This is a genomic window from Pseudomonas sp. TZ252 (genome assembly GCF_056110345.1).
Map to the genome: position 1 here is coordinate 3402566 of NZ_CM148566.1, position 108751 is coordinate 3511316.

The window sequence follows — 108751 nt, forward strand, 5'->3', positions numbered from 1 at the left end:
ATCAGCCGGCTGCTCTCGCTCACGGTGAGGTTCGGCGGCAGCATCCGCGTACGCCGCAGCACGGCGTTGATCCGGGCAAGCAGTTCGCGGGCGGAGAAGGGCTTGGTCAGGTAGTCGTCGGCGCCCATCTCCAGGCCGATGATGCGGTCGGTCTCGTCGTTGCGCGCGGTGAGCATCAGCACCGGCGTGGCCTTGTGCTTGCCGACGCGCAGCTCGCGGCAGAGCAGCAGGCCGTCGTCGCCGGGCATCATGATGTCGAGGACGATCAGGTCCACCGTGTTGGCTTCGAGGAACGCGCGCATCTGCCGGCCATCGGCGACGATGGTGGTGCGCAGGCCGTTCTTCTTCAGGTAGTTGCCTACCAGCTCGCGAATCTCGCGGTCATCGTCGACGATCAGGATGTGATCGACATGCTCCATTGCCTGGCTCCCGTGGCGGTTGGTGTGCTTGCAAGCAGTGTATCCGCGCCCGCGGCGCTTGCCTGCCGGGGTTTGTATTGCACTGTATCCGGAGCCGGGGCGAATACCGGGGCGTGCAAAAAAGCCCGGTTGTCGCTGTCGCGAACGGGGGAGACGACGGATGGCGCCGGGCGCGATTCGTCCGGCGGGAGCGGGGCGGCGAATGTACGGCCATGTATCGGCCGGCAGCGGCGATACAGCGGCTGACGAATCGGGCATTCCAGCGACACATCCGGGACAACTCCGCGGCCTGGAATAGGCCTCGACGAAGGCATGTCGCCTTCCACCGACGCGGTCCTGCCGCCAGGAGATCCCCCATGACTCGCACCCTGCTCGCCACCACCCTGCTCGCCGCGCTTGCGCTTCCCGCGTTCGCCGCCCAGGCCGCCGCACCGGTACCGACCGAAAGCTACCGCTACGGCATGCCGCTGGATGTGCACAAGGTGGTGGCGACCCAGGAACAGGCGTCGACCACCTGCGAGATCGTCGATGCACGGATGGACTACCTAGACTCCGCCGGCAAGCTGCATTCGCTGGCCTACCGCAAGTACGCCAGCGCCTGCAGCCAGGGCGGCTAGTCAGGCGCCGGCCAGAGCCTGCACGGCCGGTTGTCGCGCGGGCGGTGCATGGGGCGCCGGCTTGCCGAGGATCAGGTCGGCGGCCTTCTCGCCGATCATGATCGCCGGGGCGTTGGTATTGCCGGTGATCAGCGTCGGCATGATCGACGCATCGGCCACCCGCAGGCCTTGCAGGCCGTGCACGCGCAACTGGTCGTCGACCACCGCGAGCTGGTCGTGGCCCATCTTGCAGGTGCCCACCGGATGGAACACGGTGCCCAGGTTGGCGCGGATCCAGGCCTCGATCTGGCCGCGGCTGGAAACCTGCGGGCCCGGTACCAGCTCGCCCTTGAGGTGACGGGCGAAGCTGCGGCTGGCGGCCAGTTTGCGGACCAGTTGGAAACCCCGGACCAGGGTATCGAGGTCGGCAGGGTGGCTGAGGAAGTTGGCTTCGATCAGCGGCCGGTCGTGCGGGTCCGGCGAGTTCAGGCGGACCCGCCCGCGGCTCTGCGGGTGCATCACCGCGACGTGCAGGCTGACCCCGTGGCCGAAGGGGACGAGGCGCTGCGGCTGGTTCTTCAGCGCGGGGGCGACGATCAGACCCAGCTCCGGGGTCTCTGCCTGCGGGTCGAGGCGGAGGAAGCCACCGGACTCGACGGTGTTCGAGGTCAGCGCCCCGCGCCGGCCGAACAGGTACTGCCAGGGCGAGCGCAGCAGCGGCAGCCAGCCCTTCGGCGAGAAGCCCAGGCCGTAGCCGAGCTTGGCCTCGGTGCGGTACATCAGCACGATGTCCTGGTGGTCCTGCAGGTTCTCGCCGACCCCAGGCAACTCATGGCGCTGGACGATGCCGTGGCGCGCCAGTTCCGCCGCCGGGCCGATGCCGGAGAGCAACAGGAGCTGCGGCGAGTTGATCGAGCCGGCGCTGAGGATCACTTCGCGGCGTGCCTGTAATTGCACGACCTCGCCAGCCTGGCTGATCTCCACGCCGGTGGCGCGGGTACCTTCCAGCAGCACGCGCAGGGTCAGCGCCGAGCTGAGCACGGTGAGGTTGGGCCGCGCCAGGGCCGGGTGCAGGAAGGCGCGCGCCGCGCTACAGCGTTCGCCGTTGACCTGGGTGACGTGGAACGGGCCGATGCCTTCCTGGCGCTCGCCGTTGAAGTCGGCGTTGTACGGCCAGCCCATTTCCTCGGCGGCCTGGAAGAACACCTGGTTGATCGGGCCCGGGCTGCGCTGCGCGGCGACGTTCAATTCGCCGCCGCGCCCGTGCCAGGGCGATTCGCCCGGCTCGAAATGTTCCGAGCGGCGAAAGTAGGGCAGCAGCTCGTCGTAGCTCCAGCCACGGTTGCCGAGGGATGCCCAGCGGTCGTAGTCGTGGCGGTCGCCGCGGATGTAGATCATCCCGTTGATCGCGCTGGAGCCGCCCCAGACCTTGCCGCGCGGGCAGGCGATCGGCTGGTTGGCGGTGCCGGGCTGGGCGGCGAAGCGATGCATCCAGTTCCACTTCGGGTTGGCGATCAGGCGGATGATCCCGGCCGGCGTGCGGATGTAGGCGGCGGGGAGCGGCGTGCGGTCGCTGGGGCCGGCCTCGACCAGACAGACCGAGACGGCGGGATCGGCGGAAAGACGGTTGGCCAGGACGCAACCGGCGGAGCCGGCGCCGACCACGATGTAGTCGAACGAACGGCGGGCAGTGGAAGTCATGTCGGCACCTTTCTGGGTGTGCTGCCGGGCCTCGCCCGGCGTTCTTTTTCGCCCCGCGCCCATGGGCGCGACGCTACTCCATTGGACGGGGAAGCGCGCCCGGCCGCTTGTCCCAGCCTGCCGGCGGGGTTGACCGAGGCTGCCAGGCGGCGCGCTAAAGCCCCAGCAGCGAGCCCATGTCGACCATCAGTTGCAGGCCGACGACGAAACCGTCTCCGCTCAGTTCGCGAGCGCCGGGGTTGTAGTAGTTGTCCGGGTTGAAGATGTACTGCACCGACGGCTCCAGCGCGATGTGCGGGGTCAGTGCGATGTGCGCATTGGTTTCCAGGGCGTACACGTCGCGCTGGCCGAGTTTCGCATCGCCGCCAGCGGCGATCCGCGCCTGGCGCTGGAACTCCAGCTGGTGATCGTTCAGGCGCAGGTAGCTGGCCTTGAGGTTGAGCTTGTCCCGCGTGCGGTCGAAGGGCGCATGGTAGGTCAGGCCCAGCTCGGCGAAATGACGGAACGGCTGCTTGTCGTCGGCCGATACCGACAGCGAGCCGAACAGCCCCAGCGCCCTCGGCGAATCGAGGCGGCCGCCGTCGGCGCGCCAGAACAGCTGCTGGAACTTGAAGAAGCCGCCGGCGCTGCCGTGGTCGCTGGCGCCGGTGAGCGGGTCGACCTGGTTGGCGGTGTTCAGGTAGGCGTTGAGTTCATAGTGCGAGCGGTAGGGATCGAGGCTTTCCTCGCGCTTGTCGCCGATCCCCAGCAGCAGGCTGGTGCCGCTGGCGTCGTCGGTGCCGAAATCGAGGCCATGGCGCTTCTTCAGGTAATCCACCGGGTTGGACTCGAAGGCCCCGGCGTGCAGGTACAGGGTCGGGGTCGCCCGGTACTTCAAGTAGCCGCCCCAGGCGCCGTAGGGCGGCGGCAGGATGCCGGTGGAGGCGTCGATGATCGGGTCGTTGCAGGTGACCACGGTCTCGCAGTTGTAGATCAGGAAATAGCGCCGCGCATTGGTCCGTCCGAGATGGCTGTCGAGGCGTCCGCCCAGCCACTGCTGCTGCCAGGTGAGCAGGCTCAGCTGGTTGGCGCCGATATCGTTGTGCAGCGGCGCGCCGCCGAAGTAGCTGCCCACCGCGCCCTGCCAGCTCGGCCCGGTGGGCTGACCGGTGCCGCGGTCGAGGATGAACAGGGTTTCCTCGATGTGCAGCGAGGCGCCGTCCAGGCCGGCGAGGGTGGCGAGGTCGAGGTCGGCGCCGAGGAACAGGTCGCCGCTGTTGCCGAAGCTGTGCTGGCGCGGGCCGGTGTCGAGGTTCTTCAGCGACAGGCTCCAGAACTGCGCGTGGGTCTTCACGCCGTGGCGCTGGAGTCGTTCGCCGAACCCGGCCAGCGGGCCGCTGCGGCTGTCTTCGGCGGCCTGCGCGGAGAGACCGAGGAAACCGGCGCAGAGCAGCGCCGGCAAGGTGCGGAGGGTTTTCATGGCAAGGCACTCGTCTTGTTGTTGTTCTGTCGTGCGAATCGCTGTCCGCCCCAAGCGGACAGGTGCATCCGGAGCGAAGGCGGCTCAGGCGCAGAGATAGCCGCCGTCCACCGCCAGCACGGCGCCGGTGACGAAGCTGGCGCCTGGACCGCAGAGGAAGGCCGCGGCGCTGGCCACCTCGGGCGCCTCGCCCCAGCGCGCCAGCGGCGTGCGCTGCATGATCCGGCGGGTGGCCTCGACGTCGGCCTTGAGCCCGGCGCCCAGCGGCGTGTCGATCCAGCCGGGGGCGATGGCGTTGACCCGGATGCGCTCGGCGGCATACTCGCAGGCCAGGGAACGGGTGAGCTGGACGATGGCGCCCTTGCTGGCGCTGTAGGCCGGGCGGTCGGCGGAACCGAAGGTGCTGTACATCGAGGCGATGTTGAGGATGCTGCCGCCGCGCTGCGCCAGCAGCGGCCGGGCCAGTTGGCTGGCGAGCATGGCGGCGCTCAGGTTGAGGCGCAGCACCCGTTCGAAGGTAGCCAGGTCGTATTCCTCGCGGTCGCGGCTGATGCCGGCGTTGTTCACCAGCACATCCAGGCGCGGCAGCGCTTCGAACAGCCGTTGCAGGCGCTGGCTGTCGGTGATGTCCAGTTCTTCCCGGCGAATCCGCGGATGACGCGGTGCGTGCACGCCGTCGGCGTCCAGGCCGAGGGCGACGACTTCGGCGCCGAGTTCGGCGAACTGCATGGCGATGGCCGCGCCGATGCCGGAGCTGCCGCCAGTGACCAGCACCTGCTGGCCGGCGTAGATATCGTGTTGGAAAACCATCGGCGATCGTTCCTTCAGGCGTCGGCCAGGGCCGGGTTGGGATTGACCAGCACCTTGACCTGCGACTTGTCGCGCAGCAGGGCCTCGAAACCGTGCTCGACAGCCTGCTCCAGGGGCACGCTGCGGGTCACTGCGCGGGCCAGGTCGAGGCGGCCGTCGGCGAGCAGGGCGATCAGCTCCGGGTAGGCGTCGCGGTAGCCGACGCTGCCGAGCAGGCGCAGTTCGCGGTTGACCAGGTCGAAGGCGTCCAGCCGGACCTCGCCCATCAGGCTCACCAGCACCAGCTCGCCACCCTTGCGCAGGCTGGCCAGGGCGGCGTCGAGGCTGGCCTGGCTGCCGGCGGCCTCGAAGGCGCAGTCGAGCGCGCCGCCCTCGCGCAGGCGCGCCGCCGTGTCGCCGTCGCGGGCGTCGAGCGCCCGGCTGGCGCCGAACTCCCCGGCCAGGGCGAGGCGCTCGGGACTGACGTCGATCGCGACGATGTCCTCGATTCCGCGCAGGCGGGCGAGCATCACCAGCAGCAGGCCGATCGGGCCGAGCCCGAACACCGCGCAGCGCTGGCCCGGCGCCAGGCTGCTGCGGCGCAGCGCGTGCAGGGCCACGGCGGCCGGTTCGAGCACGGCGGCCTGGCGGAAGCCCACCGCGTCCGGCAGGCGGTGCAGCATGTAGGCCGGCACCCGCGCGCGCTCGGCGAAGCCGCCGTCGCCCATCAGGCCGATGAAGCCCATCGACTCGCAGAGGTTGTAGCGGCCTTCCCGGCAGTAGCGGCATTCGCCGCAGCGGTATTCCGGCTCCACCGCGACGCGGTCGCCGATGCGCAGTCCCTCCACGCCAGGGCCGAGCGCGGCGACCACGCCGCAGAACTCATGGCCGAGGGTCAGCGGCGCGCGGCAACCGGACAGCGGGTGCGCCTCGGCCTGGGGAATCGAGTGCGGGCCGCTCTGGTATTCGTGCAGGTCGCTGCCGCAGATGCCGCAGTAGGCGACTTCCAGTTCGACTTCGCCGGGCCGCGGCGCCTGGCGTTCCAGTTCGCTCAGGCGGAGGTCGCGGGCGGCGTGCCAGCGCAGTGCTTTCATGGTTGGTTTCCTTGCAGGACGGAGGTAGGCGCGCTGCGCTGGCGCGCCAGCACGGCGGGCGCGGTTTCGCGCAGGAACAGCGAGAGGAACGCGGCGAGCAGGGCGCCGCCGCAGGACATCCACATGACGATGGACAGGCCGAAGCGGTCGGCGGCGAAGCCGGCCACGGTCGGCGCGAGGAAACCGCCGACCAGTTCGCCGAGGCCCATGATCAGGCCGAGGGCGGTGGCGATGACGCCGCGCGAGACGGTCTCCGCCGGGATGGTCGCCATGAACAGGGTGAAGCAGCCGAGCCCGGTGTAGGTCAGCAGCAACAGCAGGCCGAGGCTGGTCGCGTTCGGCGCATAGAGCAGCGCCAGCGGGCAACACGCGGCGAGCAGGGAGAACGCCACCAGGGTCGGCCGACGGCCGATGCGATCGGATATCGCCGGTACGGCGAAGCCCCAGACCACCCAGGCGACGCCCAGGCAGCTCATCAGCCTGCCCATGGTCGCCGGGCTGAAGCCGCGGGCGTTGACCAGGAAGGTCGGGGTAAAGGAAATCAGCACGATGAACCAGGTGACGAATACGCAACTGATCAGGGTGCAGAGCAGGATGTTGCGGCTCTTCAGCAGTGCCAGGCGCTTGCCTTTCGCTTCCTCCGCGCGCGGCGCCGGGCGCTGCGCGCGGGGCGGATCGGGACGCACATGGCGCCAGATCAGCCAGGCGATCAGCAGGCCCGGCAGCAACGAGACGATGAAGGCGTGACGCCAGCCGAGGGCCTCGGCCAGGGCCACCAGCAGCGGCGGGCCGATCACCGCGCCGAGCAGGCCGGCCGCCGAGCCCTGTAGCAGGCCCATGTTGAGGCCGCGGCGATGCGGCGAGGAGGCCTCGACCATCAGCGATTGCGAGAGCGGTAGGATCGGCCCCTCGGCCAGGCCCATGATGCCGCGGAACAGCAGCAGGCTGAGGAAGCCGCCGACCAGCCCGGACAGCGCCGAGCACAGCGAGAACAGGATCACCGCCACGATCAGCAGCGGCTTGCGCTGCCCGCGGCGGTCGGACCAGGCGCCGACCAGCGCGCCGGATACCGCCCAGGCCAGGGCCAGCACCGAGGAGAGCATGCCCAGGTGGCTGTTGCTCAGTTGCAGCTCCTGTTCCATGAAGGGAAACAGGAAGGACAGCGCCAGGCGGTCGAAGAAGACGAAGCCGAAGGTCAGGAACAGCACGCAGAGCAGGACGTTTTCGTAACTGGCGGAATTGTTGTTATGCGCCATGTCGGTCTCCAGGCCGGGCGGGCCGGCCGGCGGGGAGGCGCGCGTCCGCCAGGGCGGCGCGCGCCCGGGGTCAGCGGAACAGGGAGTCGATGTAGGCGGCGCCGACGCCGATCTTGTCGTAGTGCTCACGGCACATCGCGATGTAGTCGTGGACGTCGAAGATGCCGTCCGCGTTGCCCTTCTCGTCGAGCCAGACCAGCGGTCCCTTGACGATGAAGAATGCACGCATCGGCTGCTCGTGCTCGTAGGCCACCAGGGTGTGGCCCTCGCCGGGCGTCTCGTAGACGAAGTCGCCGGCGGTGGCGGTCCAGTCGTGCTCCAGGTAGCCCCACTTGCCGCTGATGGTGTAGGCGAACACCTCGTGCGGGTGGTAGTGGCGGTTGACCAGGCCGGCGCTCGTCGCCATCAGGATGTCGCACCAGCGGTTTTCGCTTGGCGAGATCCACAGCGGACGCGACTTCACGGTCTCGGTGAAGGGCACGTAGAGGCGCTCGTCCTCGGTCGGCGCGTTGCGCAGGTAGACCTCGGGCTTGGCGTCCGGCTTGAAGCAGTCGGGAATCGGTTGCAGGTCTTTCCAGAATTCACGGGTGGCGAGTTCGGGCATGGGGCGGCCTCTGTCGTTGTTATCGTCGAGCCGACTCTAGCCATGGGCGGGCCTCCGGGTTTGACCCTGGCGGCCAGGAAGCTTGCGCTTTTCGGACATGGCCTGGCGCGACCCGCGACGCGCCGCCAAGCTGGCCTGCCCAGCGTCGGAGCCGGCTGGAGGGCGATTGACGGAGGAAAGGATTCAGATGTTAATGACGGGGTGCCAGGCGCCTCGCCGACCGACCGCGACAGGTCGGCGGAGCGGCCCGGCGCCTGGCCCCGGAGGCCTTGCCTGAGGTCCGGGAGGTCCACGCAGCGTTCGACGAGAAGAATAAAAATGCCCGCACATGCCTTGCTCGAAACCCGGCGGGCCAGCACCCAGGACATTCCCCTGGAGCAGCGGCTGGCGTTCTGGGAGGACTACAACGCTTCCATCCTGGTTGGCCTGAAATGTTCGTCGTATTCCCAGGCCGGCTTCGCCGCCACCCAGGACAACCTCTGCCTCGAACGCCTGCGGCTGGCCCGCATCGGCGGCAACGAGCACGTGGTGGAGCGCGACCGCTCGATGATCCGCGCAGTGCCCAAGGAGTCGATCTTCGTCTCCCTGGTGCAGGGCAGCCAGTCGTTCTTCTACCAGGACAACGGCTGCAACCTCCTGCAACCGGGCGAGCTGGTTATCTACCGGACCGACAAGCCCTACCTGTTCGGTTTTTCCGGACCGATGCGGCAGTTCATCTTCGACATTCCCCAGGACGATTTCGCCGAGCGCTGCCTGCGCGACTTCAAGGGACCGCTGAAGATCGGCGCGGAAAGCCCGGTGCAGCGCCTGCTGGTGCGGACCCTCGGCGAGCGTACCCGGGATTTCCTCGACAGCCCCCATGGCGAGGATGCCGAGCGCTACCAGGAGGAAGCCTACGACCTGCTGGCGAGCATCATCAGCGACCATGCCGGCGAGCACCGTGCCAGCGCCCTGGGCGCGTCCTACCTGCTGGCGGCCAAGCAGTACATCCAGCAGCATCTCGACGAACCCGCCCTGAGCTGCGAGCGGGTGGCCGCCGCCACTGGCGTCTCCAGCCGGCACCTGGCGCGGCTGTTCGCCCAGGAAGGCAGCTCGCCCGGGCGCTACCTGCAGGAGCGGCGCCTGGAGCGGGCCCGCCAGTTGCTCGCTTCGCCCCAGGGCCGGCGCCTGGATGTCGCCGAGGTCGCCTATCGCCACGGCTTCTCCAGCCAGGCGCATTTCGCCCGGGCCTTCAAGGCGCGCTACGGGATGACGCCGAGCGAGGCGCGTGGCCGCTAGACCCGACTACCGTACCTTTCCTCCTCCTACTGCCAAGGACCCGTTCCGTGACCGACAAGAAAGAGCAGATCGCCCGTTTCATCCAGCGCGAATTTCCCCAGACCCGGGTCGTGGTCGAAGCCGTCGGCGAGCGTAGCGCCACGGTCTGGCAGGCGGTCGACGCCAGCGACCTGCGCCCCGGCGGCACGGTCTCCGGGCCGACCCTGATGGCCATCGCCGATGTCGCGCTGTACGTGGCGGTGCTGGGCGAGATCGGCATCGTCCCGCTGGCGGTGACCACCAGCCTGACCATCAACTTCCTGCGGCGTCCCGCGGCGGACCGCCGGGTGGTCGCCGAGTGCCGCCTGATGAAGGTCGGCAAGACCCTGGCGATGGGCGAGGTCTCGCTGTTCTCCGAAGGCGACGCGGAACCGGTCGCCCATGTGGTCGGCACCTACTCGATCCCGCCGGCGCACCGCCGCTGAGGGCGGCGCTCAGGCCACCCGGTGCGCCGCGCGCTGGCGCGCTTCCTCATCGGCGCGGCGCTTGAGGTAGGTGCGGGTGGCCACCGCCGGCGCGTCGCTGGCGACGGAGATCTCGTAGCTATCCTCATCGGCCTCCGCGAGTACCTTTTCCAGCGCGCCGAGGCCTTCCACGTCCTCGACGAAGGCGGCGAACAGTTGCTCGTGCATGAAAGCGCCGACGGTCTCGTCGTCCTGGGCGAAATCGCGTCCGTGGACGATGAAGTAGTGCATGCTGCCGTGGGTCTCCGGGGTGAGGATGTGCGCCGTGCGGATGTGGAATTCCGGTCGCCGCTCGGCGGGCAGGGCTGTGTCGTAGAAGGTCGCGCTGACCTGGTGCAGGCCTGGCGAGAGAAACTCCGAGGTGGTGATGCGCGCCGCCGTGGGACAGCCGTCGAGGCCGGTGGTGCGGCCCCAGACCGGCGACAGGGTGGTCGGCAGCACGTGCCGTACCAGCCGGTAGTGGCCTTCCTTCAGGTCCAGCTCATAGGGCGCCCCGGCGTAATCCGGGGTGCCGATGGTATTGGCGTGGAGGTAGGTGAGATGGGTCAGGTCCATCAGGTTCTCGTGCATGCTCACATAGTTGCCCGGGTGTAGGAAGTAGCCCTTGGAGCAGGCCCAGCCCGGATCCTCCAGCCAGGGCCGCTGCGGCAGTCGCTTCGGGTCGGCCAGTCGCGGGTCGCCGAGCCAAATCCAGACCAGCGGGCCGCGCTCCAGAAGCGGGTAGTGACGGATGCCGACGCCGCGCGGACAGGCTTTCTGCGACGGTGTCTCGATCAACTCGCCCTGGCTGTCGTAGCGGAAACCGTGATAGCCGCAGACGATCCCGTCCCCCTCCAGGCGACTGCGCGATAGCGGGAAGGAGCGATGCGCGCAGCGGTCTTCCAGGGCTACCGCCTGGCCGGCGAGGGTGCGATAGAGCACCACGCGCTTGCCGAGCAGAGTGCGCGCGAGCAGTTCGCGGCCGACCTCCTCGGCGAAGGCGGCGACGTACCACTCGTTGAAGATGAACGACGTGTCGCGCGTGGCCATCTGCGCGGCGGCCTTGCGTGAACTGGCGATGAGATTGGCGTTGGGCAGGCTCATGAGGCGTCTCCGTGGTTGTTCTTCGGGGTCAGAGATCGAGTTCCAGGTAGTTGCCGCGGCAGCGTGATACGCAGATCAGCAAGGTTTCCCCGCTGGCCCGCTCGGTGTCGGAAAGCACATGGTCGAAGTGCTCCGGCTCGCCGGCGCAGACGCGTGTCTCGCAGGTCCTGCATATCCCGGCGCGGCAGGCGTAGGGAGGCTCCAGGCCCTGTTCCTCGAGGACTTCGAGGATGCTCTGGTGGCTTTCGACGCGCAGGCTCAGGGCGCTGCGGCGCAACTCCAGGCGGAAGGCGTCGGTGCCGCCGGACGAGGACGCCGGCGCTACTGGAGCGTCGAAGCGTTCGAAGTGCAGGCGTTCCGCGCAGCCGCTCCCGGCGTCGCGGATGGCCTGCATCAACCCGTCGGGTCCGCAGCAGTAGAGTTCTTCGTCGGCACCTAGGCCGGCGATCAGCGCGGTACTGTCGAGTGGGTCGCCTTCGTCGCTGCAATGCAGCCGCGTCCGTTCGCCACCGAGCGTCATCAGTTCGGCGAGGAAGGCTGCGCGCTGGCGTTCGCGGACCGCATACAGTAGGCGCCAGTCCTTGCCCTGCGCCTGGCACCAGCGAACCATCGAGAGAATCGGGGTGATGCCGATGCCGCCAGCGACGAAACAGTAGCGCGCGGCGTCTTCGCGCAGCATGAAGTGGTTGCGCGGTGCCGCCGCGTGCAGGCGGTCGCCCGTGCGCAGTTGGCGGTGGATGAAGCGGGCGCCGCCACGGCTGTCGTCGCCAAGGCCTATCGCCAGTTGGTAGCGCTGGCGTTCGCGGCAGTCGTTGAGCAGGGAGTAGTGGCGGATCAGGCCGTTGCCCAGGTGAAGCTCCAGATGCGCGCCGGGGGTGAAGGCCGGCAGTTCGGTGCCGTCCACGGCGGCCAGCTCGACCAGCACCACGTCGCGCGCAACAGCGCGGAAATCGGTGACCTGCAGGTGCAGGCGGGAGGAAGGCGATGCGCTCATTGTCGGGGGTTCCTTCGGCAGACATGCAGCGAGGCTAGCGCTCCTCCAGTGCCGGCCTGTCCCCCCAGAGGTGGACAGCGGGTTTACCGGCGTCCGTCGCGGTTGCTAACGTGTCGGTCGAGGCCTGGACAGGACCTGCCCTTCCTCACCCATTACAACAAGAACAACGATGCGTGCCCGCAACCATGATCAGCTTCTGGAATGCCCCGCCGGGGTCGCCGTCGGCGGACCTGCGCCCCTTCGTCGAGCTGGCCTGCGCCTTGGGTGGCGAAGGCTTCCCCGCCGCTCTGCTGGAAACCCTTGGCCATTGGGTTGCCGCCCGTCATTTCAACGTGCTGAGCATCGGTGCACCGCGCCCCGAACTGCTCCTGGCCGGCACTCGCCATCGCGACGCGCAACTAGTGTGGCGCTGCTGGCAGGCCTATTCGCGGTACTACCACAGCCATGACCCGCTGTTCCTGCGCATGCAGCGCCAGCGTCGCGGCCCGGTGCCGCTGCTGGGCCACCTGCTGGCCGAGGACATCGAGTTCGATGCTTACCGCGAGGCGATCTATCGGGACAATGGCCTGAGCGAGCGGCTGTCGAGCCTGCATTGGGACGAGGAAGGCCGGCCGCTGCTGTTCAATCTCTACCGGCACCGCGAGGACGGCTATTTCAGCGAGCGCGAGATCGCCGCCTTCGAGCAGTGGGTGCCGGCCCTGCTGCAACTGCTGAGGGGGCACCTGGCCTTGCGCCGGGGACGCAGCGCGACCGACGAGTGGCGGCTGGCGCTGTTGCACCGGGCGACGGACCTGACACCCCAGGAGCTGGCGGTCTGCCTGCATCTGCTGCGCGGGTTGAGCCATGCCGGTATCGCCGCCGAGCTGGGGCTCAAGGAAAGCACGGTGAAAACCTACCGCAACCGCGCCTTTGCCCGCCTGGACATCCATTTTCGCAGCCAGCTTTTCGCCCTGGTGCAGGGCTGAGGAGGGCCGGACGCCGCCTGTGGGGCGGCTCCGGAGAGAGGGGTCAGGCGGCTCGGCAGGCTCGCTGCAGGCGATGGAAGCTGCGGCTGAAGTAGACCAGGCCGTCGCCCTGTTCGAGGACCTGGATGTCCTCCAGTTCCAGCAACAGCACCGAGTGGGTGCCGATCTCCTGGACCTCGGCGATGCGTCCCTGCAGGTTGGCCAGGGCGCCGTGCAGCACCGGCAACCCGGCGAGGCCCTCGCGCCAGTCGTGGAGGGCGAAGCGGCGTTCCATCGGGACCTCGGTCATGCCGGCGAAGTGGCGGGCCACCTCTTCGTGTTCGCCGCTGAGGACGTTCACGCAGAGTCGACCGTTGGCCTTGAACACCGTGTTCATCTCGCTGTTGCGGTTGATGCAGAGCATCAGCGTCGGCGGGCTGTCGGTGACCGAGCAGACCGCGGTGGCGGTGATCCCGCAGCGTCCGGCCGGGCCGTTGCTGGTGATCACGTTGACCGCCGCCGAAAGATGCGCCATGGCGTTGCGGAAGGCTTGCTGCCTGGGTTCGAGCTGGGACATGGGGATAACCTCCGAGGCGACGCGGGCGTCATTGGCGGATGCGATCGAGCACGTTGATGTCGTCCGGGTTGTGCAGGTGCGGCACGGTCCAGCCGTTCTCGTCGTAGTCGCCCATGCACTGCTCGACCATGCCGAGCATGCCCTTCATCGCCCCGCTGCCGATCGCCTGGCGCAGGGCCTGCATGCGGATCTCGTCCTGGCTGCCGGCGTAGTTGATCTCGTACAGCTCGTGGCGGCCGCCGAACTCGCTGCCGATGGCGTCCCAGAGCAGCTTGAGGATCTTGATCCGCTCCCGGTGGCCCATGCCGCCGGAGCCGCGGCAATAGGTGGAGAGGTACTTGTCGAGCTGCGGATTGTGCAGGTCGCGAACGCCGGAGGGCAGGTAGATCAGGCCGCTGGCGACCACCTGCTCGATGGTCTTCTTGATCTCCGGGTAGGCCTGCGGCGCCAGCACGCGGTAGGCCTGCAGGGCCTCGGCGCTGGGCAGGAAGGCGCCGCCGTGCCATTCGCTGGCGTTGCCGTACATGGCGTCGGTCAGCGACCAGAACAGGTTGCGCCAGGCCACCACTTCGCCGACCTGCGCCTGCACGCCGCGGAACTCCAGGGAGCCGGTGCATTGCAGGGCCTTGTAGAGGGCGCCGGTGATGAAGTCGAGCTTGACCGCGAGGCGGGTGCAGCCCTGCATCGGGAACAGCCGGCGAAGCCACCCTGGGGGAACCACTGCTTGCAGCGCTCGAAGTCGCGGTAGATCAGTACGTTCTCCCAGGGGATGAACACCTTGTCCATCACCAGGATCGCGTCGTTCTCGTCGAAACGGCTGGACAGCGGGTAGTCGAACGGCGATCCGGCGATACCCGCCACCAGTTCGTAGGAGGGGCGGCAGATCAGCTTCATGCCGGGGGCGTTCATCGGCGCGATGAACATCAGGGCGAAGTCGGTGTTGTCGCCGAGCAGTTGCGCCGAACCCTGGCCGACGAAGTTGTAGTGGGTCAGCGCGGAATTCGTGGCGACCACCTTGGCGCCGCTGACGACGATGCCGCCGTCGACTTCCTCGTCCACCGAGATGAACACGTCCTTGACCTGGTCCACCGGCTTGTCGCGGTCGATCGGCGGGTTGACGATGGCATGGTTGAGGTACAGGCAGGCTTCCTGGATGCGCTTGTACCAGGTTTTCGCGTTGTCCTCGAAACGCCCGTAGAAGCCCGGGTTGGCGCCGAGGGCGCTGCCGAAGGCGGCCTTGTAGTCCGGGGTGCGGCCCATCCAGCCGTAGGTCAGCCGCGACCACTCGGCGATGGCGTCGCGCTGCTGGCGCAGTTCGTCGGCGCTGCGCGCGTAGCGGAAGAACTTGTGGGTATAGCCGCCGTTGCCGGTATCGGTCTCCCAGCAGAGCTTTTCCTTGCTCTGCGGATCGTGCAGGGCGTCGTAGAGCCGGGCCATGGAGGCGGCCGCGTTGCGGAAGGCGGGGTGGCTGGTGACGTCCTTGACGCGGTCGCCGTAGATGTAGATCTCACGGTCGTCGCGCAGGCTGGCGAGGTACTCCTCGCCGGTGAACGGACGGGTGGCAGAGGCACGGAAATCTTCGGGTTTCATCATCGTCTCCAGTCATTGTTGTTATCTGCGCGAGAGCGCCTGGAGGGGATGATGGGACGGGGGCGGAGCGAGCTGAATGGCTTTTCCGGGGAATGAATTGCACTTTCCATGGCCCCGCGTGACGCCCGGCGCCCGGCCGCGAAGGGCGGCCGGGTGGCGGCGCGTTCAGCTTTCGGCGGGCTGCCAGGCAATCTCCAGGCTTTCGCTGTTGGCCATGCGTTGCAGGTGATCGGCGACCACGTTCTGCATGTGGGCGAGGCTGTCCTCGTCGGGGCTGTTGAGAATCATCAGGACATGGTCGGGGTGGGCGAGCAGCTCGCAGTTGGAGTCGCCGAAGTCGATGAAGCCGCGCTCGGGTGTGAGTTCGACTTCGAACTTGTGGCCCCAGTGCTTGCACAGGCGATTGACGTAGCGTGCCGCCGATTCGGTACGGACATGGGAGGTGGAGCGGAACATGAAGCGAATCCTCTCGGTTGGGGATTTCCGATACTAACCTGCTGAGAGTCATTCTTATTCATCCATTTTGCAGGGGCTTTCGATAATCGCCCGGCAAATGGTCGGCCCTTGTCCGTGGGACAGGGCGAGCGCCCTACCGGAGCCGGCGGAAGTGTTTGCCGGATACGTCGGAAGGCGCTCTCTCTGGAGGGAGAGGGCGAACGCCAGCGGCTTCAGGCCAGCCCGCCGTTTTCCGGCAGCAACGCGCCGCCATCCACAACCAGGGTCTGCCCGGTGATGTAGCTCGCCTCGTCGGAGGCGAGGAAGAGCATGGCGTGGGCGATGTCCAGCGGCTGGCCGACACGCCCGAGGGGGATGTGCGCGGCCAGCGCGGCGGCGTCGCCGAGGCTGCCCAGCGCCGGAGTCGCGACCAGGCCGGGCTCGACGCCGTTGACGGTGATGCCGTCGCCGGCCAGCTCCAGCGCGGCGGCGCGGATGAAACCGTTGACCCCGGCCTTGCTCGCCGCATAGTGCGAGAGTCCAGGGATCGCCGTGCGCGGGCCGGTCACCGAGGAGGTCACCAGGACGCGCCCGGCCACGCTGCGGCGCAGGGCGGGAAGGGCGGCCTGGGTCAGCCGGAAGCAGCTTTTCAGGTTCACCGCCAGGGTCCGTTCCAGGGTGCCTTCGTCCAGTTCCGCGAGGGCGCACTGGGGAAAGGCAGCGGCGTTGTGCAGGAGGATGTCCAACTGGCCGAAGCGCTCCAGGGTCGCGCTCACCGCTCGTCTCGCGGCGTCGTACTCGCTCAGGTCGACGGCCAGCAGTTCGGCCGTGCCTCCGCCCAGGCGGATCGCCTCCAGGACGGCCTGGCCGCGGCTGGCGGTACGCGTCGCCAGCAGAACCCTGGCGCCTTCGGCGGCGAAGCATTCGGCGATGGCCCGGCCGATGCCCTGGCCGGCGCCGGTGACCAGTGCGACGCGGTTCTCCAAGCGCCTCACGATGGGCGCTCCAGCAGTTCGCCCAGGCAATCGCGGAGCAGGCGGTCGTGCAGTTCGACGTCCTCCGCGCGGGTCGCCGGGCAGGTCAGCGCCATGTTGTGGAATGGCGTCAAGAGCACGCCGCGGTTGAGCAGGTAGAGGTGCAGGCAGGCCTCGACCAGGCCGTTGCGTGCGTGGTGGGCCTCGCCGCCGTTGCGCGGGGCGTGGGTCATGAACAGGTACTCGACGCGCGCGCCGATGCGCGTCACGTGCCAGGGCAGGCGCAGTTCCTCGAGCGTCGCGCGGACGCCCGCCTCGAGCTGCGCGGCGAGCTGGAACATGTGCCGATAGGCGTCCTCCGTCATCACTTCGGCGAAGGTCGCGCGCATCGCCGCCAGTTGCAGCGCGTTGCCGGCCAGGGTGCCGCCAAAGCCGAAATGGTTGATCGCCTGCCCCGGTCGGAAGTGCGGCAGTACCGCCCAGATCCGCTCCGCCTGCGCCTGGCTGCATCCCCAGACGGCGCTGGGAATGCCGCCGGCGATGCATTTGCCGAGGACGAAGAAGTCCGGCTCGAGGCCATGCGCGCCGCTATAGCCGGCGGGACCGCAGGAGATGGTGTGGGTCTCGTCGATGATCAGCGCCACGTCGTGGCGGCGGGTCAGTTCGCGCAGGCCGGCGTGGAAGCCTTCGGCCGGCGGGACCATGCCGACGTTGGTCATGAAGGGTTCGGTGAGCACCGCGGCGACGTCGCCATGGGCGAGGGCGGCCTCCAGCGCGTCGAGGTCGTTGAACTCCACCAGGCGGGTGGTGGCGTCGTGGCGTACGCCATTGGGGTGAACGCCCGCGCGCGGAACCATGCGCCCGGCGGCGTCGAATTCCACCTGCGATTCGTCGACGCTGCCGTGGTAGTTGCAGTTGAACACCACCACCTTGTCACGTCCGCTGAGCATCCGGCACAGGCGCAGGACGAAACGGTTGGCGTCGGTGGCCGAGGTGGTCACCTGCCAATAGGGCAGGCCGAAGCGCCGCGCCAGTTCGGCGCCGACCCACAGGCTGTCCTCGGTCGGCAGCATCAGGGTCGAGCCGCGCCGCGCCTGGCGGGCGATGGCGTCGGCCACCGCCGGTTGGGCGTGGCCGAACATGGCGCCGCTATCGCCGAGGGCGAAGTCGACGTACTGCTGGCCGTCGATGTCGGTGACGCGCGCGCCCTGGGCCTCCTTCACCAGCAGCGGGCAGTTGCCCGGCCACTGTTGCATCCAGTGCAACGGTGCGCCGTACAGCCAGTGGCGGCGGTTTTCCCGGTAGGCCTGGGCGGAGCGCGGATGCAGTTCGTCGAAGCGTCGCAGCTCGCGCTTGAACAGCGCTTCAACGCGGGCCAGGTCGAGGCCGAAGGTGGTGTCCATGGGCGTCCTCACAGGTCGTGGCAGGTCTGGTTGAGCACCTGGGCCAGGGCGCCGACCGGGAAGTTAACCGGGGTGGCGAAGTCGTCGTCCTGGTAGCCGAAGATCTTGCCGTCGGTGCGCCCGGCTTCCAGGTCGATCAGCAGCACGCCGAGGGTCGGCACGATCTTCTCGCGCCAGACGAACAGGTACAGGCGTTCGGCCAGTCGGTAGCAGTGGCAGCGGTCGGTATCGGCCAGCCCTCGCTCGGCGCCGCGCAGGCATTGCCAGGTGTAGAAGTCGGGATTGAGGTAGACGTGTTCGTAGGCCTCGCTGGCGCTGTAGACGTAGCGGTTGCGCAGGCCGACCAACTCGTCGCTGGGGACGTGCGGGCAGGCGCCGGGCTGCCACGGGCGGTCGAGGCTGCCATGCAGGAACTCGGCCTCGACGCCGGTCAGTTCCCGGCCGGCCAGGGCCCGGGAGAACAGACCCTGTTCGCAGGCCGTGCGGTCGGGCAGATGGCCGAGCACCGCGGTGAACGCCTGGTTGTCGAAGTCCAGCACCAGGCTGACCGAGACCGGCCGGCCGTTTTCCTGCTTGAGGAAATCCACCAGGTAAAGGTTCTCCCGCAGTGAACTGGCGCGGTAGTCCGACTCGCCGCTGGCACTGCCGTCGGCCAGGCGCCAGCGCAGGCGCTGCGAGTCGAAGGCATGTTCGATGACCCAGCCGTTGGCGAAGTGCAGGACCCGTTCGAGCCCGGCGAGATCGCCGCAGGCGGGAAGGACGTGGTTGTCCGGAGCGAAGCCGTCGGCCAGGGCGCCGACGGTGATCCATCCGGAATGCGAGTGGGCGGACATAGGGTTCTCCTCGTCGTGGGAAACCCATGCTGGCCTGTCTTCGAGTATCCCGATATCGACCGGATGGTTGATAGGTCGATATGCCACGGAAATAGCACGGAGCGGCGAAGGGAAAGTTATCGAAGATGAAGTATTAGATGGGTTTTCGTTTCTTCTTTTTTGGTTTTTTAGTTAATGGGTTCCTGTTCTTTTATAAGTATTTTCTGAATGTATTCTTATGTACCTATTGGCTGTTATCGGAAATGGACTACATATGTTTTCGTATGATTATTATTTTTAAATCCTGTCTTTCTTTCTAGTATTTGGGTCTGCGTTTATCAGGGCGCAATCTTCGGCTGTCGCGTAATGGTCGGAGGCGCTCTAGGCGGCCGTCCCGGTTGCGCGCAAAGGCTTGGCTACCTTGGCCGGTTCGTACTGCATCGGCTCTCCAGGGAGCAGCCAGGATGTTCCACAACTCCAAAGGAAATCAGATGAACAAGTTCAAACGTGCAATTCTTGCGCCCCTCGTTGCGTCGGGCACCCTTCTCGCGCTGATGTCCCCCGTGGCCCATGCGGTCGATGGGATCGTCAACTTCTCGGGCAACATCACCGACGTCGCGTGCGATATCAACGGCCAGGCGCCGGGTGCGGGCAACGTCACCAACGTCGACCTGGGTATCGTGGCGCCGACCCATTTCACCGCCGTCGGAACCAACTCCACTTTCCAGGAGTTCGATCTGGTCCTCTCCGGTGCCGGCTGCACCAATGACAAGAAGGTTTCCATCGCCTTCGATACGGTCACCAACGTCGACCGTATCAGCGGCAACCTGATGCTGATGGGGCCGTCGAAAGCCAAGGGCGTGCAGATCCAGATCTTCAACAATTCGGCGGCCAACACCACGAAGATCCCGCTGGGCTTGGTCGAGGCCGCCCCGCAGAAGGCAACCATCGACAAGAACACGGCGACCCTGAAGTACAAGGCCTCCTATGTGTCCACCGAGAAGACCGTGATCGCGGGTACCGGCCTGTCCCATATCCGCTACCTCCTGGCGTACGAGTAAGCGGCGGTCGACGGACGAAGAGGTGAGGCCATGGCGCCGCTAATGCATCGTTTTCATTCTTTCGTGGCGGCAAGCGCCGTGGCCATCGCCCTGTGCGCCGGAACGGCTCATGCCGGGCTGATCGCACAGGGCACTCGCGTCGTCTTTCCGGCCAGCGAGCGCGAGGTCACCTTGCGGGTCAGCAATACGTCCGGCACTCCCGTGCTGGCGCAAGCCTGGATCGACGATGGCCGGCAGGACGTTCCCCCCGAGGAACTGCAGGTCCCCTTCAGCGTCACGCCGGCCGTGACGCGAGTGGACCCCAATGGCGGCGCCGTATTGCGCATCGCCTACCTGAAGGCCCCGTTGCCGACGGATCGCGAATCGCTGTTCTGGCTGAATATCCTGGAAGTTCCGCCCAGGGACGAAGACGAAAACAATGCATTGCAGTTTTCCTTTCGTTCGCGCTTCAAACTCTTCTTTCGACCCAGCCAGTTGAAGAGTGTCGATTCGGCTGCCGGGAAACTTCAATGGAAGTTTCTGGAGTCAGGGGGAGCAGGAAAAAAGACCGTAGTACAGGTAAATAATCCGACGCCTTACTACGTTTCGTTCGCCAGCGTCGAATTGATTGTCGATGGCCGTGTCATGTCCGTGGGAAAGGGAATGGTCGCGCCATTCTCGACGAAGGAGTTCGACTGGCAGGGAAATCCGAAGAACCTGGAAGCCGCTTCCGTCAGATACGAAGTCATCAACGATTACGGTGGCCGCAATACCCTCGATAGGGCACTCGGCAAATAACCCCTCCGTTTCCCCGCTTTCTACTTACGGCCCGACATATGAGTGGCGATTTTAAAATCGCTGCAGGGATTACATATGCCCAAAGTTTCTCTTCATAGGTGCCTGTCCGCTCCCGCTTACGGTGGGCAGGTCGCCCTGTTGCGAATGGCGATGCAGGGAGGGATCGCCGTTCGTTCCCTGCGATTCGCCTGTCTGCTGGCACTGTTTCCTTCGCTGTCCTCCTGCCAGTCCTGGTCCTCCGTCGGCGCCGCCGGCGTAGCCGGGGCGAAGGCGAAGGAGGCCAGGACGGGAGCACCGGCGAAACAGCCGCAGGCGCCCGCGGCGGCCGTTGCGTCACCGGCCGGTGGGTTGGACGCACCGTCGCGGCGGATCGTCTTCGACGCGCAGATGCTGGCCCTGGGGCCGGGCGGACGCTCGATCGATACGTCGCGTTTCGAGCGCGGCGACGTCATCGAGCCAGGCCGCTATCGCCTCGACCTGCTGCTCAACAGCCGATGGCGTGGCGTCGAGGAAGTCGAGCTGCGCCGCCAGCCGGGGCGGGAAAGCGCGGTCTTCTGCTACGACCGGGGCCTGCTGGAGCGGGCGGGCATCGACCTGGAGAAGAGCGCGCGTGGCCAGGACCGTTCCTCGGCTCGCGATCCTCTGCCCGAAGGTTTGCACTGCGACCCGCTCGAGCGCTATGTGCCGGGGGCCCGGGTCAAGCTCGATATCGCCGAGCAGTCGGTCTATGTCTCGGTGCCCAGCTATTACCTGAGCCTGGATTCTTCGAAGACCTATGTCGATCCGGCGAGCTGGGACAGCGGCATTTCCGCCGCCTTGCTCAACTACAACAGCAATCTCCACGTCAGGGAAAACCACGGCAGGAGCGCCACCAGCGGCTATGCCGGGATGAACGCCGGCTTCAATTTCGGGCGGGCGCGCCTGCGCCACAACGGCACGGCCACCTGGTCGCGCCGCATGGGCAGCCATTACCAGCGTAGCGCAACCTATGTGCAGACCGACCTGCCGGCCTGGCGTGCGCAGTTATTGCTGGGAGAAAACTCCACCAGCAGCGAGTTCTTCGATGCGGTGTCCTTCCGTGGAGTGCAGCTTTCCAGCGATGACCGGATGCTGCCGGATTCGCTGCGCTACTACGCTCCGGTGGTCCGTGGGACCGCCAGTACCAATGCGCGGGTATCGGTCTACCAGCGCGGCTACCTCATCTACGAAACCACGGTGGCACCCGGGGCGTTCGCTCTCGACGAACTGCAGACCGCCAGCTATGGCGGGGACCTGGAAGTGCGGGTGACCGAAGCCAGCGGGGAAGTCCGCAGTTTCATCGTGCCGTTCGCCACCACCGTGCAACTGCTGCGCCCCGGAACCACGCGCTACAGCCTGACGGCCGGGCGGCTCAACGATCCCAGCCTGGAGCGTCGGCCGAACATGCTGCAGGGCGTCTACCAGCGCGGCCTGGGCAACGACGTCACCGCATACGCGGGCGGGGCCTTCACCGGCAGCTACATGTCCGGATTGATGGGCGCGGCGCTGAACACGCCGGTGGGCGGATTCTCCGGTGACGTGACGCTGGCGCGTACCGAGGTTCCCGGCGACGACCGCCTTAGCGGCTCCAGCTACCGTCTCGCCTACAGTAAGAACCTGCCGAACACCGGCACCAACTTTTCGCTGCTCGCCTATCGTTACTCCACCGGTGGCTATCTCGGCCTGCGCGACGCGGCCTTCATGCAGGACCGGGTAGAGCGAGGCGAGCCGCTGGAGTCGTTCTCGCGCTTGCGCAACCGTCTCGACGCCAACATCAGCCAGCAACTGGGCAACGGCGGCAACCTGTACCTGAACGGCTCCTCGCAGCGCTACTGGAGCGGCGGCGGGCGGGCGGTCAACTTCTCCGTCGGCTACAGCAACCAGTGGCGCGACGTCAGTTACTCCATTTCCGCGCAACGCCTGCGCAGCCACTACGAAGGCTTTTCCAGCGGTGACAAGCGCGGCGAGACCAGCACGCTGTTCAGCCTGAACCTGTCCATTCCGCTGGGCGGCGCGGGACGCGGGTCGCCGACCCTGAGCAGCTACCTGACCCGCGACAGCAACAGCGGAACCCAGCTCACCAGCGGGGTTTCCGGCATGCTGGGCAAGCGTGGCGAGGCCTCCTACTCGCTGTCGGCCTCCCATGACCGCGACAGCCGGCAGACCTCGAAGAGCGCCAGCCTCGACTATCGACTGCCGCAGGTCGAACTCGGCTCCAGCCTCTCGCAGGGACCGGGCTATCGGCAGTTGTCGGTCAAGGCCGCGGGGGGCCTGGTCGCGCACAGCGGCGGGATCACCGCGGCACAAACCCTGGGCGAGACGATCGGCCTGGTCCACGCGCCAAATGCCAGGGGCGCGGCTGCCGGCTACTCTGGAAGCCGGATCGACCGCCACGGCTATGCGGTGATTCCCAACCTGCTGCCCTACCAGTTGAACAGCGTCGACCTCGACCCCAACGGCATGGCCGACGAGATCGAACTGAGGTCCAGTTCGCGCAACGTGGCGCCCACCGCCGGAGCGGTGGTGCGCCTCGACTATCCGACGCGGGTGGCAAGGCCCTTGCTGGTGGATAGCCGGATGCCCAGCGGCGAGCCCCTGCCGTTCGCCGCGGAAGTGCTTGATGCCCATAGCGGGCAGTCGGTGGGCGCCGTCGGCCAGGGCAGCCGCCTGGTGCTGCGGGTCGAGCAGGATCGCGGCTCGGTTCGGGTGCGCTGGGGCAACGAGCCGCAGCAGCAGTGCCTGGTCGACTATGCGCTGGGCCCGCGCGAGACGACGCCTCCCGTCCTGCAACTGGCATGTCGCCCGGCGTCGGCCGCCGACCGGGAGCGCACGCTGTGACCGGCGTCGGCCTGGGACGATGCGGCACGGCCTGGGTCCTGCTGGTGGCGCTGGTGGCGCTGGTGGCCGATGCCTCCGCCTCGCTGTCCGTGATCGGGACCCGTTTCATCTATCCGGCGGGCGTTTCCGCGCTGACGATTCGCGTCGGTAACGTCGGGACGCGCCCGGCCCTGGTCCAGGCCTGGCTCGATCGCGGCGACGAGACGGCGGACCCGAGCGCTGTCACGGTGCCGTTCATCCTGTCGCCGCCGCTGTTGCGTATGGACCCGCAGGAGACCCAGGCGCTCCAGCTTCGCCATACCGGCGAGCCGCTGCCGGACGACCGGGAATCGCTGTTCTGGGTCAACCTGCTGGAGGTGCCGGGGCGGGAGGACGGCAGCGGCAACCTGCTGCTGGTGAGCTACCGCCTGCGGATGAAGCTCCTGTTCCGTCCGCAGGGTCTGGCCGGCGATCCGCGAGCCGCCGCGCGCCAGGTCGTCTGGCGCCTGCGTCCGGCGGTACGGCCGGGGCAGCGGGCGCTGCTGGAGGCGGACAACCGCAGTCCCTATCACGTTTCCCTGGTGCGCCTGGAGCTGGGCGAGGGCGACCTCGCCATGTCCCTCGGCAGCGTCACCCTGCCGCCTTTCGCCCTTACCCCGTTGAGTCTGCCGGCCGTGCCCGGCGAGGCGGCGCGGGTCCATTTCGATGCGGTGGGGGATGACGGCCAGATCGAGCGCGGCGACGCGCCGGCAGAGAGATACCCGTAGGAGTTCGGCAGGGCCCGGGGAGTTGGGCTCCTGCCGTAGCACGGCCCTGCGAATAGGTCGCGGGGTTTCACTGGAGGAAGGAAGCACATGAACAAATGCTATGCACTGGTCTGGAACGTATCCCAGGGCTGCTGGAACGTCGTCAGCGAAGGCAGTCGCAGGCGCGGCAAGCCCGCCGGCGCCAAGGCGGCGATCGCCTCCGCCCTGGCCCTGCTGGGCGCCACGGCCCTGGCTCCGGCCTATGCGCTGCCAAGCGGGGGAACGGTGGTCGGCGGGAGCGCGAACGGGGAGATACACCTGTCGGGCGGCAACAGCCTGTCGGTCAACCAGAAGGTCGACAAGCTCATCGCCAACTGGGATTCTTTCAGCGTTGCCGCCGGCGAGCGGGTGATCTTCAACCAGCCGAGCAGTAGCTCGATCGCCCTGAATCGGGTGATCGGCACCAAGGCCAGCGATATCCAGGGTCGGATCGATGCCAACGGCCAGGTCTTCCTGGTCAACCCCAACGGCGTGCTCTTCGGTCGCGGTGCCCAGGTCAATGTCGGCGGCCTGGTGGCTTCCACGCTGGACATCACGGATGCCGAGTTCAACGGCAACTCCTCCAGATACCGTTTCACGGGTCCCTCTACCAACGGTGTCCTCAACCACGGGGGCGCCATCACCGCGGCAGAAGGCGGCAGCATCGCCCTGCTGGGCGCGCAGGTCGACAACCGCGGGACGGTCCTGGCGCAGATGGGCGGTGTCGGGCTCGGCGCGGGCAGCGACCTGACGCTGAATTTCGACGGCAACAAGCTGCTCGACATCCGCGTCGACGCCGGGGTCGCCAATGCGCTGGCAAGCAACGGCGGCCTGCTCAAGGCCGACGGGGGGCGAGTCCTGATGGCGGCCAGGACCGCCAATGCGCTGCTCAACACGGTGGTGAACTCCCAGGGTGCCATCGAGGCCCGTTCGCTGCGCGGCAAGAACGGGCGGATCGTGCTCGATGGCGGCCCGGACGGCAAGGTCATGGTGGGAGGCGCCTTGTCCGCCAATGCGCTGAAAGGTCCGGGGCACGGCGGCACGGTCGAGGTCCGGGGGCAGGCGGTGGAAGTGGCCCTGGGCACCCAGGTGAACACGCTCGCCAGCAATGGCCTCAACGGCACCTGGAAGATTGCCGCCGACAAGATCGACGTGCGCCCGTCGGCGGTGTCGGATGGCGTCACCGTTCATGCCGACACCCTGTCGCGGAACCTGGCGAGCACCAATATCGAACTGGTTTCGACCAAGGGCGACCTGGACCTCGACGGCTCGGTGAGCTGGGCATCGGGCAACCGGCTGGGGCTGGGCTCCGCGGCCGACCTGACGTTGAATGGCAGGCTGAATGCCAGTGGCGCCAAGGCTGGGCTGGAGCTGAAGGCCGAAGGCGCTATCGATATCAATGACAAGATCGTTCTCGGCGGGGCTGGCAGCGCGCTGGCCATGGATGCCGGCGAAGGCCACCGGGTGAACGGCACGGCGTCGGTCTCCCTGGCCGGGGCCAACGCGACCTACGTCTCCGGTGGCTATTACTACACGGTGGTGCAGAACCTGGCGCAGTTGCAGGCGATCAACAAGAACCTGGACGGCCTGTACGTGCTCGGCGGCAATATCCTGGGCGGCAGCTATTACTGCACGGCGCTGCAATCCATCGGCGGGCCCGCCGGCGTTTTCAGCGGCACCCTGGACGGTCTCGGCAACAGCATCGGCAATCTCTCGATCAGCAACACCGGGCCGAATGTCGGGCTGTTCGCCCGCTCCTCGGGCACCCTGAGCAACCTGAAGCTGAACAACCTGCGGGTATCCGATAACACCTACGGCTCCGGACCGTCTTCGCTCGGCGCCCTGGTCGGGATCAACAGCGGCCGCATCGCCAACGTCAGCGCCAGCGGGGTCTCGGTCGTCGGCAGCCGACTGCGCTCCAACGCACTGGGCGGCCTGGTCGGGCGCAATATCAGCGGGCAGATCGCGAACGCATCCGTCAGCGGCGGCGTCACCGGTTATGCGGCGAGCACGGCGGTCGGCGGTCTGGTGGGGGAGAACTTCACCACCGCCTGGGGGCCGGAGGCGGTCATCGAGAACGCCCACAGCAACGTCCATGTGGCTGCACAGTCCACCGAGCGCAACAGCCTGGGCGGCGTCGGCGGCCTGGTCGGACTGAATGCGAAGGCCACGATCAGGGCGTCCGGCAGCCAGGGGAAGGTCGAGACCTACCGGCCCGGCCTGAACGTCGGCGGCCTGGTCGGCTACAACATGTTCGGCCACGTCTCCGATAGTAGCGCCAGCGGCCAGGTGGAGGCCGGCGGCGCGGGGAATACCGGCGGGCTGGTCGGCCTGAGTTCCGGCGGCGAGATATTCCGCTCGCAGGCGAGCGGGTCGGTGTACAGCAAGGGCGGCCTGGCGACCGGCGGGCTGATCGGCAAGGCAGAAGGCAACGGCATGCTCGGAAACCTGAAAGCCAGCGGCAGCGTCACGGACCAGGGCGGCGCGGATCTGGGCGGGCTGGTCGGCAACAATAGCCAGAGCGCCATCGAGACCGCCGAGGCGACGGGCAAGGTCAGCGGCGGCAGCAACAGTCGCGTCGGCGGGCTGATTGGACACAACCTCGGCGGTTCCGTCGCCCATGCGATCTCGCGCGGCGACGTGAGCGGCGGGTTCAACAGTCTGGTGGGCGGGCTCGTCGGCCACAACGGCGGCGAACTGGTCAACGTGGATGCCAGCGGCAGGGTCAGCGCCGCTGCGAGTGCGTCGGTTGGCGGCCTGGTCGGCAGCAACGCCGGTTCGATCCTGTCGGCGCGCAGCAGCAGTACCGTCAACAGCGGCGGGCGCAGCCGCATCGGCGGCCTGGTCGGCGAGAACCAGATCCAGGGACGCATCGTTTCGTCCATGTCGGAAGGCACCGTCAGTGGCGACTACTACGTCTCCATGGGCGGGCTGGCCGGCGTCAACCTGGGATCGATCGAGTACTCCGGCGTCAGCGGCAAGATCGACTTCAAGCCTCAGTCCCATTACGGCCAGATCTACGGTGCGCAGGTCGGCGAGAACCATGGGGTCCTGGGCGGCAACTACGTGATCGGCGAGGCGGCGCTCCTGCCGCCTGCCGGTATCGACTACGGCAACATCTGGTAAGGCCGGCAGGGGAGGTCCCTGGCGGACCTCCCTTCCCGGCCGGGGCCGCTCTCGCCTGGAGTGTGGCCCTCTTCCGCAGGCGCAATCTTGGAGAGTTCCATGAGCATGAGGTTATTTCCCGGCCGCGTTTCCCTGCGCCGCCGGCCTGGCGCGCAGGCTCGGCAGGCGCTCGTTCTCGGCCTCTGCTGCCTGACCGGCGGCCAGGCCTGGGCCCTGAACGAGGTCGCCCTGAACTGCTCGTTCGGCAATGGCAAAGGCTTGCCCTGGCGTGTGGTGAACGAGCTGACCAGCGGCACGGCGAAAGGCACGGTGCTGTTCGCCAGGCCGGTGAGCCTGTTCCTGAACTACAAGCCCCAGGCTTCCCAGGAGGCGCATGAGCTGGTCATCGGGGGGAACTGGTCCGGGGTGGGCTTTCCGGGGCCTTACGGCACGGTGGCGTCCGACGTCAAAGGCATCGGCTATCGGATCTCGGTGGATGCCCAGGACGGCGTCAAGCGGGTGATTCCGGTCGACAACCAGCCCCATGCGCTGGACAAGCGAGTCACGAGCTTTTCCGGAAGCACGACCAGCGACTACCTACAGGAACTGGTCCTGACGGTCGACCCCGGCGAGTTGCCTGCCGGCGACCTGAAGGTAACCAGCGTATCCGGCAGCGCCACCCTGAATCTCTGGGCGGTGGACAGGCTGAAGGGCGAAGCGTCCATCGGCAGCGTCCTGGCGGTGCCTGCGGACAACTACCCCACCGGGGTTTGCCGAAAGCCCTATTCGCTGATCGGCCCGGCCTCCATCGGGATCGGCGGCGGTCCCCCGCCGCCGCCGATCCCGAAGAAATGCAAGGTCGAGGTGGGACGGGAAATCAACGTCAAACTGGGTAGCGTCGCGTTGAAGAACTTCCCGCGGGTCAACGACACCTCCACGGAGCGTTCCTTCGATATTTCTCTCAGCGAGTGTGCGGCGCTGGCCAAGCCGGAAATCGCTTTCCGCGACAAGTATGTCTCGGCGCAGCAAGCGGACCCGACGATCCTCAGCTTGAAGAGCGGCGGCGCGGCGGGGTTCGGCATCGTCGTGAAGAACGGCCTGGACCAGCAGCGGATACGTTTCGACGGCACGCCCTACCCGATGCGGCGTGTCGGCGACAGCGCCGACCTCCCGCTGAGTGCCGCCTACATCCGTATCGGCGCGGAGGGCGAATTGAAGGCCGGGGTCGCCGACGGCGCCGCCGAGTTCACGTTTACCTTCCCCTGAGCGGCGCCGCCGTTCTTTCCCCGGCGTTTCCCGCCCCGCCTCGGGAAGCGCCGTCGGCCGCTTTCGCGCCAGCCCTCGCGAAGGCTCGGCCCCTCACCTCCAGTGGTTGCAGATCGCCGAAGGCGCTCTGCATATCGCTCCGCTGCTCGTCCTGGGTCTCGTGCGCACATGCCATTCCCGCACGCGGAATACCGATATTGCGTATGGGCGAAGGCTTTCTGAGGGATATGCAAGTTTCCTCGGTAGGATTTCGCGCAAATAAAAGAACGCTATTTTCCAGGCGATAGTTTCAGCTTGTCACGGAACTCTTTTTTCAAATTTTTTGCTGCTCTGGCTTGTCCGTTTCGTATTTCATCGTTTTTCATAAGTGTCTACGTATACGTTTTTCGGGGGCTGTTTCAAGTGTCTTTGTTGTTAGTTTGCGAGGCGAAAAAATAGTAGTTTTACTATATTAAATATCGTCGGTTTCACTAGAAAATACACATGTTCACTTTGAACCGGGGCAGTGGCGTCGGCGGATTCCGGACCGCGCTTTCCTCCTTGCCGGCCGAGCGGCGGCCGCCTGCCTGCGGCAGGCATGACCGAGACCACAGGTTTCCTGGTAACGCTTTCGCCTGCCGTGTACCGCTTAAGGAGACGCAAGGATGTCCCTACATCGCATTCGCGTAATGGTTGCGGATGATCATCCCGCCATTTCGCTGGGTATTTCCTACGAACTGAGTCAGTGCGGTTCTTTGGAGATGCTCGGTCAAGTTTCCAATTCTACCGAGTTGATCGGTCGGCTCAACGAAGGCGACTGCGATGTCGTTATCGTCGACTATACGATGCCGGGCGGGAAATATGGCGATGGACTGGCATTGTTGTCATTGCTGCGGCGACGTTATCCGCATCTGCAATTGGTTGTCTTTACCATGCTGAACAATCCGGGCCTTATCCGGGCCATTCTCAAGCAGGGTATCAATTGCATCCTCAGCAAGTCCGACTCGACCAGTCACCTGCTGGCGGCGGTGAGCGCGGCCTATTCGCGAAACCAGTATTTCTCGCCGTCGATCAGGGACATCTTCGTCAACCAGGTGCTTTCCTCGCACAACGAACGGCTGACGCCCCGGGAGGCGGAAATCGTCCGTCTGTTCGGCTCCGGACTGACCATCACCGAAATCGCCGAGCGCTCGCATCGCAGCGTGCAGACCATCAGTACGCAGAAGGTCAGTGCCATGAAGAAGCTCGGCATCAAGCGCGATGCCGACCTCATCAGGTATGCGGCCGAGGGCTATTGCCGGATGCCCTGACGGATCGGCCCGCTTCACCAGGGCAGCGGCTGGTTCCGATAATCGACGAAGCGACAGGCATTCACGCCCGCGGCATCCTCCACCGCCGCGACCAGTCCGGCGGCGCTTTCCTCGACGCTCAGCGGCGCGCTGTCGCCGCCCATTTCGGTACGCACCCAGCCGGGATGCAGGAGCAACAGGCTGAACGGCAACTCCTCGAACTCGCCCTCCCAACTGCGTACCAGGCTGTTCAGCGCCGCCTTGCTGGCGCCGTAGAGCGGCATCGTGGCCGACAGGCCCAGCGCCAGGCTGGCCATCTGCGAACTCATGAACGCCACCACGCCACCCCGGCTAACCCGTCCGGACAGTGCCCTGGCCAGGCGCAGCGGCGCGATGGCGTTGGTCAGGAATAGCTGGGCGGTCTGCTCGGCGTCGATTTCCGCCACATCCTGTTGCTGCGGGCCGTAGATGCCGGCGTTGACGATCAGGCGATCGATCCGCCGCTCGCCCAGCATCTCGCCAATGCGTTCGGCGCAATCGTGTTGGTTGAGGTCGCCGGTCACCGCTTGCAAGCGCTCCCCGGCCCGCTCCGCCAGTGCCTGTAGCCCGGGAGAGCCTTGCGGACGCCGGGCGACGGCGAATACCTGTGCGCCGCGTTGCAGGAAGGCATCCGCCAGTCCCAGGCCGATGCCGCGCGAGGCGCCGACGATCAGAACGTTGTGCATGAGGTTCTCCGGGCGATAAAGCGGACAGGATACCCAAGCGCGTCCCGCTGCGTAACCGCCGCGGCGACCTCGTTACCGCATGGCGCTGCCGCCCAGGCCGGCGAGGTACAGGTCGAGCAGGCGGTCGTCGAACTCCGGCTCGCGCACGGCGCTCCCGCGCAGGTGTTCCTCGACGTTGGTGCAGTCCCAGAGATAGGTGTCCTGGTACAACTCGACGGTGCTGCGGCCGGCGTACATGTTGTCGCGGAACATGCTCAGCAGGGGATAGAGCGGGGCGTCGCGATTGTCTTCCCAGAGACTTACCCAGTCGTCGAACGGCATCTGCCGAAGGGGACGCCCGGCGCGTCGCCCGAGACGGCCGAAGAACTCGTCCAGGGTCAGGCAGCGCGGAATGCTCGGCACCAGGTTGAATTTCTTGCCCAGCGCCGAAGGCTGGCGGGCGATGACGCTGATCGCCTCTACCATGTAGTCCACCGTGGTCAGGCCCTCGCGCAGCTCGCGCAGGAGCGGCACGGCCCGGTACTCCAGGCAGGTCCGCGCCAGCCGGCTCCACCACTGGTAGTCGGCGTAGGCGCCGGTACGGCTGTGGCAGGTGGCGTAGCCGAGGCGGAAGGTCATCAGCGGCAGGCCGCGTTCGGCGGCGAGGTCGGCGATCTTTTCCATCACCCATTTGCTGCGCACGTAGCCCATGTCGGTGACCACCGCCGGCAGGTTCTGGTCGATGTCGTCGTCCTCGCGCATCAGGCGCTTGCCGGTATGCAGGTGGCCCCAGCTGTACACCGAGATGCTCGACAGCAGCATCAGCGGCTTGCAGCGGCCGCTGGCGCAGAAGCGCAGGACCTGGCCGAGCCCCTCGACGTTGTCGCGCTTCATGTAGCTGTATGGCTGGATGAAGTTCACCGCGCTGGCGGAATGGAAGACCTGGTCGACGCTGCCGGCCAGCTCGCGATAGGTTTCCGCCGGTAGTCCGAAACCTGGTTCTGCGAGGTCGGCGGCGTAGGCCCTGACCCGTCGCCAGTCCGTCTCGGCGAGTTCGATGCGGTGCTGCCGGGCGGCCTGGCGCAGGCGTTCGAGGGCATGGGCGTCGTTTTGCGCACGGACCGGACAATGCAGGTCGGCCTCGCGGCTGGCCAGCAGCTCGGCGAGCAGGTGGGCGCCCATCAGCCCGCTGGCGCCGGTGAGCAGGATGTGCCGTGGCGCCAGCAATTGGGCGGTGTCCATGGGGCGGCTGAAATCCACGTCGGCGGGCAGGCGCACGTCCCGTTGCAGCTCCTGGGCCGGTTCGCTGTCCAGCGCCGGCGGCGCTTCGCCGGCGCGCCGCGCCAGGCTGGCCGCCAGTTGGCGCACGCTCGGGGTGCGGTAGATGTCGTGGATGTAGGCACGGTTGCCGAAGCGTCGGCTCAATTCGCGCACCAGGGCGGCGGCCAGCAGGGAATGGCCGCCGACCTCGAAGAAGCTGTCGTCCAGGCCGAAGTCGGTATGCCCCAGCACTTCCTGCCAGGACAGGGCCACTTGCAGTTCGCCGGGGGTGCCGAAGCGTTGCTCGTCGAGTCGTTCCTGGCATTGTTCGTCCAGGTGTCGACGCAGGGCCTGGCGGTCGATCTTGCCGTTGACCGTGGTCGGCAGGCTGTCCAGCGACAGGTAGCGGCTGGGCAGCATGTAGTCGGGCAGTTCCTGGCGCAGTGCGGTCTTGATGGCGGCGAGCACGGCCCTGGCATCGCCGTCCTGCTGGCGGGGGACCACGAAGGCGCTCAATTGCTGGCTACCGCAGCGTGGGTCGGCATGCGCCAGCACCACCGCGCCATGGATCGCCGGCTGGCGCAGCAGCGCGGCTTCGACGTCGCCGAGTTCGACGCGGTGGCCGCGGATCTTCACCTGGTCGTCCAGCCGACCGAGGAACTGCAGGCTGCCGTCGGCCAGCCAGCGGGCCTTGTCGCCGGTGCGATAGAGCCGGCGCCGCAGTGCCTGCGAGTAGTGGAAGCGCCTGGCGGTCATGTCCGGGTCGCGCAGGTATTCGCGCGCCAGGCAGACGCCCGCCAGGTTCAGTTCACCGGGTCGGTCGCCATGGCAAGGCCGGTCGTCGGCGTCGAGGATGAATGCCTCGCAGCCGTCGATGGGCGTGCCGATCGAGGCGGGTCGCCGATGTGCTTCGGCGTCGACGATGCGGCAGGTGGCGAAGACCGTGGCCTCGGTCGGGCCGTAGTAATCCACCACGGTATAGGGCAGCCCGCCGGTTGCGACCGGCGGCAGTTTTTCCCCGGCGCAGAACAGGTAGCGCAGCGCCAGCGACGGCGGGGCGGGCTGCTCCGCCAGCGCGGGCACCATCACGGTAGGCGCGAAGGCGTGGCTGATCCGCTGCTCGGCGAAGAATGCCAGCAGCGCCGCCGGGTCTGGGCGCACCTCGTCGGGCACCAGGTGGAGGCAGGCGCCTGCGCACAGGGTGGACCAGATTTCCCATTGGGAAACGTCGAAGCCGACGCCGGCCATCAGGGTGGTGCGGCTCCGTTGATCCATATTGAAGCGCCGGTTGTGCCAGCCCACGAGGTTGGCCAGGGAGCGACTCTCGATCACCACGCCCTTGGGTTCGCCGGTGGTGCCCGAGGTGAAGATCACATACAGCGCTTCGCTGCCGTCGAGCGCCGGTCTCGGCGCGGCACCCGCCGCACTCGTCGCGAGCGCCTGTGCGATGACCTCCACCGGTTGCCCCGGCAGGTCCTCGGCATGGGTGGCGAGGGCCAAGGGGGCTTGGCACTGGCGGAGGACTTCCCGCTTGCGCCTGTCGGGTTGCCGACGGTCCACCGGTACGTAGGCCGCTGCGCACTTGGCGGCCGCCAGGATGGCGATGACCAGTTCGGCCGAGCGTTCGGCCAGCAGGGGCAGCAGCTCGCCCCGGGCGACGCCGCGCCTGGCCAGGTGGGCGGCCAGCCCGTCGCTGAGCCGGTCGAGTTCGCGGTAGCTGAACGAGCGCTCGCGATCGACGAGGGCGGGGCGTTCGGGATGGGTATCTGCGTGTTGCCTGAATAAGCCAAGAACAGAATCTTTCGACATGGCTGAGACTCCTGTCTTGCCGGTGGAAAAGACGTTATCCGTGGTTTTTCAGCGTATCGAGCGGGGACCAGGGGGAAGGCTGGCGATAGGCCTGGTCCAAGGCTAGCCCCGAGGGGAAATGCGGCAACTGCCATTTGGTACAGGGTAAGGGGGGCTTGCCGCCGGGGTCGCCAGGGGCGCCCCGGACGTTTTCGGAAGCGGGACCGGACTCAGTCCAACTGGCCTTCCCGGTCGTCGAAGATCGCTTCTATGGCCAGTCCGAACACCCGGGCGAGCTTGAACGCCAAGGGCAGGCTTGGATCGTAGCGGCCGGTTTCGATGGCGTTCACCGTCTGCCGCGATACCTCCAGCTTTCCGGCCAGCTCCGCCTGTGACCAACCGCGCTCCGCGCGCAACTCGCGAACGCGGTTCCTCATGCGTAGCGCCTCAGTCCCAGGACGCAGCCGATGACCCAGAACGCGCCCATCAGGGGCCAGACGAAGAACATCGAGAGTTTCGGAAAGCCGGTGGTTTCGAGGAAACCGTAGGTGAAGGTGAGCAGGGCGGTGCCGACGAAGGCCAGGGCGAGGGCTTCGAGATGGATGCGCCGGGCCATTTCGTCGAGGCGCCGCAGGTAACGGATCACCACCAGCGCCAGGGCGACCATCGGTGGCACCGGCAGCAGGGCGAGGAAGACCCGGCCGGCGCCCGGTTCCGTGCCCGCCAGCGACTGGCCGCTGATCAGAACGGCAGCGGCATAGCCGACCAGCGCGAGAAGCAGTTCGAGGAAGAAACGTTTGTGGGTCATGGTTGAATCGTCCGTGTAAAGGGTGCTTTACATTGGACGGGAGGCTGTTTTTTGTCAAGCAAGCTTTACATCTGCATGGACTTGCCTTGGCGGGTAGACTCGGGGATGGTAGCGGGCGGCCTCTGGGAGAATGGCGAAATGGCGCCGCCGCCGGAGGCACCGCACGGGAATCTGGGTTTCGCCCGCGCCCAACTGGAGGCCGCGGAGTTGCCGCCGGTGGCAGGCGGCGAAGGTTGGGAGGTGTTGCACTTCGCCGATGTCGGCGCCCTGGCCTGGTACCTGTTGAACCTGCCCTGGGTATTTCCCGGTTTTTCCTTCAGGCGCCACCGCAAGGGCCTGCGCGGCCTGCACGAGAGCGGCGAGCCGCTGGCGGTGCGGCAGTTCCTCTTCTGGCTGGAGGCGCGCAACCCCCAGGCCGCGCGCGGCTAGAGGAAGAGTCGCTTCACCAGCTCGGTGCGGCTGCGCGCACCGGTCTTGCGGAACAGGTTGAGCAGGTGGGTCTTCACCGTCGGCAGGCCGAGTCCGAGGCACTGCGCCAGGCATTTGTTGCTGACGCCGTCACGCAGCAGCAGGGCGATCTCCCGTTCCCTCGGCGTCAGGCCTTGCAGGCGCTCGGCGCTGGCCGCTGGCGTGGCGCATGCCTGCGCCGCCAGCTCCATCAGGCCATGCAGGGCGCGCAACTGTCGCAGCTCCTGGTCGGAGAAGGCCCCTAGGCGGGCGTCGCGCAGCAACGACAGGGCCGCGACCGGACGCTGATGCGCATGCGCCAGCACCTCGACCACGTCGCAGATCCCGTGGCGTCGCAGGAAGCCCTGGTACAGCGCGCTGTCCTCCGCGGGCTGGCGGGCGATGCCCTGGCGCAGCGGCACCACCGGCGAAGCGCTGGCCAGGCAGTGGCGCGGCTGCAGCGGATCGTAGTCGCGGTAGTGGCGCAGGTAGTCGCGGTGCATGCCGGCCGGCATCCGCAGGAGCTGGAAATCGTGTGCGCGGCAATCCTCGTCGATGCGATAGAACACGCACAGGCTGGCCGGCACCACCTGGGTGAAGGCCTGCATGCAGCGCGGGCCGAGGTCGGGCGACAGGGTCGAAGGCATGGCGCGGGACTCCCGTGGGACGAGGCGGCGGGACGTCCACTGTCCCGCCTGCCGGGCAGAATGTCCATGCCCCGGCGCGCCGTCTTGTCTCTCTCTGCCTGGCTTGGCAGGCAGCGGCAAGAAACCCGGCAGGCTGGAGCAAGCGAGCGGGGGAGCGGCGGGTCCAGAGTATTCCCGGGTAGTAGGCGCATGCATGACGCAGCGCCGTCGCCAAGCCGAGGAGCACACATGAGTATTGCCATCGACCCGTCCGTCAGCGCCTTCTTGCGCAGTCCCCATGGCCTGCTGATCGACGGCGAGTCCGGGCCGGCGCGTTCCGGCGCCGACATGCCGCTGTACGACCCGGCGACCGGTACCGAGCTGGCGCGCGTGGCCCGCGCCGGCGCCGAAGACGTCGATCGGGCGGTCGCCGCCGCGCGGCGTGCGTTCGAAGGCAACTGGGCAGGCCAGCGCCCGGCCGATCGCGAGCGCCTGCTGCTGCGACTGGCGGAACGGATCGAGGCGCATGGCGAGCAACTGGCGCAGCTGGAGACCCTGAACAACGGTAAGTCGATCAACCTGTCGCGGGCCCTGGAGGTCGGCGCCTCGGTCGAGTTCATCCGCTACATGGCCGGCTGGGCGACCAAGATCGAGGGCCGCAGCCTCGACCTGTCGATCGCCGCGGTCCCAGGCGCGCGCTACCGGGCCTACACGGTGCCGGAGCCGGTGGGCGTGGTTGGAGCCATCGTGCCGTGGAATTTCCCCTTGCTGATGGCGATCTGGAAGATCGTCCCGGCCCTGGCCTGCGGCTGCACCGTAGTCCTCAAACCGGCCGACGAAACCCCGCTGACCGCCCTGCGCCTCGGCCAGTTGTGCCTGGAGGCGGGGATTCCACCAGGGGTGGTGAACATCGTCACCGGCACGGGCGCCGAGGCCGGCGCGGCACTGGCGGCGCACCCGGGCATCGACAAGCTGGCGTTCACCGGCTCGACCCCGGTGGGCAAGCTGATCGGGCATGCGGCGGTGGAGAACATGACGCGTTTTTCCCTCGAACTCGGCGGCAAATCCCCGGTGATCATCCTCGATGACACCAGCCTGGACATGGCTGCCGCCGGTTCCGCCGGCGCGATCTTCTTCAACCAGGGGCAGGTCTGCACCGCTGGTTCGCGCCTCTATGTGCAGCGCAAGCGTTTCGACCAGGTGCTGGAGCGCCTGGCGGCCATCGCCGGCGACCTGAGCATCGGCCCCGGCCTGGATCCGACCACGCAGATCAACCCGCTGGTCTCGGCCAGGCAGCAGGAGCGGGTGCTGGGGATGATCGAAAGCGGGGTGGCTGAGGGCGCCAGCGTGGTCTGCGGCGGGGCGCGCCAGGGCGAGACGGGGTTCTACGTGCAGCCGACGATCCTTGCCGACGTCACCCCGGGGATGCAGGTGGTGCGCGAGGAAATCTTCGGGCCGGTGCTGGTGGCGACGCCCTTCGACGATCTCGACGAAGCGGTGCGTCTGGCCAACGACAGCATCTACGGGCTCGGTGCGAGCATCTGGTCCAACGACCTGCGCCAGGTCATGGACCTGGTACCCAGGATCAAGGCCGGCACGGTATGGGTGAACGCCCACAACCTGCTCGACCCGTCGATGCCGTTCGGCGGCTTCAAGCAGTCCGGCATCGGACGCGAGATGGGCCATGCGGCGATCGAGGCGTACACCGAGAACAAGTCGGTGTGCATCGCCTACTGATATCGATGAATCGGGGGGAGCCGATTCGTTCGGCTCTTTCGCTGCCCTCCGCGGCAGCCTTTTGTTCGACACGCCTCGCCTGCCGGCGGAGCGTACGGGACGCCGGCGCGTCCCGCAGGGCCTGACGCAAGAACAACAACAGCAACGCTGCCGTCGAGGATACGTCGATGTCCAACTCCAGACTCACCCAGCACCTGCTCCGCGGGCGGGTTGGTTTCCCCACCGCCCTGGCCAGTTCGGTCGGGTTGATCATGGCCAGCCCGGTGATCCTCACCGCCACCACCGGCTTCGGCCTGGGCGGCGGAACCTTCGCCGTGGCGATGCTGGTGGCGCTGCTGCTGATGCTGGCGCAATCCACCACCTTCGCCGAGGCCGCCTGCCTGCTGCCGACCCGTGGCTCGGTCTACGACTACCTGTCGTGCGGCCTCGGGCGCTTCTTCGCGATCACCGGCACGCTGTCGGCCTACCTGATCGTCCATGTGTTCGCCGGCACCGCCGAGACCATGCTCAGCGGCACCATGGCGCTGGTCAACTTCGAGTCGCTGAATACCCTCACCGAGCCGGGCGGCAGCGCCTGGCTGGTGGGCGTCGGCATGGTGCTCTGCTTCGGCCTGCTGAATGCGCTGGGGATCACCGCCTTCGGTCGCGCCGAAGTGATCCTCACCTTCGGCATGTGGAGCACCCTGATGATCTTCGCCGTGGCCGGCCTGTTGCGCCTGCCCGCGGTGGAGTTGCAGGGCTGGTTCGGGGCCTCGATGGTCGGCGACGACCTGCCGACCCTGCTGTCGCTGGTGGGCATGGCGATGTTCATGTTCGTCGGTTGCGAATTCGTCACGCCGCTGGCGCCGGAGGTGCGCCACGCTTCGCGGACCCTGCCGCGGGCGATGGCCCTGGGGTTGATCGGGGTGGCCTGCTGCATGTTCCTCTATGGCGCGGCGATGCGCCGGCAGGTGGAAAACCTCGACCTCGGCGGCGGCCTGCACCTGCTGGAGACGCCGATGGCGATCCCGCGATTCGCCGAGCAGGTGATGGGACCGTTCGGACGCATCTGGCTGGGCGTGGGCCTGCTGTTCGCCGGGGCCGCCACCATCAACACCCTGATGGCCGGCCTGCCGCGGATTCTCTACGGGATGGCGCTGGATGGCGCCTTGCCGAAGGCCCTCACCTACCTGCACCCGCGCTTCAAGACACCGTTGCTGTGCATCGCCGTGGCAGCGGCGATTCCCTGCCTGCACGCCTGGTGGCTGGGCGGCGACAGCGAAGGGATCATCCACCTGGTCCTGGCTGCGGTCTGCGCCTGGGGCACCGCCTACCTGCTGGTGACCCTCTCCGTGGTGCTGCTGCGCATCCGTCGCCCGGACCTGCCGCGCGCCTACCGCTCGCCGCTGTTCCCGTTGCCGCAGCTATTCTCCAGCGCCGGAATCCTGCTGGGGATGTTCTACATCACGCCGCCGGGGATGAACCCCGTCGACATCTACCTGCCGTTCGCCCTGATGCTCGGCCTGGCGGCCGCCTACGCCCTGTTCTGGACCCTGTGCGTACAGCGGGTGAATCCGTTCCGTCCGCTGGCGGTGGAAGAGGTGCTGGAGAAGGAATTCGCCGAAGAGGACCAGCAGCAGCGGGAGAGGGCGCATGTCCGCCTGGGCGCGCTGGTATGAGCGTCACTGGCGCGACTGGCGGCCAGCCGCCTATCGCCCCGGAGCCACCCTGGCCCTGGTGCGGCGCAACCTGGCTGCGTGCGACGGCGAGGCGCAGGACGGCAGGCTGTTGCTGCGTACGAAAGAGCTGAGCCTCGAGGTTCGCGAGCGGGTCCAGGCGCACCTGTTCATGCATATCGTCAGCACCGAGTTCAGCCTGTTCGTGGCGGCGCCCGGGGGGCCGCCGGCCAGCCTGGAGCTGCGTCACGCCGGTTGCTTGCGGCGTCGCGGCATCCTTTGCAAGGTGCGCAGCGGGAGCGGGCTCGAGCCGTTGCGGGAGGCCTTGCAGGGGGGCGACCGGGCCTTGCTGGAGCAACTCATGCCGCTGGACTTCCGGAGCTTGCGCCTCTGCCGCGACGACAGGGGCTGGACCGTGAGCCTGGAACACCTGGGGGCGTGCGAGGTGGTCAACCGCTTCCCCGCCTATCGCCGCTACATCCCTCTGGTCGCCGAGCAGCGCCTGGCCCTGCTGGGCGCCTTCGCCCAATTGCAGCGCCTGCTTTCTCCCGCCTGAACGGCCCTTGCCGGCTCTCCCGGATGCGTATCCGCCGGTCCATTTGCGCTAGCTTGTGGGTATATCGATAACATGTTAATCATATCGGCAGCGCTGCGTGGCTCGGTAATTGCCGCGCCATACAACAATAACGATGGCCGTTGCCGTCAGGAGGTGCCCGGTGCATACCCTGTCTTCCGCACACAACAGCTTCGAAGCCTGGAACCAGGCGTTGCGCCAGGTCTGCGGGCGCTTCGAGTCGCAGCCCGCGCTGAACCGGACGCTGTTCATCGGCGATATCTCGCGGCAGGACCTCGGCGGCCTGGAGCTGGCGCAGATCCGCACCAACGCAGGGCGCATCGCCCGCCAGGCCACCCATGCCGATCATGACGACGACCGCCACTGCTTCCTGGTCGTCCAGCGCAGCGGCCATGCGCAACTGCGCCAGGGTGGGGACAGCATAGAGCTGGCGCCAGGGGAAATGGCGCTGATGGACTCCGCGGGCGGCTGCGAGATCATTCCCCACGGACTCATCGAACACACCTCGTTCCATCTCTCCCGCGACCAGGTATGCCGGCACCTGCCGCCCAGCCAGCGGGCCTTCGGCAAACTCTCGCCGAACTGCGCCAGCGGTCGCCTGCTCGGCCTGCTGGTGCAGCAGGTGTGCGCCGGAGAACTGCAGCCGTGGGCGGTGGCGGACGAGGGCGGGGCGTTGCAGGAGGCGCTGATCGCCCTGCTCGGGCCGGCGCTACAGCACGCCGGCGAGGAATTGGAGGGACCGCTGGCCGGGCTCTATGGCTACAGTCTGCGCCGGCACGCGGAGCGCCTGATCGAGCAATCCCTGCAGGAGCCGCGCCTGAGTCCGGACATGCTCGCCGGCCGCCTGCGCATCTCGGTGCGCCAGTTGTACCGGTTGTTCGAGGAGCAGGGCGACAGCGTCTGCCGCTACATTCTCCGCCAGCGCCTCAGCCGCAGCGCCGCCGACCTCGGCAACCCACGGCTGCGCGGCGAATCGATCACCTCCATCGCCTTCAAGTGGGGTTTCAGCGACTCGGCGCATTTCAGCCGGGCGTTCAAGAAGCAGTTCGAGGTTTCGCCCAAGGACTATCGGGCCGGCGCGCTACCGGCCTGACGCCGCCGCGCGCTGCCATTCGTCCCGCCGATCCGCGCCGCTGGCGGAGCTGGCCCGGTGAATGCTTGACGCTTCACCGGAGGCACAGCAAGAATGCGGCGTGTCAGGTTGCATGAAAATAACGGCGGCGCTGTCCGGGGTACCTGCCGCGACAAGCAGCACCCGATGCCCGCACCTTTCATGTCGCCAGCGAGGCGCAGGATGTCATTGCCTTGGGGCGTGCGCCGCGTCGCTATTCACTATCAGATTTCGAGTGCCCCCCTACACCATGCGAATGCGCCTGATGCTTTTGGGCGGCGGTAATGCCCTTGGACAGGCGCTGATCCGCCTAGGGGCGGAGGAAGACATCGGTTTCCTCGCGCCCAGACCACCCGAGCAGGGCTGGGATGCCGCCAGCCTCACCACCCTGCTGGACGAAACGCGCCCCGACGCGGTGATCAACCTCGCCTTCTACCACGACTGGTTCCAGGCCGAGCAGGTCGAGGCGGAGCGCCTGGGCGCCCAGGAGCGCGCCGTCGAGCGCCTCGCGGAACTCTGCCAGCACTACGAGATCCTGCTGGTCCAGCCGTCCAGCTACCGGGTCTTCGACGGCGCCCGCGCCACCGCCTACAGCGAGAAGGACGAGACCCTTCCGCTGGGCCTGCGTGGCCAGGCGCTCTGGCGCATGGAGCAGAGCGTGCGCGCGGCCTGCCCGCGACATGTGCTGATCCGCTTCGGCTGGCTGCTGGACGAAAGCCCGAACGGCTTGCTGGGACGTTTCCTCAGCCGCGCCGAACAACCGCAGCCGCTGTTCCTCGCCGACGACCGGCGCGGCAACCCGACGCCGGTGGACGACGCCGCGCGGGTGGTGCTCTCGGTGCTCAAGCAGCTCGACTGCCAGGCGCCGCTGTGGGGCACCTACCACTACGGCGGACTGGAAGCGACCACCACCCTGGCGCTGGGACAGGTGATCCTCAACGAGGCGCGTACCTATCGCTCCAACCTGATCCAGGAGCCTTCGGCGGAGGCCCATGCCGCGCGCCCGGACGCGCTCGACGAGCCGCAGCACGCGGTGATGGTCTGCAAGAAGATCCTCCACACCTTCGGCATCAAGCCGCGCGCCTGGCGCGCAGGTTTGCCGGCTCTATTGGACAGGTACTACAGGCATGTTTGAACGCCCCATCCTGATCACTGGCGGCGCCGGTTTCATCGGCTCCCACCTGACCGACGCGCTGCTGGCGCGCGGCTACCGCGTGCGTGTGCTGGACAACCTGTCCACCGGCAAGCGCGACAACCTGCCCCTGGACGACGAACGGGTAGAGCTGCTCGAAGGCGACGCCGCCGACGCGGCGACCCTGGCGGCCGCCCTGAAGGGCTGCGCGGCGGTCGCCCACCTGGCCGCGGTCGCCTCGGTACAGGCCTCGGTGGACGACCCGGTCGCCACCCACCAGAGCAATTTCATCGCCACCCTGAACCTCTGCGAAGCGATGCGCGAGCAGGGCGTGAAGCGCGTGGTGTTCGCTTCCAGCGCAGCGGTCTACGGGCAGAACGGCGAAGGCACGGCGATCGACGAAGACACCCCGAAGTCGCCGCTGACGCCCTACGCGTCGGACAAGCTGGCCAGCGAGTACTACCTCGATTTCTATCGCCGCCAGCATGGGCTGGAGCCGGCGATCTTCCGCTTCTTCAACGTCTACGGGCCGCGCCAGGACCCGTCCTCGCCCTATTCCGGGGTGATCAGCATATTCACCGAGCGCGCCCTGAAGGGGACGCCGATCACCGTGTTCGGCGACGGCGAGCAGACCCGCGACTTCATCTACGTCGCCGACCTGGTCGATTTCCTGGTCCAGGCGCTGGAGGCGACGGCGGTGGAGCCCGGGGCGGTGAACGTCGGCCTGAATCGCAGCATCAGCCTGAAGCAGTTGCTGGCGGAGATCGGCCAGGTGCTCGGTGGCCTGCCGCCGGTGACCCACGCCGACGCGCGAGCCGGTGACATCAGGCATTCGCGGGCGAACAACGAGCGCCTGCTGCGGCGTTTCCGCTTCGACCAGCCGACGCCGATGGGCGTGGGCCTGGCGCGCCTGCTCGGCCGCTGATCACCACCAGGGCTTGTTCAGCGCCAGGTAGAAGATCCCGCCCAGCAGGGTGAGGCTGAGGACGCTGAGCAGGCCCTTGCCGGGGCCTCGCGCCATCCGCAGGGCGAACGCCGCGCAGACGATGTAGCCCAGCAACAGCCCCAGCTTCGCCAGCAGCCAGAGCGGCAGCGGCCAGGGCATCGCCAGGTGCACCAGGCCGAGCGCGCTGAGCAGCAGCAGGGTGTCCACCAGATGCGGTCCCCAGCGGCGGATGCCGCTGGCCTTGCGCCCCGACCAGTTCCAGGCCAGGCGCCAGACGAACAGGGCGGCGCTGCTGAGGGCGAAGGTGATGTGCAGGGTCTTCAGCCAGAGGTACATGGGGTCCGTTTCCACAGGATGAAAAAAGGCGCCCGAAGGCGCCTTTTCCCGTTGGGGGCGCAAGCCCCGCGACAGTCTACGACTCAGAACTTGTAGCCGAAACCGATCATGTAGACCCACGGATCGACGTCCACGTCGACCTTGGTCTTGTTCACGCCCAGGGCGCTCGGGCCGTTGATGCTGGCCTTGGTATCGATGTCCATGTACCAGACGGCCATGTTGAACAGCGCGTGCTCGTTGAGCATGTAGTCGAAGCCCAGTTCGCCGGCCAGGCCCCAGGAGTCCTGCAGCTTCATGCTGCTGAAACCCTGCGCCTTGCGGTTGCTGGCGAGGTCTTCGTCGAAGAAGGTGGTGTAGTTCACGCCCAGGCCGCCGTAGGGCTGGAAGGCGCTGTTGGTACCGCCCATGGGGTAGTACTGGAGCAGCAGGGTCGGCGGCAGTTGCTTGATGTCGGCCAGCTTGCCGTCCAGGCCCGGGCCGAGGCCCTTGACGTCGACCTGGTGGTTGAACGGAGTGGCGGCGACCAGTTCCACGCCCCACTTGTCGGCGAACATGTAGGTGAAGGTCAGGCCGAGCTGGGTGTCGCTGTCGACAGTCGCCTTGGTACCGCGCTGCTTGGCGCCGTCCAGCTTGATGTCGGAACTGCTGTCGTCGGGATCGACGGTGGCGAAGCCGCCACGGATGATGAAGTCACCGGCCTTGTGTCCTTGAATATCCGCAGCGGCGAACGGGGAGGCGACGGTGAGGGCCAGCAGGGAAGCGGTAAGCCAGGACTTACGCATGATGAGCTCCATTCCTTGTATTAGAAAGTGTTGGTGCTGCTAATGGTCAGCCAGCTAACAGTTGCCTTCCTTGACACAGCTCAATCAATCCTAGGAGCAAATGTGACCGCCGCAACGTAAATGGCGCGGCGGATTGTCGCATGTCGTTCAGCCACCTTCGTATTCGTAGGGCGTCACCTTGCTCGCCTGCATGCGGTAGCCGGCCGCCGCCAGCTCGCTGCTGGCGTTCTCCACCTTGAAGGTGCCCTCGACCCAGAATGGCTGATACAACTCGTCCATCTGCACGCCCTTGGCGGTCTTCACGTAGACGATCTGGTTCGACGGCGGCGGCGGTACGTGGATGCAGGCGCCGTAGTAGGGGACCAGGAGGAACTCGGTGACCAGCCCGGCCTCGCTGATTTCCAGCGGCACGATGTAGCCCGGCAGCTTGGCCTCGATGCCGTCCAGTGCCTTCACCACCGGGGCGTTGGGGCTCTGCTGGCTGGCCGCCGGACCGGCTTCGCTGAGGGCGTTGGCGAGGTCGTGGATCGGCAGCGGCGCCGGGGCGGGCGGGGCGCCGGCCGGGATCAGTTGCGACCAGGTCAGTTCGCGCGGCGCGGCGCGCGCCACGGCACTGCCCAGGAGCAGGGCGAAAGCCAGCAGGAGGACGGTCAGGGAGCGCAGCATCGGGGAATATCTCCGGGTCATAGGCGGATCGACAGGCCATCGGCCAGGGACTGGCGGTAGGCGCGCCAGGCCGGCACGCAGCCGATCAGCACGGCGGCCGCCAGGATAGCCCCGAGCAGGCTCCACTCATAGTCGCTCGGCCAGGCCAGCGGCAGGTAGATGCCGTAGTTGGCCTGGACGTAGCCCTGGCTGGCGGCGATGCCGAGGTAGAGCAGGCCCAGGCCGAGGGCGACGCCGGCCAGCGCCAGGCTGAAGGCCTCGGCCAGCAGCAGGCCGAAGATGTGCCAGGGGCGCGCGCCCACCGAGCGCAGGATGGCCATCTCCCGGCGGCGCTCGTTGAGGCTGGTGAGGATCGCCGTGAGCATGCCGATCAGGCCGGTGAGGACGACGAACAGCGAGACCACGAACAGTGCCTTCTCGGCGGTGCCCATCAGGCCCCACAGTTCCTGCAGGGCGACACCGGGGAGGATCGCCATCAGCGGTTCGCCGGGATAGTCGTTGACCTCGCGTTGCAGGGCGAAGGTCGCCACCTTGCTCTTCAGGCCGACCAGGAACGCGGTGATCGCCTGTGGTTGCAGGTCCATGTGCCGCGCCTGCTCGGCACTGACGCGCCCGGCGCCCATCGCCGGCACCCCGTTGCGCCAGTCGACGTGCAGCGCCTCCATGCCGGCGAGGGATATGTGCAGGGTGCGGTCCACCGGGGTACCGGTGCGCTGGAGGATGCCGACCACGGTGAACGGCTTGTCGTCGTGCTTGACCAGGCTCACCGTGCTCACCCCATGGGCCAGCACGATCTTCTCGCCGAGCCTGTAGTGCAGGGCTTCGGCCACCTCGGCGCCGAGCACCACGTCGAACAGGTCCTGGCCGAAGGCGCGGCCCTCGGCCAGTTGCAGTTCCTGGCCGCGGCCGTAGCGGTAGTGCTCGAAATAGCCGGCATCGGTACCCATTACCCGGTAGCCGCGGTGCGAGTCGCCGAGGGAGATCGGGATCGCCCACTTCACCCGCGGGTTTTCGGCGAAGTGCCGGTAGCTGTCCCAGCGGATGTTGTTGGTCGCGTTGCCGATGCGGAATACCGAGTAGAGCAGCAGGTTCACCGAGCCGGAGCGCGCGCCGACGACCAGGTCGGTTCCGGAGATGGTACTGGCGAAGCTGGCCTTGGCCTCGGTGCGGACCCGCTCCACCGCCAGCAGCAGGCAGGCGGAGAGGGCGATGGCGAAGATCGTCAGCAGGGCGGTGAAGCGGCGGTTGGCCAGGCTGGCCAGTGCCAGTCGGAAGAGATACATGCTCAGAGTCCTGCCGGCCGGGCGGCGCGGTTGAGATCGGAAAGGGACAGGCTGCGGTCGAACAGCCCGGCCAGGCTCTGGTCGTGGCTGACGAACAGCAGGCTGGCGCCGGCCTCGCGGCATTCGGCGAAGAGCAACTGGAGAAACGCCTCGCGGCTGTCGGCGTCGAGCGCCGAGGTCGGCTCGTCGGCGATCACCAGCTCCGGCTGGCCGATCAGCGCGCGGGCGGCGGCGACCCGCTGCTGCTGGCCGATGGACAGGCTGTCGGCGCGGCGTTCGTGCAGTTCGCCGCCGAGGCCGAGCTGGCCGAGCAGATGGCTGGCGGCCTGCGCCGGGCTACCGTGGCGTTCGCGGGCGCGCTGACGGCGCAACGCGGAAAAGTGACAGGGCAGCTCGACGTTCTCGCGTACCGAGAGGAATGGCAGCAGGTTGAACTGCTGGAAGATGTAGCCGGTGTGGTCGACGCGGAAATGGTCGCGGCGCGCGGCGGACAGCTTTTCCAGGTCCTCGCCGAGCAGGCGGATGCTGCCGCGGCCGGGCTTCTGCACGCCGCCGAGGAGGCCGAGCAGGGTGGTCTTGCCGCTGCCGGAAGGCCCCTTGAGGAACAGGCTCTCGCCGCGTTCGAGATGGAAGCTGGGAATGTCCAGCAACTCCGCCTGGCCGGGCCAGGCGAAGCCGAGGTTGGTCAGGGTGATCAGTGCGCTCATGGGGGTAGGGGCGGAACGCTCCGCCGGAGCCTCGAGAATGGATGGAGGGGCGCCGCGCCGAATCCCTCGCGGCGCCTCCGGAACGATCCTACAGCTTCAGCTCGGCGCTGGCCGGAGCCAGGTCGGCGCCTTTCTGGCCGTCGGGACCGATCAGTTGTACCTGAATTTTCTGGGTGGCGGGGAAGCGCTTGAAGAACTCGGCGAGGGTCAGCAGCTTGAGCAGCTCGGGCTTCTCGCAACTGAGCTGGTAATGGGCGTGGATATCGGCATGACCGTGTTCGTGTTCGTGGCCTGCCTTCTCCTTGTGCGCGTGGGCCGGCGCCTTGTCGCCGAACAGCGGACTCCGCAGTTCCTGGCTGGCCACCGAGCAGCCGGCGGTGACTGGCAGGGCGAACAGCTCCAGCGGTTTTTCCAGCTGCGCGCGGGCCTTGGCCACGGCGGCCTTGTCCGCGTCGGTGCTGGCGGCGTGTTCGAAACCGACCAGGTTCATCGCCGGGCTGTCCAGCTCCAGTTCGAGGGTCTTGCCGTCCAGCGCCACGTTCAACTGGGCGACGCCGTGCTCGTGCTTGCCCAGGCTGCCATGGGCGTGGTCATGGTCGTGGTCGTCATGGGCCTGGGCGGCGAACGGCAGCAAGACGAGGGCTAACAGCAGTGGGCGCATGAACGGGACTCCGGCAAGGAAGGAAAAGAGTTTGTTACGTTATAACGAATTTTTCCGCCTGCCTAGCCTGGCCGATTTGGCCCCTACGCGCCGACGTGGGAGCATGGCGCGATTCGCTTGTGGAGAAACGAGATGGTGCGGATTCGCGGAAGCATCGGCGACTGGCCGGTGGACCTGACCCTGGAACTGGACGCCGAGGATTGGCGCCAGCTGGCGCAACACGTGCCCCCGCCGCCGCTGGGCGAGCCGCAGGTCGCGGCGGCCAGGGCGCCGGCGCCGGCAGCGCCGGTGGATCGCCTATGGCAGACCGCCCAGGACCTGCTGCGCGGCAGCGGGCGGATCGAGGGGCCGCAGTTGCTGGCGGAGTTGGAGGGGTTCAGCGGCAATGCCGGCGCCGCCAAGCAACTGTTGGTGCGCCTGCGGCACGACGCCCGGGTCAAGGTCGAGGTGGTCGACGGCACCCAGGTGTTCGTCTGGCTGGAGGACTGAGCCCCGCGGACGGGGCTCGGCGACTCAGTAGAGCGCCTGGTACAGCTTGCGGCGGTAGGCGGTGACCAGCGGGTGGTCGTTGCCAAGCAGGTCGAAGACCTGCACCAGGGTCTTGCGCGGCAGGTCGTCCTGGTAGCCGCGGTTGCGCAGGAACAGCTTGAGCAGTCCGTCCAGGGCCGCCTCGTACTGCTGTCGGGCGAGCTGCTGGACGGCCAACTGGTAGGCTGCCTCGTCGTCGCCGGCATCGGCCGCCAGGCGGCTCTTCAGCTCTGCGCTGTCGGGCAGGTCGGCAGCCTGGCGCAGGAAGGTCAGCTGCGCGCGGGCGCCGGCCAGGGCCTGCTTGTGCTCGTCGCTCTTCACCGCGTCGAGGATGGCCTGCGCCTCTTCCAGTTCGCCGCGCTCGGCCAGGCAGCGGGCGTAGAGGATCAGCGCCGCGGCGTTCTCGTTGTTCTCCGCCAGCAGGGCTTTCAGGGTCGCTTCGGCGTCGCCGATGCGGCCTTCGGCGAATAGCGCCTGGGCCACTTCCAGCGGGTCTTCGTCGGGCAGCGCCGGTGCTTTCACATGGGGTTCGAGCAGGGCGCGGATCTGCGATTCGGGCTGGGCGCCGGCGAAACCGTCGACCGGCTGGCCATCCTTGAACAGGACCACGGTCGGCAGGCTGCGGATGCCGAAGCGCATCACGATGTCCTGCTCGACGTCGCAGTTGACCTTGGCCAGCAGCAATTCGCCCTGGTAGGACTCGGCGATCTGCGCCAGCAGCGGCATCAGCGCCTTGCACGGGGCGCACCAGTCGGCCCAGAAGTCCACCAGGACCGGCTTGTGGAACGAGTTCTCGATGACCAGCTGCTCGAAGTTGGCGCCGGTGACGTCGAAGATGTAGGGCGTATCGCTCATGTCGATTCTCGGAAACGCAAGGTGGTGACCACTATAAGTGGGGGCGCGCCGCGCGCAAACAAGCCCGTGCCTCAGGCTTGCCCGCGTTCGGCGTGATACAGGCTGACCAGGCGGAATTCGGCGGGCTCGGCGAGGTCCGGCCAGGTACAGGCTTCGAGCACGTCCAGGCGTCGGTACAGCGGATGACGGAAGTCACGGACCCGCGAGTCGGCGACCAGCGCCTGGCGGCCGCGGCTGAGGAACTGGTCGAGCAGCGGCAGGTTGGCGCGGTCGTAGAGCACGTCGGCCACCAGAATCAGGTCGAAGCGATCGTCCTCGGCGAAGAAGTCCGCCGAATAGCTCAGCTCCACTCCGTTCAGTTCGGCGTTCGCCCGGCTCGCTGCCAGCGCCAGGGGATCCAGGTCGCAAGCCACCACCTCGGCGGCGCCGGCGCGGGCCGCGGCGATCGCCGCCACCCCGGAGCCGCTGCCGAAGTCCAGCACGCGCTTGTCGCGGACCCACTGCGGGCGCTCCGCCAGCCAGCGCGCCAGGACCAGCCCGCTGGCCCAGCAGAAGCACCAGTACGGCGGCTCTTCGAGGATGCGGCGGGTTTCCTCCGGGCTGAACTGGCGGTCCATGTTCTGCGCGTCGATCAGCCACAGGCGCAGGTCGGTGCCGGGCAGCGCGGTGGCGCTGAGCCGGGCGTCGCCGAGCAGCTCGCCCAGCGCCTGGGTCAGGGCTTGCGGTGCCGTCACGGCGCGCGTACCAGGCGCAGTTCGCCGAGGGACTGGGTGGTCGGCTGGGCGATCCGCAACGGATGCAGGCGCCAGGCCAACTGGCCGGACTGGATCACCCGCGCGTGCAGTTCGACGCGCAGCGCGCCACCGGCCGGCGGGAAGGATTCGGGGTTGAACGGCAGGCGGAAGGGCATGAGTTCGCCGGTGGCCAGCACCGTCTCGCTGGCCAGCAGCCGCTGTGGACGGTCGCGCTCGTCGATCACCAGCAGTGCCATCTGCACCTCGCTGCCGCGTGGCAGGCTGCCCTGGATGCTGCTCAGCGTTCCGCTCAGCTCGCGCAGGTGGGCCGGTAGCACCGGCTCGACCATGGTCACGCTGCGCGAAGCTTGCGGCGTTGGCGCAGGCTTCGGCTTGTCGCTGGAACAAGCGGCGAGGAGAAGGACGGCCAGCAGGGCGATCGGGCGCAGGGTCATGGGCTGCTCCATAGCGGTGGAATCCGGGCGGCGCTTGTATAGCGCAAAGTGTGATTCTTGTCGCGCTTCGCGTAGGCCGCAACGTCCGATTCCTCTCGCCTTTCCCAGCGTGCCGGCGCCGGTCGATTCTGCGGGTGCTCGGTCGGGCGCGGATGCGCTACCATGCGGCTTCCTTCAGCTACGCCTGTATCAGCACCATGCATTGTCCCTTCTGCGGTGCCCATGACACCAAAGTGATTGACTCGCGACTGGTCGCCGAGGGCGATCAGGTGCGCCGGCGCCGCGAGTGCCTGGCCTGCGGCGAACGCTTCACCACCTTCGAGACCGCCGAGCTGGTCATGCCGCGCCTGATCAAGCAGGACGGCAGCCGCCAGCCGTTCGACGAGGACAAGCTGCGCGCCGGCATGCAGCGCGCCCTGGAGAAGCGTCCGGTCAGCGTCGAGCGCCTGGAAGCGGCCATCGGCCACATCAAGCACCAGTTGCGCGCCACCGGCGAGCGCGAGATCAAGTCGCGGGTGCTGGGCGAACTGGTGATGGCCGAGCTGCAGAAGCTCGACGAAGTCGCCTACATCCGTTTCGCCTCGGTCTACCGGCGCTTCCAGGACCTCAACGAATTCCGCGAGGAGATCGAACGCCTCGCCCGCGAGCCGGCCAAGGAATGAGCGCCGCTGACCCGCTGTACATGGCCCGCGCCCTGGAACTGGCGCGCCAGGGGCTGTACTCCACCCATCCGAATCCGCGCGTCGGCTGCGTGCTGGTCAAGGACGGCCAGGTGGTCGGCGAGGGCTGGCACGTCCGCGCCGGCGAGCCGCACGCCGAGGTCCATGCCCTGCGCCAGGCCGGCGAGAATGCACGCGGCGCCACCGCCTACGTGACCCTCGAGCCCTGCAGCCACTTCGGCCGCACCCCGCCGTGCGCCGATGCGCTGGTGGGCGCCGGGGTGGCGCGGGTGGTCGCGGCGATGCAGGATCCCAACCCCGAGGTCGCCGGTCGCGGCCTGCTGCGTCTGATGCAGGCCGGCATCGCGGTGCAGAGCGGCGTCCTCGAGGTCGAGGCGCGGGAACTCAACATCGGTTTCATCAAGCGCATGGAACATGGCCTGCCGTTCGTCCGGGTCAAGCTGGCGATGAGCCTGGACGGGCGCACCGCCATGGCCAGCGGGGAAAGCCAGTGGATCACCGGGCCCTCCGCGCGTTCGGCGGTGCAGCGCTTGCGCGCTCGCTCCAGCGTGGTGTTGTCCGGCGCCGATACGCTGCTGGCGGACGATGCGCGGCTCAACGTACGCCCCGACGAACTGGGCCTGAACGCCGAGCTTACCGCGCTCGCCGCGGCTCGCCAGCCGTTGCGGGTGCTGGTCGACGGGCGCCTGCGGGTGCCGCTGGAGTCGGCGTTCTACCAGGCCGGTCCGGCGCTGGTGGCGACCTGCGCCGCCGCCTCGGCGCGCGAACGCTTCCAGGACGCCGGCCACGAACTGCTGGCGCTGCCCTCCGCCGAGGGCCACGTCGATTTGCACAAGCTGCTCCTGGAACTGGCGGCGCGCGGCGCCAACGAAGTGCTGGTGGAGGCCGGCCCGCGTCTGGCCGGCGCCTTCGCCCGGCTGGGGCTGGTGGATGAGTACCGGCTGTTCGTCGCGCCGAAGTTCCTCGGCTCCAGCGCCCGTCCTTTGCTCGACTGGCCGCTGGCGCGGATGGCCGATGCGGCGCAGTTGCGGATCGACGACATCCGCGCGGTGGGCGACGACTGGCTGGTCACCGCGCGGCCCCATCCGCGGGACGCCTGAACTTCGCTGCGCGGCGACGCGGCGGACGATGCACAAGCGGCGCAACTGTGGTAAAACGCCACACGGCCATCTCGGTGGCCGTAACGTTCTCAGGGCGGGGTGAAAGTCCCCACCGGCGGTAATGGCGCGCAAGGCGCCTAGCCCGCGAGCGCTTGCCGGACCGGCCACCGCCGGACGACAAGGTCAGCAGACCCGGTGCGATTCCGGGGCCGACGGTCATAGTCCGGATAAAGAGAGAACGGGATTGCCTGCCTGGGCGTACCCTGTGCGCCCGCAAGATCCCCTTCGATCCAAAAAGCCCTGTTTTTCACGAAACAGGAGTTCGTCATATGTCTTCATCTTGGAATACCCGCGCTATGGCACGCAGGCCGCTCGGCGTCGCGCCGGCCATGCTGTGCGCCTGTGCGGCGGAAAAACGGGAGGTCGCATGTTCACCGGCATAATCGAGTCGATCGGCAGCGTCCGCGCAATGACGCCCAAGGGCGGCGACCTGCGGGTCTACATCGCCACCGGCAAGCTCGACCTGGGCGACATCAAGCTCGGCGACAGCATCGCGGTCAACGGCGTCTGCCTGACCGCGGTGGAACTGCCCGGCGATGGCTTCTGGGCCGACGTCAGCCGCGAGAGCCTGGCGCGCACCGCCTTCCAGCACCTGAAGGTGGGCAGCCGGGTGAACCTGGAAAAGGCCCTGACGCCGACCACCCGCCTCGGCGGACACCTGGTGAGCGGCCACGTCGACGGCGTCGGCGAGGTGCTCAAGCGCGAGGAGAACGCCCGCGCCATCCAGTTCACCGTGCGTGCCCCGCGCGAACTGGCCAGGTACATCGCGCACAAGGGCTCGATCACCGTCGACGGCACCAGCCTCACGGTGAACGCGGTGAACGGCGCGGAGTTCGAGCTGACCATCGTCCCGCATACGCTCAGCGAAACCATCATGGCCGAGTACCAGCCCGGACGCCGGGTCAACCTCGAGGTCGACCTGCTGGCCCGTTACCTGGAGCGCCTGCTGCTTGGCGACAAGGCCGCCGAGCCCAGCGCCTCCGGCATCAGCGAAGCGTTTCTCGCCGAGAACGGTTTTCTCAAGTAACCCACGAATTGCATAAGGGGGTGCCCATGGCACTCAACACGATCGACGAACTGATCGAAGACATCCGCCAAGGCAAGATGGTCATCCTGATGGATGACGAGGACCGCGAGAACGAAGGCGACCTGATCATGGCCGCCGAATGCGTCCGCACCGAAGACATCAACTTCATGGTCAAGCATGCCCGCGGCCTGGTCTGCATGCCGATGACCCGCGAGCGTTGCGAGCGCCTCGGCCTGCCGCTGATGGTGCAGCGCAACGGCTCCGGCTTCGGCACCAAGTTCACTGTCTCCATCGAGGCCGCCGAGGGCGTCACCACCGGCATCTCCGCCGCGGACCGCGCCCGCACCGTGCAGGCTGCGGCGGCGAAGAACGCCGTGGCCGCCGACATCGTCAGCCCCGGCCACATCTTCCCGCTGATGGCCCAGCCGGGCGGTACCCTGGCTCGCGCCGGGCACACCGAGGCGGCCTGCGACCTGGCGCGGATGGCCGGGTTCGAGCCGTCCGGGGTGATCTGCGAGGTGATGAACGACGACGGCAGCATGGCTCGCCGGCCCGAACTGGAGGCGTTCGCCGCCGAGCACGGGATCAAGATCGGCACCATCGCCGACCTGATCCACTACCGGCTGATCCACGAGCGCACCGTCGAGCGCATCGCCGAGCAGCCGCTCGACAGCGAACTGGGCCACTTCAACCTGATCACCTACCGCGACTCGGTGGAGGGCGACGTGCACCTGGCGCTGACCCTCGGCAAGGTCTGCGCGGAAGAGCCGACCCTGGTCCGCGTGCATAACATGGACCCGCTGCGCGACCTGCTGCAGGTCAACCAGCCGGGCCGCTGGAGCCTGCGCGCGGCGATGACCAGGGTCGCCGAGGCGGGCAGCGGCGTGGTGCTGCTGCTCGGTCACCAGATCGGCGGCGACGACCTGCTCGCCCATGTCCGCGAGATCGCTTCGGCGCCGGCTCCGGCGCCCAAGGCCACCACCACCTACAGCACCGTCGGTGCCGGTTCGCAGATCCTGCGCGACCTCGGCGTGCGCAAGATGCGCCTGCTGAGTGCGCCGATGCGCTTCAATGCGATATCCGGTTTCGACCTGGAAGTTGTAGAATACCTGCCCGCCGAATAAGGCCTGTCCCGCCCGCCGCGTGCAAGATCGCGGTGGGCGCTATGCTGGACGGACCTTTCGACCCTTTTCGCTCGGGGCGCAACGGCGTCCCGGCTCTTTAACAGATGAGACCTGCTCATGACCCTGAAGACCATCGAAGGTACCTTCATTGCCCCCAAAGGCCGCTACGCCCTGGTGGTCGGCCGCTTCAACAGCTTCGTCGTGGAAAGCCTGGTCAGCGGCGCCGTCGACGCCCTGGTCCGCCACGGCGTGGCTGAAAGCGAGATCACCATCATCCGCGCCCCGGGTGCCTTCGAGATCCCGCTGGTGACCCAGAAGGTCGCCCAGCAAGGCGGCTTCGACGCCATCATCGCCCTCGGCGCGGTGATCCGTGGCGGCACCCCGCACTTCGAATACGTGGCTGGCGAGTGCACCAAGGGCCTGGCCCAGGTGTCCCTGCAGTTCGGCATCCCGGTCGCCTTCGGCGTCCTCACCGTCGACTCCATCGAGCAGGCCATCGAGCGCTCCGGCACCAAGGCCGGCAACAAGGGCGCCGAAGCCGCGTTGTCGGCCCTGGAAATGGTCAGCCTGCTGGCGCAGTTGGAGGCCAAGTGAGCAATCAAGACAGCGGCAACCCGGCAGCCAAGCCGCCGAAAGGCAAGACCGCCGCTCGCCGCAAGGCCCGCAGCCTGGCCGTCCAGGCCCTGTACTCCTGGCAGATCGCCGGCCAGCCCCTGCACGAGATCGAGGCGCAGTTCCGCACCGACAACGACTTCTCCGAGGTCGACGGCGCCTACTTCCACGAGATCCTGCACGGCGTGCCGCGACAGAAGAGCGAGCTGGACTCCACCTTCGAGCCCTGCCTGGACCGCCCGCTGGCCGAGATCGACCCGGTCGAGCTGGCCATCCTGCGGCTGTCCACCTACGAGCTGCGCAACCGCATCGACGTGCCCTACAAGGTAGTGATCAACGAGGGCATCGAGCTGGCCAAGACCTTCGGCGCCACCGACGGCCACAAGTTCGTCAACGGCGTGCTCGACAAGCTGGCGCCGCGCCTGCGCGCCGCCGAGCTGCGCGGCGGCAAGCGCTGATCCCGCGCCGGCGGCGTCATGGGTGAGTTCGAGCTGATCCGCCGCTTCTTCGCCGCGGCCGCCTGCGCGGCGCCGGCGGCGGACGTGGCCCTCGGCATCGGCGACGACTGCGCCCTGCTGGCGCCGCCAGCCGGCGAACAACTGGCGGTCTCCACCGATACCCTGGTGGAAGGCGTGCATTTTCCCGCCGGTTGCGACCCTTTCCTTCTTGCCCAGCGCGCCCTGGCGGTCTCCGCCAGCGACCTGGCGGCGATGGGCGCCGCGCCCCTGGCCTTCACCCTGGCCCTGACCTTGCCGCAGGCCGACGCCGAGTGGTTGCAGGGCTTCGCCCGCGGCCTCGACGCCATGGCCCGGCAGTGCGGCCTGGCCCTGGTCGGCGGCGACACCACGCGCGGCCCGCTGAGCATGACCCTGACCGTATTCGGCAGGGTGCCGGCCGGCCAGGCGCTGACCCGCGCCGGTGCGCGCCCGGGCGACCTGCTCTGCGTCGGGGGCCCGCTCGGCGAGGCTGGAGCGGCGCTGGAACTGGTGCTGGAGCGAAGATCGGCGCCCGCCGAGGTGGCCGAACCGCTGCTGGCGCGCTACTGGACGCCGGCCCCGCAATTCGGTCTGGGCCTCGCCCTGCGCGGCAAGGCCAGCGCCGCCCTGGACATCTCCGACGGGCTGCTCGCCGACTGCGGGCATATCGCCCGCGCTTCCGGCGTTGCCCTGTTGGTCGAATGCCAGCGCTTGCAGGCAAGCGCCGCGTTGAGCGGCCTGCTCGCCGGCGAGGAAGCCTTGCGCCAGCAACTGGCCGCCGGCGACGACTACGTGCTGGTTTTCACCCTGCCGCCTGAGTACCTTGGCGAGATTCGCGCCGCGTGGCCGGCCACGGCCGTCATCGGCCGGGTCGAGGCGGGACAGGGGGTGCACCTGCTCGACGCCGACGGAAAGGAACTCATACCGGCCGCGGCCGGTTACCAACATTTCGGAACCCAACGTGACTGAGCATCCTGATCAGGCGCCGGCGCAGCCGGTGCCGCCGTCGGTCTGGCGCAATCCCTGGCATTTCCTCGCCTTCGGCTTCGGCTCCGGCACCCTGCCCAAGGCGCCGGGCACCTGGGGGTCGCTGGTGGCCATCCCGTTCATCCCGCTGTGGCAGATGCTGCCGGACTGGGGCTACTGGCTGATGCTGGGAGTGACCATGCTGTTCGGCTTCTGGCTGTGCGGCAAGGTCGCCGACGACCTGCGCGTGCACGACCACGAAGGCATCGTCTGGGACGAGATGGTCGGCATGTGGATAACCCTCTGGCTGGTGCCGGAGGGCTGGTGGTGGCTGCTGATCGGCTTCGTCGTGTTCCGCATCGTGGATATTCTCAAGCCCTGGCCGATCAGTTGGGTGGACCGCAACGTGCACGGCGGCGTCGGGATCATGCTCGACGACGTCCTGGCCGGGGTATTCGCCTGGCTGGTCATGCAGGGTCTAGTCTGGGGATGGGTACACTGGCTGGTCTGAGGCCTCCCATGCGTCTGCTCGTCCTGTTCTGCTGCCTGTGGCTGCTGCCCGGCGTCGCTTCCGCCGCCCCCTCCGTGGGCGAGATCCGCGTGGTCAGCGAAACCTGGACGCGCTACACCCAGGAGGACGGTCGCGGGGTGGCCTGGGACCTGTTGCGGGCCGTCTACGAGCCGGCCGGGGTACGCCTGCGGATCGCCAACGAGCCCTATACCCGGGCGGTCGGCCTGGTCCTGCGCGGCGAGGCCGACGCCTGGGTCGGCGCCTACCGCGGGGAAATCGACGAAGCGCTTTATCCTCGCTGGCCCTATGACGTCGATCCGATCGCCGTGCTTTCCCTGAAAGACAATCCGCCGCCGCCACTGGAGGGCCTGAGCCGGTTCCGCCTGTCATGGATGCGTGGCTACGCCTTCGCCCGCTATTTCCCTACCCTGACCCCGCACAGCGAGTTGCAGCGCCGCACCTCGGCGCTGCCGATGCTGCTCAACCACCGGGTCGACTATTTCATCGATTCGCGTCCGGAACTCGAGGAAATGCTCGCAGGGGCCGGAGCGCTGGCGGCTGAGTACCGCATCACCGACGTCACTCGGTTGCCGCTGTATCTTGGCTTCTCCGATTCCCCCAGGGGCCGTGAGCTGCTGGCGCTGTTCGACCGGCGCATGCGGCAGTTGCATGCCAGCGGCGAGCTGGAGCGGATCTTCGCCCGCTGGAACTGGCCCTATGCGCCGTTGAAGGCAATCCTGCCACCCAAGGAGTGATCATGCTGCGGCTGTGCGTCGCCCTGTTTTCCAGCGTTCTCGCGTTGTCCTCGCTGGCCGCGCCCCAGGTGTTCGTGGTCGGCCTGTTCCCCGGCGCGGCGGTACTCAACGTCGATGGCCAGCGCAAGCTGGTCAGGGTCGGCCAGACCGGCCCGCAGGGCGTCCAGGTGGTCAGCGCCGACAGCCGCAAGGCGGTGCTGCGGATCGACGGCGTCGAGCGCACCTACGAACTGAGCCGCGAATACAACGAGGCAGGCTATTCGGCGCCGCAGCGGCAAAGCTTCAGCATCGCCCGCGGTACGGGCGGGCACTATTGGGTGGCTGGCTCGGTGAACGGGCAGAACATGCAGTTCCTGGTGGATACCGGCGCCACCAGCATCGCCATGAACGAGAACGAGGCGCGCCGCCTGGGTATCGATTACCGGGTGGACGGCAAGCCGATGGTCGCCTCCACTGCCAGCGGAACCTCGCGCGGCTGGCGGGTGACCCTGGACCGGGTGAAGATCGGCGGTATCGAGTTGCTGGGTGTCGAGGCGGCGGTGATCGAGGGTGGCTATCCGACCGAAGCCCTGCTCGGCATGAGTTTCCTCAACCGGGTGCGTTGGCGCGAGGAACAGGGAATGCTGCTTATCGAGGCCAAGCATTGAATGTCGCTCGCTCATAACCCGGGGTTCTATTCATCGTCCATCTCGATAGGTATTTGCGGCATTTCGAGCTGACCGGGCGCCGGACGCTGCTGGTACAATGGCGGACTTCCGTTTCCCTAGGAGTTCCCCGGTGTCCGTCGTGTTCGTCGCCGCCTCCAAACTGCCGACTCCCTTCGGCGAATTCACCATGCATGGTTTCCTCGACGAGGAGAGCGGCAAGGAACATGTAGCCCTGAGCATGGGCGACATCGCCGATGGCGCGCCGGTGCTTGGTCGCCTGCATTCCGAATGCCTGACCGGCGACGCGCTGTTCAGCCTGCGCTGCGATTGCGGTTTCCAGCTGGAAGGCGCGCTTGCCGCCATCGCCGAGGAGGGCCGCGGCGTGCTCCTCTACCTGCGCCAGGAAGGTCGCGGCATCGGCCTGCTGAACAAGATCCGTGCCTATGAATTGCAGGATGGCGGTGCCGACACCGTCGAGGCGAACCTGCAACTGGGTTTTGGCGCCGACCAGCGCGACTACGCCATGTGCCAGCCGATGCTCGCGCACCTGGGCGTCTCCTCCCTGCGCCTGATGACCAACAATCCGCGCAAGGTCAAGGCGCTGGAAAGCTACGCCATCACCGTGGCGGAGCGCGTGCCGCTGCAAAAGGGCCTGAACAAGCACAACAGGCGCTACCTGGCGACCAAGGCCGGCAAGCTCGGGCACATGCTCGGCAGCCTGCACCAGGGCGAGGCGGAAACCACGTGAGTCGCCAGCAAGCCCGCGGCGCGCTGGGACGTGCCTGGTGGTTGCAACTGGCGTTGGCGCTGTTGCCGCTGATCCTGGTCGAGTTCTTCCTCGGCGAACTGCAACCCCTTCCCCATGGCCTGGCGATGCCGCTGTTCATCGCCGCGCTGCTGTCGATGTTCGTCAACCTGCCGCTGTTCGGTGCCTACAAGCGTGGTCTCATCGCCACCCAGAAAGCGCTGGATACGGCGGAGGAAGCCGCCGCCTGGACCCGTCTGGCGCAGGTGCGCCGCAAGGCCCTGTTCGGCGCCAGCCTGCCGGCCTGGATCGGCGTGCCGGGTGTGTTCGCCGGGCTCAACGGCGTTGCGCTGATCCTGCTCGGGGTCACCAGCCTGGTGCTGTTCTGGCTCTACCGTATTCCGCGTCAACTCGGTTGATGCGCTCGTTCTGGCTGCTCGCCTGCCTGCTCCTCAGCCTTTCCGCCGGGGCGGCGCAGCGGGTGGTCAGCCTGGCGCCTTCGCTGACCGACAGCGTCCTCGAACTCGGCGCAGCGCGCCGCCTGGTCGGCGTGCTGGATGGCGGCGAGCGTCCGGCGGCGATTGGCGACCTGCCTTCCGTCGGCCGCTACGGCCAGGTCAATCTCGAACGCCTGCTGGAACTGCAGCCCGACTTGATCCTGGTCTGGCCCGGCAGCGTGCCCGAGGCGCAGTTGCAGCGCCTGCGGGACTTCGGCATCGCCCTCTTCATCGCCGAACCGCACAGCCTCGACGAACTGGCCCTGCAACTGGCTGCGCTGGGCGAGGCATTGGGCGAGGCCGAGGCCGGCCAGCGGTTGTCGGCCAGGTTCCGCGAAGGCATGCGGCGCCTGGCCGAGCGCTACCGGCGGGACAAGCCGCTGAAGGTGTTCTACCAGGTCTGGGACCGGCCGCTGTACACCATTGGCGGACGCCAGGTGATCAGCGATGCGCTGCGCGTCTGCGGCGCCGAGAACCTGTTCGGCGACCTGCCGCAGCCGGCGCCGCAGGTCAGCGTCGAGGCGGTTCTGGCGCGGGATCCGGCGGTCATCGTCGCCGGCAGTCACGCCCAGCTCGAACTCTGGCGGCAATGGCCGGCGCTGGCGGCGACGCGGCGCGGACAGCTGTACCGGATCGAAGACAAGAACCTCGAGCGGCCGAGCTTCGCCATGCTGGCGGCGACCGAGAAACTCTGCCGCTCGCTCGCCGGGGCGCGCTGAATGCTTGCCGGTATCGCGCGCTGTATCGGCGGATAACGCCGGCGGCGTTGTTCGCCCTACGGCAATTGGGGGGTAGGGCGAATAACCGCAACGCGGTTATCGCTGCCAGTCGGCGGGGTATGTCGGTATGGTGGTGTATCGGCGGATAACGCCGGTGGCGTTATTCGCCCTACGGCAATTGGGGGGTAGGGCGAATAACCGCAACGCGGTTATCCGCCGTTGTCGCTGGGTTTGGCGCTACTGCCGGTCGAGACGCTGGCGTACTGCCTTTTCGATGCCCGCGGCATCCAGGCCGCATTCGGCGAGCATCTCGCTGGGCTTGGCGTGTTCGACGTAGTAGTCGGGCAGGCCCAGTTGCAGCAGCGGGACTTCGAGGCCCTCGCTGGCGAGGAACTCGCCGACCGCCGAGCCGGCGCCGCCCATCACGGCGTTTTCCTCGATGGTCACCAGCAGTTCGTGGCTGCCCGCCAATTCGCGTACCAGGGCTTCGTCGAGGGGTTTGACGAAACGCATGTCGACGACCGTGGCGTCGAGGCTTTCGGCGACCTTCATCGCCTCCGCCAACTGCACGCCGAAGACCAGCAGTGCGACCCTGCCGCCGCGCCGACGGACCACGCCCTTGCCGATCTCCACCGGTTGCAGGTCCGGATCGATCGGATGGTTGGGGCCGCTGCCGCGCGGATAGCGCACCGCGGCCGGGCCATCGAACAGGTAGCCGGTGGTGAGCAGCTTGCGCAGCTCGTCCTCGTCGCTGGGGGTCATCACCAGCATGCCGGGGATGCAGCGCAGGTAGGAGATGTCGAAGCTACCGGCGTGGGTCGGGCCGTCCTCGCCGACCAGGCCGGCGCGGTCGATGGCGAACAGCACGTCGAGGTGCTGCACGGCGACGTCATGGATCAACTGGTCGTAGGCGCGCTGGAGGAAGGTCGAGTAGATCGCTACCACCGGCTTCATGCCCTCGCAGGCCATGCCGGCGGCCAGGGTCACGGCATGCTGTTCGGCGATGGCGACGTCGAAGTAGCGTTCCGGATAACGTTCGCTGAAGGCCACCAGGTCGGAACCTTCCTTCATCGCCGGGGTGATGCCGAGCAGGCGCGCGTCCTGGGCGGCCATGTCGCACAGCCACTGGCCGAAGACGCTGGAATACTTGGGTCCGCCGGTCTTCTTCGGCGCACTGCCGGGAGCTTCCAGCTTGGTGATCGCGTGGTAGCCGATCGGATCCAGTTCGGCCGGGGCGAAGCCCTTGCCTTTCTTGGTCACCACATGGAGGAACTGCGGGCCCTTCATGTCGCGCATGTTGCGCAGGGTAGCCACCAGGGTCGGCAGGTCGTGGCCGTCGATCGGGCCGATGTAATTCCAGCCGAGCTCCTCGAACAGGGTGCCGGGGACCAGCATGCCCTTGGCGTATTCCTCGGTGCGCCGGGCGATCTCCCAGGCCCCGGGCAGGCGCGAGAGCACCTTCTTGCTGCCCTCGCGCATGCTGCTATAGGTGCGGCTGGAGAGGATCTTCGCCAGGTAGTTGGAGAGCCCGCCGACGTTGTGCGAGATCGACATGTCGTTGTCGTTGAGGATCACCAGCATGTCGGCGTCGACTTCCGAGGCGTGGTTGAGTGCCTCGAAGGCCATGCCGGCGGTCAGCGCACCGTCGCCGATCACGGCCACCGACTTACGCTCCTTGCCTTGCAGGCGGGCGGCGATGGCCATGCCCAGGGCGGCGCTGATGGAGGTGCTGGAGTGGCCGACGCCGAAGGTGTCGTACTCGCTCTCTGCGCGGCGCGGGAAGGCCGCCAGGCCGTTCTTCTGGCGCAGGGTGCCCATCAGCTCGCGGCGCTCGGTGAGGATCTTGTGCGGATAGGCCTGGTGGCCGACGTCCCAGACCAGGCGGTCGTCCGGAGTGTCGAAGACGTAGTGCAGGGCAATGGTCAGCTCGACCACGCCGAGGCCGGCGCCGAAATGACCGCCGGTCTGGCCGACGGTATACAGCAGGTACTGGCGCAGCTCGTCGGCCAGGGTTTCCAGGTCCGCCTCGCCCAGCCGGCGCAGTTCGGCCGGCGAAGAGGCGCGGTCGAGCAGGGGCGTGGCGGGGCGCTCGCGGGGAATCTCATGGAGCGTCTTGGGCATCAGGCTGTCGTTATGCAATCCGGAGAGGCCAGCAGTTTACCTGATGCACCGGCCGCGCCCAAGCAAGGGAGCCCCTACCTTTGCCGGGGACTTCCGACGACCCGTCGGTCAGTTGCGTCGCTCGACGATGTAGCGGGCCAGTTGGCGCAGCGGGTCGGCGCTCGGCGGAAAACCGTCGAGGGCGGCCAGGGCCAGGTCGCGCAGCTCCAGGGCATAGCCTTTGGCGGCCTCCAGGCCGAGCAGGGCGGGATAGGTCGGCTTGTTGTGCGCCTGGTCCTTGCCCTGGGTCTTGCCGAGGGTGGCGGTGTCGCTTTCCACGTCGAGGATGTCGTCCTGCACCTGGAAGGCCAGGCCGATCGCTTCGGCGTAGCGCTCCAGGGCGGCCAGCGAGGCGGGCTCGGCGCGACCGCTGGCGAGGGCGCCGAGGCGCACGCTGGCTTCGATCAGCGCGCCGGTCTTGTGCCGGTGCATGACTTCCAGGGCCGCCTGGTCGAGGGCCACGCCGACCGAGCCGAGGTCGATCGCCTGGCCGCCGACCATGCCGGCGGAGCCTGCGGCGCGCGCCAGGCGGGTGAGCATTTCCAGACAGACGGCATGTTCCTGCGGATTGCGCCGGGTGTCGGCGAGCACTTCGAAGGCCAGCGCCTGCAAGCCGTCGGCGGCGAGGATCGCGGTGGCTTCGTCGAAGGCCCGGTGGGTGGTCGGCTGGCCACGGCGCAGGTCGTCGTCGTCCATCGCCGGCAGGTCGTCGTGGACCAGCGAGTAGGCATGGATCAGCTCCACCGCGCAGGCCGCGGCGTCGGCGCGCTGCGGCGCTCCGCCGAGGGCCTCGCAGGCGGCGTAGGCGAGCAGCGGGCGAACCCGCTTGCCACCGTTCATCACGCTGTAGCGCATGGCCTCGTAGAGGCGTTGCAGTTCTTCGCGGGGAGCGACGAACAGGGCGTCCAGGGCGGCATCGACGCGCGCCTGGCAGCGCGCCTGGTAGGCCGCGATCATGCCTCGTCGCCTTCCGCATCGAACGGCGCTTCGCTGAGCTCGCCGTCGCGTTCGAGGAGGATCTGTACCTTCTGTTCGGCCTGGCTCAGCGACGTCTGGCATTCGCGGGTCAGGCGGATGCCCTGCTCGAAGGCGCCCAGCGACTCTTCCAGCGACAGCTCGCCGCTTTCCAGGCGTTCCACCAGGGTTTGCAGCTCGGTGAGGGACTGTTCGAAATCGAGGGTTTTCTTGCGGGCCATCGGGGGAGTCTCGGCGAGGTGTACAAAACCCCGCGACACTAGCAGAGGGGCGGGGGCCGGGCAAATCGGCGGAAGGTCGCTACGACCGATCGGGACGACCATGGCGGCGGCCTTGGCTAAGGTGGAGAGAGGTCCAGCGAGGAGGAGCCGACAGGCGATGCGCATCCAGGAGGTCCGGGAACGCAGTATTCCCCTTTCCCGTTACGCCGGCGTGGCGGCTGCCACCGGTGGTTTGAGCACCAGCCTGGTGGCGGTGCTCACCGATATCGTGCGCGACGGTCGGCGTGTGGTCGGCTACGGCCACGCCTCGGTAGGGCGCTACGCCCAGGGCGGGCTGATCCGCGAGCGTTTCGCCCCGCGCCTGCTGGGGGCTCCGGCGGACAGCCTGGCGAGCGACGACGGCAGTGGCATCGATCCGTTGCGAGCCTGGGACCTGATGATGCGCGACGAGAAGCCCGGCGGCCACGGCGAACGCTGCGTCGCGGTGGGCGCCCTGGACATGGCGCTGTGGGATGCCGCGGCCAAGGCCGCCGGCCTGCCGCTGCATCGCTTCCTGGCGCGACGCCTGGGGCTGGCGGAAGACTATCCGCAGCGCGTACCGGTCTACGCCGGCGGCGGCTACCCCTATCCGCACGACGACCTGGGACGCCTGGAAGAGGAACTGCGGCGCTTCGTCGATCTCGGCTACACCCACGCCAAGATCAAGATCGGCGCGGCCGGGCTGGACCAGGACCGGCGCCGTATCGACAGGGCGCTGCGGGTTCTCGGCGACGCTTCGCGGCTGGCGGTCGACGCGATGAATCGCTACGACGCGGAGGGCGCGGTCGACGCAGCGAAAGCCCTGGCGCCGCTGGGGTTGTGGTGGTTCGAGGACATCTGCGACCCCCACGATTTCCCTACCCAGGCCGAAGTGGCGGATATCTATCCGGGGCCCATCGGTGCCGGCGAGGCCTTGTTCTCCCTGGCCGAGGCTCGCTTGCTGGATCTCTATGGCGGCTTGCGGCGGGAGCGCGACGTGCTGGTGTTCGACCCCGTGCATTGCTATGGCCTGCCGGGCTACCTGGCGATACTCGACCACCTGTGCGCCCGGGGTTGGCCGCGCGCGGCCTTCCGCCCGCACGCCGGCTACCTGTTCAGCCTGCACTTGGTGGCGGCCCTGCGCCTGGGTTGGGCCGAGGCTACGCCGTCGGCTTTCCGGCCATTCGACGATTTCGCCGGTGCCCTGCCGTTTTCCTCGGGATTGGCGGGATTGCCACAATCGCCTGGTATAGGCTTCGAGCGCCAGGCGACACTTGCCGGGCTGTTCCGCAAGCTTCTGGAGGCCTAGAGAACGGTGATTGGCTGGGGTTGTGCGGAGGCATTAAAAAAGCCGGCTTGTGGCCGGCTTTTCTGGGGTGGGGTTGGCTTACTTCTGATAAGCCGCGCCTGCCTTAGGAATTCTGCATCGACGAGCCGAGGGCTCGTGAAGGAAGCGCTACTCTAGCAAACTCGGCCAGTCCTGCCCAGCATCCCGCGGGGCTCTATTTCGCCGGCTGCGAGCGGCGCCTGGCGAGAGCGCTCAGCACTTGGGCGACGAGGGCTTGGCCGGCTTGCTTTGCTTCACCGGCGATGCCTTGGGTGGCTGGGGCGCGGGAGCGGTATCCGGACTCAGACCCTCCACGCGGTAGCGCCAACCCTTGACGGCTGAGACCTGCCCGTCGGCGAAGCCCTTGCTGTCGGTCAGTTGCAACCAGTACTGGCGCTCCAGTTCCAGAAGCTGGCCCTGCAGCGTGCCGCCGGCGAAACTCTTGAGCGTGAAGGTCAGCAGCGGTTTTTGCCGCGAGGCCTTGGCCGGCGCGACCTCCAGCAGCCTGAGCGCAGCGAACAGGCGTGCGGCCTGCTCGGCTTCCGCCTCGCCCATCAACTGTGGCCTGGATGGGAACTGTCGCAGGCGGATGCCATCGTCCTTTTCACTGGCTCGGGAAATGTTCAGCCGTACGCCGTTGCCATAGGACAGGGTCAGTTCGCGCAACTGTTCGAATGGCAGGTCGGTCAACCGAGGGTCGAGCAGGGCCAGGTCGTTGACCGGCAGGCCGACCGTTCGGTCGATCAGCCAGGCCCCCTCATCGTCGGCCTGCCTGACCAACTGCCCGCCCTGCGAGGTGCGCTTGCCCAGCAACAGGACCAGCGGCGGCGCGTCGCCGCGCTCCAGGGTGATCCGGCTGGCCTGGCCCTTGCCCTGGTCGGAGAGTCCCATGCGTTCGCGGTTTTCCGGCGAGGCGCTCTTTTCCTCCAGCAGGCGCGCGTCGGCCAGGCTGCGCAACAGCTGCCGGATGGTTTCCCCCGAGGCGGGATAGCCGTCCTTGCTGGCGAGCATCCAGTCCTTGCCATCGCGCCTGGCGCGGATCGTCGGTTGGCCGGGGGTGGCGATGCACAGCGCGGTCACCTGGTGCGGTTTCAGCCCTGGCAGCCAGGCGCGGCTCGCAGGCGGTTGCGCGGGCGGTTGCTGCCGTTCGTGGAGCCAGCCCAAGATTCCGGCGAACAGCGCCAGGGCGAGAGCGAGTCCCGCTACGTTACGCAGGCGCATGTCAGCCCCTCCTCCGGCGCATGCTGCGCCAACTCCAATGCAGCAGGAGGAACAGGGTGAGCAGTGCCGGCAGCAGGACCGTATTGGCCAGTTTCACCTGTTCCCCCAGGCGCTCGACATCGGCATTCAGCTGGAACTGCAATTGACGCAGTTGCTGGCGGATGCGCAATTTGTCATCGATGAAGCGGCGCAGCGTCGCTTCCATTTCCGGAGTCACCTCCTGGTCGCCGGCGTCCATCGATTGCTGCAAGGTGCGCAGGTTCCTGTCGGTGTCGTTGAGGCTTTGCTGCAGCGCGTTGAGCTGTTCCTGGGCGCGCAGCCCGGCCTCGCGGCGGAGCGCTTCCACGCGGGTGAACGGGCGCTTCGTATGGCCTCGCGAGCGTAGGTCGATCAGCGCGTCCGAACCGGAGAGGTAGTCGAGGGCATTGCCGACGAACAGGTCGTTGTCCGCCCATACCTGCGGCTCGTTGTGGCCGGGCTGTTCCTGGAGCCAGAGCGGATTGCTCAGCAGGTCCGTATCGGCGACCAACAGCACATGGATGTTCGCGCTGTCGCTCAGGCCTTCGCCTTGCTTCCCGCGGTCCGCAGGGAAGGCACTCGTCGCCGGCCCCTCGACCTTGGCGGCCAGCACGTAGCGTTCCCCGGTCGGGACCAGGGTGGCGTTGAGCTGCTCCGTCGAGGATTGGCGGAAGCGTTCCAGCGACAGCGGCATGCTGTGCGCCGAGCTGTGCAGCAACGGAATGAAGCGCGTCGAGGCTCCGCCGAGAGGTTCGAGCAGGCCGACGCTGGCGAGGTTGAGGCTTTCCAGGCCGGTGGTCAGCACGTTGTCGTGGGGGAACGTGTCGCCGGGGAGGTGTAGCCAGGTCGGATTGCGCTCCGGGCGACGTTCGGCGTTGGGCTTGATCATGGCGAACGAGGCATCCGCCAGCAGGGTATCCGGCCGCAACTGGACGCCCCAGGAGCGCAGCAACGGGGCCAGGTCGGAGCTTTTCCCGCCGTCTGCATCGGCGAGACTCAGAGGGTCGACGAAGGCCAGCAGCTTGCCGCTGCGCAGGACAAACTGGTCGATGGCGTATTGGGTCTGTTCGGACAATTGCCTGGGGTGCACCAGCATCAACACCGAGACGTCGGCGGGGATTTCCGTCGAAGCGAGCCCCAGGGTGCGGATGTCGAACTGTTGGTAGAGCTTGTCCATCATCGCCCAGGGCCTGCTGCCCGGCTGCCCGTCGGTGGGCGCCTGCCCGGTCATCGGCAGCGAGCTCATCAGGCCGACTACCGTGCGTTCCCGCTGTGCGAGTGCCTGGACCAGGCGGCTGAGATCGTATTCCAGAAGCGGCTCTTCTTCCGGCGAGAAGAACGGGATCACCTGGAGGCCGTCGGTCGGGTTGGTGGCCGCCAGGCCAAAGTAGATGGCTTCGCCATTCGGGCCGATGGGCGGCGCCTGCAGGCCGAAGCGCGCGGCACGGTCCTCGTCGTCGGAGAATGGCAGGGGATCGATCACGAACAATCGGACATTGCCATGGCTCCGCCGTGCATAGAGGTCCAGCACTTCCTCGACGCGGCGGGCGTAGTTGCGCAGGGCAGGTAGGTCACTGGCGCGGCTTTTCGAAAAGAACAGGTAGAGGTTGAGCGGTTCGTCGAGACTGTCGAGGACTTCCTGGGTGCCGGCGCTGAAGGTGTAGAGCTTCTGCTGGGTGAGGTCGAACTGCTGGTCGCGCAGCAGCAGGCTGGACAGCAGGTTGAAAGCGAGGAACAGCAGGCCGACCAGCAGCAGGCCGACGCCCGAGTACAGGGTTCGTTTCATGGGTGTTTCCTACGCCGCCTTTTTCAGGTCGATGATGATGGTGGTGGCCACCAGCCAGGCGACGATCAGGCTGCAGAAGTAGGCCAGGTCGCGGACGTCGAGCACGCCCCGGCCGAGCGCCTCGAAACGGACCAGCACGCTCAGCGAGGCAATGCCGTCCAGCAGCCATTGCGGAAGCCAGCCGGAGAGCGCCTGTTGTACGTGGGGAGTGCCGGCGCCGACGAATAGCAGGCAGACGAGAACGGTCAGGGCAAAGGCGATGATCTGGTTCTTCGCCAGCGCCGACATGCAGGATCCGATGGCCAGGTAGCCGCCGGACAGCAGCCAGCCGGCCAGGTAGCCGGCGATGATCGCGCCGTTGTCGGGCGAGCCGAGGTAGTTCACCGTCAGCGGCATCGGGAAGGTCAGCAGCAACGCCAGCCCGGCGCAGAACCAGGCCGCGAGGAACTTGCCGGTGACCAGGGTGGCGCGGGAGACGGGCAGGGTCATCAGCATCTCGATGGAGCCGGACTTGCGCTCCTCCGCCCACAGGCGCATGGCCAGCGCGGGGATCAGCAGGAGGTAGAGCCAGGGCAGGCTGGAAAAGAACGGCGCCAGGTCGGCCTGGCCGCGCTCGAAGAAATCGCCCAGGTAGAAGGTGGCCACGCCGGAGAGGACGAGGAATACCAGGGTGAACACATAGGCGAGCGGCGTGGCGAAGTAGCTGCCCAGCTCGCGTCTGAAAATGGTGCCGATGGCGGTCATGCGGGGGTTTCTCGGGTCAGTTGGCGGAACACTTCTTCCAGTTGGCCGTGTTCGGTACGCACCCCGGATACCCGCCAGCCGCTGCCGTGGATCAGGCGGTTGAGCGCGGGAAGGATCTGCGCGCCGGGGCGGGCCAGAATGGTCAGGGTGCCGGCCCGGTCGGGGCGTCCTTCGATACCGGCGACGCCGGGGAGCATGGCGATGGCCAGCGGGTCTACCGGTGCTTCGATGCTGAGGCTGACGGCATGGTGGTAGCGGCTGCGGGTCCTGAGTTCGCCCGGGGTGTTGTCGGCCAGCAGGCGGCCGCCGTTGATCACCAGGGCGCGGCTGCACATGAACGAGACTTCCTCGAGGATGTGCGTGGAAATCACCACGATCTTGCTTTCCGAGAGGTTCTTCACCAGTTGCCGGACCTGGTGCTTCTGATTCGGGTCGAGGCCGTCGGTGGGCTCGTCGAGCAGGAGCAGCTCGGGATCGTGGAGGATCGCCTGGGCCAGCGCGACGCGGCGCTTGAAGCCCTTGGACAGGGTTTCGATGATGCTCCTGCGCTCATCCCGCAGCTCCATGCAGTCCATGGCGCTGTCGATGCGCCGACGTTTTTCCCGTCCGCTGTAGTCGCGGATGGACGCGACGAAGGCGAGAAAGCCCTCGACCGTCATTTCTCCGTAGCTGGGAGCGTTCTCCGGCAGGTAGCCGATCAGCTTCTGTGCCTGGCGCGCCTTGTCCTGCATGTCGAAGCCGAAGATGCGTACGCTGCCGGCGCTCGGCGCGAGGAAGCCGGAAAGCATCTTCAGGGTGGTCGACTTGCCCGCTCCGTTGGGGCCGAGGAGACCGACGATCTCTCCCCGGTCGATGCGGAAGCTCAAGTCGTTTACCACCGTCCGGCCGGAAAAGCGTTTGCTCAGTCTGTCTATGTCGATCATGGTTTCACTGGAAGTTGAGCCGTTTGCTGATATGCGTAGGGGATCGCATGAGCGCGGTAGATTACCGGGAGTTATTGGCTGGTTTTTCCAGTGGGCTCTTTTTAAGATTAGTTACTTATATTGTTGGGAAACTTCCTACGAACTCTCGTTAAAAGATGGAAGTTATCGAGACTTCCAGGGCAGCCCTGTAGCTGGCGCAGCGCCTTGGTTCCGCTGTGGGAACGCGGCCATGTCGCGCTCGCTGGTGCCTATGTTGGGGACGCGTCGATTCCCCCTGCGGAGTTTCACGAGGGAAGGCAGTTGCCGTTTCGATAGACGGGAAGCGGAATAGCCCGGCCGCCTGGATCTTCCGAACTTCGAGACCAATGCAAGTTGGAGGAAAACCCGACTTCCGCCAGTAGCGGTTATTCCTCGCCTTTCAGCAGCGGAAGGCGAATCTCGAAAGTGGTGCCCTGGCCAACCTGGCTCTGGCAGCCGATTCTGCCGCCGTGCCGGTCGATCACCGTCTTGACCATGGCCAGCCCCAGGCCCAGGCCGGCGCTGCCCTCGGCGGAAGCGAAGCGCTGGTACTGGCTGAACAGGCGCGGTAGTTCGGCGGCCGCGATACCTTTGCCCTGATCGACGATCCGGCAGCTCAGCCAGTCGCCTTCGAGGCGGATGCTCAGGCTGACGACGGTCCCCGCCGGGCTGTACTTGACCGCATTCTCCAGCAGGTTGAACAGCGCGCGCGTGAGCAGGCCGGGGTCGGCCCAGACCATCGGTTCCTGCTCGTCGTCCCAGTCGCGCCGCAGGTCGATGTCTTTCTGTTGCGCGAGGGGCCAGAGCTGGTCGGCGGCGTCCATCGCCAACATGGTGAACATGCACGCTTCGAAGCGGTAGGCGTCGGATTCGGCCTTGGCCAGTTGCACGAAGGCGTCGGTCAGGCCCAGGGCGCGACGGACCTGCTGCTCTATCTGTCGGTAGACCTGCTGGCCGGCTTCGTCCTCGGCGGGGCGGACGTCGAGCAGGGCGAGGATCGCCGAGTGCGGCGCGCGCAGGTCATGGGAGAGGAAGCGCAGGAGGGTGGCGCGCTGGCGCTCGGCATCGCGTTCGGCGCTCAGGTCGATCAGGCTCACCAGCCAGCCGATGGCGGTTTCGCTTTCGACCGGCAGCAGGCGCGCCAGGTCGAGGCGCAGGTCGCGTTCCCGGTGGTCGCGGAACTCGATGGCTTCCAGGGTTTCCAGCGTTGGGCGGGCGCCACCGGCGAGGCTCGGATGGCCGAGTTCGGCCAGGCGCTGGCGCAGTTCGGCGCCGCGCAGCTCGCCGCCGAACAGGTCGCGTGCCTTGCGGTTGGCCAGCAGGATCTGCCCCTGCGGGTCGCAGATCAGGGTCGCCACCGGCAGGCCTTCCAGGCCGTCGGCCATGAACCGCCGGCTGTCGCGGGTGCGGCTGACCGCCTGCTCCAGGGCGGCGATGCGGTTCTGCAATGGATCGTTGCCGGCGCGCGGGGGGCTGGCCCGCTCGGGCAGCACCTTGGGCTCGCGGTCGAGGCGCGCCAGTTCCCAGCCGAAGTAGGCGAGCACCGCGTTCAGCCGGCGCCAGCTCCAGATCAGGTAGGCCAGCAGCAGGCCGACCAGGCTGGCCAGCGGCGACCACCACCAGCCGTTGAGCAGCAGCGCCCAGGAAAGACCCAGGGCCAGGGCCGCGCAGGCCAGGGTGAGGAGCAAGGCGTGGCGCGAGCGGAACAGCATCAGGCCGAGCAGCAGCGCTACGCTGGCGGCGGAGAGCAGGGCGGCGAGCCAGGGTTGCAGGTCGACGGCGGTGCGCTGCTGCAACAGGCCGTTGAGAATGTTGGCCTGGATCTCCACCCCCGGCGTGGTGCCGAGGCTGGCCGACAGCGGGGTGACATAGCGGTCGCCGAGGCCCGGCGCGGTGGCGCCGACCAGGACCAGGCGGTCGCGCAGCAGGCTGTCTGGCACCTCGCCGCGCAACACGCTGACGTAGGGCACGCTGGGGAAGCCCGCGTCGGCACCGATGAAGGGAATGCGGATGGCGTGGTCACGCTGCCAGCCGGGCAGGTTGCGCATGTCGTCGAGGCCGGGCATGGGCATGGCGCCGGCATCGGCGAATGCTTGCCAGGCGAGCAGCGGGCGCGGCTGGCCGAGCGGTCCTTCGCGCAGGTAGACGCTGCGCACCGTGCCGTCGCTGTCCGCTTCGACGTTGATATGCCCGATGCCGGCGGCGCAGCCGGCCAGCGGCGCGGTCGGCGGTATCTCCCGTGGCGGTTCGCCGTAGCGCGGCACGCTTTCGCGCAGCAGTGGCAGGAGGACGTTGCCGGCCCGGCACAGCGATCTTGCCAACTGGCGGTCGCTGTCCGGATTGGAGGAGGGTTCGCTGAAGATCACGTCGAGCAGTACGCTGCGTGCGCCGGCGGCGGCCAGGCGATCCAGCAGCTCGGCGTGGACGCTGCGCGGCCAGGGCCAGCGACCGAGGCTTTCCAGGCTACGGTCGTCGATGGCGACGACGAGGATGCGCGGATCGACGGCCAGCGGGGCGAGGTTGCGCAGGCGGTCGTAGAGCAGGTTGTTCAGCGGCAGGCCGCTGCTCAGCGAAAGCAGGGCGGTGAGCGGAAGGAGCAGCAGGCTGACCAGCAGCCATTCGCGCACCAGGCCGCGGAACAGCCGCTGCGCCTGGCTGGGCTCGTCCTGGCGGTCGAGCGCCTTCATCGGCGAGGCCCCGGCGCCCTATCGGGCACTGCCGCCTCGCGGGTAGTAGAGAATGTCGTAGACGCTGGTCTCGCCCTCCAGGCCGTCGTTGTCGAAGGCCGAGAGACGGACGTGGTAGAAGGCCGCCTTGAGTCCGCTGAAACTGACTTCCGGGGTGCTCGAGAAACGCTCCTGCTGGATGCGCAGGAAGTCCGGATCGCTGGCTACCTGGGCACGGTAGCGCTTGGCGCCGTGCAGCGGGGCAAGATAGAGCTTCCAAACCGGCGACTCGCCGTGCTCGCCGCCCTGGCCGCGCAATTGCGGGGCGGGTAGCAGGTCCACCGGCGTCAGCTTGCCCTGCGGCTTGACCTTCAGGCCGCGGCGGGCGTCGACCAGCACGTCCTCGTCCGGCTCGGCCTGCGCCGCCTTGCGGGCCGGGCGCCTGCCGTTGAGCGGCAGGTCGTCGCTGGTCAGCTCGCGGTTCACCGCGACGCGCCCGTCGAGCACTTCGGTCAGCGCCTGGCCGTCTTCGGTGCGGGCGCGGAAGTGGGTACCGCGCACGCCCAGTACGCCGACCGGGGTCAACACCTGGAAGCGGTCGTGATCGCTCTTTCTCTTCAGGACATAGGACTCGACCTGCCCCGCGCGCAGGGCGATCTGCGGAATGCCGGTGTCCTCGTCGAGGTGCAGGGTGACTTCCGAGCTGGAGGGCAGGACGATGCGGCTGCCGTCGCCGAGCAGCAGGCTGACGAAGGCGGTCGGAGAGGTCTTGACGCCTTCCAGTTCGTCGATGTCCATGCCTTCTTCCAGGGGCGTCTGGTTGCCCTTGGCGTCGAGCTTCCAGGCGTCGCCGGCGAGATAGAGCACGCTGGCGGGGAGCGGCTGGGGCAGGCACGTTTCGCCCTGCTCGATGAACGGTGGCCGTTTCGTCTTGGCCGGCGCGGCCGCGACGGAGCCGGCGAGCAGCGTCAACAGTCCGCCCAGCGCCAGGGCGGCGCAAGCCGGAAAGAGGGATCGGGAAGTAAGGGCGAGGGCTGTCATAGGCTTCACTGGGCGGCGGGTCAGGTATCGCTGGCGGTCCGGTCAGGCTGCAATCTGCCTGATCGGGCGCCGGTTTCGCAATCCTTGCAACGACATCGGGAGCCCGCAGGCTCCCTTGTCGTTTCCTCGGCCGCAGCGCCTGGCGGTTGGGCCAGGCGCTTCGGTTCAGTCGTTCTTGTCGCCGATCAGGCGATAGGCCAGGGCGCCGAGTACCGCACCGAGAATCGGCGCGACCCAGAACAGCCACAGCTGGGAAACCGCCCAGTCGCCGACGTACAGGGCGACCGCGGTGCTGCGCGCCGGGTTCACCGAGGTGTTGGTGACCGGGATGCTGATCAGGTGGATCAGGGTCAGGGTCAGGCCGATGGCGATCGGCGCGAAGCCCTGCGGCGCGCGCTTGGAGGTGGCGCCGAGGATGATCAGCAGGAACATGCCGGTAAGTACCACTTCGCTGACCAGCGCGGCTTGCAACGAGTAGCCGCCCGGCGAGTGTTCGCCGTAGCCATTGGAGGCGAAGCCGGCGGCCAGGTCGAAGCCGGCCTTGCCGCTGGCGATCAGGTACAGCACGCCGCCGGCGGCGAGGCCACCGAGGACCTGGGCGACGACATAGGGCAGCAGTTGGCTGGCCGGGAAGCGCCCGCCGACCCACAGGCCTACCGATACCGCGGGGTTCAGGTGGGCGCCGGAGATCGGGCCGATGGCATAGGCCATGGTCAGCACGCTGAGGCCGAACGCCAGGGCCACGCCGAGGTAGCCGATTCCCAGTTCCGGTACGCCGGCGGCGAGCACTGCGCTGCCGCAGCCGCCCAATACCAGCCAGAAGGTGCCGAAGAACTCTGCTCCGTATTGCTTCATGATGAGGTCCTTTTCAGATCCAGGGTGGGACGCGGATCGAGGCGTCCGGATAGCGGGAGGGGATGATTCGAACAAGGAAGGGGAGATGACACATCCGTGTGTCGAAGCCAGCCCTGGGGGGATTGGCTCGGTTGCCTGGGGCGATCGTCCGTCACCGACCCCTGACTGTGGTTCGAGTGGTCTCGTCCCACGGCCCGCCGGAGCGGGTTTACACATCCCTGTGTCGGAGCAATCCATTTGCTCCTTGGCCTACTCAGCGGTTGGAAATCTACCAAGCGCGATTTGTCTGCTGTGAGATTTGCCATATTTCTTCAGATTCTTCCGCGCTATTTCAGATTCGTCGCGTTCAAAACACCCAGCGCAACTCGTCACGCACGCTGACGGCGCCGGACAGGCCGACGTTCCACATCTCGGCCCTGGCGCGGGCCGGGCCGTCGAGGCCGAGCGGAGTGGCGAAGGACGGGCTGGCGGTGCCCTGGCTGAACGATGGGGCCTGGACCGGACCGGCCGGATGGCTCACCGATTCCAGGCCGAGGACCAGGGCAAGGCAGGAAAACTTGCCGAGGGCCTGCAGGTTGATGTCACGCAAACGTTGGCTAACTGGCCGGAAACCCATGGCTACGACTCCTTGATAGGTCAGGCTGGCGCTGGCTCACGGGCTCTTCGTCCCGCTTAATGGCTATTTGGAATCAGGCTATCAAGGGCTGGTCGCGACCAGAGAGATTCGTCACAATTCTTCAGATTTGTACGTAATTCGCCGTTCCTGGAGCGAAAAAGGGGCGTTAGCCCGATTGAACAGGACCAGCTTTTATGCGTGTCGCGATACTGGACGACGAGTCGGCCGAACTGGACCGGGTCGAGCAGACCTTGCAGCAGATACCCGCGCAGGGCGAACAGGCCTGGACGGTGCACCGTTTCGCCCGTGGCGAGGACCTGCTCAAGCAGCTCAAGCGGGAAACCTTCGACCTGCTGATCCTCGACTGGCAGTTGCCGGACCTCAGCGGCCTGCAATTGCTGCGCTGGAGCCGCGAGCATCTGGATGCGCCGCCGCCGGCGATCATGCTGACCAGCCGTGACGCCGAACAGGACATCGTGCAGGCGTTGAACAGCGGCGCCGACGACTATGTCAGCAAGCCGTTCCGGCCCAACGAACTGAAGGCGCGGGTAGCCGCCGTGCTGCGTCGCCACGGGGGAACGCGTCCCGCGCAGCATGAGGTGCAGACTTTCAACGACCTCAGCTTCGACGATGCCGAGCTGACCGTGACCCGGGCCGGCGCGCCGATCAGCCTGACCGAGCGCGAATACCGCCTGGCCCGCTGCCTGTTCGCCAACCTGGGACGGCCGTTATCGCGGGAATATCTCTACGAGCGCTTCTGGCCCCACGAGGAAGTGTTGTCCTCGCGGCCGCTGGATACGCACATCTATCGCCTGCGCAACAAGCTTGGCCTGACCGCCGAGCGTGGTTGGCAGTTGCTGACCATCTACGGCTACGGATATCGGTTGGAGAGCGTGGCGACGGTCGACTGAGCGGCGCGGGGGCGAGACCGACCTTGGCGGTCGGCGAGGGAGAATGAAAAAGCCCCGCGGCTGCGGGGCTTCTTTTCGGCGAGGCGCGCTTACTTCTGGAACGCGGCCACGGCCTTGGTGATCTCGGCGCGGGCGGCGTCGGCGTTGCCCCAGCCTTCGACCTTGACCCACTTGCCTTTCTCGAGATCCTTGTAGTTCTCGAAGAAGTGCTTGATCTGCTCCAGCAGCAGGGCCGGCAGGTCGGTGTATTCCTTCACGTCCTTGTACAGGACGCTCAGCTTGTCGTGCGGCACGGCGATCAGCTTGGCGTCGCCGCCTGCCTCGTCGGTCATGTGCAGGACGCCAACCGGGCGCGCGCGGATCACCGAACCGGGAGCGACCGGATAGGGGGTCACCACCAGCACGTCCAGCGGGTCGCCGTCGTCGGCCAGAGTGTTCGGGATGAAGCCGTAGTTGGCCGGGTAGAACATCGGGGTGGCCATGAAACGGTCGACGAACAGGCAGTCGGTGTCCTTGTCGATCTCGTACTTGATCGGCGCATGGTTGGCCGGAATCTCGATAGCGACGTAGATGTCGTTCGGCAGGTCCTTGCCGGCCGGGATCTTGCTGTAGCTCATGGGTGACTCCAGAGGTTTCTGGCCAAAAAAGAGGCCGCGATTATAGGCATATTCGGTTGTCGATGCCATGTACCGGCATTCAGCCGTTAGTCGTGTCGCCCGCCGCCTCGCGGTAGTCCGGATGCCCGGCCTGCAGGCGGCGCAGGCGTTGCAGCGGGTCCTGGCGGTAGAACAACTGGAGCTGCCGGTATACCGCCGGATAGGCCTCGTGGAGGAGATCCGGGGCGGTGAAGAAATACTCGCTGGTAACGGCGAAGAACTCCGCCGGATCTTCCGCCGCATAGGGGTCGATGGCGGTCTGCGCGTCGGGGTCGCGGTCGAGCAGGGCGTTCATCTCGTCGTAGGCGGCCTGCATGGCGCTCGCCCAGTCGCCGATGCGCATGCCGGCGTGCAGCGGCGGCAGGCCGTTGGCGTCGCCGTTGAGCATGTCCAGCTTGTGCGCCAGTTCGTGGATCACCAGGTTGTAGGCATCCCAGCCACCCCCGCCGACGACGCCGGGCCAGGCCAGGACCACCGGCCCTTGCAGGGACGTCTCGCCGCTGCGTTCGTCGTCGAACTCATGGACTACGCCGCTGGCGTCGCGGTGTTTCTGCGGGCTGACGAAATCGTCGGGATACAGCACCAGTTCGTGGAAGCCCTGGTACCAGTTCAGCTCCGGCAGGTGCAACAGCGGCAGTTGCGCCTGCGCCGCCAGCAGCAGGCGGCCGAAGTCGTCGAGATCGACGCCGGCGAGTGCGGTCAGGTGCTTGTCGGCGAGAAACAGCACGGCCCGCTCGCGCAGGCGGCGGTCCTCGTCGGCGTCCAGGCCGTCGAGGATCGGCAGGTGCCGGCGTACCCGCTGCCAGAACTCTTCGGCCACCGGGTGGCGTGCCAGCAGGCGCCGGCGCCGCCAGGCGCGGAACGACCACATGCTCAGTCGCTCTGGGCCTTGGCCTGTTTGGCGGCGCTCGCCTGCAGGCGATGGCGAATGAAGCCGAGGATCATCGGCAGCAGCGACAGCAGGATGATGCCGATCACCAGCAGCGACAGGTTCTTCTTGATGAACGGCACGTTGCCGAAGAAGTAGCCCAGGGTCACCAGGCCGCCGACCCAGGCCACGGTGCCGACCACGCTGAACATGACGAAGCGCGGGTAGTGCATCTTCGCCATGCCGGCGACGAAGGGCGCGAAGGTCCGCACGATGGGCAGGAAGCGCGCCAGGGTCACGGTCTTGCCGCCGTGGCGTTCGTAGAACTCATGGGTGCGGTCGAGGTAGTCGCGGCGGAATACCTTCGAGTCGGGGTTGCTGAACAGCCGCTTGCCGAGGGTCCGGCCGATCACGTAGTTGGTGCTGTCGCCGGTGATCGCCGCGACCATCAGCAGCCCGCCGAGCAGCCATGGGTCCATGCCGCCGGTGGCGCAGATGGCGCCGGCGATGAACAGCAGCGAGTCGCCGGGGAGGAACGGAGTCACCACCAGGCCGGTTTCACAGAAGATCACCAGGAACAGGATGGCGTAGATCCAGACGCCATAGTTGCTGACCAGCATGGCCAGGTAGGTATCCAGGTGGAGAATCAGATCGATTGGGTTGAAGTCCATTGAGCAACCTGCGGAGACAACGCGTTGAGCGGCAGAGGGCCGCCATTATAGGGGGGCGTCCGGATGGGTGGGGGGCTGTTTGTCGCGATCCCGGCAAAACCACTGATTGCAGGATGTTTCGGTAATTTTTCCGAAATTGGTCGGCATAAAGTCTGCAAGAACAGGAGAAATTTCTAGCAGGGAAGGGCGTGCGATGACACTCCAGCCTTTTGCCCAGCCACCGCTCAGTCTCGCCCTGGGCGCCGGGCGCGACCTCCCGGGGCAGGCCGCGCGGGTTCGCGCCGAATGGCTCGCGCCTCGCCCCGGACGGGCTCCGGCGTTTCTCCTGGCGCTGCTCTGGGGACGCGGTTGCGCCAACGTGGTGCAGGCCATCGAAGGCCATCTCGACGCCCTGTTCGCCGACTACGCCTGTACCCCCGAGGGTTGGCCGGAAGCGCAGGCGGCGCGGCAGGTCCTGGCTTCGCTGAACATGCAGCTCTATCGCCGGCGCCGCGAAGGCGAGCCGGGCGTGCTCGAGCTGGCGGCGGGGTTGCTGCTGGTCCATGCCGGAGGCGTGCACTTTCTCCAGTGCGGCGCCGTCGGCCTGCTGCGTTATCGCCAGGGCAGCCTGCAGCGCCTGGGAGGGAGCGGCCAGCCGCTGGGTAGCAGCGCGGAGCTGGCGCTGGTCCAGCACAACCTGACCCAGGTGGCCGGCGAGCCCTTGTTGCTGGCGCCCCAGCCGCTGCTCGAAGTGGCCGACCTGCGCGCCCTCGGAGAGCGTTGTGCGGGGCTGGCCACGGGGCGTCTGGAGGGCGTGCTGCAGCCGTTGCTGCATGCGCCGGGGGCGGTGGCGCTGGTCTTGCCGGGGGCGCTCGAGGGCGCCCCGGCGGCGCCACGGCATACCGGCTGGCCAGCGCTGGGCGCGGCGTGCCCCGGCGACTGCGTGGATGGCTGGACCTTGCAGGCAGCTTGCGCGTTCGGCCCACCCGGGCGGCTATTTCGCGCCTGCGACGAGCAAGGACGCGAGGCGTTGCTGCTGCTCGCGGCGGTCGATGCCGACGAAGCGTTCTGGCAGCGCGAATGGGCATTGCGGCGCTGCCGTGCGGAGAGCCTGCCGCGAGTATTGTCGTCGCCCCGGTTGCGTCGTCATGCCTTCCAGTTGTTCGCTCCGCCGCGCTGGCCGATGCGCAGCCTGCTGGATTGGGCGCCAGCGCACCTGCCGCTGGAACCGCAATGCGCGCTGGTCCTCCTGGAGCAACTTATCGATGCGGTTCGCGCCTTGCAGCGGCGCGGCGTACAGGGCTTGTGGCTGGCGCCGCGGCAGATCCTGCTGGACGAGGGCGGGCGCCTGCTGTTCCTCCCCGAGGCGGCGGCGATCCTGCCGGGGGTGGCGCGCCAGGCGCTGCCTGCGGACAGCGTGCCGCTGGCGCCGGAGTTGCGTCGCGGCGAGGCGATCGATGGCCGGGCCGACCAGTTCGCCCTGGCGGCGCTGTTCTATTGGCTGCTCTGTGGTCGCTGGCCGTCGATCGCCTGCCCGGAGAGCGACGGCGGATGCCGCTACGAGCCCCTGGGCGAGCGTCAGGCGGACCTGCCGGTCGGCTGGGATGGGGTATTGGCGCGGGCCCTGGCGCCGCGTCCGGAGGCGCGCTTCGAAGCGTTGTCGGAATTCTGGCTGGCCTTGCAGAAGCCGCTAGCGCATCCCCAGCGGGTCTTCGCGCCACGCCGGTTGCAACGGGGCGTGCTGGCCCTGGTCCTGCTCCTGGCCGGGGCTGCGCTGCTGGTCGGCCTGGCCGGTTAACGGATCGACGGCCAGCGTGCGGGTCTGCCCGCTGCGTTCGAGGTGTGCTTCGGCGATCAGTTGTTCCAGCCGGCCGCTGCGACGCATCAGGCGCAGGTTGCGGTCGAGGCTGGCGGCAAGGGCGGCGCCGCGGGCGTGTCTTTTCGGCACCAGTACATAGAGCGGCTTGACCTCCAGCGGCGGTTCGATGAACACCAGGCGATCCTTCAGCGCCGGCACGTTGCGCGCCAGTAGGTGGTAGCCGGTGTAGCGATCGACCACGGCCAGGTCGATACGCCCGCGCAGGAGCTTCTCGAGGTTCTGCCAGTCGTTGGTCACCGCGTCCTTGGTCAGGCTGCGGTCGGCGTCGAAATCCTCCCGGTTGACGTAGCCGCGGACCACGCCGATGCGGTACGGACGCAGGCTTTCCAGATGCGCGGGATTGACCGGCAGCAGGCGCTCGCGCTGGCGGAAGAAGCCCAGTTGCGAGTCGAGCAGGGGGATGGTGGCGTGGAACAGTTCGCGCCGCTCGGGCGACAGGTAGGCCGGCATGAGAGCGTCGAAGCGCCCCTCGGCGGCTTCCTTCAGGGCACGTTGCCAGGGCAGGAACACCAGTTCGGCGCGGTGCCCGTCGAGGGCCAGGGCTTCGTCGAGGATGCGGCTGGCGAGGCCCTTGCCCGGCAGGTCGGGGCCGACGTAGGGCGCCCAGTCGAGGGTCGCCACGCGCAGGGTGTCGGCCTGCGCGCCGGCCGTGGCGAGGAGCAGGCCGAGCAGGACGCCGGGCCAGTGCCAGGTGCGCGAACCCATGGATGCCTCTGCTCTGAGCGATCGGTTGGGAGGTGCCGTGCCTTTGTCTTCAGCTTAGTTCGTCGCTGATCGGCAGGGTGTAGTTCTTGAACTCCTGGTCTTCGCGGAAGCCGATCGACTCGTAGACTTTCTGCGCTACCTCGTTGTCGACGCTGGTGGAGACACGCATGCGCACCGCATGGGTTTCCCGGGCCATCTGCTTGGCGTGTTGCAGCAGGTGGTCGGCGACCAGTTGCCGGCGCGCCTCCTCGGCGACGTAGATGTCGTTGAGGATCCAGACGCGCTTGAGCGACAGCGAGGAGAAGCTCGGATAGAGCTGGCAGAAACCGAGCAGCCGGTCTTCTTCGTCGGCCAGCGCCAGGTAGATCACCGATTCCTTGCGGCGCAGGCGTTTCTCGAGGAATTTCCGCGAGGACTCGGGGTAGGAGAGCATGCCGTAGAATTCGCGGTACTTGACGAACAGCGGCGCCAGCAGGTCGAGGTGTTCGAGGGTGGCTTGCACGATTCGCATGACGGGCCTCGCATTGCGGGAAGGGGCTGCCGGGACGATGCAGGCTGCATGCCAGCAACGCTTCGATGCTGCCCAATCTCCCTGGAAAGCGCAATCCAAGCGAACGTTTGAATCGGCCGAAGGAGGGGCGACGCGCGCCGGCCCATCCTTCGGCCGGGAGGCTCAGTCCCTCGCCAGGAGGAAGTTGCCGGTGCGCGGAGCCTCGCCGTCCAGCGCCTGGACCTCCGCCTCGTCCTTCAGGTTGACCCCGGAAAGCTGCCGCCGGCAGGCCTCGCGCATCAGGTAGAGCAGGCGGTGCGCGGCCATGCCGTAGCTGAGGCCTTCCAGGCGGACGTTGGAGATGCAGTTGCGATAGGCGTCGGTGAGGCCGACCCGCGGGGCCCAGGTGAAGTACAGGCCGAGGCTGTCCGGCGAGCTGAGGCCGGGACGCTCGCCGATCAGGATCACGCTCATCTTCGCCCGCAGCAATTCACCGATCTCGTCGGCCACCGCCACCCGTCCCTGTTCCACCAGGACCACCGGCGACAGCGACCAGCCTTCGGCCAGCGCCTGTTCCTCCAGGCGTTCGAGGAAGGGCAGGGTGTGACGCTGCACGGCCAGCGCGGAGAGGCCGTCGGCGACCACGATGGCCAGGTCGATCTGCCCGTCGTAGCCGGCGGCGTGTTCGCGCAGGCGTTGCACCGAGGCCTCGTCGAGGCGCCGGCCGAGGTCCGGGCGTTGCAGGTAGACGTGGCGGTCGGCGGCGGCGCTGTGCAGCAGCAGGCTGTCGCGGCCGCGCTGGCGCAGGCCGTCGCTGATGGCCGCATGGTCGAAGGGCAGGTGCACGGCGTCGCGCGCCTGGGCGTGGGCGTACTGGAAGTCCAGTTGCGGGCGGGTCGGCAGGCTGGTGCCGGTGCGGCCCAGGGCGATCCGCGCGGGGGTCAGCTGGCGCAGCGGCAGCCAGGGGTTCTCGGCGCTGGCGTCGGGCAGGTGCTTGTCGTTCATCGGCATCTCCTCAGGCCAGTTGCGCCAGGGCCTGGCGGAACGCCGGCGGTAACTCGTCACCGAAGCGGATGCGCCCGTCGGCCTGGGTGAAGATTCCCATCCGCTGCAACCAGTCCTCGAATTCCGGCGCCGGCTTCAGGCCCAGCGTCTGGCGCGCATAGAGGGCGTCGTGGAAGGAGGTGGTCTGGTAGTTGAGCATCACGTCGTCGGAGCCGGGAATGCCCATGATGAAGTTGATCCCGGCGACGCCCAGCAGGGTCAGGAGCATGTCCATGTCGTCCTGGTCGGCCTCGGCATGGTTGGTGTAGCAGATGTCGCAACCCATCGGCACGCCGAGCAGCTTGCCGCAGAAGTGGTCTTCCAGGCCGGCGCGGATGATCTGCTTGCCGTTGTACAGGTACTCGGGACCGATGAAGCCGACCACGGTGTTCACCAGGAACGGCTTGAAGTGACGAGCCACCGCATAGGCGCGGGTCTCGCAGGTCTGCTGGTCGACGCCGTGGTGGGCGTTGGCCGAGAGCGCGCTGCCCTGGCCGGTCTCGAAGTACATCAGGTTGTTGCCGAGGGTGCCGCGCTTCTGGCTGAGCCCGGCCTCGTAGCCTTCCTGGAGGATCTTCAGGCTGATGCCGAAGCTGGCATTGGCCGCCTCGGTGCCGGCGATCGACTGGAACACCAGGTCCAGCGGCACGCCGCGGTTGATCGCCTCGATGGAGCTGGTGACGTGGGTCAGCACGCAGGCCTGGGTAGGAATCTCGTAGCGCTGGATGATCGCGTCGAGCATCTCCAGCAGGGCGCAGATCGAGACCATGCTGTCGGTGGCAGGATTGATCCCGAGCATCGCGTCGCCATTGCCGAACAGCAGGCCGTCGAGGATGCTCGCGGCGATTCCGGCCGGGTCGTCGGTCGGGTGGTTCGGTTGCAGGCGGGTGGAGAGCCGGCCGCGAAGGCCGAGGGTGTTGCGGAAGCGGGTGACCACGCGGATCTTCTGCGCCACCAGGACCAGATCCTGGACACGCATGATCTTCGATACCGCCGCTGCCATTTCCGGCGTCAGGCCCGGAGCCAGGGCGCGCAGGCTGGCCTCGTCGGCGGCGTCGCCGAGCAGCCAGTCGCGGAAGCCGCCGACGGTGAGATGGGACACCGGGGCGAAGGCGTCGCGCTGGTGGGTGTCGATGATCAGGCGGGTGACCTCGTCGTCCTCGTAGGGAATCAGCGCCTCGTCGAGGAAGTGTTTGAGCGGGATGTCGGCCAGGGCCATCTGCGCGGCGACCCGCTCGCCGTCGTTGCTCGCCGCGACGCCGGCGAGGAAATCGCCGGAGCGCGCGGGGCTGGCCTTGGCCATCACGTCCTTGAGGCTGTCGAAGCGGTAGGTTTCGCCGCCGACGCTATGGGTGAAACGTGCCATGTGTGTCTCCAGTGCCCGGCCTCGCCATGCGGCGGGCCGGGCTTTGTCGTTGTCGCTCTCAGCGCAGGTCCTGTTCCGCCGCCTGGATCGCGGCGAACTCTTCTTCCGGGGTGCCGGACACCAGGTGATGCCGACTGTACAGGGCGAAGTAGCCGATCAGTACAGCGTAGATCGCCACCGCGCCGACCACGACCCGCGGGTCGACCAGGAAGCCGGCGACCACCGCGACGCAGGCCAGCGCCAGGGCTACGCCGGAGGTGAGGATGCCGCCAGGGGTGCGGTAGGGGCGCTGCATGTCCGGGCGGCGGATGCGCAGGGTGATGTGCGCGGCCATCATCAGCACGTAGGAGATGGTCGCGCCGAACACCGCGACCAGGATCAGCAGGTCGCCCTGGCCGGTCAGCGACAGGCCGAAGCCGATCACCCCCGGCACCACCAGGGCCAGTACCGGCGCCTTCTTGCGGTTGGTCAGCGAGAGGCTGCGCGGCAGGTAGCCGGCGCGGGAGAGGGCGAAGATCTGCCGCGAGTAGGCATAGATGATCGAGAAGAAGCTGGCGATCAGCCCGGCCAGGCCGACCAGGTTGACGAACTGGCTCATCCAGGTCGAACCCTTGTAGGCCGACTCCAGCGCTTCCACCAGGGGATTGCCCGAGCCCATCAGCTCCTTGGCTCCGGCGGCCCCGGGACCGACGACCAGAATCAGTGCGGCGAAGGCGAGAAGCACCAACATGGCGCCGATCAGTCCGCGCGGCAGGTCGCGCTTGGGGTTCTTGGTTTCCTCGGCGGCCAGCGGCACGCCTTCGACGGCGAGGAAGAACCAGATCGCGTAGGGGATCGCCGCCCAGACCCCGACATAGCCGAACGGCAGGAAGCTGCTGGCGCCGGTCGCCGCGGTCTGCGGGATGTTGAACAGGTTGGCCGAGTCGAAGTGCGGAACCATCGCGACAATGAACACGCCGAGGGCGATGGCCGCCACCGCGGTGATGACGAACATCAGCTTCAGCGCCTCGCCGGCGCCGAGGATGTGGATGCCGATGAATACGATGTAGAACACCAGGTAGATCAGCCAGCCGCCGACGCCGAACAGCGACTCGCAGTAGGCGCCGATGAAGCAGGCGATGGCCGCCGGGGCGATAGCGTATTCGATGAGGATCGCGGTGCCGGTGAGGAAGCCGCCCCAGGGCCCGAAGGCGCTGCGGGCGAAGCCGTAGCCGCCGCCGGCGGTAGGGATCATCGAAGACAGCTCGGCGAGCGAGAAGCACATGCACAGGTACATGGTAGCCATCAGCAGGGTGGCGAGGAACATCCCGCCCCAGCCGCCCTGGGCCAGGCCGAAGTTCCAGCCGGCGTAGTCGCCGGAGATCACGTAGGCGACGCCGAGCCCGACCAGCAGGACCCAGCCGGCGGCGCCTTTCTTCAGTTGACGGTGTTGGAAGTAGTCGGCGTCGACGCTTTCGAAGTCGACCCCGGAAGTTGTGGGCGCATGGCCGGTTTGTTCGAGGGACATGGGTTTTTCACCTCAATCTTGTTGTTATCGACCCCGGTTTTCCCGGTGGTGTGCTGTACGTGGTGAACGCAGGCAATAGCTATGCCAGCCGCTCTGCAATCGGCCTGGCGAGGAGGTGGAAGGGGCGCCGCCGTCAGCCTCGGCGGCGTGTTTCACGAGCCGGCGCGACCGCTCCGGGAAAGAGCGGTCGCGGCCGGTCCGGGGTCCTACTAGAAGAAGCCCAGCGGGTTGATGTCGTAGCTCACCAGCAGGTTCTTGGTCTGCTGGTAGTGGTCGAGCATCATCTTGTGCGTCTCGCGACCGACGCCGGACTTCTTGTAGCCGCCGAACGCGGCGTGGGCCGGGTACAGGTGGTAGCAGTTGGTCCACACGCGACCGGCCTTGATCCCGCGGCCCATGCGGTAGGCGCGGTTGATGTCACGGGTCCAGAGGCCGGCGCCGAGGCCGTACTCGGTGTCGTTGGCGATGGCCAGGGCCTCGGCTTCGTCCTTGAAGGTGGTGACGCCGACCACCGGGCCGAAGATTTCCTCCTGGAACACGCGCATGCCGTTGTGCCCCTTGAGCAGGGTCGGCTGGATGTAGTAGCCGCTGGCCAGGTTGCCTTCGAGCTTCTCGACGCTGCCGCCGGCGAGCAGCTCGGCGCCTTCCTGCTGGGCGATGTCGAGGTAGGAGAGGATCTTCTCGTACTGCTGCTGGGAAGCCTGGGCGCCGACCATGGTCTCGGTGTCCAGCGGGTCGCCGCGCTTGATCGCCCTGACCTTTTTCAGCACCTCTTCCATGAACGCCGGGTAGATCGACTCCTGGACCAGCGCGCGGGACGGGCAGGTGCACACCTCGCCCTGGTTGAAGAAGGCCAGCACCAGGCCCTCGGCGGCCTTCTCGATGAACGCCGGCTCGGCCTGCATGATGTCTTCGAAATAGATGTTCGGGCTCTTGCCGCCCAGCTCGACGGTGGAGGGAATGATGTTCTCCGCCGCGCACTTGAGGATGTGCGAGCCGACCGGGGTGGAACCGGTGAAGGCGATCTTGGCGATGCGCTTGCTGGTGGCCAGGGCCTCGCCGGCCTCCCTGCCGAAGCCCTGGACGACGTTGAGCACGCCCGGCGGCAGCAGGTCGCCGATGAGTTCCAGCAGCACGCAGATGCCCAGCGGGGTCTGCTCGGCCGGCTTGAGCACCACGCAGTTGCCGGCGGCCAGCGCCGGGGCCAGCTTCCAGGCGGCCATCAGCAGCGGGAAGTTCCACGGGATGATCTGCCCGACCACGCCCAGCGGCTCATGGATGTGGTAGGCCACGGTGCTGTCGTTGATCTCGGCGGCGGAGCCTTCCTGGGCGCGGATGCAGCCGGCGAAGTAGCGGAAGTGGTCGGCGGCCAGGGGGATGTCGGCGTTGAGGGTCTCGCGCACGGCCTTGCCGTTGTCCCAGGTCTCGGTGACGGCGAGCAGTTCCAGGTTCTGCTCGATGCGGTCGGCGATCTTCAGCAGGATGTTCGAGCGCTCCTGCACCGAGGTGCGGCCCCAGGCGTCGGCGGCGGCGTGGGCGGCGTCGAGGGCCTTGTCGATGTCCTCGGCGGTGGAACGGGGGAACTCGGCGATCGGCTGGCCGTTCACCGGCGAGGTGTTGGTGAAGTACTGGCCCTTGACCGGAGGCACGAACTCGCCGCCGATGTAGTTGCCGTAGCGGGCCTTGAAGGAAACGATGGCGCCTTCGCTACCGGGATGGGCGTAACGCATGATGGTATCTCCTGGCTCTTGTGCTTATTAGGGGAGGACGCGCTGTCGCGCTTGTCGTAAGCCTGGAGCAAGGGCCGGGCCAGAGTGGCGAAAGGCCCGGAGTAGAGCGTCCTGGAGGTTTCGCAGGGGAGCTTGCGAACGCTCCCTGTCACGCGGGCGGGACGCTCGTGAGTGACACTCTGTACCGTTTTCGGCGCAGCGCATGACTCATCGGTCAGTCCGTCGTTGCATTGCGCCCCGGCCTGTTGGATGCTGCACCGATAGCCGTCCGGAGAGTCGCGGACCGATCCACCGCGCCCAGGCAAGAGACGGCCCGTCCCTCGCGGAGAACCATAACAATGCCTGCCAGTTCCATGAGCCGCCACGCGCGGCAAGTGCTGACCGTCGCCCAGGGCAAGATCCCGCCGGGCGGCCCTGCGACCGATCCGTCCATCGCCCGCTCCTGGCTGCGCTGCCTGGAACAGCACCATCTCGATCCCGGCCAGCCGATGGCGCCGATGGTGCTGGAGCACGCGCGCATGCTCGAACGCCGCGAGCGCCTGCAACAGGTGCTGGAGATCGCCGATGGCGAGATGCACAGCCTCTACCAGCAGCTTTCCGGCAACGACCACGCGGTACTGCTCACCGATGCCCGCGGGGTGATCCTCAATTGCGTCAACGCCGACGCCCAGCGCCAGACCTTCGAACACGCCGGCCTCTGGCTCGGCGCCGACTGGAGCGAGCCCTGCGAAGGCACCAACGGCATCGGCACCTGCGTGGTCGAGCGGCAGGCCCTGACCATCCAGCAGGAAGAGCACTTCCGTAGCCGCCACACCGGCCTGACCTGCTCGGCGAGCCCGGTGTTCGATCCGCAGGGCGAGCTGATGGCGGTGCTCGACGTGTCTTCGGCGCGCCAGGAAGTCTCGCGGCAGAGCCAGTTCCACACCATGGCGCTGGTCAACCTGTCGGCGAAGATCATCGAGGGCTGCTATTTCCTCCGTCGCTTCGAGGGCTCCTGGCTGCTGCGCTTCCATGTCCAGGGCGACTATGTCGGCCTGTTCAGCGAAGGGCTGCTGGCCTTCGAGGAAGACGGGCGGATCCGCGCGGTGAACCAGAGCGCGCTGAACCTGCTCGGTTGTCCGCGCCAGCGCCTGCTCGGCCAGCCGGTGGAGACCTTCTTCGATTGCCGTCTCGACGACCTGCTCGGTCGCGCCTCGCAGCAACCCAGCGCCAGCTGGCCGCTGCGCACCCGCGAGGGACGGACCCTGTACGCCATGCTGCGCGGCGCGCCGCGGGCGATACCCCAGGCCCTGGCGGTGCCCACGGCAGCGAAGCCGGCGCCTGCCGCGCCCGGCCTGTGCCTGGGCGACGCCGAGCTGGCCGCCGATTTCCGCCGGGCGCTGAAGGTCTACGCGCGCGACGTGCCGCTGCTGCTCAACGGCGAGACCGGTTCCGGCAAGGAGGCCTTCGCCAAGGCCGTGCACCTGGCCGGCCCGCGCGCGGAACAGGCGTTCGTCGCGCTGAACTGCGCGGCGATCCCGGAAACCCTGATCGAGAGCGAACTGTTCGGTTATCGCGGCGGCAGCTTCACCGGCGCGCGCAAGGAGGGCATGCGCGGCAAGTTGCAGCAGGCTGACGGCGGCACCCTGTTCCTCGACGAGATCGGCGACATGCCGCTGGCCTTGCAGACCCGCCTGCTGCGGGTGCTGGAAGAGCGCCGGGTGGTACCGCTGGGCGGCGAGCCGGAGGATGTCGACGTGCGCCTGATCAGCGCTACCCACCGCGACCTGGCCGGGCTGGTCGCCGATGGACGCTTCCGCGAGGATCTCTACTACCGCCTCAATGGCATGGTCGTGAGCCTGCCGCCGCTGCGCGAGCGCAGCGACCGCGAGGAGCTGCTGGACTACCTGCTGGCCGAGGAGGCCAGGGGCCAGCGCATCCAGCTCGACGGCGAGGTTCGCCAGGGCCTGCTGGCCTACCGCTGGCCGGGCAACGTCCGGCAGATGCGCACGGTGCTGCGGACCCTGGTGGCACTCTGCGAGGACGGCCGGGTCGGCCTGCGCGACCTGCCCGCGGATATCCGCCAGGCCCTGGCGGCGCTGCCGCCCGCCGCAGCGGCGCCCGCCCCGGCCGCGGGCAACAGCCTGGACGACGCCGAGCGAGCCGCGTTGCTGGCGGCGCTGGACGGCCAGCGCTGGCACGTGAGCCGGGTGGCCGAGCAACTGGGGATCAGCCGCAACACCCTGTATCGCAAGCTGCGCCGGCACGGCCTGGTGCGCGGCCAGGCCTGACGGGCGGGACGGCTCCAGGCGGGCCGCCGCGAGGCCGGCGGGAACCCCGCCGACGCCGCGTCGTCTGATGCCGCGACGCCGGGCGGCCGGCGCCTCCGCTGTGCTAATCTGCCGCCCATTCACAGCGCCTTCGACGGCTTGATCTGCAGGAGTCTGCATGCACATCCACGTACTCGGCATCTGCGGGACCTTCATGGGCTCGCTGGCCGTGCTGGCCAAGGAACTGGGCCACCGGGTGACCGGTTCCGACGCCAACGTCTACCCCCCCATGAGCACCCAACTGCAAGCCCAGGGCATCGAGTTGATGCAGGGCTACGATCCGGCCCACCTGGAGCCGGCGCCGGACCTGGTAGTGATCGGCAACGCCCTGTCGCGCGGCAATCCGGCGGTGGAGCATGTCCTGAACAAGGGCCTGCCCTACGTTTCCGGCCCGCAGTGGCTGGCCGACCACGTGCTGCAAGGACGCTGGGTGCTGGCGGTGGCCGGTACCCACGGCAAGACCACCACCACCAGCATGCTCGCCTGGGTTCTGGAGCACGCCGGCATGAGCCCGGGCTTCCTGATCGGCGGGGTGCCGCAGAACTTCGGGGTTTCGGCGCGCCTGGGCGGTACGCCGTTCTTCGTGGTCGAGGCCGACGAGTACGACAGCGCCTTCTTCGACAAGCGCTCGAAGTTCGTCCATTACCGCCCGCGCACGGCGATCCTGAACAACCTGGAATTCGACCACGCGGATATCTTCCCCGACCTCGCGGCCATCGAGCGGCAGTTCCACCATCTGGTGCGCACTGTGCCGGGCGAGGGCCTGATCATTCGCCCGAGCGCCGAGAAAGCCCTGGAGCGCGTACTCGGGATGGGCTGCTGGACCCCGGTGCAGACCACCGGCGAAGGCGGCCAGTGGCAGGCGCGCCTGCTCGCCGAGGACGGCTCGCGCTTCGAGGTGCTGTTCGACGGCATCGTCCAGGGCGAGGTGGACTGGCCGCTGACCGGCCTGCACAACGTCGCCAACGCCCTCGCCAGCCTGGCGGCGGCGCGCCATGTCGGTGTGGTGCCCAGCCAGGGCGCGGCAGCGCTCAGCGAGTTCCGCAACGTCAAGCGGCGCATGGAGAAGGTCGCGGAGGTCCGGGGCGTGACCCTCTACGACGACTTCGCCCACCATCCGACCGCCATCGCCACCACCCTCGACGGCCTGCGCAAGCAGGTTGGCGCGGATACCCAGGTGATCGCCATCGTCGAGCCGCGTTCCAACTCGATGAAGCTCGGCGCTCATCGCGACGGCCTGCCGGACAGCGTGCGCCAGGCCGACCAGGTGCTCTGGTACGCGCCGCCGAACCTGGGCTGGGACCTGGCCGCCACCGCCGCGCAATGCGCGATACCGTCGCAGGTCTGCGATACCCTGGAGGCGATCATCGAGCAGGTGCGCCAGCAGGCCAGGCCCGGCGCGCAAGTGGTGATCATGAGCAACGGCGGCTTCGGCGGCTTGCACGGCAAGCTGGCCGCGGCGCTGGCCGAGTGAGGGGCGCGATGAGCGGTCCGGAACGCATTACCCTGGCGATGACCGGCGCCTCCGGCGCCCAGTACGGCCTGCGCTTGCTCGATTGCCTGGTGCAGGAAGAGCGCGAGGTGCACTTCCTGATCTCCAAGGCCGCGCAACTGGTGATGGCCACCGAGACCGACGTGGCCTTGCCGGCCAAGCCGCAGGCGATGCAGGCCTTCCTCACCGAATATTGCGGTGCCGCCGCCGGACAGATCCGCGTGTTCGGCCAGAACGACTGGATGGCGCCGCCGGCCTCCGGCTCCAGCGCGCCCAATGCCATGGTGATCTGCCCGTGTTCCACCGGCACCCTGTCGGCGGTCGCCACGGGGGCCTGCAACAACCTCATCGAGCGCGCCGCCGATGTCGCCCTGAAGGAGCGCCGGCCGCTGGTGCTGGTGCCGCGCGAGGCGCCGTTCTCCAGTATCCACCTGGAAAACATGCTCAAGCTGTCCAACCTCGGCGCGGTGATCCTGCCGGCGGCGCCGGGCTTCTACCACCAGCCGCAATCGGTGGAGGACCTGGTGGACTTCGTCGTCGCGCGAATCCTCAACACCCTGGGGATTCCCCAGGATATGCTGCCGCGCTGGGGGGAACAGCACCTTGTCAGCGACGAGTAGGGTGCTGCTGCTGGTCCTGGCGGTGCAGATGGGCGGTTGCGCCACCGTGCGCACCCTGGATGCGGCCAAGCCAGGGGCGCCGGTGGTCTACGCCGGCACCCGGCTGGACTGGTACAGCCTGCACGGCGGCTGCTGCCCGATGGAACGCTTCGGCGCGGAGGCGCCGGCCCATCCGGGGCTCGACCTGCCGGGCAGCGCGCTGCTGGACACCCTGTTGCTGCCGTTCTCGCTGGCCACCGCCATCGGCCTCAACCTCGGCGTCAGCGGCGGCATGTAGGGCGGGATCCGCCCCAGGCTCATTTCCCCAGCTTGCGCAGTTCGTCGGACTCGACGAAGCGCACGCCCTTGCCTTCCTCCAGCGCCAGGCGCCAGAGCGCGCGGGCCAGGTCGCAGGCCTCGATGCCGTGGTACTTGCCGGGAAGGATGCGGGCGATCGGCGCAGCGAGGATCTCGGCCAGGCGGAATTCCTCGCGCGGGCCGAACAGCAGCGATGGCCGGGCGATGGTCAGTTGTGGCCAGCCCTGTTCCTGCAGGGCCTGCTCCAGTTCGCCCTTGACCCGGTTGTAGAAGATCGACGACTTGGCGTCGGCGCCCAGGGCGCTGACCACCAGGTAATGCCGGGCGCCCATCTCCAGCGCGCGCTTGCCCACCGCCAGCGGCAGGTCGAAATCGACCGCGCGGAAGGCCTCCTCCGAGCCGGCTTCCTTGATCGTGGTGCCGAGGCAGCAGAAGGCGGTATCGATGCTGCCGTCGAGTTGCGGCAGCAGCTCGGCCAGCGGGCCGACCGGGTTGTCCAGCCGCGGATGCTCGGCCAGCGCCTTGCGGGCAGGGGCGATGACCTTGGCCAGGGTCGGCTCGCTCAATATCCGATCCAACAGGTGCTCGCCGGTAAGACCGGTCGCGCCGGCGAGCAGAACGCGCTTGGGCGTCGAGTGCATGTGTGTTTCTCCCCTTCCACACCAATGAGCGTAGTGCGCGGCGTATCTATTTGCCCGCCGCGCCCTCGCCGGTTTTTCCTTCCCGGGACGCGAGCGCGCGCTCGGCTTGCTGCCCCCGCAGCGTCCGCCAGTGCGCGAGCACGCGTTCCGGTAACCAGGCTTGCGGTTCCGAAGCTTCGAAACCTTCCTCCTTCTCCCTTTGACGCACTTCCTCTTTCGCCAGTTCGAACGCTTTGGACAGATCGTCGGTGCGGTTCAGCGCATTGGCCAGCAAGGCGCGGCCGAAATAGGTGAAGTCGGCGTCGTCGGAACAGCCGAACGAGACCCGGTCGGCACGCGCGGCGGTCAGGATCAGGGTACGTTCGTCTTTCAGCGGCGGGATGAAGCCCCCGCTGTAGCAGGCCGATACCACCAGCACCTTGTCGCGCTGGCGCAGCGGCGCGAGCAGTTCGGCCAGTTCCGCGGCCGGCAGGTCGCCGAGGTTCAGGCCGGGCATGTCCAGGGCCAACTGGTGGTCGCTGGAGCCGTGGCTGGTCAGGTAGATGAAGACCAGGTCTTCCGGCCCGCTGCGTTCGGCCAGGGTGCGCACGGCGCGGGACAGGCTTTCCCGGGTAGCCAGCGGGCGGTCGCCGAAGTGGTCGCGGTGGTTGACCAGGCGAATCACGCCACGAGCGGCGAAACGCTGGCCGAGCAGGTCGCCGGCGTAATCGGCCTCGCGCAGGAACACGCCCTGGCGGCCATCGCCGCCCAGGCTCAGGGCATAGAGTTCGCTGGCCGGCGTCGAGGCCGGGATCTTGCGCAGTTCTTCGTCGAGCAGGCGACCCTGGGCCAACAGGCCGATTTCCAGAGTGTCGGGCAGGGCCTTGCCGGCGGCGTCGCGGATGCGCTTGCCGTCGGCCCAGAGTCCCTGCTCACGGCTGCCGTCGGCGCGGTCCAGGGTGCCTTGGCCGGCATAGGCGCCGGCGGCGAAGCCGCCTTCGTAGCGGGTGCCGTCCAGTTGTTCGAGCAGGCCCTGGCCATGGAAGCGCCAGAACTGGAAACCGCCGCGGTAGCGGCTGCCGTCGGCGCCGAGAAGCTCGCCGGGGCCGTTCAGCGCGCCTTCGCTGAAGCGGCCGATCCAGACATCGCCGCTGGCGCTTTCGTAGCGCCCCTGGCCATGGAACTGGTTGTCCTTGAACTGGCCGACGTAGCGGTCGCCATCGGGCCCGCTCCAGCGCCCCTTGCCGTTCAGTTGCCCGTCGCGGAAGGTACCGGCGTACTGGTTGCCCTGGCTGTCGCTGAAGCTGCCTTCGCCTTCCAGGCGGCCCTGGCGGAAGCTGCCCTGGTAGCGGCTGCCATCGCTGCCGTCCAGCGTGCCCTGGCCGCTGTACAGGCCCTTGCGGAAACCGCCGCGGTAGCGAGTGCCCTGTTGTTCCAGGCTGCCTTCGCCATCGAACAGGCCCTGGCGGAAACCGCCCTGGTAGACGCTGCCATCGGCCATCGCCAGGCGTCCCTGACCGTCGAACAGGCCGGCCGCGAAGCCACCGCTGTAGCGGCTGCCGTCGGCGCCCTGCCAGGTGCCATGGCCGTGCAGCAGGCCATGCTCGAAGCGGCCGGCGTACCAGGCGCCGTTGTCGTAGTCCAGCCGGCCCTGGCCTTCCAGGCGCCCGTCCACCAGCTCGCCGCGATAGCGCGCGCCGTCAGGCAGGCGCGCATCGGCCGGGAGCAGCGGTTCGCCCTCGCCACAGGCGGCGAGCAGGATGACCAGGGCGGAGCAGAGCGAGAGAGACCTGGCGGGGCGAAGCATGCGGCGTTCCCGATGAGTGGTTCGGTCCGAGGGTGGAGGGGAGACAGTGTGGCGGAAAAATCGTTGCCTGGCAGTAGGGTATTTCCCTGCCGGCCCAGAGCGCCCCCGCGAGCGGGGGCTTTTGGAAGGGGGGAGAGGGGCGCGAAGGCGCCTGGCCGTCAAGCGAACGGCAGCGCTCGCTGGGGCGGGCTCAGACGAAGCAGAGGCTGAGGGTCTCGGCGATGTAGGCGGGTTTCTCCTGGCCTTCGATCTCCAGGGTGGCGCGCGCCTTGATCAGCCACTGGCCGGGATTCTTCTCGTTGACGTCGAGCAGGGTCAGGCCCAGGCGGACCCGCGAGCCGACCCGCACCGGCTGGATGAAGCGCACCGTATCGAGGCCGTAGTTGACCGCCATCTTCAGTCCTTCGGGAAGCACCAGCAGGCCTTCCATCAGCTTCGGGATCAGCGACAGGGACAGGAAACCGTGGGCGATGGTGCCGCCGAAGGGCGTCTTCGCCGCCTTCTCCGGATCGACGTGGATGAACTGGTGGTCGCCGGTGCATTCGGCGAACTGGTCGACCCGCTCCTGGTCGATGGTGAGCCATTCGGAATGGCCGAGATCCTTGCCGACATAGTCCTTGAGCGCTGCTACGGGTACGAATGGCATAAGTCCTCCGGGAGGATGGCTGTTGTTCTCATGGTGCAGGAAGATCAGCACGCGTTGGCGACCGGGTCAAGAAACCATCGGCCTGGCGAATATCGCGTCATGCGGTGCCGCGACTGCGACTGATGGATAGGCGAGGAGCGTGCCAATGTCCCGGCGGGCTGGGCATAATGGTCGGCCCTTGCTGGAGGTGCCCATGTTGCTTCGTGGTCTGACCTGGCTGGTGCTGTTCCAGTTGCTCGGCACAGGTCTGAACGTTCTGTTGTTGCCCATGCTGCCCGGTCCGATCATCGGCCTGGTGCTGCTGTTCGGTTATTTCCTGGCGCGTGGCGAGGTCGGCAAGCCGGTCAACGAGGCGGCCGGCTCGTTGCTGCGCTACCTGCCGCTGCTGCTGGTGCCGGCGGCGGTCGGGGTGATGGCCTATGCGCGGGAGATCGCCGCCGACTTCTGGGCCATCGTCGGCGCGCTGGTACTGTCGCTGGTGCTGTCGTTCCTGTTCGCCGGCTGGACGATGCAGAAGCTCATCGATCGCCAGCAACGTCGCCGGGAGGAGTCCTGATGGCCTGGCAGGCCGCCCTCGAGGCGGTGATCCACCATCCGCTGTTCGGCGTCGGCGTGACCCTGGGCGCCTACCAGTTGGCCCTGGCCGCCTATGAACGGACCCGCTGGGTGTTCCTGCAGCCGGTGCTGGTATCGATGCTGGTGGTGATCGGCGTGCTGCTGCTTTGCGGCATCGACTACGACGAATACAGTGCCAGCGCCAAGGTCCTGACCATTCTCCTCGGCCCCGCCACGGTGGCCCTGGCGGTGCCGCTGTTCCTCAACCTGCGGCGTATCCGCCAATTGTTCTGGCCGACCCTGCTGACCCTGGTGGTCGCCGGTACGCTGGCGACGGTGCTGGGCATCGCATTCGGCTGGTTGTTCGGTGCCGAGCCGCGGATGCTGATGAGCATGGCGCCGAAGTCGGTGACCTCGCCGATCGCCATGCTGGTGGCCAGCCAGATCGGCGGCGTGGCGGCGCTGGCCGCCGTGTTCGTACTGATCACCGGGGTACTCGGGGCGATCCTCGGGCCGGAGCTGCTGCGCGCCATCGGCGTCCGGCACCCCGCCGCGCAGGGCATGGCGCTGGGCATGACGGCCCACGCGGTAGGCACTTCGCGGGCCTTGCAGGAAGGCGAGGAGTGCGGCGCCTTCGCCGCCCTGGCGATGAGCCTGATGGGCGTTGCCACCGCAGTGCTGCTACCGTTGGCGGTAGCGCTGGTTGCCTGACGATGCCCGAGGAGTCGCGATGAAGTTGCCGTTGTTTCCCCTCAACGCCGTGCTGTTCCCCGGTTGCCGCCTGGACCTGCAGATCTTCGAGGCGCGCTACCTGGACATGATCAGCCGCTGCATGAAGCAGGGCACCGGTTTCGGCGTGGTGACCATCGGCGAAGGGCGGGAGGTCGGCGAAGCGCCGAGCCGCCTGGCGATGGTCGGCTGCGAGGCCTCGGTCCGCGACTGGCAGCAGCGCCCGAACGGCCTGCTGGGCATCCGCGTGGAGGGCGGTCGGCGTTTCCAGGTGCTGTCGGTGGAGGTCCAGGCCGACCAGCTCAGCGTCGGCGAGATCGAGTGGTTCGAAGACCTGCCGGAGCAACCCCTGACCTACGAACACAACGATCTCGCCGCGTTGCTCAGCGTGCTGGCCGAGCATCCGATGGTGGCCGCGCTGGAGATGGGCGGCGAGCCCGGCGGCCAGCAGGACCTGGCCAACCAGTTGGCCTACCTGCTGCCGTTCGATACCGAACGCAAGCTCGAACTGCTCGCCCTGCCCGACGCGCAGATGCAACTGGCGCGGATCCAGGTGCTGCTGGAGCACCTGCAGGGCGAGTTGGGTATCGACTGAGCGCCAACCCTCACAGCGGCCGGTAGCGCGCAATGGCTTCCGGCAGGGCCCAGCCGGCGGCGATCGCCAGGGTCGCCACGCAGACCGGCAACAGCAGCCACCAGACCCGTTGCGGCAGCGCCGGCAGCGACTCGCGGCGCTGGCTCAGCCACAGGCTGGCGGCGCAGACCGTAGTGGCGAGCAGGGCGCCGGCGACGATGTCCGACGGCCAGTGCACGCCAAGGTAGACCCGCGACAGGGCGATGCTCAGCGACGGGATCACCGCCAGCAGTACCCAGGTCAGGCGCCAGCGCGGCGGTTGCTGGCGGCTGGCGAGGACGCCCAGGGTGAGGAAGAAGGCGAAGGACGCCGAGCTGTGTCCGCTGGGGAAGCTGAAGCTGCTCAGCGGTTCGGCCAGCACTTCCGGGCGGGCGCGGGCGAACAGGGTCTTCAGGGTCTGGTTGGCCAGCGCGGTACCCACCAGGGTGCCGATGGCGAAGATGGCCGGACGCCATTGCCGGGTCAGCAGGAGGATACCGCCGAGCAGCGCGCCGGCGATGAACTGGGTGCGGAAATCGCCGAGCCGGGTGACCACCACCATCACCGGGTTCAGGTCGGCGTTGCGATGCTCCTGGACCAGCGTCATCAGGCCCTGGTCGAGGTCCTGGAGGTACGGCCAGGCGACGGTCATCGCCAGCAGCAGGACCAGGCTCAGCGCGGCCGCCACAGCGGTTGCCCAGCGTTTGCGCCGCAGGCTGGCCTGGACTACCACGCCGACCAGCACCGCCAGGCAGGCCGCGACGATCCCGGCTTCGCTCCAGAAGCCTTCCGGCAACGGCAGGCGCAGGGCTGCGCCGGTGGCCCAGCCGGGCAACAGGTAGGCGACCGCCCAGCCGGCGGCGGCGATCAGCGAAACGCCGAGAAAACGGCCGAACGGCATGTCGAGCATGCCGGCGACCATCGGCAGCATCGGTCGCAGGGCGCCGATGAAGCGGCCGACCAGCAGGCTGGCGATACCGTAGCGTTCGAAGTACACCTCGGCGGCGGTGATCCACTGCGGATGGCTGCGCAGGCCGGGCAGGCGGCGGATGTTCTGGTGGAAGCGGCGGCCGATCCAGTACGAGCTGAGGTCGCCCAGCACCCCGCCGGCGTAGGCCAGCAGCAGGGTTTCGCCGAGGCCGAGGGCGCCGCTGCCGGCGATCACCGCGACGCCGAACAGCAGCACCACGCCGGGGAGGACGATACCGACGATGGCCGCGCATTCGAGGAAGGCGATGAGGAAGATGGCCAGCCCCAGCCACTCGGGGTTGGCGGCCATCCAGGCGTTGAAGCTGTCGAGACTCATTGCAGGTGCGGGTCCTGATGTCCGAGTAGATGATAGTCGCGCCCGGCGACCTGGCCGCGGCGCAGTGGGTTGCGGGTGCAGAAGGCGGCGAAGGTGGCATCGACGAAACGGTACGGCAGGTGTTCGTCGCGCCCCTTCGGAATGCCCAGCCGAGCGGCCTGGATCACCTGGCTGGGGCGCTCGCCGACATCGTCGACGAACAGTCGCTGCGGGTCGAAGCGCTGTGCGTCCCACTCCGGCACCTTCAGCCCCATGGCCTTGCACAGCAGGGTCTGGCCGGCGCACAGGCGGCCGATCTCGCGGGGCCGACCCTGGCTGTCCGGGTTCAGGCTCTGCATCCGCTCCAGCGCCGTGTGGTCGCTGATGCGATCCAGCCAGGGATGGCCGGACTTGATCAGCACCGCATTGCCCGGCCCGCCGGCGCTGAAGTTCAGCGAGTCGCCGCCGCGCGCGTAATACATATAGATGTGCCCGCCGTCGAGGAACAGTGCCTTGCGCTTCTCGGTGTAGCCGAGCGAGGCATGGCTGCCTTTCTCCTCCAGGTAGTAGGCCTCGGTCTCGATGATTCGCGCCGCCAGCCAGAGATTGCCCTGGCGATGGCGGATCACCTTGCCCAGCAGCTCGCGGGCGACCAGCAACGCATCGCGGTCGAAGAAGGTGTCGGGGAGTGGCCGGGCGTCGGGCCAGGGCAAACTAAGGATGGGATCGCGGGACATGGGATTGTCGCTGGGACCATGGCAGTCATAGGCTGGCGAATGATAACAACAAGAGCCTGAATCATGGTTGAACGAGAGCGTGTCGACAGTGCCCACATCACGCCCAGCGCCCATTACACCGGCTACGTCTGGTTCCGCCATCGACTCGCCGAACCGGCCTTCGCCACCGTCTTCGGCCGCTGGGTACACGGCTTCGTCGCGCCGATCAACTGGGGCGCGCAGCTCGGTTTCGGGCTGAACATCGAGGATTTCCTGTTACAAAGACACCTCATGATCGACGCGCGCCTGACCCAGGCCGTCGAACGCGAGGGAGTGGTCCAGGTGGTGGAAATGGCCTGCGGGCTCTCGCCGCGCGGGCGACGCTTCCGGCAACGCTATCCACAGTTGCGCTACCTGGAGGCCGACCTGCCGCCGATGGCCGCGCGCAAGGCGGCGTTGCTTCGCGAGCAGGGTTGGCTGGGCCCGGAGCACGCGGTGGCGGCTGTGGATATCCTCGCCGAGGACGGCGAGCGCAGCCTCGCCGCGCTGTTCGCCGGGCTCGATCGCGAGCGCCCGCTGGTGGTGATCACCGAGGGGCTGGTGAACTATTTCCAGCGCCCGGTGATCGAGGCCTTCTGGAGTCGCCTGGCGACCGAACTTAAACGCTTCCCCCAGGGCACCTACCTGACCGACCTCTATCCCGATCTCCGCGAGCACCCGCGCTACCGGCAGATACGCTGGGGAGTGGGGATCATCGGGCGGCTGACGCGGGGAAGCTATCCGTTGCACTACCGCAATGCCGCGGAAATCGAGGCGGCCTTCGCCCGCTGCGGCTTTGCCTCCACCCTGGTGCTCGACCCGCAGCGCGAAGGCGCCGCCCTGGGCGTGCCGCAGGGACGCCTGCCGAGCCTGGTGCGGGTGATCGAAAGCCGCACGGCATAGCCGCCTCTCAGGCGACCTCCGCTCGCTCCCAGGCGGCGAGGAGGTCGGCCAGTCCGGCGCTGGCCGCCGGATCGGAGTGCGGGAAGATGAAGGCGAAGCCGCCGGCGGTCGAGCGCAGGGGCAGGATGTCCAAGTCCGCCAGGCCGTCGCAGCACAACCGCCAGCCGCGTTGCGGGCGGGATTCGGGCAGCTCGGCGTGCAGCCGCCCGCCGAAATAGCCGAGTTCCATCAGTTCCGCCGCATAGACGCCGAACTGCGGATGTTCCAGCCGAGCGTGCCCCTGGGCTGGCCGATGGCGGACCTCGAAGCGTCGCTCCAGGCCGAGCAGGCGCGTGCGCGGGATCCGCGTGCTGCCCTCGGCGCGCTCCGGCAGTGCCTCGCCGCGCAGGAACGGGCCGTAGAGCCGGGCGCAGGCCTCGCGTCGTTCGAACTGGGCAAGATGGTCGGCGTCGTGGATCAGGGCGAACTCGGCGTTCCCGCAGGCATGGGCGAACACCGCATGTTCCCAGGGCTGGGTGAAATGGTCGTACTCGCCGGCGAGCACCAGGGTCGGGCAGGTCGGGTGCCGCTCGAAGCCGCCGAAGGCCAACAGGCGCCGGCTATTCTGCCGGTAGCGTTCGATCTCCGCCGCGGTCAGGCGTTGCAACTGGCGCAGCATGGCCTTGCGAAATACCGGGGAGACGCCGGTACGTTCCAGCTGTAGCGGGTTGATCAGGCCGGTCAGTACGCCGTGGGCGAAGGCGCTCTGGTCGCCCTCGTCGAGCCGGGCCAGGGCTTCTTCCAGCAGCAGCCGCGCACCGGGGCGGCCGAATGCGGTGATGCCGGCCAGTAGCAGGCGCGCGCAGCGGCGCGGATGGCGGGCGGCGAACAGCGCGGCCAGGGCCGAGCCGTAGGACAGGCCGATGGGCATCAACGGCGGCAGGCCGAGCCGTTCGGCGAAGGCCGCGATCAGGTCGGCGAGGTCTTCCAGGCTCAGTTCCGCCGCCAGTTGCAGGTTGCCGCCCTGGCTCGGCAGGTCGAGCAGGATCACCGGGTGCTCGGCGAGCAGTTCGCTGACCTCGCCGGTGAACGAGCGGAAGCTCTGGAAGGCGCCGCCCAGCAGGAGCACCGGCGGGCGCGGGTCGTCGGCGCGGGCGGCGAAGGCCTGGTAGCGCAGTTGCCAGCCGTCTAGGAAGAGGATATCCGGTTCGCTGCTCAGCGACTGTGCGCTGTAGTCGGTACGGTAGCGCATGGCGAGGCCCCGCGGTGTGTGCGTCGTTATTGTTGTTCTGCCGAGCGGGTGCCGGTGGGTGGCAGTGGCCAGGCTCGCCTCGAAGGTAAACAGAGGTAGCAATTTTGTTTACCTATCCTTCGGCCGGCGCCTGCGCCCGGGTGTCACCGTCTCGCGCACAGCCCCAGGCGCAGCGGGGCTGCCGCGTTACCGCCGGGGGCGATGGAACGCACTGTCTACCGACCGGCTGTTGCGGCTGGGCGCGCCGGGGCTGGCTCGCTATAATCGCGCATTTCCCTGACGCCAGATGCCGAGACCATGACCGAGTCCGTCCTCGACTATATGAGCCGCCTTGGCCGCGATGCCCGCGCCGCCTCGCGGTTGCTCGCGCGCGCCGCCACCGCGCAGAAGAACCGCGCCCTGCTGGCCGCGGCCGATGCGCTGGACGCCGCCCGCGCGGAGTTGTCCCACGCCAACGAGCAGGACCTCGCCGCCGGCCGCGCCAATGGCCTGGAGCCGGCGATGCTGGACCGCCTGGCGCTGACCCCGGCGCGCATCGACGACATGATCGAGGGCCTGCGCCAGGTCGCCACGCTGCCCGACCCGATCGGCGAGATCCGCGACATGCGCTACGTGCCCTCGGGCATCCAGATCGGCAAGATGCGCGTGCCGCTGGGCGTGGTCGGGATCATCTACGAGTCGCGGCCGAACGTGACCATCGACGCCGCCAGCCTGTGCCTGAAGTCCGGCAACGCGACCATCCTGCGCGGCGGCTCCGAGGCGATCCACTCCAACCAGGCGATCGCCCGCTGCATCCAGCAGGGCCTGGCCGAGGCCGGCCTGCCGGCCGCCGCCGTGCAGGTGGTGGAAACCACCGACCGCGCCGCGGTCGGCGCGCTGATCAGCATGCCCGAATACGTCGACGTGATCGTCCCGCGCGGCGGCAAGGGCCTGATCGAGCGCATCAGCCGCGAGGCCAAGGTGCCGGTGATCAAGCACCTGGACGGCATCTGCCACGTCTACATCGATGTCGCCGCCGACCTGGACAAGGCGATTCGCGTCGCCGACAACGCCAAGACCCAGCGCTACGCGCCGTGCAACACCATGGAGACGCTGCTGGTACATGCCGGTATCGCCGAGCGGGTGCTGCCGCCGCTGGCCACGATCTACCGCGAGAAGGGCGTGGAACTGCGCGGCGACGCCGCGACCCGTGCGCTGCTCGGCGCAGACGTGCTGGAGGCTACCGAGGAGGACTGGCGTACCGAGTACAACGCGCCGATCCTGTCGATCCGCATCGTCGACGGGCTGGACGCGGCGATCGAGCACATCAACACCTACGGCTCGCAGCACACCGACGCGATCATTACCGAGAACTTCAGCGATGCGCGGCGTTTCCTCGCCGAAGTGGATTCCGCTTCGGTGATGGTCAACGCCTCGACCCGCTTCGCCGACGGCTTCGAGTACGGCCTCGGCGCCGAGATCGGGATTTCCACCGACAAGCTGCACGCCCGCGGCCCGGTCGGCCTGGAAGGCCTGACCAGCGAGAAGTACGTCGTCTTCGGCGACGGTCACGTGCGCACCTGATGGGCAAACGTATCGGCCTGTTCGGCGGCACTTTCGACCCCGTGCATATCGGACATATGCGCAGCGCCGTGGAAATGGCCGAGCAGTTCGCCCTCGACGAACTGCGCCTGCTGCCCAATGCGCGGCCGCCGCACCGGGAAACCCCGCAGGTGTCGGCCGCGCAGCGGTTGGCGATGGTCGAGCGGGCGGTGGCGGGAGTCGAGCGATTGACGGTCGATCCCCGCGAACTGCAGCGCGACAAGCCGTCCTACACCATCGACACCCTGGAGTCGGTGCGGGCGGAGCTGGCGGCCGACGACCAGTTGTTCATGCTGATCGGCTGGGATGCCTTCTGCGGCTTGCCGACGTGGCACCGCTGGGAGGCGTTGCTGGATCACTGCCACATCGTCGTGTTGCAGCGTCCGGATGCCGACAGCGAGCCGCCGGAGTCGCTGCGCGACCTGCTGGCGGCGCGGAGCGTGGCCGACCCGCAGGCCCTGAAAGGGCCGGGCGGACAGATCACCTTCGTCTGGCAGACGCCGCTGGCGGTGTCCGCCACCCAGATCCGCGCGCTGCTGGGTGCCGGGCGCTCCGTGCGTTTCCTGGTGCCGGACGCGGTATTGAACTACATCGAGGCGCACCACCTGTATCGTGCGCCACACTGATAAAGAAACAGAGACCGACTCAATGCAAACCGAACAACTCGTCCAAGTGGCCATCGATGCCCTGGAAGACCTCAAGGCCCAGGACATCGTGACCCTCGATGTGCGGGACAAGACCAGCGTCACCGACTACATGGTGATCGCCTGCGGCAGTTCCAGCCGCCAGGTCAAGTCGCTGGCCGACAACGTCCTGACCAAGGCCAAGGAAAACGGCGTCAAGCCCCTGGGCAGCGAAGGCCTGGAGTCCGGCGAATGGGCGCTGCTCGACCTGGGCGACGTGGTGGTCCACGTGATGCTCCCGGCGACCCGCCAGTTCTACGACCTGGAGCGCCTGTGGCAGGGCGCCGAGCAGAGCCGCGCCCAGCACCAGCCGGAAGAGTGACGCCGGCATGCGGTTGCGCCTGATCGCGGTTGGCTCGCGCATGCCTCGCTGGGTCGAGGAAGGCTGGCAGGAATACGTCAAGCGCCTGCCGGCCGAGCTGTCCCTCGAACTGGTGGAGATCCCGCTCAACACCCGCGGCAAGAACGCCGACGTGGCGCGCCTGATCCGTCAGGAAGGCGAGGCCATGCTGGCGCGCGTCCAGCCGGGGGAACGGGTGGTGACCCTGGAGGTCGAAGGTCGGCCCTGGAGCACCGAGCAACTGGCTCGCGAACTGGATCGCTGGCGTCTCGACGCACGCACCGTGAATCTCATGGTCGGCGGCCCGGAAGGGCTGGCGCCGGAGGTCTGCGCGCGCAGCGAGCAGCGCTGGTCGCTGTCGCCGTTGACGCTGCCGCACCCGTTGGTGCGGATCCTGGTCGGCGAGCAGATCTACCGGGCCTGGACCGTATTGTCCGGGCACCCCTACCACAAATAGTCCCCAGTCCCGATGCCGCAGCCGATCCACCTGAAAGACCACGAGAAAGACGCCCGCCTGGTGCGTCGGCGCGTCATCGTCGGGGCGGTGGCGGTGGTCTTGCTGACCCTGGTGCTGGTGGCGCGCATGTACCACCTGCAGGTGACCCAGTACGAGTACCATTCGACGCTGTCGGAGAACAACCGGGTCCATGTGCAGCCGATCCCGCCGACCCGCGGGATCATCTTCGACCGCAACGGCGTGATCATCGCCGACAACCGGCCGAGCTTCAGCCTGACCATCACCCGCGAACGCACCGAGGACCTGCAGAAGACCCTCGACACGCTGGTGGAGATCCTCGGCCTGACCGAGGACGACCGGGCCATCTTCGAGAAGCGCATGAAGCAGGGGCGGCGTCCGTTCGAGCCGGTTCCCATCATGTTCGAACTCAACGAGGAACAGATCGCCCGCATCGCGGTGAACCAGTTCCGCCTGCCGGGCGTCGACGTGGCGACCCAGTTCGTCCGCCACTACCCGCTGAAGGAGCACTTCGCCCATTCGGTCGGGTACGTCGGGCGGATCAACGAGCAGGAACTGAAGAACCTCGACCCGATCAACTACAGCGGCACCCACCATATCGGCAAGACCGGCATCGAGCGCTTCTACGAGAGCGAGTTGCACGGCACGGTTGGCTACGAGGAAGTCGAGACCAACGCCCGCGGGCGGGTGCTGCGGGTGCTCAAGCGCACCGACCCGATTCCCGGCAAGGACATCGTCCTGAGCATCGACAGCCGCCTGCAGGAGGCCGCCGAGAACGCCCTGGCCGGGCGGCGGGGCGCCATCGTGGCGATCCAGCCGTCCACCGGCGACGTGCTGGCGATGGTCAGCCAGCCGAGCTACGACCCCAACCTGTTCGTCACCGGCATCAGCTTCAAGGCCTATGCCGAGCTGCGTGACTCCATCGACCGGCCGCTGTACAACCGCGTCCTGCGCGGGCTCTATCCGCCGGGCTCGACGGTGAAGCCGGCGGTGGCGCTGGCCGGCCTCGACGCCGGGGTGGTCACGCCGACCTCGCGGGTCTTCGACCCCGGCTACTACCAGTTGCCCAACTACGACCACAAGTACCGTAACTGGAACCGCTACGGCGATGGCTGGGTGAGCCTGGAGTCGGCGATCTACCGGTCCAACGACACCTATTTCTACGACCTCGCGCACAAGCTGGGGATCGACCGCCTGCACGCCTTCATGAGCCGCTTCGGCTTCGGCCAGAAAGTCGCCCTGGACATGTTCGGCGAAGCCGACGGGCTGATGCCCTCGCGCGAATGGAAGCGCAAGACCCGCCGCCAGGTCTGGTACCCGGGCGAGACCCTGATCCTCGGCATCGGCCAGGGCTACATGCAGGCGACGCCGATCCAACTGGCGCAGATGACCGCGCTGCTGGCCAACAAGGGCCACTGGATCCGCCCGCACCTGGCCAAGACCATCGACGGCCAGCCGCCGGTCGACCCCGACCCGATGCCCGACATCGTGCTGCGCGACCCGGCCAACTGGGACCGCGTCGACTACGGCATGCAGCAGGTGGTGCATGGCGCCCGCGGCACGGCGCGCAAGGTCGGCGCCACCTCGGCCTACCTGATCGCCGGCAAGAGCGGTACCGCCCAGGTGGTGGCGATCAAGCAGAACGAGCGCTACGACCGCTCCAAGCTGCTCGAGCGGCACCGCGACCACGCCCTGTTCGTCGGCTTCGCGCCGGCCAACAACCCGCAGATCGCGGTGGCGGTGATGGTGGAGAACGGCGAGTCCGGCTCCGGCGTCGCCGCCCCGGTGGTCAAGCAGGTGATGGACGCCTGGCTGCTCGACGAGCACGGCAAGCTCAAGGCCGAATACGCGGAACCCGTCGCGCCGCTCGCGGCGGCGGTGGCCAAGCCCGAACCCACGGCAGCCGAGCCGGAGGCGCCCGCCCTTGAACAGTAACTTCGACCGCACCCTGTCCAACGAAGACGTGATGCGCCGGCGCGCCAGCCTGTTGCAGCGCCTGCACATCGACGGGATTCTCCTGCTGCTGTTGCTGATCCTCGGCGCCACCGGCCTGTTCGTCCTCTATTCGGCGAGCGGCAAGAGCTGGGACATGCTGATGAAGCAGGCCACCTCGTTCGGCCTGGGACTGGGCATGATGGTGGTGATCGCCCAGATCGAGCCGCGCTTCATGGCCCGCTGGGTGCCGCTGGGCTACCTGGTGGGGGTCGCGCTGCTGGTGGTGGTCGACGTGATCGGCCACGACGCCAAGGGGGCGACGCGCTGGATCAACATCCCCGGGGTGATCCGCTTCCAGCCCTCGGAGTTCATGAAGCTGCTGATGCCGATGACGGTGGCCTGGTACCTGTCCAAGCGCAACCTGCCGCCGGGGCTCAAGCACATGGTGATCAGCCTGGCGATCATCATCACCCCGTTCGTGCTGATCCTGAAACAACCCGACCTCGGCACCGCCATGCTGATCCTCGCTTCCGGCGGCTTCGTGCTGTTCGTCGGCGGCCTGCGCTGGCGCTGGATCGTCGGCGCGGTGTCGGCGGCGGTGCCGATCGCCGTGGCGATGTGGTTCTTCATCATGCACGACTACCAGAAACAGCGGGTGCTGACCTTCCTCGACCCGGAAAGCGACCCGCTGGGCACCGGCTGGAACATCATCCAGTCTAAGGCGGCCATCGGTTCCGGCGGGGTATTCGGCAAGGGCTGGCTGCTGGGCACCCAGTCGCACCTGGATTTTTTGCCGGAAAGCCACACCGACTTTATCATTGCGGTCCTCGGCGAGGAGTTCGGCCTGGTCGGCGTCTGCCTGCTGCTGGTGCTCTACCTGCTGCTGATCAGTCGTGGCCTGGTGATCACCGCCCAGGCGCAGACGCTCTACGGCAAACTGCTGGCCGGTGGCATCACCATGACGTTTTTCGTTTATGTCTTCGTGAATATCGGTATGGTGAGCGGGTTGTTGCCGGTGGTGGGGGTACCGCTGCCTTTCATTAGTTATGGCGGAACTTCGCTGGTTACCCTGTTGTCAGGGTTCGGGGTTCTGATGTCGATCCATACCCATCGGAAGTGGATCGCCCAGGTTTGAGACCAAGAGTGAAGAACGCAATGCAAGTACTGCGTACATGGGCGGCCAGGGGCGTCCAATGGGTCGGCGTAGCCGGCGTCATTGGCCTGTCCGGGGCGGCCCAGGCGGGGGACTACGACGGCTCGCCGCAAGTGGCCGAGTTCGTCAGCGAAATGACCCGCGACTACGGCTTCGCCGGAGAGCAGCTGATGGGGCTGTTCCGCGACGTGAACCGCAAGCAGTCGATCCTCGATGCGATCTCGCGCCCGGCCGAGCGGGTCAAGCAGTGGAAGGAATACCGGCCGATCTTCATCAGCGACGCGCGCATCAGTCGTGGCGTCGACTTCTGGAACAAGCATGCCGAAGACCTGGCGCGGGCGGAGAAGGAATACGGCGTGCCGGCCGAGATCATCGTCTCGATCATCGGCGTGGAAACCTTCTTCGGCCGCAACACCGGCAGCTACCGGGTGATGGACGCGCTGTCCACCCTCGGCTTCGACTACCCGCCGCGAGCCGACTTCTTCCGCAAGGAGTTGCGCGAGTTCCTCCTGCTCGCCCGCGAACAGCAGGTCGACCCGCTCAGCCTGACCGGCTCCTACGCCGGCGCCATGGGCCTGCCGCAATTCATGCCGAGCAGCTTCCGCGCCTACGCGGTGGACTTCGACGGCGATGGCCACATCAATATCTGGAGCGACCCGACCGACGCCATCGGTAGCGTCGCCAGCTACTTCAAGCAGCACGGCTGGGTCACCGGCGAGCCGGTGGTCTCGGTGGCCGAGATCAACGACGAGAGCGCCGAGAGCGCGGTGACCAGGGGCGTCGACCCGACCATGAGCCTGGGCGAGCTGCGTGCCCGCGGCTGGCGCACCCACGATGCGCTGCGCGACGACCAGAAGGTCACGGCGATGCGTTTCGTCGGCGACAAGGGCATCGAGTATTGGGTCGGTTTGCCGAACTTCTACGTGATCACCCGCTATAATCGCAGCGCCATGTATGCCATGGCGGTTTATCAGCTGGCGGGCGAGATTGCCCGCGCGCGAGGTGCCCATTGAGCAAGCGTGTCCGCTCCTCCCTGATCCTGCCCGCCGTCTGCGGCCTCGGGCTGGCGGCCGTGCTGTTGAGCAGTTGCTCCAGCAAGGCGCCCCAGCAGCCGGCCAGGCAGGCGGGCATTTCCGGGCCGGGCGACTATTCCCGTCCGCATCGCGACGGCGCCCCCTGGTGGGACGTCGACGTGTCGCGGATCCCCGATGCGGTACCGATGCCGCACAACGGTTCGGTGAAGGCCAACCCCTACACCGTGCTGGGCAAGACCTACTACCCGATGAACGATGCGCGGGCCTACCGGATGGTCGGCACCGCGTCCTGGTACGGCACCAAGTTCCACGGCCAGGCCACCGCCAACGGCGAGACCTACGACCTCTACGGCATGACCGCCGCGCACAAGACCCTGCCGTTGCCGAGCTATGTGCGGGTGACCAACCTGGACAACGGCAAGAGCGTGATCGTCCGCGTCAACGACCGCGGCCCGTTCTATTCCGACCGGGTCATCGACCTGTCCTTCGCCGCGGCGAAGAAGCTCGGCTATGCCGAGACCGGCACCGCGCGGGTCAAGGTCGAAGGCATCGACCCGGTGCAGTGGTGGGCCCAGCGCGGCCGGCCGGCACCGATGGTCCTGGCGCAGCCCAAGCAGGCGGTGGCCCAGGCCGCTCCCGCCGCGGCGCAGACGCAGGCGGTGGCGATGGCCCAGCCGATCGAGACCTACACTCCGCCGCCGGCGCAGCACGCGGCCGCCGTGCTGCCGGTGCAGATCGACTCAAAAAAAAACGCTTCATTACCAGCCGATGGCCTGTATCTCCAGGTGGGCGCCTTCGCCAACCCGGATGCGGCGGAGCTGCTGAAGGCCAAGCTGAGCGGCGTGACGGCTGCGCCGGTGTTTATCAGCTCGGTCGTGCGCAACCAGCAGATTCTGCACCGGGTGCGGCTGGGACCGATCGGTTCGGCGGACGAGGTTAGCCGCACCCAGGACAGCATCCGCGTGGCCAACCTTGGCCAGCCGACGCTGGTACGCCCCGACTGAGCGCCTACTCACGCAGGGAATTCCCGCAAGGGATTGTTTGACCATTGGTAGAACCAGAGAGACGGATGAACATCACCACTATCGCGAAACGCTTGTCACTGCTTGTCCTGTTCATCGCCCCTACGGCTGGCTGGGCTGCTGAATCCATGGTTCCGGCGCCGCCGCAACTGGCCGCCAAGTCGTACGTCCTGATGGACGGCGAGAGCGGCCAGGTTCTGGTCGAGAACAACGGCGACCAGCGCCTGCCGCCGGCCAGCCTGACCAAACTGATGACCGCCTACATCGCCACCAAGGAGATCGAGGCCGGCCGCATCGGCGAGAACGACCTGGTCACCGTCAGCGAACATGCCTGGCGCACCGGCGGTTCGCGGATGTTCATCAAGGTCGGCAGCCAGGTATCGGTGAGCGACCTGCTGCATGGCATCATCATCCAGTCCGGCAACGACGCCAGCGTCGCCCTGGCCGAGCATATCGCCGGCAGCGAAGACGCCTTCGCCGACATGATGAACACCACCGCGCAGAAGCTGGGCCTGACCAACTCCCACTTCATGGACGCCACCGGCCTGCCCAACCCGGACCACTATTCCTCCGCCCGCGACATGGCGGTGCTGGCCCGCGCGATCATCTACGGCGAGCCGAGCCACTACGCGATCTACGCGCAGAAGGAATTCCTCTGGAACAACATCAAGCAGCCGAACCGCAACCTGCTGCTGTGGCGCGACAAGACCGTCGACGGCCTGAAGACCGGCCACACCGACGAAGCCGGCTACTGCCTGGTAGCTTCCGCGGTACGCGACGGCCAGCGCATGATCGCCGTGGTGTTCGGCACCAACAGCGAGCAGGCCCGCGCCGCCGAGACCCAGAAGCTGCTGACCTATGGCTTCCGCTTCTTCGAAAGCCGCAACTTCTACAAGAAGGGCACCGAGCTGACCAAGGGCCTGGTCTGGAAGGGTTCCGAGCATGAAGT

Annotated in this window: 105 protein-coding genes, 2 pseudogenes and 1 riboswitch (2 of these 108 cut by a window edge); of the genes and pseudogenes, 52 read left to right on the top strand and 55 right to left on the bottom strand. The window is 67.7% G+C overall.

From position 1 onward, the window contains the following. Nucleotides 1-419, bottom strand: the 5' portion of a protein-coding gene (bfmR, locus tag ACYAF3_RS15725) for a two-component system response regulator BfmR (protein WP_003113023.1). It extends 322 nt beyond the left edge of the window; 419 of the gene's 741 nt are visible here — the first part of the coding sequence; the start codon lies at nucleotides 417-419; its stop codon lies off the left edge, out of view. Between the two features lie 356 nt (nucleotides 420-775). Between bfmR and ACYAF3_RS15730 the strand changes: the two genes are divergently transcribed. Beyond that, nucleotides 776-1036, top strand: coding sequence for a DUF2790 domain-containing protein (locus ACYAF3_RS15730; RefSeq protein WP_003113024.1), 261 nt, complete (start codon nucleotides 776-778; stop codon nucleotides 1034-1036). On the opposite strand, the gene ACYAF3_RS15735 is transcribed toward ACYAF3_RS15730, so the two are convergent. The 6 genes from ACYAF3_RS15735 to ACYAF3_RS15760 form a co-directional block, all read right to left on the bottom strand. Continuing rightward, nucleotides 1037-2716 carry a GMC family oxidoreductase gene (locus ACYAF3_RS15735; RefSeq protein ID WP_003118209.1) on the bottom strand — a complete coding sequence of 560 codons (1680 nt, stop codon included), beginning with the start codon at nucleotides 2714-2716 and terminating at the stop codon, nucleotides 1037-1039. It lies immediately after the preceding gene. Nucleotides 2717-2870: 154 nt separating this feature from the next. Next, a complete protein-coding gene (locus ACYAF3_RS15740) occupies nucleotides 2871-4175 on the bottom strand; it encodes a carbohydrate porin (protein WP_003093407.1) in 1305 nt (434 codons plus the stop codon). Nucleotides 4176-4259: 84 nt separating this feature from the next. Further along, nucleotides 4260-4985: an SDR family NAD(P)-dependent oxidoreductase gene (locus ACYAF3_RS15745; protein ID WP_003093405.1), complete on the bottom strand. Its 726-nt coding sequence runs from the start codon at nucleotides 4983-4985 to the stop codon at nucleotides 4260-4262. A gap of 14 nt (nucleotides 4986-4999) precedes the next feature. After that, complete coding sequence (locus ACYAF3_RS15750; protein ID WP_003118211.1) at nucleotides 5000-6058, bottom strand: 2,3-butanediol dehydrogenase; 1059 nt, start codon at nucleotides 6056-6058, stop codon at nucleotides 5000-5002. Continuing rightward, complete coding sequence (locus tag ACYAF3_RS15755; protein WP_003113027.1) at nucleotides 6055-7314, bottom strand: MFS transporter; 1260 nt, start codon at nucleotides 7312-7314, stop codon at nucleotides 6055-6057. Before ACYAF3_RS15755 ends, ACYAF3_RS15750 begins: the two co-directional genes overlap by 4 nt. Before the next feature lie 70 nt (nucleotides 7315-7384). Continuing rightward, nucleotides 7385-7918 carry a 2,4'-dihydroxyacetophenone dioxygenase family protein gene (locus ACYAF3_RS15760; RefSeq protein WP_003113028.1) on the bottom strand — a complete coding sequence of 178 codons (534 nt, stop codon included), beginning with the start codon at nucleotides 7916-7918 and terminating at the stop codon, nucleotides 7385-7387. 318 nt (nucleotides 7919-8236) lie between these two features. Here ACYAF3_RS15760 and ACYAF3_RS15765 point away from each other — a divergent pair, with 318 nt between their 5' ends. Both ACYAF3_RS15765 and ACYAF3_RS15770 read left to right on the top strand, forming a co-directional pair. Beyond that, the gene (locus tag ACYAF3_RS15765; protein ID WP_003093398.1) at nucleotides 8237-9196 is read left to right on the top strand and encodes a helix-turn-helix domain-containing protein; all 960 of its coding nucleotides are present in this window, start codon (nucleotides 8237-8239) and stop codon (nucleotides 9194-9196) included. A gap of 47 nt (nucleotides 9197-9243) precedes the next feature. After that, entirely contained in the window at nucleotides 9244-9660 is a 417-nt protein-coding gene (locus tag ACYAF3_RS15770; protein WP_003104529.1) for a PaaI family thioesterase, read from the top strand. Between the two features lie 9 nt (nucleotides 9661-9669). Here ACYAF3_RS15770 and ACYAF3_RS15775 read toward each other — a convergent pair whose 3' ends face one another. Both ACYAF3_RS15775 and ACYAF3_RS15780 read right to left on the bottom strand, forming a co-directional pair. Beyond that, on the bottom strand, nucleotides 9670-10782 hold the full coding sequence (locus ACYAF3_RS15775) for a Rieske 2Fe-2S domain-containing protein (RefSeq protein WP_003119104.1): 1113 nt from the start codon (nucleotides 10780-10782) through the stop codon (nucleotides 9670-9672). Between the two features lie 28 nt (nucleotides 10783-10810). Next, complete coding sequence (locus ACYAF3_RS15780) at nucleotides 10811-11776, bottom strand: PDR/VanB family oxidoreductase (protein ID WP_003093396.1); 966 nt, start codon at nucleotides 11774-11776, stop codon at nucleotides 10811-10813. A 173-nt stretch (nucleotides 11777-11949) separates the two neighbouring features. Between ACYAF3_RS15780 and ACYAF3_RS15785 the strand changes: the two genes are divergently transcribed. Continuing rightward, nucleotides 11950-12741, top strand: a complete 792-nt coding sequence (locus tag ACYAF3_RS15785; protein ID WP_225656345.1) for a helix-turn-helix transcriptional regulator — start codon at nucleotides 11950-11952, stop codon at nucleotides 12739-12741. Between the two features lie 43 nt (nucleotides 12742-12784). Here the strand turns inward: ACYAF3_RS15785 and hpaC are convergent, their stop codons facing one another. The 6 genes and pseudogenes from hpaC to ACYAF3_RS15815 form a co-directional block, all read right to left on the bottom strand. Continuing rightward, nucleotides 12785-13297 (bottom strand): 4-hydroxyphenylacetate 3-monooxygenase, reductase component, encoded by a 513-nt coding sequence (gene hpaC / locus ACYAF3_RS15790; protein ID WP_003093392.1) that lies wholly within the window; start codon nucleotides 13295-13297, stop codon nucleotides 12785-12787. A 28-nt stretch (nucleotides 13298-13325) separates the two neighbouring features. Continuing rightward, nucleotides 13326-14887 (bottom strand): annotated as a pseudogene (hpaB, locus tag ACYAF3_RS15795) (4-hydroxyphenylacetate 3-monooxygenase, oxygenase component). A 165-nt stretch (nucleotides 14888-15052) separates the two neighbouring features. Then, nucleotides 15053-15343 carry a DUF2218 domain-containing protein gene (locus tag ACYAF3_RS15800; protein ID WP_003093387.1) on the bottom strand — a complete coding sequence of 97 codons (291 nt, stop codon included), beginning with the start codon at nucleotides 15341-15343 and terminating at the stop codon, nucleotides 15053-15055. 212 nt (nucleotides 15344-15555) lie between these two features. Continuing rightward, nucleotides 15556-16317, bottom strand: coding sequence for an SDR family oxidoreductase (locus ACYAF3_RS15805; RefSeq protein ID WP_003113029.1), 762 nt, complete (start codon nucleotides 16315-16317; stop codon nucleotides 15556-15558). Continuing rightward, a complete protein-coding gene (locus tag ACYAF3_RS15810; RefSeq protein ID WP_003093384.1) occupies nucleotides 16314-17699 on the bottom strand; it encodes an aspartate aminotransferase family protein in 1386 nt (461 codons plus the stop codon). Before ACYAF3_RS15810 ends, ACYAF3_RS15805 begins: the two co-directional genes overlap by 4 nt. Before the next feature lie 8 nt (nucleotides 17700-17707). Then, nucleotides 17708-18532 (bottom strand): molybdenum cofactor biosynthesis F family protein, encoded by an 825-nt coding sequence (locus ACYAF3_RS15815; RefSeq protein ID WP_088003360.1) that lies wholly within the window; start codon nucleotides 18530-18532, stop codon nucleotides 17708-17710. A 470-nt stretch (nucleotides 18533-19002) separates the two neighbouring features. Between ACYAF3_RS15815 and ACYAF3_RS15820 the strand changes: the two genes are divergently transcribed. The 7 genes from ACYAF3_RS15820 (at nucleotide 19003) to ACYAF3_RS15850 (ending at nucleotide 29629) form a co-directional block, all read left to right on the top strand. Further along, nucleotides 19003-19572 carry a fimbrial protein gene (locus ACYAF3_RS15820; RefSeq protein WP_003111034.1) on the top strand — a complete coding sequence of 190 codons (570 nt, stop codon included), beginning with the start codon at nucleotides 19003-19005 and terminating at the stop codon, nucleotides 19570-19572. Nucleotides 19573-19602: 30 nt separating this feature from the next. Further along, nucleotides 19603-20349: a molecular chaperone CupB2 gene (cupB2, locus tag ACYAF3_RS15825; RefSeq protein ID WP_003104544.1), complete on the top strand. Its 747-nt coding sequence runs from the start codon at nucleotides 19603-19605 to the stop codon at nucleotides 20347-20349. A 387-nt stretch (nucleotides 20350-20736) separates the two neighbouring features. Then, complete coding sequence (cupB3, locus tag ACYAF3_RS15830; RefSeq protein ID WP_015502350.1) at nucleotides 20737-23205, top strand: fimbrial biogenesis outer membrane usher protein CupB3; 2469 nt, start codon at nucleotides 20737-20739, stop codon at nucleotides 23203-23205. Further along, nucleotides 23202-23951 (top strand): fimbrial biogenesis chaperone, encoded by a 750-nt coding sequence (locus ACYAF3_RS15835; RefSeq protein ID WP_003121946.1) that lies wholly within the window; start codon nucleotides 23202-23204, stop codon nucleotides 23949-23951. Before cupB3 ends, ACYAF3_RS15835 begins: the two co-directional genes overlap by 4 nt. 87 nt (nucleotides 23952-24038) lie before the next feature. After that, complete coding sequence (locus tag ACYAF3_RS15840) at nucleotides 24039-27095, top strand: two-partner secretion domain-containing protein (RefSeq protein WP_003121947.1); 3057 nt, start codon at nucleotides 24039-24041, stop codon at nucleotides 27093-27095. Nucleotides 27096-27194: 99 nt separating this feature from the next. Next, nucleotides 27195-28340, top strand: coding sequence for a fimbrial protein (locus ACYAF3_RS15845; RefSeq protein ID WP_003158814.1), 1146 nt, complete (start codon nucleotides 27195-27197; stop codon nucleotides 28338-28340). A gap of 644 nt (nucleotides 28341-28984) precedes the next feature. Continuing rightward, nucleotides 28985-29629 (top strand): response regulator, encoded by a 645-nt coding sequence (locus tag ACYAF3_RS15850; protein ID WP_003118222.1) that lies wholly within the window; start codon nucleotides 28985-28987, stop codon nucleotides 29627-29629. 14 nt (nucleotides 29630-29643) lie between these two features. Here the strand turns inward: ACYAF3_RS15850 and ACYAF3_RS15855 are convergent, their stop codons facing one another. From ACYAF3_RS15855 to ACYAF3_RS15870, 4 genes are all read right to left on the bottom strand, one after another. Continuing rightward, nucleotides 29644-30333: an SDR family oxidoreductase gene (locus ACYAF3_RS15855; RefSeq protein WP_003113039.1), complete on the bottom strand. Its 690-nt coding sequence runs from the start codon at nucleotides 30331-30333 to the stop codon at nucleotides 29644-29646. Between the two features lie 72 nt (nucleotides 30334-30405). Continuing rightward, nucleotides 30406-33381, bottom strand: a complete 2976-nt coding sequence (locus ACYAF3_RS15860) for a non-ribosomal peptide synthetase (RefSeq protein ID WP_128669606.1) — start codon at nucleotides 33379-33381, stop codon at nucleotides 30406-30408. A gap of 209 nt (nucleotides 33382-33590) precedes the next feature. Further along, nucleotides 33591-33797: a helix-turn-helix transcriptional regulator gene (locus ACYAF3_RS15865; RefSeq protein WP_003093358.1), complete on the bottom strand. Its 207-nt coding sequence runs from the start codon at nucleotides 33795-33797 to the stop codon at nucleotides 33591-33593. After that, nucleotides 33794-34168 carry a hypothetical protein gene (locus ACYAF3_RS15870; RefSeq protein ID WP_003105252.1) on the bottom strand — a complete coding sequence of 125 codons (375 nt, stop codon included), beginning with the start codon at nucleotides 34166-34168 and terminating at the stop codon, nucleotides 33794-33796. The genes ACYAF3_RS15865 and ACYAF3_RS15870 overlap by 4 nt, the downstream gene beginning before the upstream one ends. A gap of 132 nt (nucleotides 34169-34300) precedes the next feature. Here ACYAF3_RS15870 and ACYAF3_RS15875 point away from each other — a divergent pair. Beyond that, nucleotides 34301-34597 (top strand): annotated as a pseudogene (locus ACYAF3_RS15875) (hypothetical protein); the annotation flags it as partial. On the opposite strand, the gene ACYAF3_RS15880 reads toward ACYAF3_RS15875, so the two are convergent. Next, nucleotides 34594-35262 (bottom strand): helix-turn-helix transcriptional regulator, encoded by a 669-nt coding sequence (locus tag ACYAF3_RS15880; protein ID WP_003119119.1) that lies wholly within the window; start codon nucleotides 35260-35262, stop codon nucleotides 34594-34596. The pseudogene ACYAF3_RS15875 and the gene ACYAF3_RS15880 sit on opposite strands and share 4 nt — an antisense overlap. Nucleotides 35263-35490: 228 nt before the next feature. Between ACYAF3_RS15880 and ACYAF3_RS15885 the strand changes: the two genes are divergently transcribed. From ACYAF3_RS15885 to ACYAF3_RS15910, 6 genes are all read left to right on the top strand, one after another. After that, complete coding sequence (locus tag ACYAF3_RS15885) at nucleotides 35491-36978, top strand: aldehyde dehydrogenase family protein (protein WP_003118226.1); 1488 nt, start codon at nucleotides 35491-35493, stop codon at nucleotides 36976-36978. Between the two features lie 167 nt (nucleotides 36979-37145). Continuing rightward, the gene (locus ACYAF3_RS15890; RefSeq protein WP_121286078.1) at nucleotides 37146-38636 is read left to right on the top strand and encodes an APC family permease; all 1491 of its coding nucleotides are present in this window, start codon (nucleotides 37146-37148) and stop codon (nucleotides 38634-38636) included. Next, on the top strand, nucleotides 38611-39189 hold the full coding sequence (locus ACYAF3_RS15895; protein WP_003132379.1) for a DUF3156 family protein: 579 nt from the start codon (nucleotides 38611-38613) through the stop codon (nucleotides 39187-39189). The genes ACYAF3_RS15890 and ACYAF3_RS15895 overlap by 26 nt, the downstream gene beginning before the upstream one ends. A 160-nt stretch (nucleotides 39190-39349) precedes the next feature. Further along, on the top strand, nucleotides 39350-40300 hold the full coding sequence (feaR, locus tag ACYAF3_RS15900) for a transcriptional regulator FeaR (RefSeq protein WP_003093343.1): 951 nt from the start codon (nucleotides 39350-39352) through the stop codon (nucleotides 40298-40300). Nucleotides 40301-40568: 268 nt separating this feature from the next. Further along, complete coding sequence (locus ACYAF3_RS15905; RefSeq protein WP_003113045.1) at nucleotides 40569-41453, top strand: dTDP-4-dehydrorhamnose reductase; 885 nt, start codon at nucleotides 40569-40571, stop codon at nucleotides 41451-41453. Beyond that, nucleotides 41446-42375 carry an NAD-dependent epimerase/dehydratase family protein gene (locus ACYAF3_RS15910; RefSeq protein ID WP_003093339.1) on the top strand — a complete coding sequence of 310 codons (930 nt, stop codon included), beginning with the start codon at nucleotides 41446-41448 and terminating at the stop codon, nucleotides 42373-42375. The genes ACYAF3_RS15905 and ACYAF3_RS15910 overlap by 8 nt, the downstream gene beginning before the upstream one ends. On the opposite strand, the gene ACYAF3_RS15915 is transcribed toward ACYAF3_RS15910, so the two are convergent. The 6 genes from ACYAF3_RS15915 to ACYAF3_RS15940 all read right to left on the bottom strand — a co-directional run bounded on the left by ACYAF3_RS15915 (nucleotide 42376) and on the right by ACYAF3_RS15940 (nucleotide 46831). Next, on the bottom strand, nucleotides 42376-42732 hold the full coding sequence (locus ACYAF3_RS15915) for a SirB2 family protein (protein ID WP_003093338.1): 357 nt from the start codon (nucleotides 42730-42732) through the stop codon (nucleotides 42376-42378). A gap of 83 nt (nucleotides 42733-42815) precedes the next feature. Beyond that, nucleotides 42816-43514, bottom strand: coding sequence for an outer membrane protein OprG (oprG, locus tag ACYAF3_RS15920; RefSeq protein WP_003093337.1), 699 nt, complete (start codon nucleotides 43512-43514; stop codon nucleotides 42816-42818). Nucleotides 43515-43661: 147 nt separating this feature from the next. Continuing rightward, a complete protein-coding gene (locus ACYAF3_RS15925; protein WP_003105266.1) occupies nucleotides 43662-44180 on the bottom strand; it encodes a DUF3299 domain-containing protein in 519 nt (172 codons plus the stop codon). A gap of 17 nt (nucleotides 44181-44197) precedes the next feature. After that, on the bottom strand, nucleotides 44198-45463 hold the full coding sequence (locus ACYAF3_RS15930) for an ABC transporter permease (protein ID WP_033993402.1): 1266 nt from the start codon (nucleotides 45461-45463) through the stop codon (nucleotides 44198-44200). A 2-nt stretch (nucleotides 45464-45465) separates the two neighbouring features. Next, nucleotides 45466-46170: an ABC transporter ATP-binding protein gene (locus tag ACYAF3_RS15935; protein ID WP_003093325.1), complete on the bottom strand. Its 705-nt coding sequence runs from the start codon at nucleotides 46168-46170 to the stop codon at nucleotides 45466-45468. 88 nt (nucleotides 46171-46258) lie between these two features. Beyond that, nucleotides 46259-46831: a DUF2796 domain-containing protein gene (locus tag ACYAF3_RS15940; RefSeq protein ID WP_003105271.1), complete on the bottom strand. Its 573-nt coding sequence runs from the start codon at nucleotides 46829-46831 to the stop codon at nucleotides 46259-46261. Nucleotides 46832-46963: 132 nt separating this feature from the next. Between ACYAF3_RS15940 and ACYAF3_RS15945 the strand changes: the two genes are divergently transcribed. Further along, nucleotides 46964-47320, top strand: coding sequence for a hypothetical protein (locus ACYAF3_RS15945; RefSeq protein WP_003105273.1), 357 nt, complete (start codon nucleotides 46964-46966; stop codon nucleotides 47318-47320). Nucleotides 47321-47344: 24 nt separating this feature from the next. On the opposite strand, the gene trxA is transcribed toward ACYAF3_RS15945, so the two are convergent. From trxA to ACYAF3_RS15960, 3 genes are all read right to left on the bottom strand, one after another. Further along, the gene (trxA, locus tag ACYAF3_RS15950; protein WP_003105274.1) at nucleotides 47345-48214 is read right to left on the bottom strand and encodes a thioredoxin; all 870 of its coding nucleotides are present in this window, start codon (nucleotides 48212-48214) and stop codon (nucleotides 47345-47347) included. Between the two features lie 71 nt (nucleotides 48215-48285). Next, nucleotides 48286-48948, bottom strand: coding sequence for a class I SAM-dependent methyltransferase (locus ACYAF3_RS15955; protein ID WP_003158811.1), 663 nt, complete (start codon nucleotides 48946-48948; stop codon nucleotides 48286-48288). After that, nucleotides 48945-49415 (bottom strand): YbaY family lipoprotein, encoded by a 471-nt coding sequence (locus tag ACYAF3_RS15960; protein ID WP_003113050.1) that lies wholly within the window; start codon nucleotides 49413-49415, stop codon nucleotides 48945-48947. Before ACYAF3_RS15960 ends, ACYAF3_RS15955 begins: the two co-directional genes overlap by 4 nt. 185 nt (nucleotides 49416-49600) lie before the next feature. Between ACYAF3_RS15960 and nrdR the strand changes: the two genes are divergently transcribed. The 13 genes from nrdR (at nucleotide 49601) to ACYAF3_RS16025 (ending at nucleotide 59322) form a co-directional block, all read left to right on the top strand. Further along, nucleotides 49601-50065, top strand: a complete 465-nt coding sequence (gene nrdR, locus ACYAF3_RS15965) for a transcriptional regulator NrdR (protein WP_003107181.1) — start codon at nucleotides 49601-49603, stop codon at nucleotides 50063-50065. Next, complete coding sequence (ribD, locus tag ACYAF3_RS15970; protein WP_031755671.1) at nucleotides 50062-51183, top strand: bifunctional diaminohydroxyphosphoribosylaminopyrimidine deaminase/5-amino-6-(5-phosphoribosylamino)uracil reductase RibD; 1122 nt, start codon at nucleotides 50062-50064, stop codon at nucleotides 51181-51183. Before nrdR ends, ribD begins: the two co-directional genes overlap by 4 nt. Before the next feature lie 81 nt (nucleotides 51184-51264). Beyond that, nucleotides 51265-51427, top strand: a riboswitch (FMN riboswitch). Nucleotides 51428-51610: 183 nt separating this feature from the next. Continuing rightward, on the top strand, nucleotides 51611-52270 hold the full coding sequence (locus ACYAF3_RS15975) for a riboflavin synthase (RefSeq protein ID WP_121377825.1): 660 nt from the start codon (nucleotides 51611-51613) through the stop codon (nucleotides 52268-52270). A 26-nt stretch (nucleotides 52271-52296) separates the two neighbouring features. Continuing rightward, the gene (gene ribBA, locus ACYAF3_RS15980) at nucleotides 52297-53394 is read left to right on the top strand and encodes a bifunctional 3,4-dihydroxy-2-butanone-4-phosphate synthase/GTP cyclohydrolase II (protein WP_003454181.1); all 1098 of its coding nucleotides are present in this window, start codon (nucleotides 52297-52299) and stop codon (nucleotides 53392-53394) included. Between the two features lie 117 nt (nucleotides 53395-53511). Further along, nucleotides 53512-53988 carry a 6,7-dimethyl-8-ribityllumazine synthase gene (gene ribH, locus ACYAF3_RS15985; protein ID WP_003093311.1) on the top strand — a complete coding sequence of 159 codons (477 nt, stop codon included), beginning with the start codon at nucleotides 53512-53514 and terminating at the stop codon, nucleotides 53986-53988. Next, complete coding sequence (nusB, locus tag ACYAF3_RS15990) at nucleotides 53985-54464, top strand: transcription antitermination factor NusB (protein WP_003093308.1); 480 nt, start codon at nucleotides 53985-53987, stop codon at nucleotides 54462-54464. The genes ribH and nusB overlap by 4 nt, the downstream gene beginning before the upstream one ends. A gap of 18 nt (nucleotides 54465-54482) precedes the next feature. Next, nucleotides 54483-55451 (top strand): thiamine-phosphate kinase, encoded by a 969-nt coding sequence (thiL, locus tag ACYAF3_RS15995; protein WP_003454180.1) that lies wholly within the window; start codon nucleotides 54483-54485, stop codon nucleotides 55449-55451. Continuing rightward, complete coding sequence (locus tag ACYAF3_RS16000) at nucleotides 55444-55959, top strand: phosphatidylglycerophosphatase A family protein (protein WP_003093304.1); 516 nt, start codon at nucleotides 55444-55446, stop codon at nucleotides 55957-55959. Before thiL ends, ACYAF3_RS16000 begins: the two co-directional genes overlap by 8 nt. A gap of 8 nt (nucleotides 55960-55967) precedes the next feature. Next, on the top strand, nucleotides 55968-56714 hold the full coding sequence (locus ACYAF3_RS16005) for a substrate-binding periplasmic protein (RefSeq protein WP_003102821.1): 747 nt from the start codon (nucleotides 55968-55970) through the stop codon (nucleotides 56712-56714). 2 nt (nucleotides 56715-56716) lie between these two features. Next, a complete protein-coding gene (locus tag ACYAF3_RS16010) occupies nucleotides 56717-57361 on the top strand; it encodes a TIGR02281 family clan AA aspartic protease (RefSeq protein ID WP_003093301.1) in 645 nt (214 codons plus the stop codon). A 130-nt stretch (nucleotides 57362-57491) separates the two neighbouring features. Next, nucleotides 57492-58109: a GTP cyclohydrolase II gene (ribA, locus tag ACYAF3_RS16015; protein ID WP_003110510.1), complete on the top strand. Its 618-nt coding sequence runs from the start codon at nucleotides 57492-57494 to the stop codon at nucleotides 58107-58109. Then, a complete protein-coding gene (locus tag ACYAF3_RS16020) occupies nucleotides 58106-58525 on the top strand; it encodes a hypothetical protein (protein ID WP_003102818.1) in 420 nt (139 codons plus the stop codon). The genes ribA and ACYAF3_RS16020 overlap by 4 nt, the downstream gene beginning before the upstream one ends. Next, complete coding sequence (locus tag ACYAF3_RS16025) at nucleotides 58525-59322, top strand: cobalamin-binding protein (RefSeq protein WP_003102817.1); 798 nt, start codon at nucleotides 58525-58527, stop codon at nucleotides 59320-59322. Before ACYAF3_RS16020 ends, ACYAF3_RS16025 begins: the two co-directional genes overlap by 1 nt. A gap of 237 nt (nucleotides 59323-59559) precedes the next feature. Here ACYAF3_RS16025 and dxs read toward each other — a convergent pair whose 3' ends face one another. The 3 genes from dxs to ACYAF3_RS16040 all read right to left on the bottom strand — a co-directional run bounded on the left by dxs (nucleotide 59560) and on the right by ACYAF3_RS16040 (nucleotide 62678). Continuing rightward, nucleotides 59560-61443, bottom strand: coding sequence for a 1-deoxy-D-xylulose-5-phosphate synthase (gene dxs, locus ACYAF3_RS16030; RefSeq protein ID WP_003102816.1), 1884 nt, complete (start codon nucleotides 61441-61443; stop codon nucleotides 59560-59562). A 108-nt stretch (nucleotides 61444-61551) separates the two neighbouring features. Continuing rightward, nucleotides 61552-62439, bottom strand: a complete 888-nt coding sequence (locus ACYAF3_RS16035) for a polyprenyl synthetase family protein (RefSeq protein WP_003114915.1) — start codon at nucleotides 62437-62439, stop codon at nucleotides 61552-61554. Further along, the gene (locus ACYAF3_RS16040) at nucleotides 62436-62678 is read right to left on the bottom strand and encodes an exodeoxyribonuclease VII small subunit (RefSeq protein WP_003093283.1); all 243 of its coding nucleotides are present in this window, start codon (nucleotides 62676-62678) and stop codon (nucleotides 62436-62438) included. The genes ACYAF3_RS16035 and ACYAF3_RS16040 overlap by 4 nt, the downstream gene beginning before the upstream one ends. A 157-nt stretch (nucleotides 62679-62835) precedes the next feature. Here ACYAF3_RS16040 and ACYAF3_RS16045 point away from each other — a divergent pair, with 157 nt between their 5' ends. After that, nucleotides 62836-64005, top strand: coding sequence for a mandelate racemase/muconate lactonizing enzyme family protein (locus tag ACYAF3_RS16045; RefSeq protein ID WP_003118239.1), 1170 nt, complete (start codon nucleotides 62836-62838; stop codon nucleotides 64003-64005). Nucleotides 64006-64236: 231 nt separating this feature from the next. Here ACYAF3_RS16045 and ACYAF3_RS16050 read toward each other — a convergent pair whose 3' ends face one another. The 8 genes from ACYAF3_RS16050 to mucE form a co-directional block, all read right to left on the bottom strand. Further along, complete coding sequence (locus tag ACYAF3_RS16050; protein WP_003114913.1) at nucleotides 64237-65244, bottom strand: DUF4340 domain-containing protein; 1008 nt, start codon at nucleotides 65242-65244, stop codon at nucleotides 64237-64239. A gap of 1 nt (nucleotide 65245) precedes the next feature. After that, nucleotides 65246-67048 carry a GldG family protein gene (locus ACYAF3_RS16055; RefSeq protein WP_003118241.1) on the bottom strand — a complete coding sequence of 601 codons (1803 nt, stop codon included), beginning with the start codon at nucleotides 67046-67048 and terminating at the stop codon, nucleotides 65246-65248. 9 nt (nucleotides 67049-67057) lie between these two features. Beyond that, nucleotides 67058-67792: an ABC transporter permease subunit gene (locus ACYAF3_RS16060; protein WP_003118242.1), complete on the bottom strand. Its 735-nt coding sequence runs from the start codon at nucleotides 67790-67792 to the stop codon at nucleotides 67058-67060. Then, nucleotides 67789-68715, bottom strand: a complete 927-nt coding sequence (locus ACYAF3_RS16065) for an ABC transporter ATP-binding protein (protein WP_003118243.1) — start codon at nucleotides 68713-68715, stop codon at nucleotides 67789-67791. The genes ACYAF3_RS16060 and ACYAF3_RS16065 overlap by 4 nt, the downstream gene beginning before the upstream one ends. A gap of 404 nt (nucleotides 68716-69119) precedes the next feature. Then, the gene (locus tag ACYAF3_RS16070) at nucleotides 69120-71420 is read right to left on the bottom strand and encodes a CHASE2 domain-containing protein (RefSeq protein WP_003114910.1); all 2301 of its coding nucleotides are present in this window, start codon (nucleotides 71418-71420) and stop codon (nucleotides 69120-69122) included. An 18-nt stretch (nucleotides 71421-71438) separates the two neighbouring features. After that, a complete protein-coding gene (locus ACYAF3_RS16075; RefSeq protein ID WP_003110517.1) occupies nucleotides 71439-72440 on the bottom strand; it encodes a FecR family protein in 1002 nt (333 codons plus the stop codon). Between the two features lie 165 nt (nucleotides 72441-72605). Beyond that, nucleotides 72606-73295, bottom strand: coding sequence for an aquaporin Z (gene aqpZ / locus ACYAF3_RS16080; protein WP_003102790.1), 690 nt, complete (start codon nucleotides 73293-73295; stop codon nucleotides 72606-72608). Nucleotides 73296-73641: 346 nt separating this feature from the next. Further along, a complete protein-coding gene (gene mucE, locus ACYAF3_RS16085; RefSeq protein WP_003093256.1) occupies nucleotides 73642-73911 on the bottom strand; it encodes a mucoid induction factor MucE in 270 nt (89 codons plus the stop codon). Between the two features lie 194 nt (nucleotides 73912-74105). On the opposite strand from mucE, the gene ACYAF3_RS16090 reads away from it, so the two are divergent. Next, a complete protein-coding gene (locus ACYAF3_RS16090) occupies nucleotides 74106-74822 on the top strand; it encodes a response regulator transcription factor (RefSeq protein WP_003093250.1) in 717 nt (238 codons plus the stop codon). An 89-nt stretch (nucleotides 74823-74911) separates the two neighbouring features. Here the strand turns inward: ACYAF3_RS16090 and ppa are convergent, their stop codons facing one another. From ppa to ACYAF3_RS16105, 3 genes are all read right to left on the bottom strand, one after another. Then, on the bottom strand, nucleotides 74912-75439 hold the full coding sequence (ppa, locus tag ACYAF3_RS16095; protein WP_003093248.1) for an inorganic diphosphatase: 528 nt from the start codon (nucleotides 75437-75439) through the stop codon (nucleotides 74912-74914). 79 nt (nucleotides 75440-75518) lie between these two features. After that, entirely contained in the window at nucleotides 75519-76349 is an 831-nt protein-coding gene (locus tag ACYAF3_RS16100) for a M90 family metallopeptidase (RefSeq protein ID WP_105579329.1), read from the bottom strand. A 2-nt stretch (nucleotides 76350-76351) separates the two neighbouring features. Beyond that, nucleotides 76352-77017, bottom strand: coding sequence for a DedA family protein (locus ACYAF3_RS16105; protein WP_003093241.1), 666 nt, complete (start codon nucleotides 77015-77017; stop codon nucleotides 76352-76354). Nucleotides 77018-77210: 193 nt separating this feature from the next. Here ACYAF3_RS16105 and ACYAF3_RS16110 point away from each other — a divergent pair, with 193 nt between their 5' ends. Next, nucleotides 77211-78794 (top strand): protein kinase family protein, encoded by a 1584-nt coding sequence (locus ACYAF3_RS16110; protein ID WP_023104645.1) that lies wholly within the window; start codon nucleotides 77211-77213, stop codon nucleotides 78792-78794. Here the strand turns inward: ACYAF3_RS16110 and ACYAF3_RS16115 are convergent. From ACYAF3_RS16115 to exaC, 6 genes are all read right to left on the bottom strand, one after another. After that, complete coding sequence (locus ACYAF3_RS16115; RefSeq protein WP_003102782.1) at nucleotides 78687-79580, bottom strand: substrate-binding periplasmic protein; 894 nt, start codon at nucleotides 79578-79580, stop codon at nucleotides 78687-78689. The two genes, ACYAF3_RS16110 and ACYAF3_RS16115, sit on opposite strands and share 108 nt — an antisense overlap. Nucleotides 79581-79629: 49 nt before the next feature. Continuing rightward, nucleotides 79630-80091, bottom strand: coding sequence for a GNAT family N-acetyltransferase (locus ACYAF3_RS16120; protein WP_003093235.1), 462 nt, complete (start codon nucleotides 80089-80091; stop codon nucleotides 79630-79632). 162 nt (nucleotides 80092-80253) lie between these two features. Next, nucleotides 80254-81075 carry an ethanolamine ammonia-lyase subunit EutC gene (gene eutC, locus ACYAF3_RS16125; protein WP_003114907.1) on the bottom strand — a complete coding sequence of 274 codons (822 nt, stop codon included), beginning with the start codon at nucleotides 81073-81075 and terminating at the stop codon, nucleotides 80254-80256. Nucleotides 81076-81085: 10 nt separating this feature from the next. Continuing rightward, complete coding sequence (locus tag ACYAF3_RS16130) at nucleotides 81086-82480, bottom strand: ethanolamine ammonia-lyase subunit EutB (RefSeq protein ID WP_031756063.1); 1395 nt, start codon at nucleotides 82478-82480, stop codon at nucleotides 81086-81088. 58 nt (nucleotides 82481-82538) lie between these two features. Further along, nucleotides 82539-83987, bottom strand: coding sequence for an ethanolamine permease (eat, locus tag ACYAF3_RS16135; protein WP_016852472.1), 1449 nt, complete (start codon nucleotides 83985-83987; stop codon nucleotides 82539-82541). 209 nt (nucleotides 83988-84196) lie between these two features. After that, the gene (gene exaC, locus ACYAF3_RS16140) at nucleotides 84197-85717 is read right to left on the bottom strand and encodes an acetaldehyde dehydrogenase ExaC (RefSeq protein WP_003118247.1); all 1521 of its coding nucleotides are present in this window, start codon (nucleotides 85715-85717) and stop codon (nucleotides 84197-84199) included. A 338-nt stretch (nucleotides 85718-86055) separates the two neighbouring features. Here exaC and eatR point away from each other — a divergent pair, with 338 nt between their 5' ends. The 4 genes from eatR (at nucleotide 86056) to ACYAF3_RS16160 (ending at nucleotide 90415) form a co-directional block, all read left to right on the top strand. Next, nucleotides 86056-87987 (top strand): sigma-54-dependent transcriptional regulator EatR, encoded by a 1932-nt coding sequence (gene eatR, locus ACYAF3_RS16145; RefSeq protein ID WP_003114083.1) that lies wholly within the window; start codon nucleotides 86056-86058, stop codon nucleotides 87985-87987. Nucleotides 87988-88144: 157 nt separating this feature from the next. Beyond that, a complete protein-coding gene (gene mpl, locus ACYAF3_RS16150; RefSeq protein ID WP_003124067.1) occupies nucleotides 88145-89500 on the top strand; it encodes a UDP-N-acetylmuramate:L-alanyl-gamma-D-glutamyl-meso-diaminopimelate ligase in 1356 nt (451 codons plus the stop codon). An 8-nt stretch (nucleotides 89501-89508) separates the two neighbouring features. After that, nucleotides 89509-90138, top strand: coding sequence for a flavin prenyltransferase UbiX (gene ubiX, locus ACYAF3_RS16155; RefSeq protein WP_003093227.1), 630 nt, complete (start codon nucleotides 89509-89511; stop codon nucleotides 90136-90138). 28 nt (nucleotides 90139-90166) lie between these two features. Beyond that, nucleotides 90167-90415: a YceK/YidQ family lipoprotein gene (locus ACYAF3_RS16160; protein ID WP_042159398.1), complete on the top strand. Its 249-nt coding sequence runs from the start codon at nucleotides 90167-90169 to the stop codon at nucleotides 90413-90415. A 19-nt stretch (nucleotides 90416-90434) separates the two neighbouring features. Here ACYAF3_RS16160 and ACYAF3_RS16165 read toward each other — a convergent pair whose 3' ends face one another. The 3 genes from ACYAF3_RS16165 to ACYAF3_RS16175 all read right to left on the bottom strand — a co-directional run bounded on the left by ACYAF3_RS16165 (nucleotide 90435) and on the right by ACYAF3_RS16175 (nucleotide 93508). Further along, entirely contained in the window at nucleotides 90435-91076 is a 642-nt protein-coding gene (locus tag ACYAF3_RS16165; protein ID WP_003100290.1) for an oxidoreductase, read from the bottom strand. A 46-nt stretch (nucleotides 91077-91122) separates the two neighbouring features. After that, nucleotides 91123-92862, bottom strand: a complete 1740-nt coding sequence (locus ACYAF3_RS16170; RefSeq protein WP_003118249.1) for a C13 family peptidase — start codon at nucleotides 92860-92862, stop codon at nucleotides 91123-91125. Between the two features lie 190 nt (nucleotides 92863-93052). After that, the gene (locus ACYAF3_RS16175) at nucleotides 93053-93508 is read right to left on the bottom strand and encodes a MaoC family dehydratase (RefSeq protein WP_003093220.1); all 456 of its coding nucleotides are present in this window, start codon (nucleotides 93506-93508) and stop codon (nucleotides 93053-93055) included. A 193-nt stretch (nucleotides 93509-93701) separates the two neighbouring features. On the opposite strand from ACYAF3_RS16175, the gene ACYAF3_RS16180 reads away from it, so the two are divergent. From ACYAF3_RS16180 to ACYAF3_RS16190, 3 genes are read left to right on the top strand one after another with little or no spacing between them, the layout of a single operon-like run. Then, a complete protein-coding gene (locus tag ACYAF3_RS16180; protein ID WP_031636980.1) occupies nucleotides 93702-94064 on the top strand; it encodes a CidA/LrgA family protein in 363 nt (120 codons plus the stop codon). Next, nucleotides 94064-94774: an LrgB family protein gene (locus ACYAF3_RS16185; RefSeq protein ID WP_003093214.1), complete on the top strand. Its 711-nt coding sequence runs from the start codon at nucleotides 94064-94066 to the stop codon at nucleotides 94772-94774. The genes ACYAF3_RS16180 and ACYAF3_RS16185 overlap by 1 nt, the downstream gene beginning before the upstream one ends. Nucleotides 94775-94793: 19 nt before the next feature. Then, a complete protein-coding gene (locus tag ACYAF3_RS16190; protein WP_003093212.1) occupies nucleotides 94794-95387 on the top strand; it encodes an LON peptidase substrate-binding domain-containing protein in 594 nt (197 codons plus the stop codon). A gap of 10 nt (nucleotides 95388-95397) precedes the next feature. On the opposite strand, the gene ACYAF3_RS16195 is transcribed toward ACYAF3_RS16190, so the two are convergent. Both ACYAF3_RS16195 and ACYAF3_RS16200 read right to left on the bottom strand, forming a co-directional pair. Continuing rightward, nucleotides 95398-96711, bottom strand: a complete 1314-nt coding sequence (locus ACYAF3_RS16195) for a bifunctional DedA family/phosphatase PAP2 family protein (RefSeq protein WP_003100297.1) — start codon at nucleotides 96709-96711, stop codon at nucleotides 95398-95400. Next, nucleotides 96708-97427: a DNA-3-methyladenine glycosylase gene (locus tag ACYAF3_RS16200; protein ID WP_003100299.1), complete on the bottom strand. Its 720-nt coding sequence runs from the start codon at nucleotides 97425-97427 to the stop codon at nucleotides 96708-96710. The genes ACYAF3_RS16195 and ACYAF3_RS16200 overlap by 4 nt, the downstream gene beginning before the upstream one ends. Nucleotides 97428-97490: 63 nt before the next feature. Between ACYAF3_RS16200 and ACYAF3_RS16205 the strand changes: the two genes are divergently transcribed. Beyond that, entirely contained in the window at nucleotides 97491-98348 is an 858-nt protein-coding gene (locus ACYAF3_RS16205; RefSeq protein WP_033936540.1) for a class I SAM-dependent methyltransferase, read from the top strand. A gap of 7 nt (nucleotides 98349-98355) precedes the next feature. Here the strand turns inward: ACYAF3_RS16205 and ACYAF3_RS16210 are convergent, their stop codons facing one another. Beyond that, nucleotides 98356-99579, bottom strand: a complete 1224-nt coding sequence (locus ACYAF3_RS16210; protein WP_023109669.1) for an alpha/beta fold hydrolase — start codon at nucleotides 99577-99579, stop codon at nucleotides 98356-98358. A gap of 297 nt (nucleotides 99580-99876) precedes the next feature. Between ACYAF3_RS16210 and ACYAF3_RS16215 the strand changes: the two genes are divergently transcribed. From ACYAF3_RS16215 to ACYAF3_RS16255, 9 genes are all read left to right on the top strand, one after another. Continuing rightward, nucleotides 99877-101142: a glutamate-5-semialdehyde dehydrogenase gene (locus ACYAF3_RS16215; RefSeq protein ID WP_003114089.1), complete on the top strand. Its 1266-nt coding sequence runs from the start codon at nucleotides 99877-99879 to the stop codon at nucleotides 101140-101142. After that, on the top strand, nucleotides 101142-101786 hold the full coding sequence (nadD, locus tag ACYAF3_RS16220; protein WP_003093199.1) for a nicotinate-nucleotide adenylyltransferase: 645 nt from the start codon (nucleotides 101142-101144) through the stop codon (nucleotides 101784-101786). The genes ACYAF3_RS16215 and nadD overlap by 1 nt, the downstream gene beginning before the upstream one ends. Before the next feature lie 22 nt (nucleotides 101787-101808). Further along, nucleotides 101809-102165 (top strand): ribosome silencing factor, encoded by a 357-nt coding sequence (gene rsfS, locus ACYAF3_RS16225; protein WP_003100305.1) that lies wholly within the window; start codon nucleotides 101809-101811, stop codon nucleotides 102163-102165. Nucleotides 102166-102172: 7 nt separating this feature from the next. After that, entirely contained in the window at nucleotides 102173-102640 is a 468-nt protein-coding gene (rlmH, locus tag ACYAF3_RS16230; protein WP_003093193.1) for a 23S rRNA (pseudouridine(1915)-N(3))-methyltransferase RlmH, read from the top strand. Between the two features lie 12 nt (nucleotides 102641-102652). Continuing rightward, nucleotides 102653-104593, top strand: a complete 1941-nt coding sequence (gene mrdA / locus ACYAF3_RS16235) for a penicillin-binding protein 2 (RefSeq protein ID WP_003093191.1) — start codon at nucleotides 102653-102655, stop codon at nucleotides 104591-104593. A 31-nt stretch (nucleotides 104594-104624) separates the two neighbouring features. Continuing rightward, complete coding sequence (gene rodA / locus ACYAF3_RS16240; protein ID WP_003114090.1) at nucleotides 104625-105728, top strand: rod shape-determining protein RodA; 1104 nt, start codon at nucleotides 104625-104627, stop codon at nucleotides 105726-105728. Between the two features lie 8 nt (nucleotides 105729-105736). Next, nucleotides 105737-106759: a lytic murein transglycosylase B gene (gene mltB, locus ACYAF3_RS16245; RefSeq protein ID WP_003132500.1), complete on the top strand. Its 1023-nt coding sequence runs from the start codon at nucleotides 105737-105739 to the stop codon at nucleotides 106757-106759. Then, on the top strand, nucleotides 106756-107784 hold the full coding sequence (rlpA, locus tag ACYAF3_RS16250; RefSeq protein ID WP_003100310.1) for a septal ring lytic transglycosylase RlpA: 1029 nt from the start codon (nucleotides 106756-106758) through the stop codon (nucleotides 107782-107784). The genes mltB and rlpA overlap by 4 nt, the downstream gene beginning before the upstream one ends. Before the next feature lie 65 nt (nucleotides 107785-107849). After that, nucleotides 107850-108751: the 5' portion of a D-alanyl-D-alanine carboxypeptidase family protein gene (locus ACYAF3_RS16255; RefSeq protein WP_003093182.1), read on the top strand. 259 nt of this gene lie beyond the right edge of the window; the window shows 902 of its 1161 coding nt (coding positions 1-902); it begins with the start codon at nucleotides 107850-107852; the stop codon falls past the right edge of the window.

What these genes read in the sequence shown, in the direction of transcription:
- dxs (WP_003102816.1), bottom strand. Translation starts at nt 61,443, where the DNA reads ATGCCCAAGACGCTCCATGAGATTCCCCGCGAGCGCCCCGCCACGCCC.
- ACYAF3_RS15960 (WP_003113050.1), bottom strand. Translation starts at nt 49,415, where the DNA reads ATGGAGCAGCCCATGACCCTGCGCCCGATCGCCCTGCTGGCCGTCCTT.
- cupB3 (WP_015502350.1), top strand. Translation starts at nt 20,737, where the DNA reads ATGCTGGCCCTGGGGCCGGGCGGACGCTCGATCGATACGTCGCGTTTC.
- ACYAF3_RS15880 (WP_003119119.1), bottom strand. Translation starts at nt 35,262, where the DNA reads ATGCCTTCGACCCTGTCGCCCGACCTCGGCCCGCGCTGCATGCAGGCC.
- rodA (WP_003114090.1), top strand. Translation starts at nt 104,625, where the DNA reads ATGCGCCGGCGCGCCAGCCTGTTGCAGCGCCTGCACATCGACGGGATT.
- eatR (WP_003114083.1), top strand. Translation starts at nt 86,056, where the DNA reads ATGCCTGCCAGTTCCATGAGCCGCCACGCGCGGCAAGTGCTGACCGTC.
- ACYAF3_RS15925 (WP_003105266.1), bottom strand. Translation starts at nt 44,180, where the DNA reads ATGCTGCGCTCCCTGACCGTCCTCCTGCTGGCTTTCGCCCTGCTCCTG.
- eat (WP_016852472.1), bottom strand. Translation starts at nt 83,987, where the DNA reads ATGTCCCTCGAACAAACCGGCCATGCGCCCACAACTTCCGGGGTCGAC.
- ACYAF3_RS15895 (WP_003132379.1), top strand. Translation starts at nt 38,611, where the DNA reads ATGTCCGCCTGGGCGCGCTGGTATGAGCGTCACTGGCGCGACTGGCGG.
- ACYAF3_RS15940 (WP_003105271.1), bottom strand. Translation starts at nt 46,831, where the DNA reads ATGCGCCCACTGCTGTTAGCCCTCGTCTTGCTGCCGTTCGCCGCCCAG.
- ACYAF3_RS15730 (WP_003113024.1), top strand. Translation starts at nt 776, where the DNA reads ATGACTCGCACCCTGCTCGCCACCACCCTGCTCGCCGCGCTTGCGCTT.
- ACYAF3_RS16010 (WP_003093301.1), top strand. Translation starts at nt 56,717, where the DNA reads ATGCTGCGGCTGTGCGTCGCCCTGTTTTCCAGCGTTCTCGCGTTGTCC.
- aqpZ (WP_003102790.1), bottom strand. Translation starts at nt 73,295, where the DNA reads ATGAAGCAATACGGAGCAGAGTTCTTCGGCACCTTCTGGCTGGTATTG.
- ACYAF3_RS15765 (WP_003093398.1), top strand. Translation starts at nt 8,237, where the DNA reads ATGCCCGCACATGCCTTGCTCGAAACCCGGCGGGCCAGCACCCAGGAC.
- nadD (WP_003093199.1), top strand. Translation starts at nt 101,142, where the DNA reads ATGGGCAAACGTATCGGCCTGTTCGGCGGCACTTTCGACCCCGTGCAT.
- ACYAF3_RS15840 (WP_003121947.1), top strand. Translation starts at nt 24,039, where the DNA reads ATGAACAAATGCTATGCACTGGTCTGGAACGTATCCCAGGGCTGCTGG.
- ACYAF3_RS16110 (WP_023104645.1), top strand. Translation starts at nt 77,211, where the DNA reads ATGACACTCCAGCCTTTTGCCCAGCCACCGCTCAGTCTCGCCCTGGGC.
- ACYAF3_RS15780 (WP_003093396.1), bottom strand. Translation starts at nt 11,776, where the DNA reads ATGAGCGCATCGCCTTCCTCCCGCCTGCACCTGCAGGTCACCGATTTC.
- ACYAF3_RS16050 (WP_003114913.1), bottom strand. Translation starts at nt 65,244, where the DNA reads ATGCGCCTGCGTAACGTAGCGGGACTCGCTCTCGCCCTGGCGCTGTTC.
- ACYAF3_RS16070 (WP_003114910.1), bottom strand. Translation starts at nt 71,420, where the DNA reads ATGAAGGCGCTCGACCGCCAGGACGAGCCCAGCCAGGCGCAGCGGCTG.
- ACYAF3_RS16165 (WP_003100290.1), bottom strand. Translation starts at nt 91,076, where the DNA reads ATGCACTCGACGCCCAAGCGCGTTCTGCTCGCCGGCGCGACCGGTCTT.
- ACYAF3_RS15800 (WP_003093387.1), bottom strand. Translation starts at nt 15,343, where the DNA reads ATGTTCCGCTCCACCTCCCATGTCCGTACCGAATCGGCGGCACGCTAC.
- ACYAF3_RS16065 (WP_003118243.1), bottom strand. Translation starts at nt 68,715, where the DNA reads ATGATCGACATAGACAGACTGAGCAAACGCTTTTCCGGCCGGACGGTG.
- ACYAF3_RS16190 (WP_003093212.1), top strand. Translation starts at nt 94,794, where the DNA reads ATGAAGTTGCCGTTGTTTCCCCTCAACGCCGTGCTGTTCCCCGGTTGC.
- ACYAF3_RS15915 (WP_003093338.1), bottom strand. Translation starts at nt 42,732, where the DNA reads ATGTACCTCTGGCTGAAGACCCTGCACATCACCTTCGCCCTCAGCAGC.
- ACYAF3_RS16175 (WP_003093220.1), bottom strand. Translation starts at nt 93,508, where the DNA reads ATGCCATTCGTACCCGTAGCAGCGCTCAAGGACTATGTCGGCAAGGAT.
- oprG (WP_003093337.1), bottom strand. Translation starts at nt 43,514, where the DNA reads ATGCGTAAGTCCTGGCTTACCGCTTCCCTGCTGGCCCTCACCGTCGCC.
- ACYAF3_RS16170 (WP_003118249.1), bottom strand. Translation starts at nt 92,862, where the DNA reads ATGCTTCGCCCCGCCAGGTCTCTCTCGCTCTGCTCCGCCCTGGTCATC.
- ACYAF3_RS15750 (WP_003118211.1), bottom strand. Translation starts at nt 6,058, where the DNA reads ATGAAAGCACTGCGCTGGCACGCCGCCCGCGACCTCCGCCTGAGCGAA.
- ACYAF3_RS15910 (WP_003093339.1), top strand. Translation starts at nt 41,446, where the DNA reads ATGTTTGAACGCCCCATCCTGATCACTGGCGGCGCCGGTTTCATCGGC.
- thiL (WP_003454180.1), top strand. Translation starts at nt 54,483, where the DNA reads ATGGGTGAGTTCGAGCTGATCCGCCGCTTCTTCGCCGCGGCCGCCTGC.
- ACYAF3_RS15815 (WP_088003360.1), bottom strand. Translation starts at nt 18,532, where the DNA reads ATGTCCGCCCACTCGCATTCCGGATGGATCACCGTCGGCGCCCTGGCC.
- ACYAF3_RS16130 (WP_031756063.1), bottom strand. Translation starts at nt 82,480, where the DNA reads ATGGCACGTTTCACCCATAGCGTCGGCGGCGAAACCTACCGCTTCGAC.
- ACYAF3_RS16200 (WP_003100299.1), bottom strand. Translation starts at nt 97,427, where the DNA reads ATGTCCCGCGATCCCATCCTTAGTTTGCCCTGGCCCGACGCCCGGCCA.
- ACYAF3_RS15945 (WP_003105273.1), top strand. Translation starts at nt 46,964, where the DNA reads ATGGTGCGGATTCGCGGAAGCATCGGCGACTGGCCGGTGGACCTGACC.
- ACYAF3_RS15930 (WP_033993402.1), bottom strand. Translation starts at nt 45,463, where the DNA reads ATGTATCTCTTCCGACTGGCACTGGCCAGCCTGGCCAACCGCCGCTTC.
- ACYAF3_RS16060 (WP_003118242.1), bottom strand. Translation starts at nt 67,792, where the DNA reads ATGACCGCCATCGGCACCATTTTCAGACGCGAGCTGGGCAGCTACTTC.
- ACYAF3_RS15735 (WP_003118209.1), bottom strand. Translation starts at nt 2,716, where the DNA reads ATGACTTCCACTGCCCGCCGTTCGTTCGACTACATCGTGGTCGGCGCC.
- ACYAF3_RS15885 (WP_003118226.1), top strand. Translation starts at nt 35,491, where the DNA reads ATGAGTATTGCCATCGACCCGTCCGTCAGCGCCTTCTTGCGCAGTCCC.
- ACYAF3_RS15745 (WP_003093405.1), bottom strand. Translation starts at nt 4,985, where the DNA reads ATGGTTTTCCAACACGATATCTACGCCGGCCAGCAGGTGCTGGTCACT.
- ACYAF3_RS15845 (WP_003158814.1), top strand. Translation starts at nt 27,195, where the DNA reads ATGAGCATGAGGTTATTTCCCGGCCGCGTTTCCCTGCGCCGCCGGCCT.
- mucE (WP_003093256.1), bottom strand. Translation starts at nt 73,911, where the DNA reads ATGGGTTTCCGGCCAGTTAGCCAACGTTTGCGTGACATCAACCTGCAG.
- ACYAF3_RS15865 (WP_003093358.1), bottom strand. Translation starts at nt 33,797, where the DNA reads ATGAGGAACCGCGTTCGCGAGTTGCGCGCGGAGCGCGGTTGGTCACAG.
- ACYAF3_RS16035 (WP_003114915.1), bottom strand. Translation starts at nt 62,439, where the DNA reads ATGATCGCGGCCTACCAGGCGCGCTGCCAGGCGCGCGTCGATGCCGCC.
- ACYAF3_RS15860 (WP_128669606.1), bottom strand. Translation starts at nt 33,381, where the DNA reads ATGTCGAAAGATTCTGTTCTTGGCTTATTCAGGCAACACGCAGATACC.
- ACYAF3_RS15905 (WP_003113045.1), top strand. Translation starts at nt 40,569, where the DNA reads ATGCGAATGCGCCTGATGCTTTTGGGCGGCGGTAATGCCCTTGGACAG.
- trxA (WP_003105274.1), bottom strand. Translation starts at nt 48,214, where the DNA reads ATGAGCGATACGCCCTACATCTTCGACGTCACCGGCGCCAACTTCGAG.
- ACYAF3_RS15775 (WP_003119104.1), bottom strand. Translation starts at nt 10,782, where the DNA reads ATGAGCCTGCCCAACGCCAATCTCATCGCCAGTTCACGCAAGGCCGCC.
- ribH (WP_003093311.1), top strand. Translation starts at nt 53,512, where the DNA reads ATGACCCTGAAGACCATCGAAGGTACCTTCATTGCCCCCAAAGGCCGC.
- ACYAF3_RS16045 (WP_003118239.1), top strand. Translation starts at nt 62,836, where the DNA reads ATGCGCATCCAGGAGGTCCGGGAACGCAGTATTCCCCTTTCCCGTTAC.
- ACYAF3_RS15820 (WP_003111034.1), top strand. Translation starts at nt 19,003, where the DNA reads ATGAACAAGTTCAAACGTGCAATTCTTGCGCCCCTCGTTGCGTCGGGC.
- ACYAF3_RS15850 (WP_003118222.1), top strand. Translation starts at nt 28,985, where the DNA reads ATGTCCCTACATCGCATTCGCGTAATGGTTGCGGATGATCATCCCGCC.
- ACYAF3_RS15810 (WP_003093384.1), bottom strand. Translation starts at nt 17,699, where the DNA reads ATGGACACCACCTTCGGCCTCGACCTGGCCCGCGTTGAAGCGCTGTTC.
- mpl (WP_003124067.1), top strand. Translation starts at nt 88,145, where the DNA reads ATGCACATCCACGTACTCGGCATCTGCGGGACCTTCATGGGCTCGCTG.
- rsfS (WP_003100305.1), top strand. Translation starts at nt 101,809, where the DNA reads ATGCAAACCGAACAACTCGTCCAAGTGGCCATCGATGCCCTGGAAGAC.
- cupB2 (WP_003104544.1), top strand. Translation starts at nt 19,603, where the DNA reads ATGGCGCCGCTAATGCATCGTTTTCATTCTTTCGTGGCGGCAAGCGCC.
- ACYAF3_RS15755 (WP_003113027.1), bottom strand. Translation starts at nt 7,314, where the DNA reads ATGGCGCATAACAACAATTCCGCCAGTTACGAAAACGTCCTGCTCTGC.
- ACYAF3_RS15760 (WP_003113028.1), bottom strand. Translation starts at nt 7,918, where the DNA reads ATGCCCGAACTCGCCACCCGTGAATTCTGGAAAGACCTGCAACCGATT.
- mrdA (WP_003093191.1), top strand. Translation starts at nt 102,653, where the DNA reads ATGCCGCAGCCGATCCACCTGAAAGACCACGAGAAAGACGCCCGCCTG.
- ACYAF3_RS16210 (WP_023109669.1), bottom strand. Translation starts at nt 99,579, where the DNA reads ATGCGCTACCGTACCGACTACAGCGCACAGTCGCTGAGCAGCGAACCG.
- ACYAF3_RS16105 (WP_003093241.1), bottom strand. Translation starts at nt 77,017, where the DNA reads ATGGACTTCAACCCAATCGATCTGATTCTCCACCTGGATACCTACCTG.
- ACYAF3_RS15870 (WP_003105252.1), bottom strand. Translation starts at nt 34,168, where the DNA reads ATGACCCACAAACGTTTCTTCCTCGAACTGCTTCTCGCGCTGGTCGGC.
- ACYAF3_RS16160 (WP_042159398.1), top strand. Translation starts at nt 90,167, where the DNA reads ATGGGCGGTTGCGCCACCGTGCGCACCCTGGATGCGGCCAAGCCAGGG.
- ACYAF3_RS15935 (WP_003093325.1), bottom strand. Translation starts at nt 46,170, where the DNA reads ATGAGCGCACTGATCACCCTGACCAACCTCGGCTTCGCCTGGCCCGGC.
- ribD (WP_031755671.1), top strand. Translation starts at nt 50,062, where the DNA reads ATGAGCGCCGCTGACCCGCTGTACATGGCCCGCGCCCTGGAACTGGCG.
- ppa (WP_003093248.1), bottom strand. Translation starts at nt 75,439, where the DNA reads ATGAGCTACAGCAAGATCCCGGCCGGCAAGGACCTGCCGAACGACATC.
- nrdR (WP_003107181.1), top strand. Translation starts at nt 49,601, where the DNA reads ATGCATTGTCCCTTCTGCGGTGCCCATGACACCAAAGTGATTGACTCG.
- ACYAF3_RS15740 (WP_003093407.1), bottom strand. Translation starts at nt 4,175, where the DNA reads ATGAAAACCCTCCGCACCTTGCCGGCGCTGCTCTGCGCCGGTTTCCTC.
- ubiX (WP_003093227.1), top strand. Translation starts at nt 89,509, where the DNA reads ATGAGCGGTCCGGAACGCATTACCCTGGCGATGACCGGCGCCTCCGGC.
- ACYAF3_RS16180 (WP_031636980.1), top strand. Translation starts at nt 93,702, where the DNA reads ATGTTGCTTCGTGGTCTGACCTGGCTGGTGCTGTTCCAGTTGCTCGGC.
- ACYAF3_RS15890 (WP_121286078.1), top strand. Translation starts at nt 37,146, where the DNA reads ATGTCCAACTCCAGACTCACCCAGCACCTGCTCCGCGGGCGGGTTGGT.
- ACYAF3_RS16090 (WP_003093250.1), top strand. Translation starts at nt 74,106, where the DNA reads ATGCGTGTCGCGATACTGGACGACGAGTCGGCCGAACTGGACCGGGTC.
- ACYAF3_RS16195 (WP_003100297.1), bottom strand. Translation starts at nt 96,711, where the DNA reads ATGAGTCTCGACAGCTTCAACGCCTGGATGGCCGCCAACCCCGAGTGG.
- ACYAF3_RS16185 (WP_003093214.1), top strand. Translation starts at nt 94,064, where the DNA reads ATGGCCTGGCAGGCCGCCCTCGAGGCGGTGATCCACCATCCGCTGTTC.
- ACYAF3_RS16120 (WP_003093235.1), bottom strand. Translation starts at nt 80,091, where the DNA reads ATGCGAATCGTGCAAGCCACCCTCGAACACCTCGACCTGCTGGCGCCG.
- ACYAF3_RS16005 (WP_003102821.1), top strand. Translation starts at nt 55,968, where the DNA reads ATGCGTCTGCTCGTCCTGTTCTGCTGCCTGTGGCTGCTGCCCGGCGTC.
- ACYAF3_RS15855 (WP_003113039.1), bottom strand. Translation starts at nt 30,333, where the DNA reads ATGCACAACGTTCTGATCGTCGGCGCCTCGCGCGGCATCGGCCTGGGA.
- ACYAF3_RS16205 (WP_033936540.1), top strand. Translation starts at nt 97,491, where the DNA reads ATGGTTGAACGAGAGCGTGTCGACAGTGCCCACATCACGCCCAGCGCC.
- ACYAF3_RS16075 (WP_003110517.1), bottom strand. Translation starts at nt 72,440, where the DNA reads ATGACAGCCCTCGCCCTTACTTCCCGATCCCTCTTTCCGGCTTGCGCC.
- eutC (WP_003114907.1), bottom strand. Translation starts at nt 81,075, where the DNA reads ATGAACGACAAGCACCTGCCCGACGCCAGCGCCGAGAACCCCTGGCTG.
- ACYAF3_RS16040 (WP_003093283.1), bottom strand. Translation starts at nt 62,678, where the DNA reads ATGGCCCGCAAGAAAACCCTCGATTTCGAACAGTCCCTCACCGAGCTG.
- hpaC (WP_003093392.1), bottom strand. Translation starts at nt 13,297, where the DNA reads ATGTCCCAGCTCGAACCCAGGCAGCAAGCCTTCCGCAACGCCATGGCG.
- ACYAF3_RS15975 (WP_121377825.1), top strand. Translation starts at nt 51,611, where the DNA reads ATGTTCACCGGCATAATCGAGTCGATCGGCAGCGTCCGCGCAATGACG.
- ACYAF3_RS16055 (WP_003118241.1), bottom strand. Translation starts at nt 67,048, where the DNA reads ATGAAACGAACCCTGTACTCGGGCGTCGGCCTGCTGCTGGTCGGCCTG.
- rlmH (WP_003093193.1), top strand. Translation starts at nt 102,173, where the DNA reads ATGCGGTTGCGCCTGATCGCGGTTGGCTCGCGCATGCCTCGCTGGGTC.
- ACYAF3_RS16100 (WP_105579329.1), bottom strand. Translation starts at nt 76,349, where the DNA reads ATGTGGTCGTTCCGCGCCTGGCGGCGCCGGCGCCTGCTGGCACGCCAC.
- ACYAF3_RS16115 (WP_003102782.1), bottom strand. Translation starts at nt 79,580, where the DNA reads ATGGGTTCGCGCACCTGGCACTGGCCCGGCGTCCTGCTCGGCCTGCTC.
- ACYAF3_RS16215 (WP_003114089.1), top strand. Translation starts at nt 99,877, where the DNA reads ATGACCGAGTCCGTCCTCGACTATATGAGCCGCCTTGGCCGCGATGCC.
- exaC (WP_003118247.1), bottom strand. Translation starts at nt 85,717, where the DNA reads ATGCGTTACGCCCATCCCGGTAGCGAAGGCGCCATCGTTTCCTTCAAG.
- ribBA (WP_003454181.1), top strand. Translation starts at nt 52,297, where the DNA reads ATGGCACTCAACACGATCGACGAACTGATCGAAGACATCCGCCAAGGC.
- ACYAF3_RS16025 (WP_003102817.1), top strand. Translation starts at nt 58,525, where the DNA reads ATGCGCTCGTTCTGGCTGCTCGCCTGCCTGCTCCTCAGCCTTTCCGCC.